Source organism: Marinilabilia rubra, assembly GCF_003121985.1.
Lineage (GTDB): Bacteria > Bacteroidota > Bacteroidia > Bacteroidales > Marinilabiliaceae > Marinilabilia > Marinilabilia rubra.
Map to the genome: position 1 here is coordinate 1 of NZ_QEWP01000012.1, position 115,343 is coordinate 115,343.

The 115,343-nt window shown below is 41.3% G+C and carries 90 protein-coding genes and 2 tRNA genes (1 of these 92 running past the window's edge); 51 read left to right on the forward strand and 41 right to left on the reverse strand.

What is annotated here, in order from left to right:
• Positions 1-341 precede the first annotated feature (341 nt).
• A complete protein-coding gene (locus DDZ16_RS14065; protein WP_109265127.1) occupies positions 342-2,003 on the reverse strand; it encodes a cation:proton antiporter in 1,662 nt (553 codons plus the stop codon).
• Between the two features lie 300 nt (positions 2,004-2,303).
• Here DDZ16_RS14065 and DDZ16_RS14070 point away from each other — a divergent pair, with 300 nt between their 5' ends.
• Entirely contained in the window at positions 2,304-3,026 is a 723-nt protein-coding gene (locus DDZ16_RS14070) for a DUF434 domain-containing protein (RefSeq protein ID WP_109265128.1), read from the forward strand.
• A gap of 234 nt (positions 3,027-3,260) precedes the next feature.
• Here DDZ16_RS14070 and DDZ16_RS14075 read toward each other — a convergent pair whose 3' ends face one another.
• The 3 genes from DDZ16_RS14075 to bcp all read right to left on the reverse strand — a co-directional run bounded on the left by DDZ16_RS14075 (position 3,261) and on the right by bcp (position 7,904).
• Positions 3,261-6,194 (reverse strand): FAD-binding and (Fe-S)-binding domain-containing protein, encoded by a 2,934-nt coding sequence (locus tag DDZ16_RS14075; protein ID WP_109265129.1) that lies wholly within the window; start codon positions 6,192-6,194, stop codon positions 3,261-3,263.
• 77 nt (positions 6,195-6,271) lie between these two features.
• The gene (recA, locus tag DDZ16_RS14080; protein WP_109265130.1) at positions 6,272-7,312 is read right to left on the reverse strand and encodes a recombinase RecA; all 1,041 of its coding nucleotides are present in this window, start codon (positions 7,310-7,312) and stop codon (positions 6,272-6,274) included.
• A gap of 127 nt (positions 7,313-7,439) precedes the next feature.
• On the reverse strand, positions 7,440-7,904 hold the full coding sequence (gene bcp, locus DDZ16_RS14085) for a thioredoxin-dependent thiol peroxidase (RefSeq protein WP_109265131.1): 465 nt from the start codon (positions 7,902-7,904) through the stop codon (positions 7,440-7,442).
• 267 nt (positions 7,905-8,171) lie between these two features.
• Here bcp and DDZ16_RS14090 point away from each other — a divergent pair, with 267 nt between their 5' ends.
• The 5 genes from DDZ16_RS14090 (at position 8,172) to DDZ16_RS14110 (ending at position 15,062) form a co-directional block, all read left to right on the forward strand.
• Positions 8,172-10,703 (forward strand): tetratricopeptide repeat protein, encoded by a 2,532-nt coding sequence (locus DDZ16_RS14090; RefSeq protein ID WP_109265132.1) that lies wholly within the window; start codon positions 8,172-8,174, stop codon positions 10,701-10,703.
• A gap of 458 nt (positions 10,704-11,161) precedes the next feature.
• Complete coding sequence (locus tag DDZ16_RS14095) at positions 11,162-11,437, forward strand: ATP-dependent Clp protease adaptor ClpS (protein WP_109265133.1); 276 nt, start codon at positions 11,162-11,164, stop codon at positions 11,435-11,437.
• Between the two features lie 10 nt (positions 11,438-11,447).
• The gene (locus tag DDZ16_RS14100; protein ID WP_109265134.1) at positions 11,448-11,906 is read left to right on the forward strand and encodes an NfeD family protein; all 459 of its coding nucleotides are present in this window, start codon (positions 11,448-11,450) and stop codon (positions 11,904-11,906) included.
• A 5-nt stretch (positions 11,907-11,911) separates the two neighbouring features.
• Positions 11,912-12,931: a flotillin-like protein FloA gene (gene floA, locus DDZ16_RS14105; protein WP_109265135.1), complete on the forward strand. Its 1,020-nt coding sequence runs from the start codon at positions 11,912-11,914 to the stop codon at positions 12,929-12,931.
• A 79-nt stretch (positions 12,932-13,010) separates the two neighbouring features.
• Entirely contained in the window at positions 13,011-15,062 is a 2,052-nt protein-coding gene (locus DDZ16_RS14110) for a sialate O-acetylesterase (RefSeq protein WP_109265136.1), read from the forward strand.
• A gap of 88 nt (positions 15,063-15,150) precedes the next feature.
• Here the strand turns inward: DDZ16_RS14110 and DDZ16_RS14115 are convergent, their stop codons facing one another.
• Complete coding sequence (locus tag DDZ16_RS14115; protein ID WP_109265137.1) at positions 15,151-17,091, reverse strand: DUF4914 family protein; 1,941 nt, start codon at positions 17,089-17,091, stop codon at positions 15,151-15,153.
• A 575-nt stretch (positions 17,092-17,666) separates the two neighbouring features.
• On the opposite strand from DDZ16_RS14115, the gene DDZ16_RS14120 reads away from it, so the two are divergent.
• Together DDZ16_RS14120 and DDZ16_RS14125 are read left to right on the forward strand one after the other, a co-directional pair.
• A tRNA-Ser gene (locus DDZ16_RS14120) sits at positions 17,667-17,755 on the forward strand.
• Between the two features lie 41 nt (positions 17,756-17,796).
• A tRNA-Pro gene (locus tag DDZ16_RS14125) sits at positions 17,797-17,871 on the forward strand.
• A gap of 334 nt (positions 17,872-18,205) precedes the next feature.
• Here DDZ16_RS14125 and DDZ16_RS14130 read toward each other — a convergent pair.
• The 10 genes from DDZ16_RS14130 to DDZ16_RS14175 all read right to left on the reverse strand — a co-directional run bounded on the left by DDZ16_RS14130 (position 18,206) and on the right by DDZ16_RS14175 (position 35,526).
• Positions 18,206-20,536 carry a PAS domain-containing hybrid sensor histidine kinase/response regulator gene (locus tag DDZ16_RS14130; RefSeq protein ID WP_109265138.1) on the reverse strand — a complete coding sequence of 777 codons (2,331 nt, stop codon included), beginning with the start codon at positions 20,534-20,536 and terminating at the stop codon, positions 18,206-18,208.
• Between the two features lie 1,192 nt (positions 20,537-21,728).
• Positions 21,729-22,199, reverse strand: coding sequence for a superoxide dismutase [Ni] (locus DDZ16_RS14135; protein WP_109265139.1), 471 nt, complete (start codon positions 22,197-22,199; stop codon positions 21,729-21,731).
• A 318-nt stretch (positions 22,200-22,517) separates the two neighbouring features.
• Positions 22,518-24,578: a glycoside hydrolase family 97 protein gene (locus tag DDZ16_RS14140; RefSeq protein ID WP_232526704.1), complete on the reverse strand. Its 2,061-nt coding sequence runs from the start codon at positions 24,576-24,578 to the stop codon at positions 22,518-22,520.
• A 121-nt stretch (positions 24,579-24,699) separates the two neighbouring features.
• The gene (locus DDZ16_RS14145; protein WP_109265140.1) at positions 24,700-26,106 is read right to left on the reverse strand and encodes an alpha-amylase family glycosyl hydrolase; all 1,407 of its coding nucleotides are present in this window, start codon (positions 26,104-26,106) and stop codon (positions 24,700-24,702) included.
• Between the two features lie 332 nt (positions 26,107-26,438).
• Positions 26,439-27,518: a SusE domain-containing protein gene (locus tag DDZ16_RS14150; protein WP_109265141.1), complete on the reverse strand. Its 1,080-nt coding sequence runs from the start codon at positions 27,516-27,518 to the stop codon at positions 26,439-26,441.
• Between the two features lie 17 nt (positions 27,519-27,535).
• Positions 27,536-29,044, reverse strand: coding sequence for a RagB/SusD family nutrient uptake outer membrane protein (locus DDZ16_RS14155; protein WP_109265142.1), 1,509 nt, complete (start codon positions 29,042-29,044; stop codon positions 27,536-27,538).
• 15 nt (positions 29,045-29,059) lie between these two features.
• Positions 29,060-32,074, reverse strand: a complete 3,015-nt coding sequence (locus DDZ16_RS14160; RefSeq protein ID WP_109265143.1) for a SusC/RagA family TonB-linked outer membrane protein — start codon at positions 32,072-32,074, stop codon at positions 29,060-29,062.
• Between the two features lie 660 nt (positions 32,075-32,734).
• Entirely contained in the window at positions 32,735-34,339 is a 1,605-nt protein-coding gene (locus DDZ16_RS14165; protein ID WP_109265144.1) for a DUF6377 domain-containing protein, read from the reverse strand.
• Between the two features lie 105 nt (positions 34,340-34,444).
• On the reverse strand, positions 34,445-35,044 hold the full coding sequence (locus tag DDZ16_RS14170; RefSeq protein ID WP_109265145.1) for a thioredoxin family protein: 600 nt from the start codon (positions 35,042-35,044) through the stop codon (positions 34,445-34,447).
• A gap of 2 nt (positions 35,045-35,046) precedes the next feature.
• Positions 35,047-35,526 carry a TlpA disulfide reductase family protein gene (locus tag DDZ16_RS14175; protein ID WP_109265146.1) on the reverse strand — a complete coding sequence of 160 codons (480 nt, stop codon included), beginning with the start codon at positions 35,524-35,526 and terminating at the stop codon, positions 35,047-35,049.
• A 622-nt stretch (positions 35,527-36,148) separates the two neighbouring features.
• On the opposite strand from DDZ16_RS14175, the gene DDZ16_RS14180 reads away from it, so the two are divergent.
• The 17 genes from DDZ16_RS14180 (at position 36,149) to arsB (ending at position 50,421) form a co-directional block, all read left to right on the forward strand.
• Positions 36,149-36,796, forward strand: coding sequence for a cobalamin B12-binding domain-containing protein (locus DDZ16_RS14180; RefSeq protein WP_109265147.1), 648 nt, complete (start codon positions 36,149-36,151; stop codon positions 36,794-36,796).
• Entirely contained in the window at positions 36,789-37,229 is a 441-nt protein-coding gene (locus DDZ16_RS14185) for a hypothetical protein (RefSeq protein ID WP_109265148.1), read from the forward strand. The genes DDZ16_RS14180 and DDZ16_RS14185 overlap by 8 nt, the downstream gene beginning before the upstream one ends.
• Positions 37,230-37,378: 149 nt before the next feature.
• On the forward strand, positions 37,379-38,542 hold the full coding sequence (locus DDZ16_RS14190; RefSeq protein WP_109265149.1) for a sensor histidine kinase: 1,164 nt from the start codon (positions 37,379-37,381) through the stop codon (positions 38,540-38,542).
• Positions 38,543-38,584: 42 nt separating this feature from the next.
• Positions 38,585-40,060, forward strand: coding sequence for a Na+/H+ antiporter NhaC (nhaC, locus tag DDZ16_RS14195; RefSeq protein WP_109265150.1), 1,476 nt, complete (start codon positions 38,585-38,587; stop codon positions 40,058-40,060).
• Between the two features lie 126 nt (positions 40,061-40,186).
• On the forward strand, positions 40,187-40,987 hold the full coding sequence (locus tag DDZ16_RS14200) for an SDR family NAD(P)-dependent oxidoreductase (RefSeq protein ID WP_109265151.1): 801 nt from the start codon (positions 40,187-40,189) through the stop codon (positions 40,985-40,987).
• A 200-nt stretch (positions 40,988-41,187) separates the two neighbouring features.
• The gene (locus DDZ16_RS14205) at positions 41,188-42,189 is read left to right on the forward strand and encodes an aldo/keto reductase (protein WP_109265251.1); all 1,002 of its coding nucleotides are present in this window, start codon (positions 41,188-41,190) and stop codon (positions 42,187-42,189) included.
• A 478-nt stretch (positions 42,190-42,667) separates the two neighbouring features.
• Positions 42,668-42,979, forward strand: a complete 312-nt coding sequence (locus DDZ16_RS14210; protein ID WP_109265152.1) for an ArsR/SmtB family transcription factor — start codon at positions 42,668-42,670, stop codon at positions 42,977-42,979.
• Positions 42,980-43,036: 57 nt separating this feature from the next.
• Positions 43,037-43,273, forward strand: a complete 237-nt coding sequence (locus DDZ16_RS14215; RefSeq protein WP_109265153.1) for a thioredoxin family protein — start codon at positions 43,037-43,039, stop codon at positions 43,271-43,273.
• A 59-nt stretch (positions 43,274-43,332) separates the two neighbouring features.
• Positions 43,333-43,776: a nitrophenyl compound nitroreductase subunit ArsF family protein gene (locus tag DDZ16_RS14220; protein ID WP_109265154.1), complete on the forward strand. Its 444-nt coding sequence runs from the start codon at positions 43,333-43,335 to the stop codon at positions 43,774-43,776.
• Between the two features lie 12 nt (positions 43,777-43,788).
• Complete coding sequence (locus DDZ16_RS14225) at positions 43,789-44,487, forward strand: aromatic aminobenezylarsenical efflux permease ArsG family transporter (RefSeq protein ID WP_109265155.1); 699 nt, start codon at positions 43,789-43,791, stop codon at positions 44,485-44,487.
• 132 nt (positions 44,488-44,619) lie between these two features.
• Entirely contained in the window at positions 44,620-45,936 is a 1,317-nt protein-coding gene (locus DDZ16_RS14230) for a permease (protein WP_109265156.1), read from the forward strand.
• Between the two features lie 198 nt (positions 45,937-46,134).
• Positions 46,135-46,605 carry a hypothetical protein gene (locus DDZ16_RS14235; RefSeq protein ID WP_109265157.1) on the forward strand — a complete coding sequence of 157 codons (471 nt, stop codon included), beginning with the start codon at positions 46,135-46,137 and terminating at the stop codon, positions 46,603-46,605.
• The gene (locus tag DDZ16_RS14240; protein WP_109265158.1) at positions 46,605-47,402 is read left to right on the forward strand and encodes a cation transporter; all 798 of its coding nucleotides are present in this window, start codon (positions 46,605-46,607) and stop codon (positions 47,400-47,402) included. Before DDZ16_RS14235 ends, DDZ16_RS14240 begins: the two co-directional genes overlap by 1 nt.
• Positions 47,403-47,685: 283 nt before the next feature.
• A complete protein-coding gene (locus DDZ16_RS14245) occupies positions 47,686-48,015 on the forward strand; it encodes an ArsR/SmtB family transcription factor (protein WP_109265159.1) in 330 nt (109 codons plus the stop codon).
• A gap of 74 nt (positions 48,016-48,089) precedes the next feature.
• The gene (locus tag DDZ16_RS14250) at positions 48,090-48,515 is read left to right on the forward strand and encodes an arsenate reductase ArsC (RefSeq protein WP_109265160.1); all 426 of its coding nucleotides are present in this window, start codon (positions 48,090-48,092) and stop codon (positions 48,513-48,515) included.
• Positions 48,512-49,300, forward strand: a complete 789-nt coding sequence (locus DDZ16_RS14255; protein WP_109265161.1) for an arsenite methyltransferase — start codon at positions 48,512-48,514, stop codon at positions 49,298-49,300. The genes DDZ16_RS14250 and DDZ16_RS14255 overlap by 4 nt, the downstream gene beginning before the upstream one ends.
• 89 nt (positions 49,301-49,389) lie before the next feature.
• Positions 49,390-50,421 (forward strand): ACR3 family arsenite efflux transporter, encoded by a 1,032-nt coding sequence (gene arsB, locus DDZ16_RS14260; RefSeq protein ID WP_109265162.1) that lies wholly within the window; start codon positions 49,390-49,392, stop codon positions 50,419-50,421.
• Between the two features lie 274 nt (positions 50,422-50,695).
• Here the strand turns inward: arsB and rbr are convergent, their stop codons facing one another.
• Complete coding sequence (gene rbr, locus DDZ16_RS14265) at positions 50,696-51,274, reverse strand: rubrerythrin (RefSeq protein ID WP_109265163.1); 579 nt, start codon at positions 51,272-51,274, stop codon at positions 50,696-50,698.
• Between the two features lie 219 nt (positions 51,275-51,493).
• On the opposite strand from rbr, the gene DDZ16_RS20865 reads away from it, so the two are divergent.
• The 7 genes from DDZ16_RS20865 (at position 51,494) to DDZ16_RS14295 (ending at position 59,127) form a co-directional block, all read left to right on the forward strand.
• Positions 51,494-51,637, forward strand: coding sequence for a hypothetical protein (locus DDZ16_RS20865; protein WP_198416726.1), 144 nt, complete (start codon positions 51,494-51,496; stop codon positions 51,635-51,637).
• 176 nt (positions 51,638-51,813) lie between these two features.
• Positions 51,814-52,740, forward strand: coding sequence for an SMP-30/gluconolactonase/LRE family protein (locus DDZ16_RS14270; protein ID WP_109265164.1), 927 nt, complete (start codon positions 51,814-51,816; stop codon positions 52,738-52,740).
• Between the two features lie 167 nt (positions 52,741-52,907).
• Entirely contained in the window at positions 52,908-53,657 is a 750-nt protein-coding gene (locus DDZ16_RS14275) for a hypothetical protein (RefSeq protein WP_146192242.1), read from the forward strand.
• A gap of 5 nt (positions 53,658-53,662) precedes the next feature.
• On the forward strand, positions 53,663-54,223 hold the full coding sequence (locus tag DDZ16_RS14280) for an RNA polymerase sigma factor (RefSeq protein WP_109265166.1): 561 nt from the start codon (positions 53,663-53,665) through the stop codon (positions 54,221-54,223).
• Positions 54,210-55,442, forward strand: a complete 1,233-nt coding sequence (locus DDZ16_RS14285; protein ID WP_109265167.1) for an outer membrane beta-barrel protein — start codon at positions 54,210-54,212, stop codon at positions 55,440-55,442. The genes DDZ16_RS14280 and DDZ16_RS14285 overlap by 14 nt, the downstream gene beginning before the upstream one ends.
• A 135-nt stretch (positions 55,443-55,577) precedes the next feature.
• Complete coding sequence (locus tag DDZ16_RS14290; protein WP_109265168.1) at positions 55,578-56,480, forward strand: DUF4382 domain-containing protein; 903 nt, start codon at positions 55,578-55,580, stop codon at positions 56,478-56,480.
• Positions 56,481-56,658: 178 nt separating this feature from the next.
• Entirely contained in the window at positions 56,659-59,127 is a 2,469-nt protein-coding gene (locus DDZ16_RS14295) for a TonB-dependent receptor domain-containing protein (RefSeq protein ID WP_109265169.1), read from the forward strand.
• 234 nt (positions 59,128-59,361) lie between these two features.
• Here the strand turns inward: DDZ16_RS14295 and trxB are convergent, their stop codons facing one another.
• Together trxB and DDZ16_RS14305 are read right to left on the reverse strand one after the other, a co-directional pair.
• A complete protein-coding gene (gene trxB / locus DDZ16_RS14300) occupies positions 59,362-60,291 on the reverse strand; it encodes a thioredoxin-disulfide reductase (protein ID WP_109265170.1) in 930 nt (309 codons plus the stop codon).
• Between the two features lie 14 nt (positions 60,292-60,305).
• Positions 60,306-60,653, reverse strand: coding sequence for a YbbN family protein (locus tag DDZ16_RS14305; RefSeq protein ID WP_109265171.1), 348 nt, complete (start codon positions 60,651-60,653; stop codon positions 60,306-60,308).
• Positions 60,654-61,043: 390 nt separating this feature from the next.
• On the opposite strand from DDZ16_RS14305, the gene DDZ16_RS14315 reads away from it, so the two are divergent.
• The 3 genes from DDZ16_RS14315 (at position 61,044) to DDZ16_RS14325 (ending at position 64,537) form a co-directional block, all read left to right on the forward strand.
• A complete protein-coding gene (locus DDZ16_RS14315; protein WP_109265173.1) occupies positions 61,044-62,000 on the forward strand; it encodes an aldo/keto reductase in 957 nt (318 codons plus the stop codon).
• A gap of 221 nt (positions 62,001-62,221) precedes the next feature.
• Positions 62,222-63,565 (forward strand): GntP family permease, encoded by a 1,344-nt coding sequence (locus DDZ16_RS14320; protein WP_109265174.1) that lies wholly within the window; start codon positions 62,222-62,224, stop codon positions 63,563-63,565.
• A gap of 285 nt (positions 63,566-63,850) precedes the next feature.
• Entirely contained in the window at positions 63,851-64,537 is a 687-nt protein-coding gene (locus DDZ16_RS14325) for a Crp/Fnr family transcriptional regulator (RefSeq protein WP_109265175.1), read from the forward strand.
• 82 nt (positions 64,538-64,619) lie between these two features.
• Here the strand turns inward: DDZ16_RS14325 and DDZ16_RS14330 are convergent, their stop codons facing one another.
• The 8 genes from DDZ16_RS14330 to DDZ16_RS14365 form a co-directional block, all read right to left on the reverse strand.
• Entirely contained in the window at positions 64,620-66,311 is a 1,692-nt protein-coding gene (locus DDZ16_RS14330; protein WP_109265176.1) for an FAD-dependent oxidoreductase, read from the reverse strand.
• Between the two features lie 40 nt (positions 66,312-66,351).
• Entirely contained in the window at positions 66,352-67,260 is a 909-nt protein-coding gene (locus DDZ16_RS14335; RefSeq protein ID WP_109265177.1) for an ATP-binding protein, read from the reverse strand.
• A complete protein-coding gene (locus tag DDZ16_RS14340) occupies positions 67,232-68,131 on the reverse strand; it encodes an ATP-binding protein (RefSeq protein ID WP_109265178.1) in 900 nt (299 codons plus the stop codon). Before DDZ16_RS14340 ends, DDZ16_RS14335 begins: the two co-directional genes overlap by 29 nt.
• Before the next feature lie 60 nt (positions 68,132-68,191).
• On the reverse strand, positions 68,192-68,371 hold the full coding sequence (locus DDZ16_RS14345) for a DUF5320 family protein (protein ID WP_109265179.1): 180 nt from the start codon (positions 68,369-68,371) through the stop codon (positions 68,192-68,194).
• 4 nt (positions 68,372-68,375) lie between these two features.
• Positions 68,376-68,693, reverse strand: a complete 318-nt coding sequence (locus tag DDZ16_RS14350; protein ID WP_109265180.1) for a NifB/NifX family molybdenum-iron cluster-binding protein — start codon at positions 68,691-68,693, stop codon at positions 68,376-68,378.
• A gap of 62 nt (positions 68,694-68,755) precedes the next feature.
• A complete protein-coding gene (locus DDZ16_RS14355; protein WP_198416727.1) occupies positions 68,756-69,166 on the reverse strand; it encodes a DUF134 domain-containing protein in 411 nt (136 codons plus the stop codon).
• 231 nt (positions 69,167-69,397) lie between these two features.
• Positions 69,398-70,270 carry a patatin-like phospholipase family protein gene (locus DDZ16_RS14360; RefSeq protein ID WP_109265181.1) on the reverse strand — a complete coding sequence of 291 codons (873 nt, stop codon included), beginning with the start codon at positions 70,268-70,270 and terminating at the stop codon, positions 69,398-69,400.
• A 262-nt stretch (positions 70,271-70,532) separates the two neighbouring features.
• Positions 70,533-71,387, reverse strand: coding sequence for a hypothetical protein (locus tag DDZ16_RS14365; RefSeq protein ID WP_109265182.1), 855 nt, complete (start codon positions 71,385-71,387; stop codon positions 70,533-70,535).
• Positions 71,388-71,588: 201 nt separating this feature from the next.
• Between DDZ16_RS14365 and DDZ16_RS14370 the strand changes: the two genes are divergently transcribed.
• Together DDZ16_RS14370 and DDZ16_RS14375 are read left to right on the forward strand one after the other, a co-directional pair.
• Entirely contained in the window at positions 71,589-72,815 is a 1,227-nt protein-coding gene (locus DDZ16_RS14370) for a metallophosphoesterase family protein (protein ID WP_109265183.1), read from the forward strand.
• Between the two features lie 121 nt (positions 72,816-72,936).
• The gene (locus tag DDZ16_RS14375; protein WP_109265184.1) at positions 72,937-76,017 is read left to right on the forward strand and encodes an AAA family ATPase; all 3,081 of its coding nucleotides are present in this window, start codon (positions 72,937-72,939) and stop codon (positions 76,015-76,017) included.
• Here DDZ16_RS14375 and DDZ16_RS14380 read toward each other — a convergent pair whose 3' ends face one another.
• Positions 76,018-80,037 carry a hybrid sensor histidine kinase/response regulator transcription factor gene (locus DDZ16_RS14380; protein ID WP_109265185.1) on the reverse strand — a complete coding sequence of 1,340 codons (4,020 nt, stop codon included), beginning with the start codon at positions 80,035-80,037 and terminating at the stop codon, positions 76,018-76,020. It lies immediately after the preceding gene.
• Between the two features lie 120 nt (positions 80,038-80,157).
• Here DDZ16_RS14380 and DDZ16_RS14385 point away from each other — a divergent pair, with 120 nt between their 5' ends.
• The 5 genes from DDZ16_RS14385 (at position 80,158) to DDZ16_RS14405 (ending at position 85,561) form a co-directional block, all read left to right on the forward strand.
• Complete coding sequence (locus DDZ16_RS14385; protein WP_109265186.1) at positions 80,158-81,546, forward strand: 3-keto-disaccharide hydrolase; 1,389 nt, start codon at positions 80,158-80,160, stop codon at positions 81,544-81,546.
• A 242-nt stretch (positions 81,547-81,788) separates the two neighbouring features.
• Positions 81,789-83,138, forward strand: a complete 1,350-nt coding sequence (locus DDZ16_RS14390) for a Gfo/Idh/MocA family protein (protein WP_109265187.1) — start codon at positions 81,789-81,791, stop codon at positions 83,136-83,138.
• 28 nt (positions 83,139-83,166) lie between these two features.
• The gene (locus DDZ16_RS14395) at positions 83,167-83,976 is read left to right on the forward strand and encodes an FAD:protein FMN transferase (RefSeq protein WP_232526707.1); all 810 of its coding nucleotides are present in this window, start codon (positions 83,167-83,169) and stop codon (positions 83,974-83,976) included.
• A 59-nt stretch (positions 83,977-84,035) separates the two neighbouring features.
• On the forward strand, positions 84,036-85,322 hold the full coding sequence (locus tag DDZ16_RS14400) for a Gfo/Idh/MocA family protein (RefSeq protein ID WP_109265189.1): 1,287 nt from the start codon (positions 84,036-84,038) through the stop codon (positions 85,320-85,322).
• A gap of 2 nt (positions 85,323-85,324) precedes the next feature.
• The gene (locus tag DDZ16_RS14405; RefSeq protein WP_109265190.1) at positions 85,325-85,561 is read left to right on the forward strand and encodes a hypothetical protein; all 237 of its coding nucleotides are present in this window, start codon (positions 85,325-85,327) and stop codon (positions 85,559-85,561) included.
• A 393-nt stretch (positions 85,562-85,954) separates the two neighbouring features.
• Here DDZ16_RS14405 and DDZ16_RS14410 read toward each other — a convergent pair whose 3' ends face one another.
• Both DDZ16_RS14410 and DDZ16_RS14415 read right to left on the reverse strand, forming a co-directional pair.
• Positions 85,955-88,429, reverse strand: coding sequence for a helix-turn-helix domain-containing protein (locus DDZ16_RS14410; RefSeq protein ID WP_109265191.1), 2,475 nt, complete (start codon positions 88,427-88,429; stop codon positions 85,955-85,957).
• Positions 88,430-88,868: 439 nt separating this feature from the next.
• On the reverse strand, positions 88,869-89,057 hold the full coding sequence (locus DDZ16_RS14415) for a hypothetical protein (protein WP_109265192.1): 189 nt from the start codon (positions 89,055-89,057) through the stop codon (positions 88,869-88,871).
• Between the two features lie 819 nt (positions 89,058-89,876).
• Between DDZ16_RS14415 and DDZ16_RS14420 the strand changes: the two genes are divergently transcribed.
• The 3 genes from DDZ16_RS14420 to DDZ16_RS14430 all read left to right on the forward strand — a co-directional run bounded on the left by DDZ16_RS14420 (position 89,877) and on the right by DDZ16_RS14430 (position 95,202).
• Entirely contained in the window at positions 89,877-94,157 is a 4,281-nt protein-coding gene (locus DDZ16_RS14420) for an ATP-binding protein (RefSeq protein ID WP_109265193.1), read from the forward strand.
• Positions 94,158-94,292: 135 nt separating this feature from the next.
• Complete coding sequence (locus tag DDZ16_RS14425) at positions 94,293-94,883, forward strand: RNA polymerase sigma factor (protein WP_109265194.1); 591 nt, start codon at positions 94,293-94,295, stop codon at positions 94,881-94,883.
• 79 nt (positions 94,884-94,962) lie between these two features.
• Positions 94,963-95,202, forward strand: coding sequence for an acyl carrier protein (locus tag DDZ16_RS14430; protein WP_109265195.1), 240 nt, complete (start codon positions 94,963-94,965; stop codon positions 95,200-95,202).
• 71 nt (positions 95,203-95,273) lie between these two features.
• Here the strand turns inward: DDZ16_RS14430 and DDZ16_RS14435 are convergent, their stop codons facing one another.
• From DDZ16_RS14435 to DDZ16_RS14445, 3 genes are all read right to left on the reverse strand, one after another.
• Positions 95,274-96,758 (reverse strand): carboxypeptidase-like regulatory domain-containing protein, encoded by a 1,485-nt coding sequence (locus tag DDZ16_RS14435; RefSeq protein WP_232526709.1) that lies wholly within the window; start codon positions 96,756-96,758, stop codon positions 95,274-95,276.
• An 85-nt stretch (positions 96,759-96,843) separates the two neighbouring features.
• Positions 96,844-97,851 (reverse strand): FecR family protein, encoded by a 1,008-nt coding sequence (locus DDZ16_RS14440; RefSeq protein WP_109265197.1) that lies wholly within the window; start codon positions 97,849-97,851, stop codon positions 96,844-96,846.
• A 26-nt stretch (positions 97,852-97,877) separates the two neighbouring features.
• Positions 97,878-98,432: an RNA polymerase sigma-70 factor gene (locus DDZ16_RS14445; RefSeq protein ID WP_109265198.1), complete on the reverse strand. Its 555-nt coding sequence runs from the start codon at positions 98,430-98,432 to the stop codon at positions 97,878-97,880.
• A 176-nt stretch (positions 98,433-98,608) separates the two neighbouring features.
• Between DDZ16_RS14445 and DDZ16_RS14450 the strand changes: the two genes are divergently transcribed.
• From DDZ16_RS14450 to uvrA, 4 genes are all read left to right on the forward strand, one after another.
• Entirely contained in the window at positions 98,609-99,514 is a 906-nt protein-coding gene (locus DDZ16_RS14450) for a 1,4-dihydroxy-2-naphthoate polyprenyltransferase (RefSeq protein WP_109265199.1), read from the forward strand.
• An 11-nt stretch (positions 99,515-99,525) separates the two neighbouring features.
• Positions 99,526-100,551, forward strand: coding sequence for an o-succinylbenzoate synthase (locus tag DDZ16_RS14455; protein WP_109265200.1), 1,026 nt, complete (start codon positions 99,526-99,528; stop codon positions 100,549-100,551).
• A gap of 34 nt (positions 100,552-100,585) precedes the next feature.
• On the forward strand, positions 100,586-101,647 hold the full coding sequence (locus tag DDZ16_RS14460) for an AMP-binding protein (RefSeq protein ID WP_109265201.1): 1,062 nt from the start codon (positions 100,586-100,588) through the stop codon (positions 101,645-101,647).
• 96 nt (positions 101,648-101,743) lie between these two features.
• Entirely contained in the window at positions 101,744-104,554 is a 2,811-nt protein-coding gene (gene uvrA / locus DDZ16_RS14465; RefSeq protein WP_109265202.1) for an excinuclease ABC subunit UvrA, read from the forward strand.
• A gap of 71 nt (positions 104,555-104,625) precedes the next feature.
• Here the strand turns inward: uvrA and DDZ16_RS14470 are convergent, their stop codons facing one another.
• The 8 genes from DDZ16_RS14470 to gcvT all read right to left on the reverse strand — a co-directional run bounded on the left by DDZ16_RS14470 (position 104,626) and on the right by gcvT (position 113,586).
• Entirely contained in the window at positions 104,626-105,045 is a 420-nt protein-coding gene (locus DDZ16_RS14470) for a hypothetical protein (protein ID WP_232526711.1), read from the reverse strand.
• A 75-nt stretch (positions 105,046-105,120) separates the two neighbouring features.
• Entirely contained in the window at positions 105,121-106,059 is a 939-nt protein-coding gene (locus DDZ16_RS14475; protein ID WP_232526713.1) for a hypothetical protein, read from the reverse strand.
• A 281-nt stretch (positions 106,060-106,340) separates the two neighbouring features.
• Entirely contained in the window at positions 106,341-107,327 is a 987-nt protein-coding gene (locus DDZ16_RS14480) for a dihydroorotate dehydrogenase-like protein (protein WP_109265204.1), read from the reverse strand.
• A 342-nt stretch (positions 107,328-107,669) separates the two neighbouring features.
• Positions 107,670-108,344 carry a YggS family pyridoxal phosphate-dependent enzyme gene (locus tag DDZ16_RS14485; protein WP_109265205.1) on the reverse strand — a complete coding sequence of 225 codons (675 nt, stop codon included), beginning with the start codon at positions 108,342-108,344 and terminating at the stop codon, positions 107,670-107,672.
• 215 nt (positions 108,345-108,559) lie between these two features.
• Positions 108,560-109,810 (reverse strand): DUF1015 domain-containing protein, encoded by a 1,251-nt coding sequence (locus DDZ16_RS14490; protein WP_109265206.1) that lies wholly within the window; start codon positions 109,808-109,810, stop codon positions 108,560-108,562.
• Positions 109,811-109,834: 24 nt separating this feature from the next.
• Positions 109,835-110,758, reverse strand: coding sequence for an NAD(P)-dependent oxidoreductase (locus DDZ16_RS14495; RefSeq protein WP_109265207.1), 924 nt, complete (start codon positions 110,756-110,758; stop codon positions 109,835-109,837).
• Positions 110,759-110,974: 216 nt separating this feature from the next.
• Entirely contained in the window at positions 110,975-112,045 is a 1,071-nt protein-coding gene (gene serC, locus DDZ16_RS14500) for a 3-phosphoserine/phosphohydroxythreonine transaminase (protein WP_109265208.1), read from the reverse strand.
• 449 nt (positions 112,046-112,494) lie between these two features.
• A complete protein-coding gene (gene gcvT / locus DDZ16_RS14505) occupies positions 112,495-113,586 on the reverse strand; it encodes a glycine cleavage system aminomethyltransferase GcvT (RefSeq protein WP_109265209.1) in 1,092 nt (363 codons plus the stop codon).
• Positions 113,587-113,815: 229 nt separating this feature from the next.
• On the opposite strand from gcvT, the gene DDZ16_RS14510 reads away from it, so the two are divergent.
• Together DDZ16_RS14510 and DDZ16_RS14515 are read left to right on the forward strand one after the other, a co-directional pair.
• Positions 113,816-114,292: a glycoside hydrolase family 25 domain-containing protein gene (locus tag DDZ16_RS14510; RefSeq protein ID WP_109265210.1), complete on the forward strand. Its 477-nt coding sequence runs from the start codon at positions 113,816-113,818 to the stop codon at positions 114,290-114,292.
• Positions 114,292-114,609, forward strand: coding sequence for an STAS domain-containing protein (locus DDZ16_RS14515; RefSeq protein ID WP_109265211.1), 318 nt, complete (start codon positions 114,292-114,294; stop codon positions 114,607-114,609). Before DDZ16_RS14510 ends, DDZ16_RS14515 begins: the two co-directional genes overlap by 1 nt.
• Positions 114,610-114,756: 147 nt before the next feature.
• Here the strand turns inward: DDZ16_RS14515 and clpB are convergent, their stop codons facing one another.
• Positions 114,757-115,343, reverse strand: partial view of an ATP-dependent chaperone ClpB gene (gene clpB / locus DDZ16_RS14520; protein ID WP_109265212.1) — the 3' end only. It continues 1,999 nt past the right edge of the window; the window shows 587 of its 2,586 coding nt (coding positions 2,000-2,586); its start codon lies beyond the right edge, outside the window — the gene reads right to left on this strand; the stop codon is at positions 114,757-114,759.

A 115,343-nucleotide genomic window follows, 5' to 3' on the forward strand; every position in this document is an offset into this window, starting at 1 on the left:
TTGTTAAATAAATCACAGCAAATATATGAAGAAAATTCGACTATCATCCCGAAAGGGGTGAGTTGCGTCTGCTTACCAATCTTCAAATCAAGCACTTAGGCTTTGTAAGCCTGACGGCTATGCCCTCCGGGGACCAGATATTTTAGTGGCCTCTCCCCCGGGTTTTCACCCGGGGTTATCCAGATTGGCCCCTTTTCAGGGACCAGGAGCCGAAGACAGCAAATCTTGTCATATCCGCATTATTCACCAAGATTATTTGGGGTAGGCGTTCAGGATGACAAAATGCTCTTATTTCCAAACTATTTGGACATCTCCATGTATAAAAGACTTATATTTTGAGACTAAGAATCCTTGCGTTTTACACATGACTCATAAAAATGTAAAGCAGCCATTTGATGCGGCTGTAATATTTTATCGTCCTCAAATCCATAACTCTTTAATTGCTGGTAATCCTTTCCGGTGTCTGCGGTAACAAATATTTTTCCTTTAAAGGGATGTCTCTCTGTCATTTTCATCAACTGCTGAGTCAATTCATTATTCGACACGGTACAAACAATTACCTCGTTCCCTTTAACGGGAATCTGATCCAACAAATCGGGATCTTCCATATCCCCGTAAATAATATCTTTTCCTTTGGCCTTCCATTCATTAATGACAACAGGATCATAATCCACACTTAAGTACTTGATTTCCGAATGTTCGTCAAGCATGTGTGCAAGTCTTCTGCCAAATCGGCCCAGGCCAATCACCACCATATCGTAAGATTCTCTTTCGCCATGGGCATTTTCTAATTCTGTATAATCGTTTTTCCGCTGAAACATCTCCAATGCCGGAGACAACACATCATATATTTTATGAGAATACAAGATAAGATACGTGGATAGGCCGATGGTTATCAGGCCAACAAGCGTGATAAGACCAACAATTTCACCGGTTATATGACCCAAAGCCAGGCCCAGTCCGGCAAAAATAAGTGAAAACTCGCTAATCTGGGCCACCGTTAATCCGGCTAAAAAGGAGGTTCGCTTGCGGTATCCCAAAATTCCCATTATAACCAAAACAATAAGCGGATTACCCACAAGTACAAACGCTGAAAAAATAAGCGCCGGATATACCTGATTTCCAATAACCGCTAAATCAAGGTTACTCCCCAAATGCACAAAGAAAAACAACAATAAAAAATCGCGTAAAGTCACTAACCGGATATTGATCATATCTTTATAGACTGATGAAGCCAGGCTGATACCTGCGAGAAAAGCTCCCACTTCGCTGCTAAATCCAATAACTTCACTCAGAGAGGCAAGCAGAACCGCCCATGCAATAGCAAAAAGTGTAAGCAATTCCTGCGATTTGGCCATAAAAAAGCTTAGGCGGGGAATAAGCCATTTTATGGCAACAAAAACAAAACCAAGCAAAGCAACTCCGGCAATGACCGTTCTAAATATGTCTACCGAAAGGGAGGTTTCGCCGCCTTTCTGCATGGCTGATAACGCAATCATCACCAGAATTACAACAATATCCTGCACAATTAAAAAACCAATGGCAATTTGCCCGTGCAACGAATCAATCTCCTTTTTATCCGATAATAGTTTTACAATAATAATGGTACTGGAGAATGTCAGGGCCACGGCAATGTAAACGCTATGTAGTGATGAAAAGCCGAGACCTAAACCAATTAAAAAACCAAACATAGATGTGAACAGCACCTGCCCCAGACCTGTCAGCAAAGCTATACGCCCAATGGATTTAATTATACGCAAATCAAGCTTTAACCCTACAATAAAAAGTAATACCGCAATGCCAATTTCGGCCAGCAAATATATTTTATCATGAGATTTTACAATATTCAGTACCGAAGGCCCCAGGATAAGGCCGAGCGCAATAAACATCACAATAAGAGGCTGCCTTAAAAACTGCCCCAGACCACCAAAAAGAGCTGCTAATGCCAAAATAATGGTGAATTCATAGAATGGATTTTCAACAATTACAGACAACCAGTTCATATTATTAGTATTACAAAAGATGCTTAAATATTTTTTTTGAATGAAATATTCGATGTTCTTATTTCTAAGTCAGTTTCCCCTTAACTGTATTGACTTCAGCTATCAAACTTCCTTCTTTCAAATATACCCATTCCCTTTTTAAAAAGCCATTGTGTTTTTAGGAGTAAATATTGAGAAACTATTTAAGTTTTATCCACTAAAGAGACAAGACTTCTTAAAAAGTAAAAGAACATTCCTGAATCCTGCATTTCAAATTGTCGCAAATTATCCATAAATTATTATTCTGAAAATACGCTTTTTATGTCACCAGACCAACGCAAACATCGCGGACCGGATCCCAACGATGCCGGACTTTTTGCCCCGGATCAGATACAACTGCTCAGACGGGCAGCTTATGACTACTGCTTGTTGCTTGACAAAACATATACCCCAAAAGCAACGTTGAAACTGGTGGGTGACCATTTCAAATTAAAAGAAAGACAGCGAAAAGCGCTGGATCGTTGCTGTCAGCCGCAATCCCTGATCAATGAGATGCAACAACGTGAAATCCGGGAACCTGCTTTACTAAAAGGACAGCCCCTCTTTATTGATGGCTTTAACCTGCTGATCATTCTGGAAGGCGCATTGGGAGGGGCCCCGGTATTTAAAGGTCGGGACGGGTTGATTCGCGACATATCAGGCCTTCACGGTTCTTACCGAAAAATAAGTGAAACCCCGGAAGCCATTGCTCTGGTGGCATCATTTGTCAAAGAATTCTCTGCCGGTCCTGTCTTATGGGTATTTGATAAACCGGTGAGCAACTCCGGCCGGCTTGCCCAACTGGTAATGCAAATAGGAAAAGAAAACCAGGTAAACTGGAATACCGAGTTATGCGACCAGGCTGATTCCAGAATTGCCAACTCAGAACACATTGTGGCCTCATCCGACTCTCAAATCCTGGCCCGGTGCACCCGGTGGTTTAATTTATGCGGATATATTATGGAGAATTATATCAAAAAGAAATGGTTTATTGAGTTGTTTTAATTGGGGTTGAACCAATATAAGAGATAGTTAGATAGGAGATGATTAGATTTAAGATTTTGAGATGTAAGTGACCAACAGGCAGATGAATGAATGAGTGAGTGAATGAGTGAGTGAATGAATGAGTGAATGAATGAGTGAGTGAGTGACTGACTGAATGAATGAGTGATTGAATGAATGATTGAGTGAATGAATGGATGAATGAGTGAGTGAATGATAGAATAACATTTCACCATTCTACCTTTTCGCTTCCCACAAAATCTCAATCGGATGAATGGCCTTCTCGCCCGTTCCGTCCTTGATCTGATGACGGCAACTGGTCCCCGGGGCTGCTACCATGGTGTTTGCTTCTTTTTGGCGGATAGCCGGAAAAAGGACAAGCTCTCCCACTTTCATAGAAATATCGTAATGTTCCTTTTCGTAGCCAAAAGCCCCTGCCATCCCACAGCAGCCTGAAGGAATCACTTCAACCTCATAATTGGCCGGCAAACTTAACATTTCAATCGTAGGTGCCATCGAAGCCAGTGATTTTTGGTGGCAGTGTCCGTGTAACATAATTTTCTGAGGACTATCGGTAAAACTTTCCGAAGTAATCCGTCCTGACTTTATTTCACTGAGAATAAATTCATCAAACAGCAATGCATTTTTGCCAAGATTACGGGCAGCTTCCCTGAGGTCATCATCCACGAGGTCAATGTATTCATCCCTAAAAGTCAGGATAGCGGATGGTTCTATACCAATTAGAGGAGTATCTTCTGAAATAAGTTCTTTAAGTAAACTTACATTTTTGATGGCTATCTCTTTGGCTTTGTTCAACAAGCCTTTGGAGATATAAGCACGGCCACTTTCGATGTGTTTGGGCATCGCTACTTCATAGCCTAAAGACTCCAACAGCCACACGGCTTTTTGACCTATACCTAAATCATTGTAATTGGTGAATTCATCATTGAATAAACAGACTTTTCCATTCCTCTTTTCTTCAGTAGCAACTTGATTCTTCTGCTCTTTTTGAAACCATTTAGAGAAGGTCGTCTTTTGCAGTTTCGGAATGGAGCGTTTTGGGGCAAATCCCACAGTTTTTTTAAAAATCTCTGAAAGCATTTTTTGCCCTGCCATGAAATTAAAAACCCCGGGCAGCACCGAAGCCAGACGATTCAGTGAAGCAAATCCGGCAATCATCTTCGTGCGCAAAGGCACACCATGCACCTCATAATAGTGTTGCAGGAACTCTGCTTTCAGTTTGGCCACATCAACACTGGAAGGACATTCTGACTTACAAGCTTTACACGACAAACAAAGATCCATCACATCGTAAATTTCGTAATGGTTAAAGCGGTTTTTCACATAGGGCTTGCGCAGATACTCACGTAAAACATTGGCCCGGGCACGGGTGGTGTGTTTTTCATCCCGCGTTGCCATATAACTGGGACACATGGTACCGCCCGATAGATGCGTTTTTCGACAATCGCCCGATCCATTGCAAAACTCAGCAGCCCGCAGGTAGCCCTGTTCCCGGGAGAAGTCAAACACGGTTTCAATATCAGGTGTTAAGGAAGCCGGTGAATAGCGCAAATCCGAATCCATGGGAGGCGCCTCAACAATCTTTCCGGGATTAAAAATATGTTTGGGATCCCACGTATTTTTTATCACTTTGAACAGCTCATAATTCTTTTCTCCTACCATTTGGTGGATAAACTCCCCCCGGAGCCTTCCATCGCCATGTTCTCCACTCAAAGATCCCCGGTATTTCTTTACCAAACAGGCTGTTTCCTCTGCAACCCTTCGGAATAACCGATGCCCCTCTTCAGTTTTCAGATCAATGACGGGTCGCAGATGTAGTTCTCCCGATCCCGCATGGCCATAAAAGACGCACTCCAGCCCCAGCTTATCAAGTATTTCTCTGAAATCCATCACATAAGAGGGCAAATCATCCGGAGCCACCGAGGTATCTTCAATCACCGCTACCGGCTTGGCATCACCGGGTGTGGTGTAAAGCAAGCCAAGTGCAGCTTTGCGCAGACTCCAGACCTTTTTGATATCATCGCCTGAAATGAGAGGAAAGTGGTACCCCAACCCGGCCTGCTTCAAATCCTCGGTAAGCTTTTTTATACCAGCCTGCACTTCTTCCATCGAATGGCGGGTAAACTCAACTACCAGGAGGGCTTTGGGATCACTTTCAATAAAAAAACGGTTCTGTGACTGCTCAGGGTTATTTTTCGTGCAGTTGAGAATAAAGTCATCCATCAGCTCGCTGGCCGATGGATGGTGTTTCAATGCAATAACATTGGCATTCAGGGCCTCTTCCATCGAATAAAAATGTACACACAACAAACCTTTACTTTGAGGTGGCAGAGGATGACACTTCAATTTGATTTCTGTAATAAACATCAAAGTCCCCTCTGAACCGGCTATCACTTTTGAGAAATTAAAGTGCTCTCCGTTATCATTAAAGGGTACACTTGCGGTTAATGCGTCCAGAGCATAGCCCGTATTCCGGCGTTTAATGGAGGCTTTCGGAAACTCCCCTTCAATATTCCCGCGGGTACCAACATCCTTTAAAGCATCATATATTTGATGGTAGAGACTCGATTCAAGATCTTGTTGCCCCGATTCACATTTAGTCAGAAATTCATCTTTGGTAAGTGCCCCAAATGTTACCTCGCTCCCATCACTTAAAAATCCCCTCACCTCCAATATATTATCGCGGGTACTTCCATATATCAGAGAATTAGATCCTGAAGAATTATTTCCCACCATACCTCCAATCATGGCCCGGTTGGAGGTAGAAGTTTCGGGACCAAAAATGAGCCCGTGGTCTTTTAAAAACAAGTTTAGTTCATCCCTGATAACGCCGGGTTGTACGCTTACCCAACCTTTTTCCTTATTGACTTCCAATATTTCTGTAAAAGTCCGTGACACATCCACTACAATGCCATTCCCTACAACCTGACCAGCCAATGAAGTTCCGGCAGTTCTGGGGATTAAAGAAATATTATACTGACCGGCAAAAAGCACCAATTTCTTTACATCAGCTTCATCAGCAGGAAAAACAACGGCTTGTGGCATTTCCCGGTAAACAGACGCATCCGTGGCATAGAGGGTTCGAAAAAGCTCATCAGTAAAGATTTTTCCTTTTATTCGGGAAGACAACTTTTTGAAGACGGGATTCATAAGAATTTGGTATTTATGAAAAAAGGCAAACCCATTGCAGGCCTGCCTTTAAACTTATTATGATAAAATCTGAATTTCTATTGTTTCTCCTGCGCCAGGGCGTCCACAATTTTCTTCTCCAGTTCCTCGGCCAGTTCAGGGTTATCGCGGATAACATCTTTTACGGCTTCACGGCCCTGTCCCAGTTTGGTTTCACCATAGCTGAACCAGGAACCACTCTTCTTAACAATTCCGTTTTCAACCCCCAGGTCAATGATTTCACCAATCTTGGAAATACCTTCACCGTACATGATGTCAAATTCGGCTTTCCTGAACGGAGGCGCAACCTTGTTTTTCACCACTTTTACCCGTGTATGGGTTCCCACTACCTCATCACCACTTTTAAGCTGGGTAACCCGACGGATATCCAATCGAACCGAAGAGTAAAACTTCAGGGCATTACCACCTGTAGTGGTTTCAGGATTGCCAAACATTACGCCTATTTTTTCACGTAACTGGTTGATGAAGATACAACAGGTATTGGTTTTACTGATATTGGAGGTCAGTTTACGCAGAGCCTGTGACATCAATCGAGCCTGAAGACCAACCTTATTTTCGCCCATCTCGCCTTCAATCTCCGCTTTAGGAGTAAGGGCAGCTACTGAGTCAACTACTACCAAATCAATAGCAGAAGAACGAATCAACTGGTCGGCAATTTCGAGTGCCTGTTCACCATTATCGGGCTGTGAAATCAAGAGGTCTTCCACATCCACCCCCAGCTTTTCAGCATAAAAACGGTCAAAAGCATGTTCAGCGTCAATAATAGCAGCAATACCTCCCTGTTTTTGAACTTCTGCAATGGCATGAATGGCCAAAGTTGTTTTACCTGACGATTCGGGACCGTATATTTCTACAACACGACCACGCGGATAACCTCCAACTCCCAGGGCGCGGTCAAGGGCGATCGAACCTGATGAAAACGAAGGAATGTTCTCTGTTGCCGATTCGCCCATTCTCATAATGGCACCTTTACCATAGGTTTTGTCGATTTTATCCATGGTAAGCTGAAGGGCTTTCAGCTTTTCGGCATTTACTTTTTTAGCTTCTTTCTCTTTCTTTTCCTGTTGTTGTTCGGCCATGTTTTAATTCTATGTTATGCGGTTTAAATTATCGGCAAACATCCGGAAGGGAATTCTCAAAACTCTCTGATTCAATATCTACATTTCAAAAACCTTCCATTTGCACCGATAAAGATAACCATAAATATTAAAGATTCAACTCGGAAAAGATCTGTTCGGAATGTTCCTTTGTTTTCACTTTTTCGAAAATTTTCTCTATCACGCCGTTCTCGTCAATTACAAAGGTGGTGCGCACAACTCCCATGTAAGTTTTTCCATACATTTTTTTCTCGGCCCATACGCCATAGTTCTCCAGAATCTCTTTTTCAGTATCTGCAATCAAATCAAATTTCAATCCGTGCTTATCAATAAACTTACGATGAGAGGCCTCGCTGTCAGGGCTCACCCCTATTATCTTAAACCCTTTTTCGACAAACTGCTCCAGATTATCATTCAAATTACAGGCCTCGGCTGTACAGCCTGAAGTATTATCTTTTGGATAAAAATATAAAACCACTTTTTGTCCTTTAAAGTCATCCAGTGAAATCTCTTTTCCATCTTGATTTTTGCCGGAAAAAGAGGGTGCTTTTTGTCCTTCTTCTAATTTTGCCATAACGATAATGTTTTAAATTAGTTTTTATGAAAACAGTAATACGGTGCTTTGGTTTAATCTGGCAACAATTTTGCTCTCCATTGAAAAATCCTTTTAGGGAATTCACCCCAAATGATTAAATTTGATGCCCGGAAAGATGATTCAATTGGGAGAAGGAGACTAAATGTAAATTACTATTAATCATTCCGGAAAACATTCATATGTAAAATGAAATCTTTTCTTCCCATTCCGGCCGAAAAGATTGATTAAAACAAAAGAAGGGCAAGCATGAGACTAGTTTTTACGACACTTTTTATTATTATTTCATCCCTGATATCAGCCAATGCTCAGGAAAATACCGTTTCTCCTGATCAGGCGCTGGAGCTGTTTCGCAATGGCAAATATGGCGAAGCTTTACCTATGTACAAGCAGCTTATTGAGCGCTACGATCGTGAAGCAAAATACAACTATTACCTTGGTGTTTGTCTGATAGAACAGCGACAGGATAACAGTCAGGCCATTAAACGTTTAAAATATGCATTATCACGCCGCATTAACCGCGATGTTCATTATTACCTGGGACGTGCATATCAGAATGCTTATCAGTTTGAATTGGCCACCAAAGAATTTGAGGCTTTTCTCAAATATGCCACCAATACTGACCCCCGCCGCACCAAAGCCAAAAGGGCCATTGAAGATTGTGTTTCAGGAGAGCAACTTATCAACAAGCATTTCAGTATTAAGGTGGTCAAAAAGGACACCGTAAACGAGCACAACTTTATTGATGCCTACGAACTACCCGAAGATGCCGGTACGCTTGCCCGTAACAAGTCTTTTTTTAAGACCGGTGTGCCACCCGAAAACATCATGTACCGTACTGAAAAAGGAGACGATGTGTATTTTGTACTTAATGAAACCGACACCACAACGCACGACATCTATATGATGGAGCAGTTGCTTGACCGCTGGAGTGGCAGCAAAAACCTCAGAGAACCGGTTAACTCGGACTATGATGATCGTAATCCTTTTCTAATGGTGGATGGTACCACTTTCTTTTTTGCATCAGACCGCCCGGGTGGTATGGGTGGACTGGACATTTACCGGTCCATATATGATCCGGAGAGCAATACTTATTCAGAGCCTGAAAATCTCGGATCTCCTTTCAACTCACCGGCAGACGACTATTTGTTTGCTGCAGATATATTCGACGAAAGGGCTTGGTTTACAACCAACAGAGGTGTAGAACCCGGAAAAGCCGTTGTTGTAAAGCTGGTGTGGGACAACAAAGTCTTTAAAAACCTCACCGAGGATATTGAGCAAATAAAAACAATTGCCTCTTTACCTCTTGCTGATGGCAATTTCTGGGACGAAAGAGCCTCAGAACAGGAGAACGGGCAAGGCCGGAAAAACAAGACAGATCAAGAGGAATTCCGTTTTTATATTAACGACACCATCGTTTATACACGTTACGAGCATTTCCTCAGCGATGCAGCAAGAAGTGAGTTTAAGAGAGGTCGAAGCATCGACATGAAAAAAGACAGCCTGGAACAGATGATGCGCAACAAGCGCCAAAGGTATGCTCAGAGTTATAACCAGGAAGAATTAAATCAGCTAATGGATGAAATCCTTCAGCTCGAAAAGAAAGTTTATGGCCATGGCGATCAGATCAAGCGGCATTATATCCGGGCCAGACAAATGGAGACCGAAAAGATTTCGCAACTTAAAAACAGCGGAAACTACAACAACTCGCATTTAACCAAACCCGGGTCTTTTAATAATGAGGGAAACAAACCTTCATTTAAGCCTGCCAGTTACTCTTTCTACTCTGATGAAGAATTCCTCAGCAGAAAAGAACGGTTGAACCCAATGTATGAGAAGTATTTCAACCCGGCTCAGATAAAGACCTTGCAACGCACGGACAGCATGTACACCTGGGCCAACATCCTCAAGCTGGAAGGCTCAAAAATGCTGGCAGAATCAATGAAAAGCAATGAGCAGGAAGACGAACTTTCTCTTCTCGATAAGATGAGAAATCTGGATTCATTAAAGGGCAAGAAAGATGTAGAACCAACTAATCCGCTCCCTCGCAAGGCACGCGAACTGCAGAAGCAAGCATTGGATCTGTATCATCAGGCATTGGATAAAAAATTCAATATTTACAAGCCAACTATTGAACAAATGGCAGGACCACAAAAGGAAGGCCATCTCAGTCAGCTTTTAAGAAAAGCACAGAGTTATTTTGAGAAAGCCAACAATGGTCTGGAAAAAATGAATACCTGGAATCCCGAACGATATGAGCAATTGGGAGGACTAAAAAGGCAAGGCATTGAAATACTGGAAGATGGCCTTATAAGCTACTCCCCTGACAAAACCATATTCAACGCAAGCAATAAGGTTAAAACAAAAGGTGAAAGGCAAATTCAGGACAACTATCAGGAAATCCAGAACAATCGGGAGGCCCAAGCCAAACAAGAGAAACCAGCAATAACAAAGCCCAAATCCCCTACCAATGTTGTTGAATCTGCATTTGGCAATAACTCTGCCACTGAAAAATCCGCTCTGCCTGTATTTAAAATCCAGATTGGAGTATTCAGAAACACCCCGGATGCCAATGCTCTTTCAAAAATCCCCGAAATTTCGTCGGAAGCCATTCAGGGAAAAGAGATAACAAAATACTACTCGGGCAATTGGAGTAATTACGAGGAAGCCAACAGTCATGTCAACCAGGTTAGAAACAATGGATTTCCCGGAGCTTTTGTGGTCGCCTTTTTTAATGGAAAACAAATTCCTGTAAACAAGGCAAAAGAATTGGCCAATTAATCCGGGAGTCCTAAAAAACGAATTTTTCATTAACTATTATTACATCCAAACATTTCATTAAGTGCAAAGTTATTTCACCCCATACTGTAATTTCTTTGCACTTGCTTTTTAGTAACAGCTAATCAAAAGAACATAATTTACTTCCCCACCCTAATCCCTTAGCATTTCAATACTCTCTGGATCGGCTGATCTGGAAATTTTGTCGTTTTGAATATTTTAGCAATCCCCAATTGTAGAAAAACCGGTAACTTTTTGTCCCTGGCCCTGCAGATTCAAAGGGGCTTTTTTTATAAAAGAATTAAAGATTTTTAAAAGTTTCTATTGGTTTCAAATCTATTAAATATTAATTTTATAGATTTCAATTTGAAAATTACACATGTGGGACATTTATACCTGATCACCAATCAACACTTGTCCTGATGGAAATATTTTTATATTTTACAACAAATTTTTGAACTATGGTACCTCATGATAAAAGGAAAGAAAATCCGGGTTCGAGCCAGGAGGGATTGGGAGATCATTTGTTGATACTTCACAATGATGACTTTAACACTTTCGACGATGTAATTGATGCACTTATGGTGCACTGCCAACACAATGATGTGCAGGCAGAACAGTGCGCAACACTCACTCATTACATTGGGTATTGCGAAATAAAACGTGGCTCCTATAATGAACTGACCGATCTTCAGCGAATTCTTGAAGAACAGTCCTTAAATGTTAGCATTGACTAAAACACATTAAATGACCATCATAATTTTGTTAATCGTTACCGGACTATTACTACTTATTCTTGAGTTTTTCGTAGTACCGGGTATTACTATTGCGGGCATTGGCGGACTGGGAATGATTACAGGAGGAATTTTCATGGCTTACGGAATTGACTCCTCCACCGGACATATTACACTCGCTTCAACACTTATCGCAACACTTATCATTTTATTTTATGCATTTCGCAGTAAAACATGGAAGAAACTAATGCTCAATTCCACTGTTACAAGCCATGTTGACACAGTTGAAGAAAACACTATTAATCCTGGAGATCACGGAAAAACCATCACACGTTTAAATCCCATTGGCAAAGCCCGGGTTAATAATCAAGATGTGGAAGCCCATTGTCCCGGGCAATTCATTGATCCAAAAACAGAAATTGAAGTCACTGAAGTATATAAAACTTACATCATTGTTAAACCAGTAAAATAAATACTATGGAAGTTTTCGGAACACTAGGACTCATAGCAGTCATCATTGTTCTATTTTTTGTTATCCTGTATTATGTGCCAGTCATTCTTTGGTTCTCGGCCTTGGTTACAGGTGTCCGGATTTCGTTAATTCAGCTTGTACTGATGCGCATCCGTAAAGTACCGCCCTCTATCATTGTTCGTGCCATGATTGAGGCCCATAAAGCGGGACTTGAAAACATAAAACGCGATGAATTAGAAGCCCACTATCTTGCGGGTGGTAATGTTGACAATGTGGTACATGCTCTTGTGTCAGCCTCAAAAGCCAACATTGATCTGACCTTTCAGATGGGAACAGCCATCGACCTGGCCGGCCGTGACGTATTTGAGGCCGTCCAGATGTCTGTAAACCCAAAGGTTATTGACACGCCTCCTGTGGCTGCGGTTGCCAAAGACGGTATTCAGCTTGTCACCAAGGCCCGTGTTACCGTTCGCGCCAGCATTAAACAATTGGTAGGAGGTGCCGGCGAAGAAACAGTGCTTGCCCGTGTTGGTGAAGGTATTGTTTCCTCTATCGGATCTTCAAGTTCGCACAAAGCGGTATTGGAAAACCCAGACTCCATCTCAAAAGTAGTACTTAGCAAAGGGCTGGATGCCGGTACAGCTTTCGAAATTCTTTCCATAGACATTGCAGATATCGACATTGGTAAAAACATTGGTGCTGAACTTCAGACCGATCAGGCCGAAGCCGACAAAAACATTGCCCAGGCTAAAGCTGAGGAGCGACGTGCAATGGCTGTTGCCGAAGAGCAGGAAATGAAAGCCAAAGCTCAGGAAGCGCGGGCCCATGTAATCGAAGCTGAAGCAGAGGTTCCCAAAGCCATAGCCGAAGCATTCAGGTCAGGTAACCTTGGCGTAATGGATTACATGAAGTACAAAAACATAGATGCTGATACACAAATGCGTGATTCTATTTCAAAACCGCCTCAGTCGGGTCGCTCTAAAGGAAACAATGGCGGAAAAGACAAAGGAAAAGATGACAAATAATCATCGTTTTAAAAATTAACCATCCGGGCCGGTCTTCAATTTGTTGGCCGGCCCGTTTTATTTATAATACCATACGCCCATGAAACTTACACTAAGCTATAAACTCTTTGCATTATTCTTTATGGCTGCATTCCTTTTTAATGGCTGTAAGCAGAAATCAAAAATTGAGGTTCCGTCCATATTCTCGGACAACCTTGTCCTGCAACAAAATACCGATGTAACCATGTGGGGCAAAGCTACTCCTGGAACAACTGTCAATGCTAAAGGAGACTGGGGTGAAACTGCCAGCACAGAAGCCGGAAAAGACAGTCTTTGGCAGTTAAATCTCCCCACTTCCAAAGCAGGTGGTCCTTATAAACTTATTCTCAGCACTGCCGACTCCACAATTCAAATAAATAATGTAATGCTTGGTGAAGTCTGGCTGGCCTCGGGACAATCTAACATGGAGATGCCTCTTACGGGCTGGCCTCCAAATGATACCATTCTCAATTCGGCAGCTACAATTGCAGAATCCGAGAATCCGGATATTCGAATGTTTACCGTTAGCAGAAATATGGCTGCAGAGCCAATGTCAGACGTTTCAGGCTTCTGGGCTATTGCATCTCCCCAAACTTCAGGCAGATTTAGCGCCACAGCATATCATTTCGCCAAAAAAATAAATAAAGAATTGGATATCCCTGTTGGAATCATCCACAGCAGCTGGGGTGGAACACCTATTGAATCCTGGATAAGTAACAAAACACTTGCTTCAAGTAAGGACTTTGAGGATATAACTAAAAACCTTAAGAATCTTGCTCCGGAAATAAAGGCTTATGACCAGTGGTTGGGAAAACTTCAGCATGTAAGCATTTTATCTTCTGAAGAAAAGCCAAATCCATTTGAAAACCTTGACCTTTTTGATGATTACTGCAGCGCCCCTGAAACCTCAACTCAAGATTGGCCTGTTATGTTTCTCCCAACCACTTTTGAACAGAGTGATATTGGGGAATTTGACGGCGCTGCATGGTTCAGAAAGGAAATAATGATTCCAGAATCGTGGGAGGATAAAGATTTAATCCTTTCACTTGGCCCCATTGACGATATGGATGTTGCTTATTTTAATGGCAAAAAGATTGGAGGAACTGAAGTTGCCGGATTCTGGCAAAAGGTGAGATATTATACCGTTCCAGCCAGCGAAGTAAAAGCCGGACCGGCCTCTCTTGCAGTTAAAGTTATAGATACTCAGGGGGGGGGTGGAATTTATGGCGATTCGGAGCAACTTAAAATTTATCCAGAAGGCAATAAAAATCAGTCCATTGACCTCAAAGGCAAATGGCATTACAAGGTGGTGGCACAAATCACAGGGGATCAACTATATCTCTTCAATCCTGAAACCAATGTTTATGATACACGTCCGGAGCTATCCATGGCATTGAACAGTCATACACCAACTGTATTATACAATGCCATGATCGCCCCTCTTACATCTTTTACCATTAAAGGATCTATTTGGTATCAGGGTGAAACCAATGTTGGAAGAGCATCGCAGTATATAGAGCTTATGGACTTATTAATTTCGGATTGGCGTAAGCAATTTAACAACCCTGAAATGCCATTCTACTTCGTCCAATTGGCCCCATGGAATTATGACAATATTGAAGGCCGTTCATCTGCCTGGTTGCGAGAAGCTCAACGCAGGTCTATGGAAATAACCAACGCCGGAATGGCAGTAACCCTTGATATTGGTAATGTTGACAACATCCACCCCGCAAACAAAGAGGATGTTGGTAAGAGGCTTGCTCTTTGGGCCCTTGCTAAAAATTATGAAAAAAAAGACTTGGTTTATAGCGGGCCATTTCCTCAAAAGACAGAACAAAGCAATGGAAAAATAGTCATTTCATTCAGCCATGCAGAGAATGGGCTGAAACTAAAGTCTGGTGTTAAGAATCAGTTTGAAATCGCTGGAAAAGATGGAAATTTTGTTCCGGCAAAAGTCAAAATTAATGGTAACACGATTGAGGTTTACTCTCCTAAGGTATCACAACCTGCCAATGTTAGGTATGGATTCAAAAACGGAGCCGAAGCCTCATTATTCAATAAATCTGGACTACCAGCACCATCGTTCTCTACTGAAGAAGAAATAAATCAGTAGGAATATTAAAACACTCCATAAATCAAAAGCCGCCTGGAAGAGTAAATCCCGGCGGCTTTTTAATTTAAAAAAAAATGACAATAAGTTTTTAAAACATATTATCATAATCCTCCATAGTCATGAAAGAATACTGATAACTCATAGGAATTATCTTACTGTAGTCCTCAACAGAAGCCCCATTCAAACAAGCTTCAATAATGCGCCTACCGGTGGGTGATAAATCCGGAGTCAGGAATTTAGGCAACTCCTTTTTAAAGAAATCAAACAAGATCTCAGCACCTGCATCATACCCTTCCGTTCCTACCTCATTCTGTTTATAAACTTTCAGGAATCTGGAAGGAATCTTAGACCCTTCGATGGTCAGATAATTCAGCTCATATCCCAACAATGAACATCTTGCATCCTGATATTGATCTCTTCTCAGCTTGGCATTACCGCGACGAGTGTGATACTCACGCATCAACATTTGCGGCTTGAAACCAACCTTCCATACACCAATATGCTGGTTAGGTACCAATGCATATCCTACCCTTGGGTTTTTAATAATCTGATCTAAAAGCATATTGGCATGTGGCACCATTTTTCCGGTAGCAAAAGGCCAGTAAGATCCTACACCTTCAGACTGCATTCCACCGGAGTCAACGATACTTGGATTGCCATGACCGCGAGGGGATACCAAACGCCATAACCAGGCCAGAGCAGGCGGAAGCACATGGAACAATCCTATGATACCATAATTAGGATTCTCTCTGGTACATGGTGGGGTGCGCACTCCAAAACTGCGGACGTCAACCGTTACAGGCTTATGAACCACTCCCGGAACAATATCTCTGGGCACTACCACACGTGGATTTGGACAACGCTTCCCGGGCTCATCCTCAATGTGGTCCCAAATAAGAGCTGTACTGTCGGGATTAGCATCAATATTTAAAAATAATAATGGCGTGGGCGGATTGATGGTCAATTTTTCAAGAGTGGGATCATCACCATACTCATTTACACTATCAGTCCTGATAAACCAGGCATTTTCCGCATCCAAAACTCTAAGTTTACCATCGTCTTTTTGCAATTCATTTGGACAAAGCGCCATGTCGTCGGTCACGGGGCCAAAAGAACAGAAGATGGGCAAATTAATGGCACGCTTTTCCTTTGTTTGGATGTTTTCGCCAATAGTGATTTCGCCACTGGGCTCGCGAACAATGTGTTGAAGCATCTCGCTTTTACCTCCCCCACTGGCTCCTTCATGCATAAAAGTAGTCACACTATCGTAAGGACTGATTACTGCAGCTGTAGAACAATGTGCAGTGATCCAGTTTTCCTTTTCACCTTTATTCAATAATGCACCATATAGTCCCTTTTTGGCACTTGGTCCCGGATAGAGATTATAAGAATATACTTCGTGAACTTTCTCTGTACGATTGTGAATAACCGCCTGCTTCCCTTCAAAGTGAGTATGACGGAAAGTAGGTGCAACATAAATCACAGATTCAACATCAAAACTGCTATCCAACTCTTCAACAGTAGTAATCCTTTGCAACATGGCCAGCCCCATGGCAAAAAACCCTGCATTGGCCGGAGCAATGGCAATACCGCCAACTCCGACATTATGCTCTTTATTTCCGGCATAATAAAAGAATATAGCCAATTCCTGATCTTTTAGCCAATCAAAAGTTTCATTTTTCAACGAATCAAATTCATATCCATAGCGGTCTTTGAAACGAGGTTTATCAGAAGGTAAGTCATCAGCAACCGACATAGTTCCGGGATCGCGTCGACGCATGTAAGGCTCCAAATAATTGGCAGAAATCCCGTTTTTAACCCGGTTAACAATAGCTTCTGTATATTCCCCCTTTCCGGGAACGTCATATTTTACTTCAAATACCCTTCCATCTTTTCCACCCACTGCTGCATCTGCAAGCTGTTCATGGGTATCAAATACGGTAAACCCCTTACAGCTCCTGAGCAGGTTCTCGACATCAGCAGGAAGTTTTACCCCTTTACTTTCAATGGTCTTAAAAAAATCACTCATAACAATTGGTTTTATTTATTACCTGACCTAGTATCTTTTCAGATGTAAAATGAAAAAACATTTTTTACCCCCCCTTCTTCTTATCCCCCTTCTTCACTTTCTGGCAAATATAGCAACAGCATAATTAAAGAAAAAATTCTTTATTGTTTTTTTTAGATTATTTAAGATTATTTCTTTTTGATATTCGTCGCATCTAATTTACATCAATTCGTAACCTAAAAAAGCCTCCAACCGCATATTTAATATTAAAATAATAAGTTACTCTAAAAATAGAAGTGAGTTTTTGCAGGAAAGGTGGAATTTAAATTGGTGAGACAATGATCTCTTCAGATACCTCTTTAGGCAAACTCTCAAACACCATAAACATTCTTTTGTAGAGATTCCTTCAACAGACAGAAAAAAGTAAAAAAAATATTCAGCATTTAACCAAATAATAATCAAAGCAATCTTGATTTGGCACTAATTTTTTTTGACAATTAAACTCAAAAAAGTTTGTCAATTCAGATCGAATTAATACATTTGCAACCGCATTTGAGACAGACACAGTAACAGATGCAACGTTCTGAAGACATTTTGGAGAGATGGGTGAGTGGCTTAAACCACCGGTTTGCTAAACCGGCGTACGGGTAATTCTGTACCGGGGGTTCGAATCCCCCTCTCTCCGCAATAATCTTCAATAAGGGAAAAATTTTTCCCTGCATATTTCGGGGTATAGCACAGTCCGGTTAGTGTACCTGCTTTGGGAGCAGGGGGTCGCAGGTTCGAATCCTGCTACCCCGACAAGACAAAAATTTTATTTGTCACAGAATTAACAAAAGCCGCATGAACATCACTGTTTATGCGGCTTTTGTTTGTTTTACCCCTTTCTTTGTTGTTACTTAAAAAAACATCTAAAAACGATTTTTGTGATACACTTACGATACACAAATTTTGTTCTGACAATATAGGAGCGTCGGCAACAATGCCGGCAGACTATTCTTTTTTTTTAATTTCTGTTAGAAAAAACCAATCTCCTGGAAAATGTGAATTTTTCGTTTTGTGTTGTATTGATGAGTTTATTAATAAGAAGAGAAGAATTTTTCTAGCAGTAAAACAAATAGTCATTTCTTTGAAATTATTCGTCTCCTCTTTTTGAAATATTCTCAAAAATCAATCTAATTAATTCATCATGCTGGATTGGTTTTGAAATATATGCATCACAACCAGCTTCAAAACTCTTTTTTTTGTCTTCTGGGGTTGCAAAAGCGGTTTGAGCTATTATGGGAAAGGAGGGATTATATTTCTTTATTTGTTTTGTAGCTTCCCAACCATCTATTTCCGGCATTTCAATGTCCATTAACACCAAATTGATACTATCGTCAGAAAGGACTTTTTCAATAGTTTCCTTTCCCGTTTTAGTGCGGTAAAGTTTCAAATTGTAACCTGATAATAATTCAAACAAGTACTCATAACTTACTGAATCATCTTCGGCTACAAGAATAACTTCACCTGAAAACTTTATCTCGTCAAAATTGTGCTTTTCGTTTTGAATTTCAGACTGTTTGCCTTTATCAAAAGGTATCGTAAAGAAGAAATTAGTTCCTACATTTTCGTTAGACTCCAAAGATATCTCTCCACCTAATAATTCAGTGCATGCTTTTGCAATGGCCAATCCCAGCCCAGTCCCTCCATATTTTTTTTCCGTAGAATCACTTGCTTGTATAAACCGCTCAAATATTTGTTGCTGCTTAACTTTAGGGATGCCGATACCACTATCCATAACAAAAAATTGTATTTTACTTCTATTTTCATCAATTCTATACCCAAACTTAATGAATCCCTCTTGAGTAAATTTCATCGCATTCCCAATCAAATTAATCAAAATCTGGCGTAATCGTGTTTCATCGGTATTGACAATAAGGTTCTTTTCCGGGGTTTCTGCATATAATTTAAGTTTTTTTCTATTTGGCAATTTTGACTCAGAGTTAAAAAGATTGTAAAGCTCATCCAAGAGCTGATTAACATCTGTTGGTTGTATGTTTAAGCTGATTTGACCTGCGTCAATCTTTGATATGTCAATAATATCATTAATAAGGTTTAACAGGTGATTACCACTACCGGAAATAATTCCGGCATATTTGTTAATATCACCATTATTCTGTGTTCTATTTTCTATAATAGTAGAAAAACCAATAATTCCATTTAATGGAGTCCGGATTTCATGACTCATGTTGGCAAGAAAAGCAGATTTTAATCGGTCACTTTCTTCTGCCTTTTCTTTAGCATCTTTTAATTCTTTGTTAATTTTTTCTAACTGTTCTCCTGCCTTCTTACGTTCTGTTATGTCTCTGATGGCACTGACAAAACCCATTGGAATACCATTTGCATCACTCATTAAGCTGGTATTCACCTCAATAGATATTATATTTCCATGCTTGCCAACTACTTGAAACTCATGATTTTTTATATATCCTTTCTTTAATATATTATCGGCAAGAGAAATAGCGATTTCTTTTTCTTCCGGTATTGTAAAATCATAGATATTCTTTCCCAGAAATTCATCTGATGTCTCAGCACCATAGATTTTCAAAGTCGCTTCATTTACATCTATTATTTTTCCGTTTAAGTCAGAAATTACTACGCTATCATAAGCATATTGGACTGCCTGAGATAGTCTGATTAATTGTTCTTCCTTTTGTTTGCGTTCTGTAATGTCTCGATAATGCCATAATATTTCGGTTTTCCCGTCACCAATATTTACAGGAACAAAATCTCGTTTAAAGAACCGTCCGTCTTTTAAAGTTAGTTCTTCATTTAAAACGGTTTTATTACTTATTAAAATATCGTTGATACGTGAAATAAAATGCTCTTCATCTTTAAAAAGAATCTTGCTTGATTCAGCTGCCTGACGACAATCTATACCAATTAGAGCTTCCGGAGGTGCACCAATTGCAAACAATTCACAGAAGCTTTGATTAACCATATTAATCTTTCTTTCCGGGGTTTCAAGAATAATGCCCCCGGGAAGGTTAGCTATCAGTGCGGATAGACGATATGTCTGTTTTTGGAGGCGCGCTTGAGTATTTTTCAGAGTAATTTCGGAATTTTTATGCTCAGTTATATCAGTGAATATGGTTGTAAAATAGTATTTGTCATTGGAGTAAGCCTGAACTTTATAAAATTTATTTTTTACCTCTGAATAATATTCAAACTCTTTAATCTTATCGTTTAAAGCAACCTGACTAAAATACTCTAACCAGTTAAAGTTATTTTCATATATTCCCAAATCATTAATAATGGATTTACCGATAATTTTTTCTTTTTCAAGTCCTGTTAACTTCTCAAAAACTGCATTGATATCAAGAATTAAGCAATCTACCGGATTATTATTATCCATAATTACTTTGTGTTGCGCAAAACCCACAGGAGCTTTAAAAAATAATGAACTCTCTGTTTTTTCATCCATTTCTTTACAATTTAAACAAGATCATAATATGTAGTAATTACGTTAAACATTTACCAAAGTTGCATTAGACAATACCATATAAACCGTGAGCATTACTGATATGGAGGTAAACTGAGTATTTTACAATCAGTTTTTGAGTAAACTGTTCCAAAAAACATCTGCATTTTAACCAAGTACTTATTAAAATACAGATCGTTAAACTTATACAAGTAAGGTTTTAGACAAATTTAAAAACATTGACATCCCCCATTAAAAAGAATATTTTTAAGTCAATAGATCGTTAGATTTTTAAATACCTGCCTGACGGCAGTCAGGTAAGATCTAAGTTAAACCATATAATACTATAAATCTAAGCTTTAACACAAACACACACAAACACTCATGCAGCTGATTTTCGGATATTTACAAAAACCACGCGATACACTAAAGGAGTAAATCCTTGGAATAACATCATTGTTTACTCTTCGGACAAAAGCAAAATAATTCAAACAATTATATCAAAAAATTTGCAAGATTCATTTTGGTGTTATACTTTCGTGCTTGGGTTAGGGTTAAGGTTTGAAAGGGTTGTCCGCTTCGTGGGCAGCCCTTTCTTTATTTCAACAAGTACTTTCTGAAAGATCAATACCAGGTACTTGTTTCACTTTCTTATAAAAACCAAAACACCACCAATACTCAAATTAAAAAATAACTTCCAGATACTTTTGCCTTCGTCCCTGACGTTATTACACTTCACATTTCAGGGTTGAAATCAACAATGAACGACATTAACTATTTAAAAGGAGTGGTTGCCTGTCCGCTTTTCCGGGCCGGCAGATGGAGGGAAGCCAAACTGGGCAACTTTCAAGGCTTTGCGCAACGGCAGGAAATTTTGAAATTTGCGGGGGTTATAGGTTTAAGCTGACTTCCCGAGAAAAGTTTTTGTGGGTCTCCGGTACACCAAAAACCTTACATAACTTAAATCGGGATTTTTATTCTTTTTGGGGCAATGCAAAAAAGAACAAGGGAAAATTAATTTGATTTAGGGGTTGCTGACTTTTTCAACGGCCCCTATAAATAAAATCAAAGCACCAAAACAAATGGTGAGAACAAATTCAAAACCCAAAAAAAGAGGCGGTCTCAAATTATTCATTTGAGGCAGCCTCTTCTTTAATCTCAACATACAGCTTACCTGCTGCATCAGCATAAACTTTTAATGCTTGTGGAAGTAAGCATCTGCAAATTTATGCAACGTATCTCTCAATTTTTCAATATACTCCAAATCTGTCGTTTGTTTGGCTTTCATTGCGTAAACCTGTAGTTTGTGAAGAAGGGTTAGTCTTTTGACATATTTCTCATACTCTTCAGAATCGGAAGGATCTACCGGCTTGATTCGCTGATGTAAAAAATATTGACTCACAATATCCTGAATCTTTACCGCATGTTCCTCTTTATTGGTCACCCACCTAACCAATTGATTGTAATTTTTATCACCCTCTTCAGACAACTCAATGATTTGATTCATTGATTTTTCAAGGGTGGTAATGTGCTCATCGATCTGTTGGATTCTCAACGAGTCTCCGTAGATTCCACAAGGTATTTCACAATGTGCATCAGCATCTTGCCAGGACATAAAAAACATGGCAATTAACAAGGTCGGAATAGATAATACTTTTGCTCTCATATTAAAGTTTTTTTTAATTAATAGATCAAGTCATTAACTATCACTAGAACACATTGTGGGAAAAATAGTTTAGGCTTTAAAAAATTGTGTATAAAACAATGCTAAGATTACTTTCTACAGGGAAAATCATCCGGTTACATCATTTAAAAAAGTTGGTTAAGTAAATTTCAATCACCTTACTCACTCCTTCTTAATATAATAACCTCATGAGACGTTTAAAGTCATACCAAAACCAAACAGCCCCTCTCATATTCAAATGAAAGGAGCTGCATCATAGTTTTCTTTTACATCAGAGTAAAAAGTATTATTTAAAAAGGCTCAATCTTGCAGCTTTTCAAAACTAACCGCCTGTCCGCCTCCCGGAGCAAGGTGAAGAGTAAGCGACATATCAGAGGTCACTTTCTTTTCTTCAATTTTCAGATCCAGTGGATTGCTTTTGAAGTGAGCTTCTGCCCCATCACTGTATAAAACAGCTTTGTAACTTGACTTTGAATCCAGAAAGTCCAGATTAATGGTCAGGTCTCTTCCCTCCTCATCCGTAATACTCCCAAGGTACCAGTTTTCAGAATTGCGATCTTTCCTGGCTATGGTTATGTACTCTCCAATTTCACCATTGAGCACTTTGGTGACTTCCCAATCAACGGGAACCTCACGAATAAACTGGAAGGCCGGCTGGTCAACGTAGTTTTCCGGTAAATCAGCAGCCATTTGAAGCGGACTGTAGATCACAACATAAAGTGCCAACTGCTTGGCAAAAGTGGTGTTTACCTGATTATTTGGCATATCGGTCAGTGCAATATCAAAAATACCCGGTGTAAAATCCATGGGGCCGCCCAAAAGCCGTGTAAATGGCAAAATGGTTTCATGTTCAGGAGGATTTCCGCCGTTAGGTCCCCAGGCATTAAATTCCATTCCCCGGGATCCCTCACGCGTCATGGCATTAGGATAAGTCCGCCGGATTCCTGTAGCTTTGACAGGCTCATGAATGTCCAGCATAATATGATGTTTAGCGGCCGTCTCAATGGATTTTCGATAATGTCTTACCCCAAACTGGCCATGGTGCCATTCTTTGCTGTTCATCCCGCGTGGATTGACATAGCCTGTTTTAATATAGTTAACACCGTACTTCTCGTAAAATGCATAAGCCGAATCCATCTGAGCTTCATAATTGGCAACGGCTCCTCCGGTTTCGTGATGACCAACCAACTCCACACCTTTCGACTCAGCATAATCAGTTACCTCCCTAATATCAAAATCAGGATAAGGAGTTGTAAAGTCAAATCCGGTTCCATCTTTCCACCATTCTGTATTCCAGCCAAGATTCCAGCCTTCCACCAACACACCGTCAATATTATTCTCTGAAGCAAAGTCGATGTATTTCTTAACATTCCCGGTAGTGGCACCATGGTTAGGTCCTTCGCCCCAGGTACTTTTATTCAGATGCATTTCCCACCAGATGCCAACATATTTGGCCGGTTTTATCCATGATACATCTTCCAGTTGATTGGGCTCGTTAAGATTCAAAATCAAATAAGAGGTAATGAGATCTCCCGGTTTATCAGCCACCTGTATAGTACGCCAGGGGGTTGAAAACGGGGCTTCAGCATAAACTTTAACACCATCAGCCCATGGTACAAGATCACATTTCAGAGAATGGCCTCTATCCTGAAATAAGGTCATGGAAGCATAATCGGTCAGAGCTGCTTCATGAATTGAAAGATAAAGGCTATCGCTAGCTTGCATGGTTAGCGGAGTATGCATGGTATCCGTAACCTCACTTAACCTGTTTTTATTGAAAAGATACTCATACCTGTCAGGCCGGTAAGCAGGCTGCCACCATGCTTCATAATCACCGATAAGATTAAACTCGGTAAGTTCATCCATAATCCGGAAGTCCTTCAAATTTTCCTGCTCCGGGAAGATATATCGAAATCCGACCCCATCATCAAAAACCCGAAAGACAACATCTAATCTTCTCTTTACCCCATCTTTTTCAGACAGATGAACCAACAACTCATTGTAGTTATTCAATATTTCCTGCTTCTCCCCCCAAGGCTGCTCCCAGGTTTCGGAAAAGCTACGGGTTTCCACATTCTCAACTTCGAAACCGCTGTTTAAGGCGGGCGCTTCATCTAATACAAAACCAAGTTTTGACTTCTCAACAATTTGAATTCCCTGCCTTGAAACAGAATAATAGGCAGTATCATTATCCACTCTGAATGTCAACTGAATATTCCCATCTGGAGAGTTGACTTTCTGAACCTCCCCGGAGCTATTATTACATCCAACAAATATAGCCGCAAGGGAGAAAAGCACCAACCTCAAACCGGAAAATGCATTCATTCTGTAGCTGGAACGGGGTTTATCTTTTATCTTCATTAGTCTTTATATTAAATTATTCTTTTTCATTCACCCTAACCTTTTTGCCTGAAAGCATTATTGTGTGTGTGTGTGGGTGTGTGTGTGGGTGTGAAAGAAGAAAGGTCTGCTCTATTACTATTTATTTCTTGTAAATAACATACTCGTATGGGGCCAGTTCAAGACTGGTTTCCAACGTCACCTCCGCTCCGGTAAAACCTTCATTCCAGTTTGTATTTTGAAGATCATCAGGAACGGCATATTGAACTGAACTGTTTCTCAGATTTACCAGCACCAACACCGTCTCGTCACCAGAAGTCCTTTCAAAAGCCATCACGTCATTGGATTTATAATTGATCAGAGAACCACGTCGGAGGGCAGTGTTATTCTGCCGGAAATTGAGAACTTTTTCATACTCTTCTTTATAGTCAGGATTTATGGTCCAGTCAATTTTATTGACATTGCCTTCGAAGAATGAAATCTGGTCGGGAAATCCGACTTCCTGTCCACTGTAAATCAAAGGAACGCCTCCCATATAAGCGCTAACAACAAAAGCGGCCATACTTCCATCCTTATTATTAAATTGTTCGTCAGGTGTGGTTTCCCATGCATTCTGGTCGTGGTTGGTAATCCATCTGAGCACATGCTTTTCAGAAGATAAACCATAGTATTCTTCATCATGAGCTTCAATTATTGCAGAAGCCGGCTGCCCCTCATTGAAAGACTCTTTAAGTCCGGTATAGAATCTCCAGCCAAACATCATGTCAAATCCCGAGGTCAGAAGTTCTTTTCTTTCCGACTCGGCAAACATGATAATGTCCCGGTCAGGAATACTTCTGAGCGTATCGATGGCTTGTTTCCAAAAATCATCGGGTACCCCATGTGCATAATCGCAACGAAAACCATCTACATTGGCTTCCAACACCCAATACTTCATAGATTGAATCATCTCTTCTCTCAACGACTGGTTGTCATAGTTCAGCTCAGCCACATCTTCCCAGCCAGTTCCCGGAGGAATAATAATATTGCCATTGTCATCCTGAGCATACCACGAAGGATGTTCAGTTATCCACTCGTGATCCCATGCAGTATGGTTGGCAACCCAATCAAGAATGACAGCCATATCCCTTTGGTGAGCCTCATCCACTAAACTTCTCAGATCGTCAAGCGTTCCATAATCATCATGAATAGCCTTGTAATCCTTAACGGCATAAGGAGATCCCACAGCTTTGACATCACCGGTGGGGTAAATAGGCATCAGCCAAACAACGTTGATGCCCAGAGCTTCGATAGAGTCCAGTTTGGCTTTTACACCGCCCAGGTTTCCTTCCTGACTGTAGGCCCGCAAATTGACCTCATACATGGCCACATCAGGCGTTTCAGGCACATTTCCAAAAGGGGCACCGTACTGGGAAGGTTGTTCCGTTTGTTCAGTCTCTTCTTCTTTGGGATGATTGGTTTCCCATTTCTCGCCACTGTCTTTCTCGCACGAGGTAAGAAAAAGAGGGAGCAGCAGTAAGTGTATTATATAAGCAAACATGTTTCGCATCGGTATTTAATTGTAATGTAATTTAATAGCAACCTCAAAAAGTCAAATATAAATCATACTCAGGGTGAATAACAATGATAAATCAAAGATTTCATAAAGGGTCAATTTGTAAAAACTGATTAACCCTTTTGCAAGTCTCCTTCATACGGGTTAAGGTGGACGTCTTAACCATTTTAAATCTCGCAAAGACGCCGAGACACGGAAAAACATCAAACTCATCTCTTTGCATCCTTGCGTCTTAACGAGATTCTATTGTTCCTTTTGTTTTGAGACAGTCACGTAATAAAAATCAGTGACTTTAAAGATATTTCTAATCAATTAAGAGGATTATCCTAATTAGCCTCTAAACGGTACCGGTAATTGCCAGGAACTGTCAGATCAAGGGTTAGGGTGTAATTGCCATCCGCCTCAATGGTAAAATTGGTTTGGTCAACATATTCCAACCACGGGTGATTGGCATACCTAAGGTTACCTTCTTCGTCCAGTCCCATATCTATTGTCCAGGCATCATTGGCACGAAATTTCAAAAAGCCTGTGGAACTTAAATCCGCAGTAACGGTCCACAACTCTGTCGTTTCATCAAATGTCAGATTGGTGTCTGAATCCCAGCCATCAGGAGTCGCTTCTCCTATAATACCCCATGAATCAATCTTAATTAAAAGATACTCCATGGTGTTGACATCAATTGAAAACAAATAGTAACCATCAGAAGGCGCTACAAAGTTATCACCGGCATAATTGGCAATAATCACGACTCCTTCTCCGCCGTTGCCATAAGAAGTAGAACCCCAATCTTCATCAGCATAAACCTTAAACTCATTGCTCCCTCCTTCAGGGATATAAATATACCCTTCATATATACCATTATCCAGTTTAGAAGATATGGAGTCGGGTTCTTCTATATTCCAGCCTTGATAATCACCTGCAATGTACAATGAGGGATAGTCTATATAAGGCTCCACTAAATTGTAAGGTGTTAACTTCAAATCTTCAACAGATGAATAAACCCTTTGATTAAGATATGCCTCTACCCTCACGTTAACAGTTGTTTCCTCATCAGGTTCCAGCCCCATCTCAAGAGCAATGTTATTCAACTCTTCAGTGGTAAAAGAAGCAGATAAAACATCACCTCCCACCTCCTGTTTAAAACCTTGTCCCCATTGCTGATTTACAGCAAACTGAACAGAATATGCAACGGGGGCATCAATCGAATAAGTAACTTCGGGCCATGATACAGAAAGAACCTGCTCGGAGGCTTCATCATCTGTAAGGACTAATTCCCCGGCAGACAAAGTAATATCGTCCGAAAATTCAACTTTTTCCTGAACAGTCAGGGTTGGATCATCATCGCAACCCGGCAAAATTGCCAGAGCAGCCATAATGAAAACACTAATTGCTTTTATATTCTTCATTGTTATTTCGTTTTAAATTACCAACCGGGATTTTGTTCCAATCTGGGGTTTGCATTCAATGCCGCCGTGGGAATAGGGAAAAGAAGATACTTTTCATCAACAGCCGGCACCAGACCGTGTCCTTCAGTAAAGGTTCCAAAGCGGATCATATCCTGACGGCGGTGAGCCTCCCAGTTTAACTCCCGTCCCCGCTCTTCATAAATATCTGTAAGCGTTGGATCACCTGCCAAAGGATTCAGTCCAGCTCTTTCACGAACCTCATCCACAAACGATTTGGCTTCTGCTGATTGTCCCAGGCGTACAAGACACTCAGCTTTCATCAGCAAAATATCTGCATACCTGTAAATGGGAAAATCGTTAGAAGCTCCGCCACTACTCATGGGCTCTACCGGCCAGAATTTCTGGTTTCTGACGCCAGCCTCAGGCTCTGATCCGGGATTAATAAGGTTATCTATTTCAAGAGTATATTCAATAAATCCGTCGGGTTGTGGGCCGTAAGGATCTGTACCGTAACGGAACTGACGTTTCCTAACATCATTGTCTTCATATTTGGCAACAAAATCGGGAGGAACTACAGTTCCATTCCAGGCACCATAGCCAACAAGTAAGGTTCCGTCATTTCCCATCAAACTGCGAATGGTGAAAATATTGCGTCCTACGACATCTGCAGTGGTATAGATGGCCCAAATGGTTTCGTCATCGGGACACACATCTCCAAACAACTCGTAATACCTTGAGCCCAGTGGATGGCTGGGATCGGCTTCACCGGAATGGAGTGAGAAACCTCCTTCATTAATAATTTCATTAACCACAGTAAGGCATTCGTCATACATTGGGGTACCAACATACACTTCAGCATTCAGATATATTTTGGCAAGAATGGACAATCCGGCCCAACGGTTCAACCGACCGTAATAGTTGCCTCCTTTTTGGGTACTTAAATCATCGATATTGTTTTCAAGCTCCGACACCACAAAATCAAACACATCCGATCTTGAAGTCTGGGGAATAGAATCCACCGGCTGTTCATTTCTGGTAAAAAACGGAACGTCCCCAAAGTCATCTATCAACAGATAATAAAAGAAAGCCCTTAGAATTCGTGCTTCTGCAATTTTACCGGCTTCTGCTCCTGCTTCTTCCAATTGTTCAATAGCAGTATTGGCTCTGAAAACCGATTGATAAAGCCAGTTCCAGGTATTATTCAACAAATAATTGGTTGGTTGCCAGTCACGCATATAAAGGCGGGCAAATTCAGTCTGCCAATCCCCTGTGTTTCTGTGTGGAATAACCTGCTCGTCGGTGGACATGGTATTAAGATCATACCAGCCATTATCGGCACCGGCATAACCCACTCCATCCCAGTTTCCGGGAATTTGGGCATAAACGCTGGCCAAAGCTGCATCAGACCCCTCGGGAGAGGCATAAAAATCCTTAGCTGCATATTTATCATACACTTCTTCTTCAACATCGATACATGCCGTGAAGGATATGAAAATCAATAATATTATATATTCTATCTTTTTCATGATATCCGTTATTTTTTAAAATGACACATTCAACCCAACCGCAAAGCTTCTTGTTCTGGGATAAATACCGCTATCTACTCCGGAAACATTACCTCCTGAAACATTTACTTCAGGATCGACACCGGAATAATCGGTAAAGAGTGCAAGATTTCTGCCGGTTACTGATAATCTGACATTGCTGATATGCCTCCATTTTTCTGTATCGAAGGTGTATCCAATCGTAAGATTTTCAAACCTCAGGAAATCACCATCTTCCAACCATAAATCGGAGGCATATTTTGAGGTAAAGAGGCCTTTATCCACTGCACTCTCCAGAAGATTTCTTTTTCCCAGTTTTTCGAACAAACTGAAGTCTCTTCTTATTCTGTTGAAAATCTTGTTTCCTCCGGCACCACGCCATACCATTGAAAAGTCGAAGTTTTTATATTTCAGAACAGGGGTGAAAGCAAAGGTGTATTTAGGCAATGATGAACCATTAATATAACGGTCTTCACTTCTGTTGCCCTGATCAATTTCGCCATCATTGTTGCGGTCAACCACCAGTTCCTCATTGGTCTCCGGGTCTTTGCCATCATTTTCGAGGATGTAATAAGTTCCGATGGGTTTACCTTCTATCAGGTAAGCATTGGTTCCCCATGGCACATAGTCTGTATTGAGTTCAACACCACTGATGCTGCCACTTAGCTTTTCCACCTCGTTGCGAAGCAGAGAAACATTTCCACCAAGAGTCAAAGTCACATCAGAGGTATTTATCACCCTAGCATCCAGACTCAACTCGACACCCTCATTTTTCAGACTACCCACATTGGCTTTAATAGAGCCATAAGGATAAGGGGGTTGAGGAACGGTATAATCAAACAACAGGTTCTCGGTGGTAGCACTGAAGACATCAAGGGTTCCGTTCAGGTTTCCGCCAAATAGTCCAAAGTCAACACCCAGGTTGGTTTGATAACGAGTTTCCCAGCGAAGATCGCTGTTAGAATTTTGCGTTACTGCAAAGTTGGTAATCAGTCCCCCGTTAAAGAAAAGGGTGCCAGATTCACTCACTAACTGCATAGAGTTCTGCGGATACAAACCCTGTTGATTACCTGTTACTCCATATCCAGCCCGCAGTTTCAGGTTACTGATGAAGTCCTGATTTTGAAGGAAAGATTCTTCTGTAACTCGCCAGGCGAGGGATGCAGACGGGAAAGTTCCCCATTTGTGATCTTCTCCAAATACTGATGAGCCATCCTGACGCACACTTGCAGTAAACAGGTATTTATCGGCAAACGAATAATTGATACGCCCAAGGAAAGAGATCAGCTTTCTGTCATTTTTATAAGATGAGATATCGCCAGGTTTAAAACTGTCTACAGATCCCAATTGCAGGGCATTGTAGGTGGTGAGATCGTTGATAAAGCCTTTGGCCTGGGCAAAATGGCCCTGGTAGGTTTGCTTTTGCCACTCGTAAACACCCAATACTTTAAAGCTGTGCTTATCGATGTCCTTCTCATAGGTAAGACTAATATCCATCAACTTTTCGTCGGTGTTATTGGAGTTCACATTGGCTACACCCTTTTCATCCATTGGGAAAGCTAATGTAGAGCTGGCAGGAGCATAATACCCGGCACTTCTCGACACTTTTCTCCAACTACCAAACCAACCAATATTGAAGCCTCCAAAAAGCTCAAGGTCAGTTCTGAAACTTGCAAATTGATTCTTAATCTCTTCCTCATTAATAACTTCCTGAGCTACAGCGTATGGATTCATATATTGAAATACATTGGCATCATAGAAATAACTGCCGTCAGACGCAAAAACAGGATCTGTGGGTCTGGCCAGATAGGCATTGGTAATCAGATTAGATGTAAAATCTGCTCTTCCAACACTTTGCGGACTGCCATCTTTTTGAGTGATGCTGTTACTCAGATTGACAGAAATTTTCAACCTGTCATCCAAAGCTTTTTGAGTAGCCTGAATGCGACCAATGTACTGGTCATTTTTAGAATTAATCACTACCCCTTCCTGCAAAATAGCAGCCATAGAAGCCCGGTAGCTAAAATCTTCTGTACCGCCTCCTATAGAAAGAGTATGGTTTTGTGTCGTCCCTGTTTGAGTTAATATATCGTACCAGTCGGTATCAGATCCATGCCAGGCACTGTAGGGCACACCCCATTGCTCAGCCTGCTCTTCCCATTGATTGGCATCAAACATCTCAAGCTGATTGGCTATAACATCGACCGACATTGAACCGGAGTATTCAACAACAGATTGACCTTCCTTTGCCTTTTTGGTAGTCACAATAATAACTCCAGGCGCACCTCTTGATCCGTAGATTGCTGTGGCTGAAGCATCCTTAAGAATATCCACAGACTCAATTTCTGAGGGAGGAACCTGATTTAAAAGATCCATGTTACCCTGAATACCATCTACCACTATCAAAGGATCGTTTCCACCAATAAGAGAGGTAATCCCTCGAATCCTGACGGTAGGATTGGCGCCTGGTTCGCTTCCGGTTTGAGTAATATTTACGCCTGCAGCGCGACCGGCAATCTGTTCAAGGGGATTGGTTACAGCTCCCTGGTTAAAATCCTCACTGGTAATATTGCTGGTAGCGCCGGTTAGGTCCATTTTTTTGGAAACACCATACCCAACAACCACTACTTCATCCAGACTGGTAACCTCCGGATCAAGCGACAATTCTATAGAGGTATCACTTCCAAGTACCACCTCTTTCTTTTCAAAACCAATAAAAGAGAAAACCAAAACATTTCCGGGAGCAGCTTCAAGACTAAAAGTTCCGTCAACCGAGGTTATCGTACCGGTTTGAGTGCCTTTAATCATCACTGTTACTCCGGGCAATGGTTCTCCCATCTCATCATTTACAGCACCCGAATAAGTAGCAGATTCCTGAAGCACATACTCTGCCTCTTTTTCATGTTCTTCTTTGGCATACAGACCATTGACTGTAAACCCTAAAACCAGCAGGAAAAGGAAAACACGTTGAATCGTGTTGAATCGTCTTCCTGTACCAATCTTTTTCTTCATAGGTAGAATTTTAATTAATTAAAGAACTGATTTCGCTTTAACATCCTTGACTGAATGACTCGTTTTGAAGGAGCATTTCACAGTTATCAAATGTTAATGCAAAAGTGCCATTGGAAAGACTGGTACAGAAAATGTATAAAGAAAATATAATAATTTTGAAAGGAACACAAACGCTCTACAACCTACCCATCAACCTCTTACAATATTCCTCATCAAAAAAAACAGAGCTAAAAAATATAATGGATTTTTGAACCCTCATTAAGGGGAAGAAGCACTTTTTAACATTAATATTAAAAGGGGAAGACATCCTGATGGTTATTGAAGATCATTTTTTTACTTTAGAAAAATGAGAAAGTAAAGTTACTTCGTTGAATTTAACAATCGCGAATCAAGGATTTGAAATGGCAGGTTTTTAAGAAATGCTATTGTCATGCTTTATAAAACATACGACACTTTCAGCGTCGATTGCTCAGATTGCTCAGGATTTAATAGTGCAATAAACATGGGAGCCCTTCAGGCTCAGCCCTCCCTGCAAGAGCCTATTCCCAAAAGACTCATTTTAAGGTCATTCAAATGGGTAGCTTGTCGAAGAATCTTTTCATGATAAAAAGATGTTTCGACGGCATTCAATTAATATTTCTATGAACCAATAAGAAAACCCTAAATAGACTGAATTTTAAGAATCTCTTTCTCAAAATCCTCATTGGGGACAATGGATTTATTCTTAATTCTGGTTTTGTAAGTATTGATGGTATTTACAGAGTAGTTGAGAATATGGGCAATTTTGGTTGTATCAGAAATTCCCAGACGAATCAAAGCGTAGATCCTTAAGTCGGGGGTCAAATTTTTACTATTAGCCGGCAGTTCACGATCTTCTTCATTGAAGAGTGCATTGTATTTTTCAATGAAATCGGGGAAAATATTCAGAAAGCCGGTATCAAAATCATGAAACATAGCCTCCCTTTCCCGCTTAATATCAGCTCTTGTAATAACTGACTTTAGCTGACTCACTTTATTTAAAGCCAGTTTATTGTCAATCTTCTGTCGATATTCATCGAGCTTTTCAATCAAATCGGAATTGGTTTTGAAGAAAAAGGCAATGTACTCTTCCTTAATCAAATTCACCTCCCGAAGCTGGGTATTGGTTCTATATAGTGCGTGATTAGATTCATCCAGCTCATCTTTTACTTTCTTGACCTTCTTATATTGCCTGAAGAGCAACACCAACACCACAATAACTAAAAACGAAAGAATAGTAATGGCTGTGGCATACGTTTTCAGACGGGACTTTTGTTTCTCAATCAAGTCCAGTTTAGCGGCTTCCACCAGGGGCTGAATTTGTGAAATTTGCAGCTCCCGCTGGATCGCACCATAATTTTTGGCATCCTCAATAGCAATGCTCAGATAATGACTGGCTTTCTGTATCTCTCCTTGTTCAAAGAGATGATTGGCCACAATACGTAAAGCCACATATTCTTTATTGGCAAGTTTAATATCTCTGATGGCAGCTTTTAACAACCACTCCAATTCCTTTTGTGGCTCACCCAAATTCCTGTAAACAAAAGCAAAAGTGGAAGCATCAACAGCATATTGACGGCCCTCCAATTCAAAGTGGTCAAATAAATATTCAAAATCAGTTTTGGCCTCATCAAAATTTTGCAACCATATATTTTGGAGACCTCTCAAAGAATAATATTCACGCGAATATTTCTCTGAATTCGCCAATGCTGAATCGAGGCAGGCAGAAACCATCTTGCCGTATTCCTTTGTATAATAAGGCCTTTGATAGTAATTGGCCATATCTATGTAAAGCCGTGCTTTCAGATAAAAATATTTCACCCTCAGGCTATCGGATAAAGAGCCAACAGCAACCTTTTTCAGTGAATCTTTTACAACCGTAAAAAGCCCCGAAGCCAACAGGGTCTCACTCATTTTAAGACGGGCCAGACTAATAAAGTGGTCTTCATCAAGCCGATTGGCCAACATCACAAGCTGTCTTGAGTAGAATACGGCTGAGTCATAATTAAAGGTAAAATAGGCGGCATGGAGCTCGTCTATAAGATTGAATTGTTGCTTTAATTCAACCTCATTTGAACTCATCAGCCGGTTCTTCAACCTTTCTATCTCGTTACTTTTTTCAATTTCAAATTGTTGTTTTTCCTCTAATACCACATCCAGCCTCCGGAATAAACTATCCAATTTATCCTGGGCAATAACAGAAGAAGTAATTACAAACAAAAAAAGTAACGGGATGAAGTATTTCATAAGACTGATGGAACAAAATAACCGTGATTTTTCAGAGGGTAAAAATATTAAAAAAAGGCTGTCATTTCTAACAGCCTTTATAATTTAAAAACCGTTTTTACCGGCTTAATCTTTCCATTTAATACTGCAACCAATGGCTTTGGTCTCCTTTACATCAACTGACTCACCGGCTTTGAGACTGGCAATAGCATCTTCAACATATTTCTTTTTCACAGCTTTGGCATCACGGTAATTGTCATCAATGGCACCAATATATTTAACCATCAAAGCACCGTTTTCTCTTTCAAGTAAAAACACATGCGGGGTTTTAGTGGCGCCATATGTTTTGGCAACATCCTGAGTCTCATCTATCAGATAGGGAAAGGTAAATCCCTTCTCTTCTGCCCTTACTTTCATTTTCTCAAATGAATCAGCCGGATAAGCTACCGGATCATTGGGATTTATGGCTATAACAGGATAGCCATGACTCTTAAATTTTTTATCCAGTTCAATAATTCGATCTTCATAGGCTTTGGCATAGGGACAGTGGTTGGTGGTAAAAATCACAATAAATCCATTGGCATCGGGATAATCCGACAACGAAACCATAGAATCGTCGATGTTCTTCAATTCAAAATCCATAGCCTTATCACCCGGTGAATAATCCTGAGCTGAAACGACATTTACAAATGCCAGCGCCAGCAAAAAAACAACTGCTCTTTTCATAACTACTCCATTTTGTGTTCGATAATGTTAATTAAGTCATTATAGGAAAGGGGTTTTTCATAAAAGTCTCTGTCAACGCTATTGTAAATCAAAGTGGCAGGAATAGCTCCCGACCATTGAGGGTGTACTTTTTCAATCCAACTGTTACTATCCGGGTCGTCTAACAATATCACCATATCGGCCATATCATGCTTTTTAACAAAAGGTTTCAACCTGGCATCAATCTGACCGGGAAAATCAAGACTCACAAAAATAAATCTGACTTTTTCAGATTTCATTGCTGTTGCAGCCTCAAGAAATCCGGGCATTTCTTCTACACAAGGCTTACACCAGGTGGCCCAAAAATTAATCACATAGGTGGTGTCATTGCTTTTATATAAAGCAGGCTCCAGGCCTTCAAAATCGGACACTTTAATCTCTTGGCTTTGGCCATTAAAAAACAAAACCAGTAAAAAAAACATCACCCCTATTAATCGCTTCATCATTCTAACTTTTTAAAACAAAACCACTATACTTCATCCCCAAATACTCAATTTTAATCCAAATGTTTCTGCAAAGCATCTCCTCATGTTTTAAAATACCTCAGAAACTATATCAATAGATCGTTAGACTTTTAGATATAAGATTTAAGATAAATCATATAGCACTGATAATCTGAACTTTAAGACAAAACCTCATTCACTCGCAAGAGCTTAAACTTTAGACTTTTATAAAAGTTTAACGGAGTATTGTATATGGTTTACAAGTGAATTAACAACCGGTAATTAAGAGAAGTTCAAAACCTCATAATACAATTCCGTAAAAAAACTATTGTGAATACCCGAATTTGCAAAGACTAAAATATTGACGGATCATAAGAAACTGCAGGAAAAAATCCAAACCATAATCTGTCTTTCACGTATAAAACTCTATCGAAAAAAATCAGCAGGAAAAAGGCAGTATCTCTAACTCAGAAGCCTTAACAAAAACATGGTCTCTTCCTGCTATTTGATTATTTATCAATATTTCAATGAAACGCCGGGCTTCCCCGATCTTACAGTGTAAGCAGAAACACGATTATCTGAAATCGGGAAAAGTTTTTATTTATTCAAAAGAGGTCCAAAAATGAACCAGGAAACAGAAAAACAAGCACTTTTGAGAGCACTTCTAAAGGGGAGCCGGGAAAATGCTTCGCAAGTAATAAAGCAATTCATAGATCAGGACCATACAATTATTGATTTGTATGAATATCTGATTAAAGAAACTATGTATGAAATAGGATACTTGTGGGAAACGGGAAAAATAAGTGTTGCCACAGAGCACCTGGCTTCAGCGATTGTCGAAAATCTGATGAATGAAATTTATCATTTGATAGCTACTCCTGAAAAAAAAGAGGATTTAGCAGTAATTTGCTCCATTGAAAATGAACAGCATCAAATAGGGTCAAAGATGGTTTCAGATGTTTACGAAATGAATAACTGGAATACCCGTTATCTGGGCGCGAATACCCCAAAAAACGATCTCATTCATTTTGTAAAAAGCATAAATCCCAAAATGCTGGCATTATCCATGAGTCTTTTTTTTCATTTACCTGAATTGGAAAGCACCTTACAAACAATAAAGAAAGAACTCCCCGGACTATTAATTATTATTGGCGGACAAGGCTTAAAGCACGGGAGCCAGGATTTTTTAAAGAACTACCAAAATGTTTTTTACAAACCTGATCTTTTTAGCCTGGATTCATTCCTGAAAACACAAAACCAACATGACTAAAGACGTACTGACCGAATCGGCCAACCATCTCTCCCAAGCCTGTTGTGAAACCATTGAGGAGTATAAGAATAAAAGCAGTCTCCTTGTTTCAAAAATGAATGCTTCAATGCTCAAAAAATCCAATCTTATTAACATTGTAGGTTCGGATAATATTGAAATGATGAAAGACAATCATGCCAACCATGTACAGTTTATTTCATCTATTCTTAAGTATAAAAACACCGCGGTTTTGATTGAAACCATCATTTGGGTTTTCAGAACATACCGTAGTCATGGGTTCTCAATTGAGTATTGGTCTGTTCAGCTAAACGAATGGATTAACATATTAAAAGAAGAACTTAGCCAGAATATTTTTGACGAAATAATACCTTACTATAAATGGATGTTGTTAAATATTCCTTCTTTCGTGCTTCTTTCAGAACAAAACACTTAATTTGCTATTGGGAGAAAGCAGGGTATCGATATATATCCCGATGATTTTCCCAAACAAACCATGTTAAGACTATCACCTCTAAACAATAACGGCTTGTGATATTTTGTAACAGGGGTTTCAACAGATTTGCAAAAAAGTCACAATAAGTTATGCAAAACAATTTTTCTTCTTTTCTTTTCCCTGAATGGGAAAATGAAATAAGTACAGCAATAGTAGATAACAGATCACTTTGCATTGCCCTGTTGTCAGCAGAGGGCTCTTTGATCTTTGCGAACCCGCAAATGCTGACCCTTTTTTCAGGAGAACTAAAAGATAGTTTTATAAACCCGGCTTTCGAAAAAATCATCAGCCTGTCATCGAGCAAGTCTTTGGTTTATGACGGCTTTTTAACCCTTGGGGATTACTCATCGGTTAATACGTCAATAATGACACACATCTACAGGAAGAACAATAAATTATTAATCATAGGTGGAGTAGATGTGGAACAACTGGTGACGCAGAATCACAATTTACATCAGATGAACCATGATATCAACAACCTACAACGTGATTTAATCAAAGAAAAACACAATCTGGAAAGTACACTTAAAAAGCTGGATGAGGCCAACAATGAACTAAAGGAACTGGTAGCAACACGTGACAAACTGTTTTCCATTATTGCCCACGATCTCAAAAGTCCTTTTAACGGACTCTTAGGATTAACAGAGCTGCTTTCTGAAAATGCAAAGGTTTTTCCTCCAGAAAAGCTAAGTTCTTTTGCAAAGGAAGTTAATACCTCATCCAAACAGGCCTATAAACTACTGGAAAACCTTCTGGAGTGGTCCCGGTTACAAACCGGAAAATTGAAGCCAAATAAGGAGAGGATAAAACCATCGGAAGCAATATCTGAAGTAAAACACTCATGTAAAAACAGCGCACTTGCAAAAAACATAACCCTCCAATCGCAAATAGAGTTCGACGAAATAATACACGCCGACAGGGAAATGCTTGAAACAATACTGCGAAATCTGACAACCAATGCCTTAAAATTTACATCTCCCGGGGGCAGGGTAACATTGAAAACAACCAGCCAAAAGAACCAGATCATTTTCATTGTGTCTGACACAGGTTTTGGAATTGAGCCACAATACATTGAGGGAATCTTCGGGGTAGATTGCAAATTATCCCGCAGAGGAACAGCCAACGAAACGGGAACAGGACTTGGGTTAATACTGTGTAAAGAATTTGTTGACAAGCATTCGGGCCAAATTTGGGCAAAGAGCACACCGGGTAAAGGAAGTGATTTCTTTTTCAGTCTACCCCTCCATACCTGAAGATCAAATAAAAGCAGCAATCCGGAATAAACGAGAAAAAGAATGAACACCAAATCATTTAAAGATAATTCTTCTCCTAAACATTCATCCAGAGACCCCAGGTTTTTAGAAGCCCTTACCCCCATTCTTTTCCTAATCGTGATGCTCACAGCCAATGTCTTCCTGTTTGAAGATACTCTTGGCGGAGCCAATCAGATTGCCCTTTTAATGGCAGCTACTCTGGGGGCGATTATAATTTTCAGGAATGGGAAAAGATGGCCACATATCAGCGACCAAATAGTTAAAACCATTGGATCGGCTATGCCATCCATGTTAATTTTATTGCTCATTGGATCCCTTGCAGGCACATGGATGATCAGTGGTGTAGTGCCTTCAATGATTTATTATGGCATGGACCTCATCAATCCCAAGGTATTCCTTATCACAGCAGTAATTGTTTGTGCTTTGGTTTCGGTAGCTACAGGAAGTTCGTGGTCTACCATTGCCACCATAGGTATTGCCCTTCTGGGAATAGGAAAAGCCATTGGGATTGGGGACCCTGTGGTTGCAGGTGCCATTATCTCGGGAGCATACTTTGGAGATAAGATTTCTCCCCTGAGCGATACCACCAATCTGGCACCTGCCATGGCAGGCACCGATTTATTTACCCACATTCGGTACATGTTTTACACTACCGTTCCCAGCATGATTATCACACTAATCATTTTTGCCATAATTGGCATTAACTACGATTTTAATACTTCGCTCTCAAGTGCAGAGACGGTTAAAGCTGCAATAGACAGCCACTTCAACACCACACCCTGGCTGTTCCTGGTACCTGTAATTCTGCTAACCATTATCATAATGAAAGTTCCTCCTCTTCCCGCTCTTATGGCCGGTACCCTCCTGGGAGGCGTTTTTGCAGTAATTTTTCAGCCCCACATCATTCAGAATATAGCAGGAGAGGCTACCTCCTATGCCAAAGCATCCTATATTAGCGTTATGCAGGCAATGTTTGGCGATGTAAGCTTAACCACCTCCAACCCGACTGTTGATCAACTACTGAGCACATCAGGAATGCGGGGAATGCTCAACACCATCTGGCTCATTCTGTCTGCCATGGTATTTGGGGGAGTTATGGAAGCCGGAGGATTACTGACCAGAATTACACGTCCCATCCTTAAAGTGGCAAAATCAACCGGAGGGTTGGTTACTTCTACCGTAGGTACGTGTATCTTTTTCAACACAACAGCATCCGATCAGTACATTTCAATTGTGGTGCCGGGCAGGATGTTCAGGAATGCCTACCGGGAGAAGGGCCTCAAACCTGAGGTATTGAGCAGAACACTTGAAGACTCCGGAACCATGACATCCGTTCTTATTCCGTGGAACACTTGCGGAGCCACTCAATCCAGAATTTTGGGCGTTCCAACAATGGATTATTTGCCATACACCTTCTTCAACCTGTTGAGTCCCTTAATGAGTATACTCTTTGCCTATTTCCGAATTAAAATCCGTAGAATCAAAGAAGATAAGTAGCTTTTGAACTTCCGTAAGCATTTTTATACCTTCGTGATTCGTGGCTTCGCCAGGGGCCAGAAAAGTGCAGAGAACAGAATTTAAAAATCTTTGCCTGAAGGAAATAAACCCTAAAAAGAATGTTTCATGGAAAATAAGAAAGTATATCTCATTACAGGTGGCAGCTCGGGCATTGGATTGGCCATTGCAGAGGCCCTGACAGCCAACAACAGCCAGGTGATATCCATAAGCCGCAGTGAAGAAAAAATAAACCGGGCTCTGAATGAAAAGCCTCAACTTAAGGGGAAGGTTGACTTTATTCCGGGTGATGTTTCCAACGAAGAAAGCATCACGCAACTAAGGAATTACATTGAAAAGAAATACGAGGTAATTCACGGCCTGATCAACAGCGCCGGAGTTATTTCAGTGGGCAACCTTCAGACCTTGAATTCCGATGACTGGCAAAAAATGCTGGACGTCAATCTTACCGGCCCCTTCCTGATGACCAAAACACTTTTACCACTTCTCAAGAAAGCCAATGGAGCCTCTGTGATCAACATTTCATCCATCGCAGGTTTGCGTCCCGGCACCAGCATTGGCTATTCGGTTTCAAAAGCCGGACTGGATATGTTAACCCGCTTTCTGGTTGCTGATCTTGGCCCCTATAACATAAGGGTCAACTCCATTAACCCCGGGCTTGTAAAAACGCATCTTCATTTCGACAATGATCTTATTTCAAACCAGCAAGATTACGACAAGATGGTGGAAGGAGCTCGTGTCCGTCACCCGCTCAAGAAGGTGGGTGAACCTCAAGACATTGCCAACATGGTGAAATTTCTGGTTTCTGATGAAGCCTCATGGATCTCGGGAGCCATTGTACCGGTTGCGGGTGGTGTTACGGAAGAAAATAGCTTTTTGATGCCCAAGGAAGATGCAATTCTTAAGTAAGATAAATCAACCAAAGGCCGTTCCCCTAAAAATCGACTCAACTGCAATCAGATAAGAAAATACAGTAAAATATTTTTCTTATCTTAGAATACGTTTTTTAGTCAAAAGGCGCAATGATTGGTTCGGAGTATAAAGATTTTTTACCTTGTTCAAATCATTTACACCTGATCATTGAAGCCGGTAACCAAAAATTTATCATCATGTATGAAAGACGTGAATTCTTAAAACACCTGGCACTGCTTACAGGCAGTTTGATGGTTCCTTTCCCAAATCTTGCAGGCTCCAAAAATGATAAATGGGGCGAAATACTTCCCTTACGAAAGTTGGGCAAAACCGGAGAAAACGTCACAATGCTTGGTCTGGGCGGCTTTCATGTGGGATGGACTACTGAAAAAGATGCTCAGGAAGTAATAGAAACTGCCATCGAAGGCGGAATAAGATTCTTTGACACCGCAGAATCATATGATAGCGGAGGAAGTGAGAAGCGTTACGGTAGATACCTTGTGCCAAATTTCAGAGATGATGTTTTTATTATGACCAAATCTACGGCCAGAGACGGAGCTACGGCACTGCAACACCTAGAAGGATCTTTGAAAAGATTAAAGTGCGATTATGTGGATTTATGGCAGGTTCACTCACTCCAAACACCTGAAGATGTGGATAATCGAATAAAAAACGAAGTTTTAGAAGTCTTTGAAAAAGCCAAGGCAGAAGGAAAAGTAAAACATATTGGTTTTACGGGCCATGCTAATCCATTTGCTCACCAACGGATGCTGGATCAAACCTCTGAAAAGGATTTTTTTGAAACTGTACAAATGCCCATAAACGTAATTGACTCCCATTTCCATAGCTTCATAAAAAATGTTTTACCTACTGTCCTTGATAGACAATTAGGTGTATTGGCTATGAAAACGCTTGCCGATGGCCGTTTCTTTAAAGTGAAAAAAAGAATTGACAAAGTACAATGGGAAACAGATGACCCTCTAATTCCTGATCATTTATCCATTGAAGAAGCTCTGAAGTTTGTATGGTCGCTTCCCGTAAGTGTTTTAATAACCGGTGCTGAAAACAAGAAATTTCTTCAGGAGAAAATAAGTCTCGCCAGAAATTTCTCCAGGATGTCGGAAAATGACAGGACAGAACTGGTCAACCGGGTCTTTAAAATGGCCGGAAACCAAATAGAATATTACAAAAAAGCATGAAGATTGTCCCCCTGGGCGCCCACCTAAGAAGTGGGCTTCTTTTTTTCTGGGCAATATTTAAACTTCCTGAGAGGTCAAACTCCCAAATATATGCCCTCTAAATTTATTAAATGTGTTTGCTTTTCAATAGATCGTCAGATTTTTTGATAAAAAACGCAAGACAACTATTAATGTATTAATTTTCTGCACCTTAGCCAGCAATCACTTTTAAATACAAATAACTAAATTGCGGTGCATTGCAAAAGTTAAACGGAGTATTGCTTTTAAAACAACGCTTCTATTGATTGCCTTAATTGATAAGGGAAAAATCATTACCCTAAAACTAACTTTTAATCCCCAATGAGAACAACAGCATCTTTTCATTCTTCACTATTCATTAAAATAACTATTTTTGCGCGACAGGGGTAATATAAGCCATTTTAACCCATGTCATTCTGCCTCAATATTCAAACTGTTCACCATTAGCTAACATTAAACAATGATCAAACAAAATATAAAACCAGTCGCACCCTCCACTGAAGAGCAAAAGCTGGCCCGATATGCAAAAGCCCTTGGACACCCCATCAGGGTTTATATTTTAAATTTGCTGGCCAATCAGGCATGTTGTTACAGCGGAGATCTTTCGCAGGAGTTGCCCATTGCTAAGTCAACCCTGTCGCAGCATCTTAAAGAACTGAAGGAAAGTGGTCTTATTCAGGGGCAAACAGAACCTCCCCGCATCAAATATTGCGTTAATAAGAACAACTGGGAGGAAGCTAAAAAAATGTTCAAAGATTTTTGGGCACTGTAGTTTTTTTATACCTTTGTTCGCAATTCTACGAACAACGAACTGTAAAAGTTAATCATTATGGATATTAAAGTATTAGGCACCGGATGCCCCAAGTGCAAAACTCTTGAGAAAATAACCCGTGATGCAGTTGAAGAACTGGAATTAGATGCTACTGTTTCCAAAGTTGATGACATTATGGACATCATGCAGTACAATGTAGCCAAAACACCTGCACTTGTGGTAGATGGAAAAGTCTTAATCAAAGGCAGCCTACCCTCTTATGAGGCCTTGAAGAAAATGCTTGCCGGAGAATAAGCGTTTTTAGGGAAAGTCGCCAAGTCTACATTCATTCAAAAAATCTAAACCGTTAAAAAATGAAAAAGCAATTTTCGATCATTACATCTGTATTGTTATTAACACTAATTGCAATTACCAGCTCCAGCTGCAAGTCAACGCCTCAAAAGCAAGGCAATAGCAAGGAAGAGTCATCCGAAATGATCACCAAAGCTTCTAATCTGTCTGAAGTGGAAGTTTATTATTTTCATGCTACCCGCCGTTGTGCTACTTGCGAGGCCGTTGAGGAAGTTACCAAAGAGGCATTGGCAGAGGAATTTGGAAAAGACATCTCATTCAATTCCATCAACAGGGAGGAACAAACAGATCACCCACTGATCAAAAAGCATAACATTAGTGGTCAGACCTTATTGATCGTAAAAGGCAATCAGACTGAGAACCTGACCAACTTCGCCTTTATGAATGCCAGAACCAATCCTGAGAAACTAAAAACCAAAATCAAGGAAACCATAGAATCTTTGTAACCCATTCATCACATGGAATTCTTACAAAATCTTCTTGAAAATACAGAGCTTCCATTTCTAACGGCATTTTTATTGGGACTGATGACTGCCATCAGTCCCTGCCCATTGGCTACCAACATTACAGCCATCGGGTTCATCAGTAAAGACATTGAGAGCCAGAAGCGTGTTTTTATTAATGGATTGATCTATACACTTGGGCGAAGCATTTCCTATACCACCATTGGATTGTTATTCTTCTTTGGAGCCAGCCAGTTCGAATTCGCCGGCTTCATTCAGGAATGGGGAGAAAAAGCCATCGGACCATTACTAATATTAGTGGGCCTTATGATGTTGGGAGTAATCAACATTAATATTCCCGGATTGGGTAGTATCACCAATAAGTTAACCTCAAACTCGGGAAACGGGTTCCGGGGTGCATTACTTTTAGGAATTGCTTTTGCTCTGGCCTTCTGCCCTTACAGTGGCGTACTCTATTTTGGTATGCTTATTCCTATGACGGTTTCGAGCGTAAGCGGACTCTATCTGCCTCTTGTTTTTGCTCTTGGAACCGGTATCCCGGTAATTATATTTGCCTGGCTCATTGCATTCTCGGTAGGGTCTATTGGTAACACATACAACAAATTAAAGACTTTTGAGATTTGGTTTCGACGGGTAGTTGCAGTTTTATTTATCGGGATAGGCATATATTACACGGTATTATTTTTCATGTAAAAATGATAGAATCTCAAAGACAAGGAACTGTTTTGTACAGTCCGGTGTAATCTTTTACCCGGAATGAAATAAATCTTTCTATTCTTTCAATTACTTTGCGTTTTTGCGCCTCTGCGTTTAAATTTTAAAATAATGGAATTAAAAAAAGAGCTCAAAATATTAGGCTGGATCATAGCCATTTTTCTTTTTGCCTTCTTTATGCCACTAGACAGCGCCCGCTTCCAGGAGGCCATCATGGCAACTTTTGATTTGACAAAGTGGTATGCTCAGGAGCACGTAATTTTGTGTTTGTTACCTGCCTTCTTTATTGCCGGAGTAATAGCAGTTTTTGTCAGTCAGGGAGCCGTCATGAAATATTTTGGGGCCAACGCAAAAAAGTGGTTATCATATACAGTAGCTTCCGTTTCAGGCACTATCCTGGCGGTTTGCAGTTGCACCATTTTGCCTCTCTTTTCGAGCATTCACAAGCGGGGTGCAGGCCTGGGGCCGGCCATTGCCTTTCTTTACAGCGGACCGGCCATTAATATTTTAGCAATAATACTTACAGCGCGTATTCTTGGTATTGAAATGGGAATTGCACGCATTATTGGAGCAGTTGTGTTTGCCGTCGTCATAGGCTCAATTATGTCACTCATTTACAACAAAGAGGAAAAAGCCAAGCGCGAGGAGCAAATGAACTTCCCTAATGTACCTGAGGAGCGGCCTATGTGGCAAACAGCATTTCATTTCTTCACACTAGTTTTGATTCTTGTCTTTGCCAACTGGGGAAAACCAGCCGGGGATGTCACGAGTGGAACCTGGTATTGGCTGTGGGCCCACAAATGGCATTTCACATCATTTTTCTCCCTTTTGCTTGTATTTTCACTTCTCTACATTCTCAAACTCAAGTGGCAATACGTTTTGCTTGGGGTGATTGCAACAGCCGCTTCAGCATTTCTGACATCTTCTCCCCTTGTCCCCATGGTCGTTGGCATTGCTGCTTTAAGCATCATCACCCTTACCGACAAGAAAAATGAGGAAAACCGGGAGTGGACAATTTCTACCTGGGATTTTGCTAAACAAATTATGCCACTTCTGGCAATAGGCGTTGTGATTGCAGGGTTTCTTTTGGGATCTACTCATGGTGATACGGCCATGGCCGGAATAATCCCCAATAATTGGATTGCCTCTCTTGTAGGAGGAAATTCTCTATTCTCTAACTTTTTTGCATCCATTGTTGGAGCCTTTATGTATTTTGCCACCCTTACAGAAGTGCCCATCCTGCAGGGACTGATGGCTGCCGGCATGGGCAAAGGTCCGGCACTCGCTTTACTATTAGCTGGTCCATCACTTTCACTTCCCAACATGTTGGTAATTCGCGGAGTAATGGGAACACAAAAGACATTGGTATATGTCGGACTGGTAGTTATTATGGCAACTGTTTCAGGGTTAATCTTTGGTGCCCTGTAATAGGTTCTCAACGAACTACTCATTTACCACCTCGATTTTAGAGTAAAAAGACATTACGAACATTTGATTGCATATAGTGTTTTCTTCGAAAATAACTGATTTAGCTATTGGCAAAATGAAACTAGCATGATGGATAATTTACATCCTGATTGATGGCAATTAATACCAGGCTCGTTTCTATCCGTAAATTAAATTACAATGAAGAAATATCTGACAGTGATCGTTTTCCTGCTAATGGCAGGCTCAGCTTTATCGCAAGACAATAATGTTAAACCGTACAAATTAATCATGGGTGCCAGAGTCAACCCTTTAGTTATTTATGATTTTGACGGAAACCGAAATGAAGCGGTTCGCCTGCATGGCGAAATTGGATTAATGTGGAACAAAAAATGGTATTTTTCGTTTGGGTACACACCTTATATGAACAGCCTTTACACTTTCAACGAGTATTGGTTTTTAGGAATGGATAAAAAAATCCCTGTTTCGATCGTTGCTTCGGCTGAATATATGGCAGACAACGACAAATTCATTTTGCAGGGTGGCCCCAACATGAAGCTTCAGGGTGGAAATGTTTTTGCATTTTTGTTTACCCCTGCAGATAAGGTTGATTGGGGCCTTAAACTAGGAGCTTTTATTCCCCTGAACGTCATTTTAAAGGAAAGAAAATAATGCAAAAGTCGACATACAAGATTTCGAAGATGGATTGCCCATCGGAAGAGAACCTTATCCGCATGAAACTCGATGGCATAAATGATATCAGGCATTTGGAGTTCGACATCGAAAATCGAAGCCTGACTGTTTTCCATTTAGACGGCAATGACGAGATCACAAAGGAACTTGAAAGCCTGAAACTGGGAGCCAATCTGGTAAAAACAGAATCCACAGATGATTCCGACTTTTATGCAAAAAGCGTAAAGGGGCAGTCCAAATTATTATGGACCGTGCTTCTAATCAATTTCAGTTTCTTCGTTATAGAAATTACCACAGGTTTTATCTCGGGGTCAATGGGATTAGTAGCCGATTCGCTTGACATGCTTGCCGATGCTGCTGTTTATGGCTTGAGCCTTTGGGCCGTTGGGACAGCCGTTTCCCGAAAAAAGAAGGTTGCCCGACTCAGCGGTTATTTCCAAATAGCCCTGGCAGGATTTGGCTTGATTGAAGTTATCCGGAGATTTATTGGGGTTGAGGCCATCCCGGATTTTCAAACCATGATTATTGTGTCATCACTGGCACTTGTTGCCAACTCGGTTTGTCTCTATTTACTTCAGAAATCGAAAAGCAACGAAGCCCACATGAAAGCCAGCATGATATTCACCTCCAATGATGTTATTATCAATGGCGGAGTTATTATTGCCGGAGTTTTGGTTTTGATCACTCAATCGAAATACCCGGATTTGATTATTGGCGCCATTGTATTCATGATAGTGGTTAGAGGGGCAATCAGAATTTTGAAACTGGGGAAATAGAGAAATAATGTAATAAATATTAATGCTTTCAACTACCATTTCATGCATCAATTAGTCAAAGACCTCCGTTTTAGGCATTTACTGACCGGAGTGGCAATTATCACCATGCTTTTCTTAGCAGGCTGTGCTTCCTCCCGCCAGGCAGGGAGACATCAAGCATTGCCATGCCCATGCTCCAGACAAAAGTGATATCAACAATTGGTCTGGGATAAAACCCAATATCAATGACGTATAATTACGTCACATCAAATATTTGACGTATATTTGCGTCAAATTAGCAAAAATGGTACTTGCAAAAACAACCTTATTCGATTCTGATCTACAGGAAGCCGCCCAACTTTACAAAGCTTTGGGGCATCCTGCACGCCTGCAGATCTTGCGTTACCTGGCCGATACAAAGAGTTGTATTACGGGCGATATTTCTGAAGAATTGCCATTGAGCAGAACAACAGTCAATCAACATCTGACTGAATTAAAGAAAGCCGGACTAATCCAGGGGCATGTAAACGGCAAGCGCACCAATTACTGTCTGAATCCTGAAAAAGTAAAAGTATTAAAGAAAATCTATAAATCATTTATAGAGGAAATTGAGGCAAATAATCTGGAGTGCTGATAAGTTATGCGATTCCCACATTTGCAAGAGGTTTAAAATTCCATTATAAAAAATAACGACTAAAACATAAAAACATGAAGATTCTAATTTTATGCACGGGAAACAGCTGCCGAAGCCAAATGGCGCATGGATTCATGCAATCCTTCAACCCGGAATTGACCGTTAAATCAGCCGGAACAGAAGCATCGGGCAAGCTCAATGCCAATGCTGTAAAAGCGATGAAGGAAATCGGGATTGACATCAGTCAGCATACCTCTGATTCTGTAAATAAATATATTAATGATGAGTGGGATTACGTTATCACCGTATGTGGAGGAGCTAACGAAAACTGTCCGGTGTTTACGGGTAAAGTAAAGCATCGCCTGCACATGGGCTTTGACGACCCTTCGCATGCCACAGGCAGTGATGAGTTCATATGGAGTGAATTCATTCGTGTGCGCGACGAGATTAAAGAGACATTCCAAAAATTTTATAAAGAAGAAATTGAACCTCAGTTATGAACCCACAAGATTTAAAACTCATTGTTCAGGATAAATACGGGCAAATTGCAGAGGGGCAAAAATCGTGTTGCGGTGGCGACAGTTGCTGCTCTTCAGTTGACTATACAGTTTTCAGTGAGGATTACTCATCACAACAAGGATATAACAAGGATGCGGACTTCGGTCTGGGGTGTGGGCTGCCCACAGAGTTTGCTCAAATTAAAGAGGGCCATCATGTATTGGACCTGGGAAGCGGAGCCGGGAATGATTGCTTTGTCGCCAGAACTCAAACCGGCGATGCAGGAAAAGTGACCGGCCTGGATTTCACCGAGGCGATGATTCAAAAGGCCAAAGAAAATCTGAAGAAAACAGGTTTTAAGAACATTGAATTTGTTCAGGGCGATATTGAAGAGATGCCATTTTTCGATGCATCATTCGATGTGGTAATCAGCAATTGTGTGTTGAACCTGGTACCTGATAAGCAAAAAGCTTTTGCAGAGATATTCAGAGTGCTAAAACCCGGTGGTCATTTTTCTATTTCTGATGTGGTGATCGTTGGGAATCTTCCTGAAAGTCTGAAAGAAGATGCTGAAATGTATGCCGGTTGTGTTTCCGGAGCCATCCACAAAGATGAATACATTTCCATTGTCAAAAGACAGGGATTCTCTGGCATTACTGTTCAGAAGGAAAAAGAAATCGTTTTGTCAGATGAAGTTCTGCTGAATCACATCAGTGCTGATGAGCTGGAAGCCTTTAAGCAGTCAGGAAGCGGAATTTTTAGCATTACATTGTATGCTAAAAAGTAGTTGCTACGCAATTGCTTCTTTACCAGGATCCAGAAAGGTTAAATAAACTCTTTGTCTTTGAGAATCTTGGCGTTAAAACAAGAAAAACTATGAGCAACGAAAAAAGAAAAATAGGATTTTTTGAAAAGTACCTCACCATCTGGGTAGCACTGGGAATTTTAGGCGGAATTGGAATTGGCCACTTTGCCGGGGATTCCATTGAAGTTATCAGCAGCCTGGAAATTGCCAAAGTTAACATTCCAGTGGCCATCCTTATATGGCTCATGATCTATCCCATGATGTTGCAGGTAGATTTTTCCAGCATCAAAAAAATAGGGAAAAGGCCCAAAGGAGTGGTTTTAACACTTATCGTAAACTGGCTTATTAAACCATTTACCATGGCCTTTTTTGCCTGGTTGTTTTTCTCAAATTTGTACCAGGCATGGATTGACCCGGCAATGGCTGGCGAGTATATTGCGGGTGCCATTATTCTGGGGGCAGCGCCATGTACAGCCATGGTATTTGTCTGGTCTTATCTCACAAATGGTGATCCCAATTACACATTGGTACAAGTGTCCATCAACGACCTGATAATTTTGGTGGCTTTTGTGCCCATTGTAGGCTTGTTGCTGGGTATTACGAATATCAGTATCCCCTATGACACCCTTGTCGCCAGTATTTTAATTTTCGTAGTGGTACCATTGGTGGCAGGCGTTATCACTCAAAGGCTGCTTATCAAAAGTCATGGAAAGGAGTGGTTTAAAAACATTTTTATGCCGAAACTTAAACCCGTAAGTATTGCGGCATTGCTTATAACCCTTGTTTTGTTGTTTGCTTTTCAGGGACAAAACATCGTAAATAATCCTCTCATTATCTTATTGGCTGCAGTTCCGCTGGTCATTCAGACCTATTTCATATTTTTCATCACGTGGTTTGCAGGCAAAAAACTTAAACTCCCCCACCCCGTTTGCTCTCCGGCAGCAATGATTGGGGCCAGTAATTTTTTCGAACTGGCTGTGGCAGTGGCTATTTCACTCTTTGGATTGCAATCACCAGCTGCTCTGGTAACTGTTGTTGGAGTTTTGGTGGAAGTGCCGGTTATGCTTTCATTGGTAGCTTTAGCCAATAAGTGGAAGTATTAGATTGCTATTAAAGTTAATTATGTGGTAATATAAAACACAGCAGAAAACTTTATTTATAAAAATTGAGGGCTTCACTCAAAGTGAAACCCTCAATTCATAATTCATATCTTAGTTGAATACTCCGTTAAACTTTTACAATAGATTCGTAATCAATTGATTATAAGAGCACTCTCTTTTTTATTAATGTGCAGAATTTCAGCATGATACGAATCATCTTACATCTAATATCTATCCCGAAGCATCGGGACTAACGATCTATTGTTACTTGAATTTCCTAATAGTTCTCAGGCTCAATTTCGAAATGCTCCTGAGAATGGTTACATGCAGGACAGGCTTTTGGTGCCTTATTGGCCTCATGCACAAATCCACACACACGACATCTCCAGCGAACTTTTTCTTCCCGCTCAAATACTTTCCCTTCATCCACATTCTCTTTAAGCTTACGGTAACGGGCTTCATGCTCTTTCTCCACCTTGGCAATATTTTTAAAAACATTGGCCACTTTCTGAAACCCTTCAGCTGCAGCCACCTCAGCAAAATGAGGATACAGCTCTTCCCACTCTTCGTTTTCACCTGAGGCAGCTTCCGCGAGGTTCTCCGAAGTGGTTCCCACTTTTCCGGCAGGGTATGTAGCTGTAATTTCTACAGGACCACCTTCCAGGAATTTGAAAAAACGCTTGGCATGCTGCAACTCCTGCTCAGCAGTTTCCAAAAAGATGGCTTCAATCTGACGGTATCCCTCTTCACGGGCCTGTTTGGCAAACATAGTATAACGACTTCTGGCCTGTGATTCACCTGCAAAAGCTTTCAACAGGTTCTTTTCTGTCTCAGTTCCTTTTAATGACTTTTCCATTTTTATCTATTTAATTTTGATTTTTACTGTTTCATTGTTCGAAAATAATATTCCACCAATTGAGAATGAAACCAAATTAGAGAAATACTAAGAAACTGTTTAAATTTTGCTTTTAGAAGATGTTTTTGAAGACTTGAGTTCTTAGACAAGTCAAAATTGACACGAATAGCAACGCTTTTTAGTGTCGGTCTATAATGTCTGCTTTGAAATAGAGTAGTCATGTGTCTGGTCAGAAAGTTCCAGTTGCAATCCCGAGGCTTCGGGAGCGAAGCCCCTAAAAGCGGAGTCCATATGCTTCTGGATGAGCATTTTGGTGGCAAGCACAACGCAGCAAATGGGACTTTATGGACAGGCACTATTTAAGGAAATTTTGACGAAGTATAAGAGCTCAAGACCAGAAGACATCCAAAAGGATAAAACTTAAACAGTTTCTAAAATCTCGTAAGTATATAAATAAGAATGCGCTCAACCCAATAATTGCGATTTAACTTGGTAAAATGTATTTTTACACAATACACACACTTTTAAAACATAAAAAAATGAGAACATTCATTACAATGGCTGCAGTTTTGCTTCTAACTTCCTGCAGCGGAATTTTAAAACCAGTAGAAGATACCCCTTCAGCCCAACTTGGCGAAGGTGCTGTCTGGCATCCTGAAAAGGAAGCTCTATTGTGGGTTGATATCATCGAAGGCAGGGTATTTATGTACAAACCCGGTGAAGGCATGATCCAAAATGTTGAGTTGGGAAGTATGGTAGGAACAGTTGTACCGGCTTCGGGAAAATACATTGCTGTAGCAGCTCAGGAGACAGGCATTTTCGGACTCACCAGCGATGGCATACCGGAATTGATAGCGGAATTTCCTTCAAGTGCAGGACAAAACGTGAGATTTAATGATGGGAAATGCGATCCAATGGGACGTCTTTGGGTCGGAACCATGCACAAAGAACAAATTGAAGGTGCAGCTGATCTGTTTATGCTCCGGGATGACACCATGATTATTAAACAACCGAATGTTACTATTTCCAATGGCATCGTTTGGGATACCAATAAAAACCTGATGTATTACATCGATACCCCCACCCAGAGTGTTTACGCTTATGACTATGACAATGAAACGGGTGAAATATCAAACCGCAGGGAAGTGATAGAGGTTCCAAAAGAAAAAGGCAGTCCGGATGGCATGACCATAGACTCTGAAGGTATGTTGTGGATTGCCCACTGGGGAGGTAACGGGGTTTACCGCTGGAACCCGGAAACAGGGGAATTACTTGACCGCATCGATGTTCCTGCCCCCAATGTTACTTCATGTGCTTTTGGCGGACCTGATCTTTCAACGCTTTACATCACCACCGCCCGTGTAGGTCTGACAAAAGAACAGCTGGCTGAATACCCGTTAAGTGGCTCCCTATTTTCGATCAAAACTGATTTTAAAGGACTTGAAGCCTATTCTTTTGTCGAATAGAAACAGAAGAGACCATACTCATTTTCCTCGTCATTCCTTTGTCATTATTAGGACCAAGGGAATGGCGATTCTCATTATAAAAAAGTTTGCAACCATATTTAACATTCATCTTTCCAACCTTTTGTAGATTTGTGCGTCTACAAAGAAAACAACAATAGAAAATGTTTATGCGGGGTTTTATAATTGCTATTGGATTCATTTTCCTTTTCACCGGATGTAAAAAGGACGAGCTCACCCTACCCGCTAATGTAGATTTTGTTTTTGAATTAAATCCTTTTGAAACCAGCGGCGAAAAAAGCGACTTAAAATCAACGTTTGCAGAAGGAGAAAACCCACAAAAAGACAAAGGCAATCAATTCAAAGACCTCATCATAGACAACGCCACAGCGTTTATTACGTCTATTGAGATTGAAGGCATCCGTGAGCAGGGAGGAGATGTATTTTTAATATCGGAATTCGATCCGCCCGTGGAAATCAATCTTCAGAATGAACAGGTTATAAGCAGCGATATTTCTTTTGATATTCCTCAGGGAGTATATGAAAAGTTGGATATCCAATTCAACATGGGCGATGCCACCCATCCGGCTCTTGATTTTCAGGGAAGTCTGAACCAGGGAAATTCATCTGCCATCCAGTTCCGTTTTTCATATGTTCCAATGGAAATCATTCAGGTACGGGCAACGCGGGTTAATCCCTCCGAAAAGATTGTATTGGACAAACACAAAAACTCACAGGCAAAAGTTACTTTAAATGCAGAATACCTTTTCCAAAATTTCACGCTGGACCACTTAAATGATGTTACCGCCATCAATACGAACAATGGAAAAGAAGTAAGAGTCAATAACAAAAACAACAAATCGGTATTTGGATTAATGACTGGCAGACTTGAACAGTCCATCTCAGTCATTTTTGAATAATTTTCATGGAAAAAGAACCCTTTCCGGAAGAGGAGATTATACAAGGTTGTAAAAAGGAAAAGCGATATTATCAGGAATTATTGTATCGCCGGTTTGCCCCTACCATGTACGGGGTGTGTATGAGTTATGCCAAAAACCGTGAGCAGGCCGGTGACATTCTGCACGATGCCTTTTTGAAAATATTCAGAAATATTAAATCGTACAACCACAGCGGATCGTTTGAAGGATGGATTCGTCGTATTGTAACAAATACAGCCATTGACCAAATGCGGAAGAAAAACAAAGATCTTTCGTTGATTACTGAAGACATACCAGACTCTGCAGATAATGAAGATATAAAAAAGCCCGGTATAAATATGAATGAACTGCTGGAGCAGGTAGCCCGGTTGCCCGAAGGTGCCAGAGTGGTTTTTAATCTTTATACACTTGAGGGTATGAATCATTATGAGATTGCCGAAAAACTAAATATTTCTGTAGGTACATCGAAGTCCCAGTTTAGCAGGGCAAAAAAAATGCTTCAAACCTGGTTAAATGAGATAATACATAAACGAGATGGATTTTCTTGAATGGTATAAAAATAAGATCACTTCGGGTGAAGAAGAGCCTCCATCAAGACTCTGGGAAGATATCCAGAATGACCTGGATATTGACAGAGTGTACAATCGGCTGGAGACCTCTTTACGCAAAGACCGCCGTAAGGTCTGGCTAATAAGAGGCGCAACTGCTGCAAGTATTGCACTTTTACTTGGGTTGGGGGCAATCTTGTTTTTCCTTCCCATGCCTGAAAAGCCATCAGTTGCCGACAATCAAACCACACAAACGCCCCCTGATTCTGCAACCAACAACCAACAAGACAGTAAAGCTGACTCTGTAAATGCACCATCCACAACACTAATCGGAGCTTCTGTTAAACAAGCCACCCTGGTTGCACTATCGGATGCAAGGATAAAAACAAAACCCATTAATATCATTACTACAAATACATTGACTTTTAAAGATACTTTAGCTAAAAAGTCTTTAAAAAAAGCCAATTTTGAAATGGATTTTGAAAAAAAATCAGGGCTTGAATTCTCCCTGCCTGAACAAGAGTATATTTACACCCAAACTGACATAAATCCGTTGCCTGAAAAGTCATCAGGTTTTGAATCCCTTGCCAATTTTAACAAACCAAAATCTGCATTCTCCGATTTCACAATCGGTATTTCAGGAGAATTGGCCAACACCTGGGTGTTAAATAACAAAACCATCGAAGGCCTGAATCCTGAAGATTTCACAGCAACACGTCCCACTTTTGTCGGGAATTATGGGCTTAATTTTGCCGCTAACCTAAGCAAAAGGTGGGAGTTGGTTTCAAAAATCAATTTTACACGTAAAAACAGTCAAAGCTACAACGAATACATTCAGGGAAAATATGTAGGCAACACCATCAATCTTAAATACTTCGATTTTGCTCTTATGGGGCGTATTAAGCCTTTTCGGAAAAATCTCAATCACAATCTCTCGGCCGGCCTCTATACTGCTTTTTTACAAGATGCCACCCAAAACATCGATGGAGAACAATCCAATATTACATCCGATTTCTCCAATACCGATTTCGGACTTATTGGCGGATATGAATACAGGGCTCCTTTGACCGGAGTTTTAACTTTGAGTACCGGAGTTTTTTACAGGATGGGTTTGAAAAACATCTTTGCCGGAAATCAACTGGTTTCCAGAGAACTTAACCATTCCATCAATACATCCTTAAACTTTACTGTGTCCGTTGATTACAAATTTTCTCTTTAATTTTTCCAACCCTTTTTAATACCTCTCGTCTTTAAAACAAAGAGTTCTTATCAAAAGCTATTACAGCTCGGCAAAAAGCGGAATTGAGGTATTATTAAGAATTCAATTTTTGAACAATAAAAATCAAGGGTTATTATGCGCAAGTTATTATTTCTGACACCATTATTAATTTTACCTCTCATTTTTGGGGCATGTAGTGAAAATGACAACAATGCCACAGAAAAAGGGCAAATAAAGCTTTCCATCACAGATGCTCCGTTGGATGCTGACAACATTTCAGAGGTAAACATTTCTGTAACAGGTGTTCAATATCAGAATGAAGATGGTGAATGGGCCACATTTGAAGGATTTGAAGGGCCACAAACCCACGACCTTCTGGATCTTACACGTGGAGAATCAGAGTTACTGGGATCATTTGAAATTGAAGCCGGAACATACACACAACTCCGCTTCATGCTGGATGCTGTTGAAAGAGGCGAAAGTTCTGTTTCAAATCCCGGTTGTTACCTGGTATTTGAGGACGAAAGTGAACAGCCATTGTTTGTTCCCAGTGGAAGTCAAACCGGTTACAAAGCAAATGGTGAGTTTACTGTGCCAATGAATGGTGTTGTTTCTGTTACAGCAGATTTCGATGCAAGAAAATCAGTAGTGAAAGCAGGCAATTCAGGGAAATACATCCTGAAGCCAACCATCCGGCTGATTGTTGAAGACCAGGCTGGTTCTATTGCAGGAATGGTTTCAAATGTTCCTGAAGGAAGTGAAGCCATGGTTTACATTTACGAGAATAATACATACAGCGAGGAAGAAGAAGCAGAACCAGTAGAGGAAGAAGCTGTTCGGTTCGCCAATGCCATCTCCAGCGACATGGTTGATGAAACAGGCATGTACAAACTGGCATTTCTGGCACCCGGAACTTACGACCTTGTTGTTGTTGAAAATATTGACGGCGAATTCAGCCAGGTACTAGGAATCGTTGAAGACGTTGAAGTTGAAAGCATTAATGAAACGACTTCTGATATCAACATTGAAGAACTTTAAGTTTTCTTTTGAACTTTTGGGTTAGGGTTAAGTTGTGAAAAGCCTGTCTGCAAACGTGCAGACAGGCTTTTCTTTTTTTAATTACATTAGATTAACAGGCATTAACATAGAAATCGCTTAAACCTATTTCGGATAAAAGGATCTAAAACGGCAGTGCATTAACAACAAACAACCGTTTATGAAAACCAGAATACTTTCCATGCTCGTCCTCCTTTTTGTGGTTACACAAGTTAGCTTCAGCCAGCCGGCCCCGCCGGAAAGCAAAGGTGAAATTACAGGGAAGATCATTGACCAATCTGAGAACACTCCTATGGAATTTGCTACCATTGCCATCTACTCCCCCGATTCCACTCTGGTTGAAGGTGGCATAACAGATGCCAACGGTGAATTCAGTTTTTCCTTAAAACCGGGAAGTTACTTCATGGAAGTGCAGTTTGTTGCTTACGAGAAAGAAACCATCAACAATATTTCAGTTAAGGACCGAAGATCCGGAGTTGATTTGGGAACAATCTATCTGAGACCCTCAACCACCAATCTTAACGAAGTAACCGTGCGGGGTGAAAAAAGTGAAATGGTTATCGGGGTTGACCGTAAAATATTTAATGTGGGCAAAGACCTCAGTAACACAGGAAACTCAGCTGCAGAGATTCTGGATAACATCCCTACGGTTGCAGTGGATGCAGAAGGCAATATCTCTTTGAGAGGTAGTGGCGGCGTAAGGTTGCTTATCGACGGAAAACCCTCCGGTCTGGTCAATTCAGGAAGTGCCGACGCATTAAGAGCTCTTCAGGGTAATATGGTAGAACGCGTGGAAGTAATCACCAATCCCAGTGCCCGTTATGAAGCTGAGGGAATGGTAGGTATCATAAACATTGTGCTTAAAAAAGATGAGCGCTACGGCGTGCATGGCTCTTTCGAGACTTCTGTCGCCCACCCTCAACGATACCAGCTGGGTGCCAATGTGAGTTTTCGTCAAGAAAAAATAAACTATTTCTTTAATTATGGTGTCCGTTATGGCGAACGTGAGGGCGATGGATATTCCAACCAATATTTTCCTCAAGCCACAGCGCCTTTCCATACAAGGCTTGACAGAGATCGCGACAGAACCGGATGGTCCAACAACCTGAGAGCTGGTGCAGATTTTTTCATAAATCCAACCACTACGCTTACCGCTGCAGGTATGTTTGATTACGATAATGAGGAAAATTTTACGGATGTCCGTTATCGTGATTATACTGACAACAGTGGTCAGAAAGGTGATTTGTACCAGGAAACCCGGCGATACGATAAAGAAAAAGAAACTGAATATGATGTAGAGTTTTCTTTAAATCTGGAAAAAATATTTGATCCGGATAACGAAGAACATAAGCTCAACGCATTTACTCAGTACATTCTGGACGATGAAACCGAAGACTCTGAAATAGAAGAAGAAGTTATATTGGGAACCAATGATCCAGATGACATAGAAAACCAACAGGTTTTGAATGAAGAAAAAGAAGAAAACTTTATGGTTCAGGCAGATTATGTATATCCGTTTTCCGAATATGGCCGCTTTGAGACAGGTATTCGTGGTGAATTCCGCACCATCACCAACCCTTACGAAGTGCAAAACCAGGTTAACGGCGATTGGATAACAGATGAAGATTTCACCAACGATTTTGAATACGATGAGAGTGTAACGGCCATGTATGTTCAGGGCGCCAACAGGTGGGGCAACATCAGTACCCAACTGGGGTTGCGGGCCGAGTACTCAGACATTGGTACCTACCTTAAACAAGGTGATGAAAGCAACGATCGCTCCTATTTTGATTTCTTCCCAACGGTACATACAACCTATCATTTCAGTAATTACAGTTCGTGGCAGATAAGTTACAGCCGCCGTATTGACCGTCCCCATTTCTGGCACCTCAATCCCTTTTATGGGTTAAGTGATTCAAGAAACTTACGACGGGGGAATCCCAATCTGGAACCTGAATACACAGATGCTTACGAAAGCGGTTATGTGTACACCCCGGGCAGATCTTCATTTTATGCAGGTATCTACTACCGCTACACAACAGGCGTGGAAGAAAGGATCAATTTTGTTACCGATGGCGGTATCACCATTTCAGAGCCACGAAACCTTGCCGAGCGGCATGCATACGGTGCTGAAACCAACGTTTCTTTCGAGCCTTTCAAATGGTGGAACCTGTCAGGAAATGTGAACTTCTACCGCATGCAGACTGATGGTTCTTTTGATGACAATGGCAATGTTCAGGATTTGAGCAGCGACACCTATTCATGGGATACCCGCATCAATTCGAGAATGCGATGGGACAATGATCTGAACTTTCAAACCACCTTCTTTTACCGCGGTGAGCAGGAAACGACCCAGGGCATAAGAAAGCCATTTTACATGATGAATATGTCACTGAGCAAAGATATTTTAAAAGGAGACGGAACTTTAACCCTTAATGTTCGTGATGTTTTAAACAGCCGGAAATTCAGATATGAAATCACGCAGCCCGATTTGAAATCAACCAACCAATTCCGCTGGAGCACAAGGTCTATCCGTCTTTCATTCATCTATCGTCTTAACCAGAAAAAACAGCCTGGAAGCGGACGACAAGGTGTAGACGGAGGCAATGGGGATGAGATGGGATATTAAAGCAGGAATTGAATTCGGTTTTAAGGGTTAATGATGTTTAAAAACATAACCCTTGAAAAATAAAAAAAGGCTGTCTCAAAAGTATAAAACACCAAAAGCTTGTCATGTTGAGCCTGATCGAAACATCATATCTGTTAATCAAACGAACATATTCTTCGACAAGCTCAGAATGACTTCGAATTTATACCTTTGAAACAGCCTCTTCATCATCTCTGGGTTTTTGAAAAGAGACAACTACTCCATTGTCTGCCTGATATATTCCCCGGCGCTTAATGCTGCAATGGTGCCTTCAGCTGTTGCCGTAGTAATTTGTCTGTATCGTTTATTAATGCTGTCGCCTGCTGCAAAAACACCGGGAATATTGGTTTTCATATCTCTGTCCACCACAATTTCGTTGCGCTCATTCAGTTCTACCATTCCGCTCAAAGTCTCAGTATTGGGCAGATATCCGATAAAAATAAAAGTCCCCTCAACATCAAGCTTTTTCTTTTCTCCTGAAGGCAAATGCTCCACAGTTAAATTCTGAAGTTGTCCATTGCCTGCAAACTCACGAGGTTCAGACTGCATCAGAAATTCAATCTTCGGATTTTTCTGAGCCTCTTCAACGGCATGCTTAAAAGCCTGAAAGTGGTCAAACTGGTGCACCACAGTAACTTTTGAGGCAAAGTTGGTCAAAGTAACAGCCTCCTCAAGTGCAGAATTTCCGCCCCCAATAACTGCAATTTCTTTGTCTCTGAAAAAGTCGCCATCGCAGGTGGCACAGTATGAGATTCCTGTTCCTTTAAACTGGTCCTCTCCGGGAATATTCAAAGATCGTGGTCGGCCCCCGGGCGTAAGAATCACCGATTTGGCTTTAAAAGAACGCCCGTCCTCCAGCTCCACTTCTTTAACATCATCCTTGAGGTTATATTTAGTGATCTTAACATTAGACTTTATCTTACAGCCAAATGATTTGGCCTGCTTCTTCATGGTATTGGCAAGTACGTAACCATTGGTGGTTTCCACTCCGGGATAATTGGCCACCTCATTGGTCAGCACCATCTGCCCTCCTACAGCACCTTCATTTAAAATAAGTGTTGATAACCTTGCACGGGAAGTATAAATACCGGCAGTTAAGCCTGCCGCTCCGGCTCCAATTATCATTACATCAAATGTATCATTCATATTGATGATTTAATTTAGTTCAGTTTGTTATCCAGAACACTTGTAATCTGATCCATAGACTGGATACTGCTCGTTGCATGAGCCACATTCCCGTTTTTGTAATACATGGTAAATGGCAATCCCATAAAACCTTGGGCTTCGGGTGCATTGCGGATAACATGTGCTTCGGGGTTGTCAAATGCCATGGAATAGAATTTTACATCTTCACGATCCTCCTCCAACTCTTCCATTGCATCGTACACAGGAATACACATGGGGCCCATACGTCCACAGCACACCATTACATTTTCATTTTCTGAAATAACCTTTTGCAACTCATCTGCACTTTCAATTTCCTTAATTCCGGTCTGTAACATTTTCATATCATTCTGTTTTTATAGTTTACAATTTGTCTGCTTCTGTATGTGAAGCATCCTCTTATTTCATATTGCAAACTTATATCAGCCCTGTTTTTACACCAATAAAATGGCACTGGACGATTCCGGGTTATGACCTGAATTATTTCAGTAATTATTATGTCATCATACAGGTTTTTGCTAATTTTCATTTCCTTAAAAAGAGTTTACCGGGGCCGTCTCAAAAGTTAGAATTTGATGTCATTCTGAGCTTGTCGAAGAATCTTTTTGTTTGAAAAACAGGTGTTTCGACTTCGCTCAACATGACAAACCTTTTGTTTTTTATACTTTTGAGACAGCTTCATAGAAATAAAATCATCCCCCTAGCCAGTAAACGAATATCTAATTCACGCAAAAATGGAATACACCAAATTAGGGAAAAACGGCCCCAAAATTTCAACCATCGGCTTCGGTGCCTGGGGCATCAGCGGTCGTGACTGGGGCCAAACAGATGACCACAAATCGAAAGAAGCCCTTCACCAGGCATTAAACAGCGGCGTTACATTTATCGACACTGCTGACACCTACGGATCAGGACACTCCGAGGAGTTAATTCGTGAAGTCATAAAAGAAAGGGGCAATAAAGACCAAATAGTGATTGCCACCAAGGCCGGAAACAATTTTTACCCGTATTTGGGAGAAACCCACATAACGACTCCGGGAAATCCAGATTATTCTAAAAAACACTTAATATATGCGGCAGAACAAAGTATCCGGCGACTGGGTGTTGAGGCTTTGGATATCCTGCAATTGCATAGTCCGGACGCTTCCCTGCTTGAGATGGACGAACCATGGGAAGCATTGGAAATATTAAAACAACAAGGAAAAATAAAACATGCCGGTTGGAGTGTTCAGTCGTTTCAGGAAACAGCCCAAGCCCCTTTTTTGGAAAAACACCATGATATCATTGATGTTATTCAGGTTCGCTATAATCTGCTTGAGCGGGAAGCAGAGAAAGAACTATTTCCACTGGCACTGAAATACGGCACCGGCGTGATTGTCCGTATTCCTATCTTATTTGGCTTTCTGGCCGGAAAGTTTGACCGTATATCCAAGTTTGGAGATGACGACCATCGACGGTTTAATCTTTCGCCCGAAAAGCTGAAGACCTACCTGCAACAGCTTGAACATTTCCGGTCTTTCTTTGAAGCTCATAAAGACTACTCAATGGCTCAATTAAGTCTGAAATTCTGTATTTCGCATCCGGCTTGCCATGTAGCCATTCCGGGAGGAAAAACTGCTCAGCAGGTAAAAGAAAATGTTGTAGCCTCAGATATAGAACTGGATTATGAGGATTTTCCGGAGATGAAGTAAAATCTAACTTATACTATCAATTTTCATTACATAGAACGCAGATAACACAGATAGGACGGATTAAAGCGGATGATTTCTGCGAATATCAGTTTCATCTGTGTCATCTGCGTGCCATTTATAATGAATCATCCCTACAGGACTTACAAAAAGCTGAACCAGCTATCCAATTAAATCCCACTAAAAAATGGTATATTTAATTACCTCATCAAAATCCAGGTCCTATGGTTAACTACACACTCCTGATTGCCGTAATTGCAGGGATTGCCATTCTGCTAACACTCATTTTATATTTCCGGATTCAGGCCTTTATCTCTTTATTGATTGCCAGCATTGCAGTGGGGATAATAGCCGGCATGCCCCCACTCAGTATCATCGATACCATGCAAAAAGGAATGGGTGATACATTGGGTTTCGTGGCTGTCATTGTGGGACTTGGGTCTATGTTTGGAGCTATACTCGAAAACTCCGGAGGAGCAGAAGCGCTGGCAAACCATCTATTAAGAAAGTTTGGTCAAAGACGGGCCTCCTGGGCTTTAATGTTCACCGGCTTTTTTGTGGCCATTCCCGTATTTTTCGATGTGGGTTTTATCATTCTGGTTCCACTTGTTTATTCTTTGCAACGCAAAACAGGAAAATCACTTTTGCTTTACGGATTGCCTCTTTTGGCAGGGCTGGCTATTACACATGCTTTCATACCCCCGACTCCCGGTCCTGTGGCCGTGGCTGATATTCTGGGAGCCGATCTGGGTTGGGTGATTCTCTTTGGATTCTTTGCCAGTATTCCGGCAGCCATATTGGGTGGACCGGCATTCGCCCGCTTCATATCAAAAAAAATCCATATTGATGCTCCTCATTTTACAGCTGAAGAAGAGGAAAAAACCTCTTTCCCGGCCCCCGGAATCGTAATAAGCATCATTGGCATTCCCATTTTACTCATTGTTGCCAACACCTTATTGAACAGTCCGCTTTTTTCATCTGCACAGATTCCACCTATAATCATAAAATGGATTGGTTTGGTGGGGCATCCATTCGCTGCTCTGGTCATTGCCAATTTAATTGCCTGGTACATTTTGGGCATAAAGAGAAAAACCGACAAAGAGAAATTACTTAAAATCATGACCCAATCAATGGGCCCCGCCGGCATAATCATCCTTCTCACAGGAGCAGGCGGTGTTTTCAAACAAATGCTGGTAGACACAGGGACCGGGGAGATGCTGGCCGCTTATTTTGCAGATTCCGGAATAGGGCTTCTGCTGTTTGCATTTGTGGCTGCAGCACTTGTTCGCATTTTGCAGGGGTCAGCCACGGTAGCCATGATTACTGCCGCCGGCCTAACAGCTCCGCTTTTATCCGCTGCTACCGGCGAAGCCGACAAAGCACTGCTGGTGATTGCCATTGCCTCGGGCGCCACCATCATGTCTCACGTCAACGACAGCGGATTCTGGCTGGTGGGCAAATACCTCAGACTGTCGGAAAAACAAACTTTCCAGAGCTGGACAATGCTAACTACGGTGCTGGCGATTGCAGGGTTTGTAACAGTTTGGGTAATTTCTTTGTTTGTTTAAAGTGACTATAAGAAAAGCAAAAAGGATGATTGTGAAACTTACAATCTATAATTAACAGAACGCAGATGACACAGATAACATCCGCTTTAATTCGTCAACTTTGCCTCCCCCGCATTCTATTTTCGTGACCTGGTTAAGGATTAAATTAGAAAAAATACCAATTCGATTTATTAACAGCATCCCCGAGTCATGGAGGGACTATTTTAAAAATAAAAATGAGTTTAGGAAAAGTTTTTTAGGTTTACATTTGGATTTGAAAGCACGTTGCACCCCAAAAAGAGAATTATGGACAGCAAACAATCAACCAACAGCATATTTGAATCAGCAGCCTGTTTTCAGGGGCTATATCCTGAAGAACTGGAAAAACTTGCTGACAAAAAAACCAGAGTGCAATACCTGAAAGGGGAAAATATTTTTAAACAAGGTGCCTTCTCACCTCATGTTACATACGTGCTGAGTGGGTTGGTGAGGGTTTACCTGCAAACGGGACACAACCGGCAGCTGAACATTAGGCTGGCTGCTCCGGGCGATTTCCTCTCCTTCTCATCGGTTTTTGGAGAAACCACTTACCACTATTCGGCGCTGGCCGTTAAAGATGCCTGGGTGTGTATGATTGAAAAAGATGCATTGAGGGAACTTTTGCAAAACAATGCCGACTTTGCTCTGCGAATTGTCTCCCGAAATTGCCGCAACGAACAACAGCTACTGGATGTCATAGGCAATCTTTCCTACAAGCAAATGCGTGGAAAACTGGCCTCAGCGCTACTTTATCTTTCTTCTGAGCCATTCCGGCAGGAAAATGTGTTTAAATACCTCACTCGTCAGGACATTGCTGATTTTGCATCCATCTCCACCGAAAGCACCATCAAGTTTCTGAAGGAATTTGAAAAAGATGAGATTGTAGAACTGAAGAAAAGAGATATTGAAATAAAGGATATGAAAAAGCTGGAGGTGATTAGCCGGAATAGTTAGAAATACACAGACAACTCAAATCATTCCTTTTCAGGAGATCTGAGTCATCTGTATTCCAATCAAAACATGTCAAATTTGAGAGTTACTTCTCACGATCGAAAGGCCAGGCCATAATACCGCCTTCCAATATTTTCACATTGGTATAACCATGCGCCTCCAGTAATACTGCTGCTTCATAACCACGCAACGATATCTTGCAGAAGGTAATAATCTCTTTATTTTTGTCTTCGGGTAATTCATGCAGGCGTTCACGAAGTTTTCCAATGGGGATCAATGTCTCGCCAATGCCCAGGCGCATTTGCTCGTATTCATCAGCACCACGGGCATCGAGAATAAACATGTCATCTCCCCGGTCTGCTTTTTCCTTTAAATCAACAGAAGAAATGCCTTTGAAGATTCCTCTTAATTTGTTCTCCATGATATGTGCCGTAGCGATACTGTGGTCAATCGCCAGTGAAAATGGTGGCGCATAAGGCAGGTCAGCATTAACCATATCATCCACAGTCAGATTGCCTTTAATGGCGGTAGCCCAGATGGCCAGTTGTTTGCTCACATCACCAGGACCAAGGCATTGGGCACCAAGGATTCTTCTGGTTTTGTGCTCCACCACCAACTTTGTTATCAGCAGTTTGCCATCCATAAATCCTGGTTTATCAGGACTGGCATTCAACACACGCTCGTAATTAAAACCAGCCTCTTTGGCTTTTTCCTCTGAGAGGCCGGTAATGCCTACTGCATAATCGAAAAACTTACAAATACCGGTCTGGATGGTGCCGGGGAATTTAGCAATATCACCTGCTATGACATTTTCACCGATCACACGTCCCTGCAAATTAGCAAGGTCGCCATAAGGAGCCAGAACATTTTTCCCTGAAATGATGTTTTTCACTTCGCAGCAATCGCCTGCAGCATAGATATCAGGATCATTGGTCTGCATATATTCATTGGTAACAATACCTCCCAATTCACCAATTTTCAGACCCGCATCCTGAGCCAGCTTCACATTGGGACGCACACCAATAGCCACAACCGCCAGTTGACAGGGAATCTCGGTACCATTCTGAAGTTTAACGGCTGTTAACTTTCCGTTCTCACCAACAAACTCAGCCACCCCGTTTTTAGTAATAACATTGGCTTTGGTTTTCAAATAATTTTCCACCAGCTTAGCCATCTTCCAGTCGAGGAAAGTAAGCAGTTGAGGCAATAGCTCCACCAGGGTCAGCTCAATGCCTGCAAGGTGCAATGCTTCGAGCGTTTCAATTCCAATCAGGCCACCACCTATTACCACCGCTTTTTTGATGTGTCCATCATCACGGACTTTTCGCAGATAGTCGGCATCCTGCATGGATTGTAAAGTAGAGATACCCTGCAAGTCAACACCCGGAATTGGTGGCATATTTGGAGAAGCTCCGGTGGCAATAATCAGCTTATCGTATTCCTGACTGCCGGTTTCCCCTGTTTCCAGGTTGGTAAATTCCACCTTTTTATTCTCACGATCAATCCTTGTAACTTCAGTATTGACCCGTGCCACGATGCCTTTGGCATTCCAGTAAAATTTAGGATCCCGCACAACCCCGGTAGGCGTGCACAATAGTTTATTACGATCATCGAAGAAGCCTCCCACATAATAGGGAAAACCGCAGGATGCCATCGATAAATCGGGACCTTTCTGAAACATGGTGATTTCAGCGAACTCGTCCATTCTGCGAGCTTTGGCTGCAGCTTTCGGCCCGGTTGCCGAACCGCCTATAACAATGATTTTTTTATTGGTCATAACTTTTCAATTTAGATTTTAGACTTGAATCAATGCTTGGTTATCCCGAAGATTCGCTACCGATCGAGTGTGAATAACTCAGTTCAGTATTAAGCTTTTTCCAGACTGATTGCATGCGCCGGGAAATCTCACTTGTTTCGGAATACTCCACAATCGTCTTGCGGTCAATCATTGATTCTACCATACGTGTATCAAACGGAATTTTCTCGAGCAGTGGAATATCCTGTTCCTGAAGATATTTTTCAATAACAACAGTCATCTCCTCATTGATATCACATTTATTGATCACTGCAAAAAGGGGAATCTCAAAAGCCCGCACCAACTCCACCAGCCGCTCAGCATCGTGCAGTCCTGAACGGGTAGGCTCAATGACAACCAGTACAGCATTGGTTCCGGTTACCGAAGAAATAGCCGAACAACCAATGCCGGGAGGGCCGTCATTAAGGATAAAATCAGCATTATTATTTTTTGCTATTTCCTGCGCTTTCTGACGTACCTGAGTTACCAATTTGCCGGAGTTCTCTTCCCCCGGCCCCATTTTGGCATGTACAAATGGTCCAAAGCGACTCTCAGAAACAAACCAATGATTGTTGGTACTTTGCTCCGAGGTGATGGCCCTTGCAGGACAAACCCGCTCACACAACCGGCATCCTTCGCATTGAAAAGGATTGATATACATACCTCCACCCTCTCTGTAATGTATGGCATCAAAGTGACAGTCCTTTTTGCAAATGCCGCAATTGGTGCATTGATCTTCATCAATAGAAGCCACCCATGCCCCGTAAAATGTATGGGTTTCTTTTACTTCAGGATTGAATACCAGGTGCAGGTCGGCCGCATCCACATCGTTATCGCAAAACACGGTGTTTGACATCAAAGAGGCCAGAGCTGCAGTGATGCTGGTTTTCCCGGCACCGCCCTTACCACTTAAAATAGTTACTTCCTTCATATTGCAGATATCGGCTTTCCACTTTCTTTATCAAATTTCGGTATATCCCTTTTGTCTGTACATCAATATCGTTCAGCAAATTACCCGAAGCATAACGACTGGCATAATCCTTATCGAAAGGAATTTCAGCCAAAATCTCAATATTCTGCTCCTTCAGGAATTCATAGATATCGTTATTGCCAAGACCGGCTTTATTTATGACTACTCCTAAAGGTTTGTCCAAGTCAACCAGCAGTTCCACCATCAATATCAAATCATGCAAACCAAAGGGTGTAGGTTCGGCAACCAAAACAACATAGTCAACATCTGAAACCGTTTCAACCACCGGACAGCTGGTTCCAGGGGGGGAATCGTAGATAACAATATCAGCATTATTCTTCACCGATTTCTTAAGTTCCTTTATCATCATGGTCTGCATGGGAGAACCTATCTTTAGGACTCCTTCTGCAAGCCCGTGACCTAAACCTGTTTCAAAACAGTTAATCTGACCAATAGGGTGTCTCTTTTCTATTACTGCCCCATCCTGACACGCAACCGAGCAGGCACCACATGAATGGCACAATGAAGCATTGACTTCGGCATATTTTACAGGCGGTATCACCACAATGGCATTAAACTCGCAATACTCAACACATTCCCGGCAAAAAATACATTTCTCCGTGTCAATCTCCGGCACCATTTGATTCACGACCTCGCTGATCTGCAAACGGCTATCCGGAAAGAAAATCCGGTCGTTGGGTTCTTCCACATCACAATCCACCAGCAATACTTCGGGAGTCATGTAACTGGCAATGAAATGCTGTAAATTAACAGATACGGTAGTCTTCCCTGTACCGCCTTTTCCGCTGGCTACGGCAATTTTTAATGGCATAAACTGTCCCTCTTTTCCTCTTGGGAAGGAATTTTCAACAATACGTAAAACAAAAGATTGCTATGGCATATTGCTCCGTAAACGTTTTCCTTTGCCATCTCCGCAGCCCTCTTTTCTGCGTTTTCCCATACCTTCACCCATTTTACCCTTAGGATGATCTCCTTTCTTAGTACATCCCCCAAGATTACGTCCGGATGCCGGTCCCTGACCTTCCGGTCCTGTATGATCCATTTTTGGCATAACTTTACTTTTTAATGCGTTCTACAATCTCCTTAACACTCAGATCCTCCTCTTCGATTATGACCATTTGGATATTGAATTTATTAAGCAATTCCTTGGCTTTCGGCCCAAAATCACCAGAAATGATTTTCCCGACGCCAAGCTCCACAACTTTCTCGGCTGCTTTTGTCCCGGCACCTCCGGTTGCATTTATATTTTCATTTGGGTAAAAGGCTGTTTCACCCGTTGATTCATCTAACACACAAAACCAGGCGGCGCGGCCAAAGCGCTTGTCAAAGGCAGCATTTAGTTTGTCTTCAGTAGATGTAATTAATGTCTTCATTGGTATTTCTTTTTCGGATTGATTCTGAAGTTTCTATTAAGAGGGCACAAGTCACTTAAAACTTACTTATCATCTGTGAGCGATTCTATACAAAAGGACTTACAAACCGGACAACTTCTCTCCTTCATAGTGGAGGGCATGGTGAACCTGGCATCACAATGATTGCAGACAAACCAACTTTTATCGAGCCAGGCATGTCCGTAAACCGATTTTATTTCTTTAACCTCTACCAGCGCCTTTGCCATTTTACGCCTGGCTCTTTCATAAATCCTGGCAAATGTGGCTCTAGACACCCCCATCAATTCGGAGGCTTCCTGATGGCTCATTAAATCATAATCGGCCAGTTTCAAGGCTTCATACTCTTCGTATAGTAATTCAACAGCTTCTCCCTTTGTACCTGAAGCACCATAGGGCTTATATCCTTTAAAACCGGGGGGTTTAACAACTTTTCTCAATGATTTTGGTCTTGCCATAATGAACTATTGTTCATGCAAAGGTAATGAGAATATTCTCATAAAAAAATTAAATAAGAAGATTTTGAAGATTAGATAGTCGGTGTTCAGGCAGAAAGCAGAAATAAAAAGCTGATCAGTTCAGATAAAAAGGACAATGGAAACCATTTAAGTTCCCCGGATAATGATAGAATTACCCTTTACAAAAAGCTATTAAGGAGAACGAACATTCGCAATGGATAATGAAAAACTTTATTCCCCGCCCAAAGATTTAATAGCCCGGGATACAGCATCCGAACCCAGTTTTATCAACTCATCTGCCCGGTGAAAGTCGAAGGTATTGGCCGAGTCGGCAGGTATATCAATTAGGATATCAGGCTGGTATCGTTCAATATTAATTCTGGCCAGTTTGTGGATCATGGCAGCCGAGCTGGTTGTCAACAAAGAGATATACCCCATACTTTGCTTATCTCCGGTAGCGACCAACTTTGAAAAGGTATTCATTAAGCCATTTTGTCCGTTCTTATTTGCTCCGTTTTTGGATTCACTTACAGCTTCAGGTTTTGGTTGTTTGGCCCCGTACAAATTGACAACTACCAAAAGATCACCTTCGTTTTTTCGGACATGATCGATGGGAACCGGATTTAAAATGCCTCCATCCACCAAAAAAGTATTTTTATACCTCACAGGGGGCAACATGGCCGGGATGGCTACAGAAGCCCTTACAGCGCTGTAGTAACTCCCCTTATCAAACACAATCTCTTTTTCGTTGAGGATATCTGAGGCCACGGCTGAGAATGGAATTGACATATCTTCTATATTCATATCCGGAATAAATTCCTTCATTTTATCAAATACCCGCTCTCCTTTCAGCAGCCCATTGGTATTAAAAGAAAAATCCATCAGCCCCCACACATCCCGGCGATCAAGGGTCTTAATCCATTCGGTATATGAATCCAGCTTACCCATGGCCAATAGTCCTCCAATCACAGCTCCAATAGAAGAACCGGCTACAGATGTAATATTATACCCCTGTTTTTGCAACTCCTGAATAGCCCCTATATGCGAAATTCCTTTGGCTCCTCCGCTGGAAAGTACTAAGGCAACATTTTTCTTTGTCTCCATATCCAAATGAAATGATTTTTTTAACAAGAGGTTTGAAATTAGTAATTCTCGGGAAGGATAAAAAACGAAAGGAACATAAAGTTTTTGATACTGCAAAAGGAGAAACCCCGACCTTGTAGTCAGGATCAACTAAAAAATACTTATACCCCTTAACACCAGTATAGTGTGATGTTTTTAAAGGAATGAGGTGCAAGGTTATTTTATTTAAAATAAAAAAAGGCCGGAATAATCCAGCCTTCTTCCCTTCCTTAACCTTCATGACTCAATCTCCTGCATAATAAAGGCCTTCAATGATCTCATTCCCATAAAAAGCATTTTCACCCAATTTCAACCAACCTGTCATACCAAAGTCGGTTTTAACCAGATACAAATCAGTTTCGGGTTTATTGATCAAAACCTCTACTGAATAATCTTCCGGCAAACTCGCGATTACCTTATTTATTTTTTCACTTTGATAAAGTTTTGCAGGCTTCAGGGTTTTGGATTTCAACCCAACATAGTAAAACGGTTGCTTAATCTCATTTAAGCTGCCATTAACCAACTTCAACTTACGGCGGGTATCAAACATGTTATTGGTATGTCCATCCACATAAACATTACCATTACCGGGAATAAACAAACGTTTCCCGCTTAAGTAAAAAGCTACTTTATCGGTATTTCCTTCTTCATAAAACATAAATGAAGGATCGGCTGAGGGCCCCCATGAAAACATTACATAATAATAGCTGCCTCCGGGCTTAATACGGGTCTTTACCAATTTAACATTTCCCATTCCGGGACCTTCTTCCTGTGGATAAAACGGGTCACTTTGGGGAAGCTCGGTTACTTTAGTATTAAAAACCTCTGTTGATGATGGATTGTATTTTAAAAGAATGCCATCATCCACCTCTGTTTTTTCCAGATAGTCAAAGGGTTCCTGGCTTTCAGAAGCCTGGTTACTTGAAGAAGTTTCAGGCTTTTCGGCTGCATATGCCTGCATGGCCGGTTGTTTAGGTTCACTTGTTTCAGCAACTTCACTTTCAATATTTCCGGTTTTGTTTTGATCCGGTTTTCCGGCAGAATTGCAGGATGACAGGATTACCATACCTGCAATTAAATAAAAAAGAGTTCTTCTCATGAATCAGATATTAAATTTTTAAAATGGACATCATTTACCTGCATTAGTTGCAACAACGGCTCAAAAATGAAAACCATTTTGGAAGCTGAGTGATTCATAAACTATCAAAAACAGGAATAAAGGTCAGGTTAAATACGGAATAGCTAAAGTTAAAATTTTAGAAAAGCTATATTTGTGATTCGATCGCAAAACAAAATAACAATGAAGATTCTCCACACTTCCGACTGGCATCTGGGAAAGCGTCTGGAAAGTTTTTCCCGGCTGGAAGAACAAAAAGACGTACTCAACGAAATATGCGAAATCGCCGACAAGGAAGCGGTCAATGCCGTTATCATTGCCGGCGATTTGTTTGACACCTTCAATCCATCAACCGAAGCAGTGGATCTGTTTTACAAAGGCTTAAAACGACTGGCTGCTGACGGACAAAGAGCTGTCATTGCCATTGCAGGAAATCACGATTCACCCGACCGCATTGAAGCACCGGATCCCCTGGCCAGAGAGTGTGGCATTATCTTCACCGGTTATCCAAATTCTGAAGTTCAACCTTTCTCTCTCGATAGTGGTCTTAAGGTTTTGCAGTCAGATCAGGGATTTTTAGAAATCAGACTACCGGGAGATCATCCTCCGCTCAGAATTGTCACAACTCCTTACGCCAATGAGTTACGCCTGAAAACTTTTCTGGCCCCGGACGACAAAGAGGCTTCGTTACGTCAAGTGCTCAACGATTCCTGGCAAACTACCGCTGACAAATATTGCGACGACAAAGGCATCAACTTACTTGTCACCCACCTTTTTATGATACAGGAAGGCACGAAAATGCCTGAAGAGCCGGAGGATGAAAAGCCCATCCTATACATAGGTGGCGCTCAACCTGTTTTCTCGTCCGACATCCCTTCAAATATCCAATATACCGCACTTGGGCACCTTCACAGATATCAGGAGGTTAAGGGCGCCAACGGTCCGGCAATTTATACAGGTAGCCCACTAGCATACAGCTTTGCCGAAGCCAACCAGCAAAAACATATTTCATTGATTGATGCTGAACCCGGAAAACCGGTAAATACAACCAGAATTGAGCTGAAAAGTGGTCGCAGGCTTCTGCGAAAGCGTTTTGAAGATATCGACCAGGCGGTTCAGTGGCTTTCAGAAAATCAGGATGTGTATGTGGAATTGACACTGGTCTCGGATACTTACCTGAAAACCGAAGACCGGAAAAGAATCTACAGTGCACATGACGGCATTGTTACCATCATACCGGAAGTTATCAATAAGCAATCTGCCGAGACGCAAGAGGGCCCGGCCATTGAACTGGGAAAAGGCATGCCCGAATTGTTTGAAGATTTCTTCAGTCACGCCAAAGGTCAGCAACCCAATGAGCGGATAAAGGAGTTGTTTAAAGAGATAATTGGGGAAGATTTTAGAGACTAGAGATTAGAGGTTAGAAGATAGATATTAATTACTTGTACTAAGATAAAACTCTATGCTCCATGCCCTATGCACTCTGCCCATTTCACCATTTTACCATTAAACCGTTTCACCATAAAATCGCATGATACCAAAGAAACTCACCCTACAAGGCATTTATTCATATCAGCAAAAGCAGACCATTGACTTTGAAACCCTCACTCATGCCGGCCTGTTTGGGATTTTCGGCAGTGTAGGTTGCGGAAAGTCTACTATTCTCGAGGCTATTTCGTTTGCTTTGTTCGGCCAGTCGGAAAGGCTCAACGCCCGCGACAATCGCAATTACAACATGATGAACCTGAAATCAAATGAGCTGTACATAGATTTTGAGTTTGCCTCAGGAGAAAAAGACTACCGGTTTATTGTACATGGCAAAAGAAACAGCAAGAAGTTTGAGGATGTCAAAAAGCTGGATCGAACTGCTTATCAGCTTAAGAATGACACCTGGGAACCTATTTCTGAAGAAATGGCCGAAGAAATCACCGGGCTCAACTACAACAATTTTCATCGCACCATCATTATACCTCAGGGTAAGTTTCAGGAATTTCTGCAACTAACGGCCAAAGACCGCACCAATATGCTGAGGGAGCTTTTCAACCTCAACAAATTTGAGCTTTACGGACGGGTGGCTGACATCGAGCGCAACAACGATCAGCGCTTGCAGAACCTGAAAGGACAACTCGAGAACATTGGCACCATTGATCCGGAAGAGATAAAAAAGCTGGAAACCCAACTAAAAGTCACTTCCGAAGAATTGAAAAAGGCCAATGATGAATTGAAGAAGATACAGAAGCAGATCAAGGAGCAGGAAGGCATACGCGATCTTCACAAAAAATTATCTGAAAGCAAGCTCCTTCAGGAAAAACTACTGAAGGAGAAAGAGGTCATTGACCGGTTAGAAAAGGAGCTAAAAGAATATGAGACACTTACCAGAGTTTTTCGATCTCCGCTGGAACAAGTCAACAGATTAACAAAAGACCGGGAAAAGATTGAAGGAGAACAAAAACAAGCCAAAGAACAACTGCAAAAACTGCAGGGTCAATACACTAAACTAACTGAAGCCTTTAACCAAACAAGGAAACTCTGGGAACAGCGGGAAAAGTGGCTGCGCGAAGCTGATGAATTAGAAAAAATGGCCGATATCCGCAAACTAAAAACGGACATTGAGAAAGAACTGGAACGTCAGAAAAAGGGCAACCAGATGGTTCAGCAAAATCTGGATGTTTTGGAAGGACTGAAGAAAAGGCAAAAATCAATTAAGGAAGATCTGGCCAAAAAGAAAGAAGCTCTGCCCGATCTTAAGATTCTGTCAGATGTGCGTGACTGGTTTTCGCAATTCAAACAATTGGAAAAAGAGCAAAAAGAGACCAGGCGTTTGCAAAAAGAAACAGATGAGGCGGAAAAACTCATACAACAACAACTTCTTGAGATTGCTGAGAAGTACAGCGTTGCTCAGGCTCAGACTACCGTTGATTTTATCAATAGCTTGCAGGTAACCGTTGCAAAAAACAAAAAGCATCTGGAAGAAGAAAAAACTAAGTTGGAAGCTGAATGGCATCATTTGCAGGTGCAGCAGCAACTGCAAAAATATGCTTACGAACTGGAAGATGGCAAGCCCTGTCCCCTATGCGGTTCAGAGCATCATCCCCATATTTTGAAAGCCGATGACCTTTCAGCAAAACTCCAGGTAATCGAAGAAAGCAGGCAAAAAAGCCAAAAACAGATAACGCAACTCACTGAAGCTGAAACTTCACTTTTGCGGTTGACAGATCGTTATGACAGCCTGAACAAAGAACGAAAAAAACAGATAGAGCATCAGGAACAACTAACTGAACAGATAAAACAGCACAAAGAAAAGTTTCAGTGGGAAAAATTCTCTCCAGAAAAAGAAGATAAGGTAACCGAAGCTTTTAAACAACATGAAATAATCAGCAAGGAGATAAAAAAACTGGAGACTGACCAGGAAAAAATAAATTCAGACACCGAAAAAGCTGAGAAAAACAAAGAAGATTACCGAAAATTACTCGATGAAATTGAACGTTCCATTGTTGAAAAAAAGAGTCGCATTGAAACACTATCCGGTCAGTTCAGAGAGGTTAACCCGGAGCAGCTTAAAAAAATCTCTTCAGACGAGCTCACTCAAAAAGCAGCCGGACTGAAAAAGCAGCATGCCGAAATTGGTGAGCGCTATCAGAAGGAAGAAAAAGAGGTGGCCAACATCGGGAAAGAGCTGGATACACTGAAGGGACGAATTGAAACACGCCAGCAACATCTGGAGCAAACTCAAAAAGAATTGACAGTCCTCAATGAACAGATTGAAACGCTGCTGAAGGAGCATGGGAATCTGCAACGGAAAAAAGTTTCTGAAGTTGTATTTAAACCTTTTGAGATTGATGCTACACGCAAAAAGATCGACCAATACAAACAGGATCTGAACTCAAATACCAATACCATTAAACAATACGAGGAAGAGCTTGACGGGCGAACTTTTGACGAAAAAAAATACCTGGAACTCACACAGGACAACCAAAAGCTCAACAAAACCATAGAAGACCTCAACCGTGCCTGGGGAGAAGCCAACACCTCCCTTACCCGTTTGAAGAAAGATCAGCAAAAGGCCAAAGAACTAAAGAAAGAACACGACAAAGTACAGGAACGGGCCGAGGATCTGAAAATGATGAAAAACCTCTTTAAGGGCGGGGCTTTTGTCAATTACATCTCTACGGTCTATTTGCAGGAACTGGTAAGAGCTGCCAACGATCGGTTTTACAGACTTACACGACAGCACCTTTCGCTCGAACTGGCTCCCGACAACTCATTCCAGGTTCGTGATTACATGAATGAGGGGCATCTGAGAAGTGTCAAAACCCTGTCGGGCGGACAAACGTTCCAGGCGTCCCTTTCACTGGCGCTTGCATTGGCCGACAGCATCCAAAAACATACTTCAACCAGTGGGAATTTCTTCTTCCTTGACGAAGGATTTGGAACCCTGGATCGGGAATCACTTAATATTGTTTTTGATACATTGAAATCGTTGCGACATGAAAACCGGATTGTGGGGGTTATATCGCATGTTGAGGATATGCAGCAGGAGATTTCAACTTACCTGCACATCAAAAATCAGGAAGGCAAAGGTAGCATTGTAAATGCCAGCTGGGAACAATAATCATTTGGCCCAGGCCCCGGGAGTTTCGCCAAACTCTTCCTTGAAGCATTTCCGGAAATGGGCAACACTCTGAAACCCCACCAATTCGGCTACCTGAGAAGCAGGAATTTCCTCCTGCTTCAAGTAGCCGGAAGCTTTATGCAATCTTATCTTTCTCAAATAATCGGCCGCAGCTATGCCTGTTAATGCTTTAAATTTCCTGTAAAAAGTAGAACGGCTCATATTCATTTCAAAGCTGAGGGTTTCTACTCCAAAGTCAGTCTCAGAGTAACGCTTTTCAATTATTTCGTTGACTGACTGCAGAAAGTTCTGATCTCTTTTAGACAATCCCTTACCTGAGTTGATTATTTCGGGTTTGTCTTCAAAATGCTTTTTTAATTTCTCCCTGTTTTCCAGCAATGCCTTCAATCGGGCCAAAAATATCCGGCCGTCAAAGGGTTTTTCGATGTAATCATCCACGCCCAACTCAAATCCTTCAATATGGGTTTCAGCATCGGTACGTGCAGTCAACAGAATAAAAGGAATGTGAGAAGTACGGATATCGGCTTTCACTCTGCGACAAAACTCAATGCCATCCATCACAGGCATCATAACATCTGAAATAATCAGATCAGGTGAAAACGCCTCCATCACCCCGAAAGCCTCACGACCATTTTCAGCTATCCTGACAGTAAACCAACGCTCCAGTAAATCTTTGAGAAATTCCGAAAGCTCATCGTTGTCCTCCACCACTAAAATATTCTTTCCACCAAACCTTGAAAATCCATTTCTCTCTGAAACATAATCAATGTCAGTTTCCTGAATCATAGATTCATCTTCCTTATTCTTGAAATCCCGATCGGCAAAATGCGACCTGCCTTTCAGAAATGTCAAGATAAATTCAGAACCTTTCCCCTCCTCACTTTCAACATCAATGGTGCCTTTCTGAACCTCAGTGAGTCCTTTTACAATTGTCAGACCAATCCCGTGTCCCGCTGCATTCTCCTGTCCCTTTTCCGACCTGTAAAAACGCTTAAAGGCATTATTTACCTCATCCTCTGACATTCCCACACCTTGGTCCTGAACCACCACAGAAAATTGCTTACCTCTTTCAGCGACACTAACCAAAACCGATTTCCCATCCGGTGTATACTTTAAGGCATTGGCCAAAAGATTATAAAGAATCTTCTCGGTTTTGTCAATATCCAGCCAAACCTCAAGCTTCTCCAGTGAACTGAAGAAACGAAGGTTAACACCTCTTTTTAAAGCCAAAGCCTGAAAGGAGTCGACAAGCCCGGCCGTAAAAGCTACAATATCAACCCGGGAAACCGACAAAGCCAATTCTCCCTGGTCCAGTTTCCTGAGATCAATCAACTGGTTAATCATATTCAACAAACGAAGGGCATTATTGCGAATGGTTTTCACCGTTTTGTTTTTGGCATTCCCAAGGCCATCCAAATGAGCCAGAATCAAAGTCAGAGGCGTACGGAAATCATGCGAAATATTCGTAAAAAAACGAAGTTTTGACTGATCTGCTTCATGAAGCTTCTCGGAAATTTCAACAATTTCTTTGTTGCGTTCTCTCAATTCGCGGGTTTGCTCATCCACCTGTTTTTTGAGAAATACATTACGCTTTCTGATTTGCCGCAATCGCATATGATAACCGGCAAAAACAGATGCTAAAAGAGCCAGAATCATTACACTCTTAAACCAACCAGTTTGCCAAAAGGGAGGAATAACTTCGATGTTGAGTCTTTTTACAGGCCCATAATCGGCATGACTAAACGCAGCCTGAACTTCAAAAGTATAATCTCCCGGAGGTACAGCTGCATATCTGGCCTGCCGGTTGTTTCCATCAGAAATAGTCCATTCAGCCTGAAGTCCGGCCAACCGATACCTAAACACATTTTGATTTGGCACATCAAAAGGATAGGCATTAAAACTAATAGCAAAGGAATTCTGACCATGCTTTAGCTCGATACTCTTAGTTTCACCTATAGGTCGCCTCAGTAAAACTCTGTGATTCACGGTATCCCCCGGCAGTATCCGTCTGTTAAACAAACTAAAATTCTCTAAAGTAGCCCCGGCCTTAACCTGAAGCGGATCTATTTCATCAGGGTGAAACCCTACAACGCCCGTATAACCACCATAATAAATTTGTCCATCGGCATCAACAAAATGGGCATCATCCATAAAGAAATCATTGGACAAATAAGTTTTAAAGGATCCCGAAATAGGATTAAACCGGCTAATTCCGCGGTTGGTACTCATCCATAAAATGCCGGAGGAATCAAAACTAAGGCTGTAGATAATGTTATTGCTTAATCCATCCTGCTCAAAATACTTCTTTTCTACTTTGTCTTTATCCAGGCTGTAAAGATTAAGCCCGGAATTGGTGCCAATCCAAAGACTGTCCCCATCAAAAGCCATACAATACACTTTGTTATCCGACAGCTGGTGTGTACTTTTTTGAATGATATCAAAACCCTTGTCCCATTGATCAACCCTGAATAGTCCGTTCTCATCCTTGGCGATCCAATAGTCTCCGTTTTCATCCATTACAATATCCCTTAAACTACCCGGTAAATACCCTCTATTTTCGCTAATAGGGACAACCTTATCCAGTATCATAGAGTCAAGATCGACCCAACCTATATCTTGAGTTGAGGTCAGCATTAAAGTTCCGGACTCCCATTCCTTGATCACATAACACTGATGAGGCCATCGCCAGGATAAACTTGCATCCACGGCTTCAATGCGCTGTTTCTCTTCATTAAATATGCACAACTCCCCCGATTCCCCAATCCAAACATTACCTTTAGAATCCTCAAATATGGAGCGAACATTATTTATTGGACGGGTGCGGCCTGATTTGGTATAATAATGTCTAAAATATTTCTGATGCCCATCAGGAAATATGATGCCCACTCCATTGCGATCAAAGCCCAGCCAAAGATCTCCGTTTGTCCGGCGGCAAATAGCCCTGACGGGATCTGCATCGGGCCTGCTTAATGATGGAGCATTCCAATTATAATGCAGAAATTGGTTTTTCTCATGATTAAAATGGTTGATGCCGTTTTTTTGGGTACCAATCCAAAGATTCCCCAGCTCATCAAACTTCAGATGAGTTACATTGTAACCTTTAAATGTGTAATCGTTTTTCGAATCGTAGGAAAATCTTTCTGAGCTCCACCCATCTTTATTTTTTTGAATTCGCACTAACAAGTTAAATCCGCCAATCCAAAAATCTTTGTTGAAAACAGCAAAACTATTCAGAGTGGATGGTTCAAAATCTGAAAGTCCGACATCCCTGAAACAAAATACAGGCGTCTTTGAATTCAGATCATCCTCCAAATAATATACCCCGTCCTCGGAAAGCACCAACCACCTGCCCTTTTCCTTTTGAATAAAATAACAGGGGAATGAAGATATCCTTTCAGGTTCTTTCTTCAAAGCGGGGCTATCTCCTCCAATCGACCACTCCTGAAGTCCAAATTCACCATATATCAAAAGGATATCCCCTTTCTGATTAATCCCCCGAACATATCCGGGAGCTGTGAAAGTTTGGCACTCCTCAGTATTCAAATTTAAAACACCTGTTCTGTTGCCCTGACTAAACCAGAGCATAGAATCATTATATTGCCAAAGATTGCTGGTTGGTGCAATCCCTGCATCTTCGAATATTTCCTGACCAAAACGCCGAAACTTTTGTTGCGAGGCCTGATATTGATTGAGTACCCCATCACGTGTCGTAATCCAGATATCTCCGTCAATTCCCTTGCCCATTGAGATAAGATGATTTCCTGAAATCCCTCCATCCTTATCTGCTCTGGGTTTAAAAATCTCAAAGTTGTACCCGTTGTATTTATTCAACCCATCAAGAGTACCAGCCCAAACATTTCCATTATCATCGATAACCAAACCGTTGATATTGTTTTGCGACAAACCCGTTGATATATCAAAATGATCGAATCGGGGCGTTTGAGCTCCTATTCGAACAACAGAAATCAACAATAATATAAAAACAAAATAGAACCTCATTATTTATTTGATAATCTGACACATGAATCAAAACCATTCAGTTTTGACACAAAAACATCTAGCCTCCAGGGTTAACAATCCTTAAATTGCCTTCACAAATTAATACTAAAAAGAGGAACTATGAAAAAATGTCTTTCCCTTTTATTTACAATTCTTATGATGTCGATGACCGGGCTGAATGCTCAGAACGACTGGGAAGAACTATTTAACGGTAAAAATCTCCGTGGCTGGGAGACTTTAAACGGAGATGCCTCCTATGATGTTGAGGAAGGGGTCATAATTGGTACATCCGTCACCAAATCGCCCAACACATTTCTGGCAACCAAAAAGGAATTCACCAACTTCATTCTGGAATATGAAATGAAAATGGATGAAGGACTAAACTCAGGTGTCCAAATTCGCAGTCACAGTACCAAAGACTACAACAATGGGCGCGTCCATGGGCTGCAGGTGGAGTGCGAAGACTCCAAACGAGCGTGGGCAGGTGGTCTTTACGACGAAGCTCGCAAAGGCTGGCGCTATCCGCTTGAATACAACACTGAGGCCAGGGATGCCTTCAAAAAAGGTGAGTGGAACTCTTTCAAAGTGGTGGCTTTCGATCACCATATTATGACCTGGGTTAATGGCGTTCCTACCTCAAACCTGGTTGAAGAAGACATTGAAACGGGCTTTATTGCTCTCCAGGTTCACGGCATCGGAAACAACAAAAAGCTGGCAGGTAAAGAAATAAGATGGAAGAACATTCGTCTGAAAGAAATCACCGAAAGTGACTTCGATGAATACAGAAATATGGAAGCTCCGGAGGTGAGTTACCTGAAAAATCAGCTTACAGAACGTGAAAAAGCCAATGGCTGGAAACTGCTGTGGGACGGAAAAACCACTGAAGGGTGGCGGGGTGCCAAACTTGATCATTTTCCCGAAAAAGGCTGGAGCACCAATAATGGGATTCTAAAGGTTCATGCCTCAGGAGGTGGAGAATCAGAAAATGGTGGAGACATTGTTACCAAAAAGCAATACGCAGACTTTATGCTCATTGTGGACTTCAGCATCACCAAAGGCGCCAACAGCGGCATCAAATATTTTGTAGATACTGAGTTAAACAAAGGAGCAGGATCTTCCATCGGATGCGAGTTTCAGATTCTGGACGACAGGCATCACCCCGATGCAAAAAAAGGCGTTAACGGCAACCGCACCATGGCGTCACTTTATGATTTGATAAGAGCCAATGGTTTTGAATACAATCCACACTTACCCCGTGAAAAATATGTCAACGGTTACGACAATTGGAACCGTGCTAAAATCATCGTAAAGGGCAAGAAAGTCCAGCATTTTCTCAACGGCATCAAAGTAGTTGAATACGAGCGTGACACCCAAATGTGGAGGGCCCTGGTAGCTTACAGCAAATACAGTAAATGGCCCAACTTTGGAGAATATAAAAAAGGAAATATACTGCTGCAAGATCATGGCAATGAAGTAGAGTTCAAGAACATCAAGATTAAGGAACTTTAGGAGGATTTAATAAGGGGCTGTCTCAAAAGTCTAAAACACCAAAAGAGTGTCATGTTGAGCGCAGGCGAGACATCTTTTTGTCAGACAAAAAGATTCTTCGACAAGCTCAGAATGACATTCAACTTAGAAGACAGCCTCCACGGAACAATCAACAGATACTGAGATAGACCGTCATAAGGATCAACAGAATCACGAAAAAACATTGAGAAAAACAATCATCAGTGTCAACAAAAGAGCAGATCATGAAAAAAGATAAAAACTCAAGAAGAGAATTCCTAAAGAAATCCGCTTTGGGCGCCGCAGGGCTGACCATTGCCGGTATGGGAATGAGCCCCAAAAGTTATGCAGGCATAATGGGCGCTAATGACCGGTTAAATGTGGCCATTATTGGCCTGGGCCGACGGTTGGGCGCTTACATCCCACCTATTGCTGATGCCAAAAGCAATGTTCGTCTGCTTTACCTCTGCGATGTAATGCAAAGTCAGATGGATAATGCCGCCAAAAGATTTGGAGAAGTATTGGATTACAGTCCGACACTGGAAGAAGATTTCTTCAAAGTTATCGACGATAAAGATGTGGATGCCGTTTTCCTGGCCACACCCGATCACTGGCACGCACCAGGAACCTGGCTGGCTAATGCTGCAGGCAAACATGTTTATGTAGAAAAACCCTGTAGCCACAATCCCTATGAAGGAGAATTACTGGTAAAATCGAGAGACCGATATGGGAAGGTTATACAAATGGGAAATCAGCAGCGTTCTTCTTTAGAGACCAACGAAATCATCAATGAGATCCATAATGGAGCCATTGGGGAAGTATATATGGCCAAAGCCTTTTACAGTAACGCTCGTGGCAGGGTGATCAATCCAACCAAAGCAGCTCCCCCGCAAGGATTGAACTGGGAATTGTGGCAAGGCCCTGCACCCAGAAAAGCCTATGAACACAATACATGGGATTACAACTGGCACTGGTATGGCTGGGACTATGGCACCGCCGAAACAGGGAATAATGCTGTTCATGAGTTAGACGTGGCCCGCTGGGCTTTGAAAGTGGACTTTCCTGAAGCCGTGATGGTCAATTCGGGTAAATACCATTGGCCGGATGACGGCTGGACAATGTACGATACAATGGATGCCACATTTCGGTTTCCCGGGAATAAAATCATTAAATGGGACGGCAAAAGCCGAAACTCCCATAAAACCTATGGTTCAGGACGTGGAACCATCATTTATGGTACTGAAGGAAGTGTTTGGGTAGACCGAGGTGGCTATAAGCTCTTTGACCGCAACGGGAGTCTCATTAAGGAAAAACATTCGGGCAGTAGCGAGGGCGGTACACAATTAGGTGGCGGCGGTAGCATGTCCACAAGACACGCCCGTAACTTTTTCGAAGCCATCAGAGGAAAAGAGAAGCAACACTCCCCAATCGACGAAGGTGCTACCAGTACTTTGCTGGGACATTTGGCCAACATTTCATCTCGCACAGGAGAGTCGCTTATTTGTGATCCTAAAAACGGACACATTACAAATAGTTATAAGGCCATGGAATTATGGGAAAGAACATATGAAAAAGGCTGGGAACCAAAATTCTGACAAGATACATCACAAAAATGCTTTCCTGATGAATACCCTTCTGGACATAGTCCTTTGGGGTATTGATCGGGAATTGGCTGAAATGGTCTCGGACAGGATTTTTGGGCAAATAAAGCAACTTCAAAAGGTGCTGGATCGCTTTAATCCCGACGCCGAAACCTTTCAAATCAATCAAACAGCTCATTCCAACGAATTGGTAGTAAGTCCGGTCCTTCTTAAAGAGATAAAAAGAGGTATTGAAGACTTTCATCGCTCGCAAGGTTATTTCAATGTGTTTGCCGGAGGGGCCTATGCTTCATTAAAAGAAACGGACCGCCCCCCAGCCGGAAGAGTTACAGAGTTTATGCCCGAGGAAATGATCGCAATTAACGAATCCCAAAACAAAATCCGGTTTCTTCACAATGGTGTATCACTTGATTTTGGAGGGATCGGGAAAGGACTGGCACTGGATGAGGCCTCAAAAACATTGGATGAGATGAAGATAAAAAATGCCTTTATCAGTTTTGGCGGCAGTTCCATATTAACACGGGGGCATCATCCACACGGAGATTATTGGCCCTTTTCCTTTCAGGACAATAAAATTGAAGAAGCAGTTTGGGCACTCAACAACGATGCTGTTTCTGTAAGCGGTTCAGGCGTGGGATCTGGAAACCATCCCCACATATTGGATCCCAGATCCGGACGACCATCTGAAAACATTACTGCAGGTGTACAAAGTGATAGTGCCGCTGAAGCAGAAATTCTATCAACAGCTCTGGTCGCCGCACCACCTGCAAAGCATCAGGAGATAGTCAGTCATTTCAACATAAAAAAATGGGCTGTTTTTGACATTCATTAGACACAAAACATTTAACTATCCTGAGAATATACATCAGGACTGAAAATCAAAAATATTTCATGAAAGATAAAATTCAATCAAGAAGAGCATTTCTCAAAAAAATGGCGCTCACCGGTTCTGTGGCAACTTTGGCGGCTTCGCCCTGGCTCAATGCATTTGCCCAACCTTCCACGGCCGGCCAAAGACCGTCAGACAGAGTTAGACTGGCCATCATCGGGACAGGTAGCCGCGGCAAACAACTCCTGCGGTTTTTATTAGAATTAAAAGAATCCAATAATCTGGAAATTGCTGCGCTTTGCGATGTTTATCCCCCCCACCTTCAGGAGGTGAATAAAATGTGTAAAGAAAATGCTCTCACTCCGACTCTTTATAATAATTACGAAGCACTTCTCGCAAAAGAAAAGTTAGACGGTGTAATCATTGCCACTCCATTGCATCAGCATGCCCATATCGCCATTGATTGCATGCAGGCCGGCATCCACGTATTTTGTGAAAAATCAATGGCACGTACAATGGATACCACAAAAGCCATGTATGATGCCCATCAATCTACAGGCAGAATTCTTCAGATAGGTCATCAGCGCTTGTTCAACCCTGTTTATCTTGAAGGAATGCAACGCATTCATAAAGGGAAGCTTGGCCAATTGGGGCAATTACGCGCCTACTGGCATCGTAATAACGACTGGCGGCGTCCGGTACCCGACAACACCGTTGAGATGGAACGCTTCATCAACTGGCGGCTTTATAAAGAATATTCGGCCGGACTTCTGACTGAGTTAATGTCGCACCAGATTCAGGTGTCGAACTGGGCCCTCCAAAAAACACCCGTTTCGGTAACCGGAACAGGAAGTATCGTTTTCTGGAAAGACGGCCGGGAGGTAAACGACAATGTGGCCCTGATCTATTCTTACAATGATGGCACTCAGTTTATTTACGACTCCATGACCAGCAATAAAAAGTATGGTTTGGAAGAACAAATCATGGGACATAAAGGCACCATTGAATTTGAAACAAACCGCTACTATACAGAAACACCTCCTCCGGCTCCTGGCATTCTGCAATTGCTCAACGATATGGAATCAGGATTTTTTGGCAAAGTAATGGTTGGTGGCGCCAGTTGGGTACCCGAAACAGCCGTAAAATACAATGGTGAGCCCATTATTGAGAACACTGATTTTTACGATTCAGCCCTTCAGCTGGAGGCTTTTGCCAAATACATTAGAGAAGGCAAAGCACCGGAAGCCCTAACAAGAGAAGGCTACAATGCCAGCATCTGGACTTTGCTGGGTGAAGTTGCTATTGAAACAGGAGAGAAACTTACACTTCCCGAAAAATATAGGATCTAGTTATGAAGAATATTATCATCACCCCCCGCCAACTCAGAAGAGAATTTTTTATCTGGCTGCTTTGTTTTATTGGAGCAATAGGGCTCAATATCTACTCAATTATAAATTACAATACCAGTTGGAGCGAACTATATACTCACATTGGGTACGTTTTTGCATTCAGTATTGTGATTTATGTTATTCTATGGGTTCTCCGTGGATTGTTTTTATTGGTGAAGTATTTTTCACGAAAGAGGTAAATGGGAATCAATAGCATATAGTAGAGGACGTTGCATCAAAAACATTTAACCAAAAGCATGTCTTGTTTAGCGTAGTCAAAACATCTTTTTATCAAACGAAAAGATACTTCGGCTACGCTACCAATGACAGATTTCTGTAAAAATCAAAATTTCAGCAAATTGAAAGTTGGCCCCCCTGCCTGCAGGCAGGCATTCGGGGACCCGATATTCTAAGTAAGGCCTGGCCCCGGGTTTTTCACCCAGCCTGTCCCGGATTTTAATCGGGAGGGTTATCCAAATTTGCCCCATTCCAGGGACAAGGCATTTACCTTGTCATTTTCGCATTATTACCCAAGATTATTTGGGGTAGGCACTCAGGATTACATCAAATATGGACTTTTGAGATATCCTCCTTTATGAAACCCCTTCTTTTTTCTGAAACGCCATATGGTGCTGAATAAGCCTTATCTCCTCCCAACTAACTTCATCGCCAAATTGCTCCTTAACAGAAGTCATACTTTCCGGTGCATTCTCCCGAATCCAGGCAGCAACTTTTTTCACTTTTTCGGCAGAGACTATCTGAAAAACATTTACTTCACCCAGGCCAACAAAATGTCCAAGATGCCGGAAAATGGTAGTATCCTTCAAACTACGTTCTTCCGCTATTTCGTCCACGCTCTTTCCTTTCTTAAAAAGATCGAAAGTCACTTTTTTGGTATCCACTTTCTCCTTTTTCTTTTTAGGAGCAGGCATTTCAAAGGGATCAATGTTACCTGAAGATGTTTCAATACCCTTATCTTTACAATAGTCGAAAACAATTTCCAATACTTCTTTTCCAAACTGCTCCAACTTAGCCTTTCCAAAACCATGAATCTTCTTCATATCCTTTAACGACCCCGGCAATGTATTGGCAATATGTTTCATTGATTTTATCTGCAAAATCATATATACATCACGATCCAACTCCTCTGCCTGATCGTCACGCCATTGTTTTAATCGGGCATAAAGTTCCGGATGCTCAACCTTGACATTGTTTGTGACAGTGGATTTGGCTTTCGGTTGCTTAACCTTCTCAAGTGCCCCTTTTGCCTTGGCTTTAAGATAGGTTTCCACAGAAAAGCCACTCTTACAGGCTTCAAAAGCAAAAGCTCTAACCATAAGTTCTGTTCCCAGTCTATCAAAAGCCTGTTTCAGCGATTTACGTACGGCTTTATTGTCAGTCTCTATCTTTAATTCTCCAAATGGAACGACCAGCCCCGCTGCCATTTTTTCGTGAAACCAATGACAGGCCTTTTTAATGCGATCCTGCAGATGATCATTATTGTCCGTATCTGGGTTTTCCTGCATCAACCTATTCACCTGAGAAAAAAACTTTTCGGCCACCGGTCTCATTTCTGATGTCACCAATGTTTTCATATTCCCCAACAAAACCGGTAATTCATCCTGAACAGCTCCTTTGTTTTCATAAACAACACGTAAGCTATAGCTCAGCTGAGATTCCAATGAGATCATTGAAAACATCTCCCGGAGAATGGTCAAACGGTAATCCTTTTTGGCTACATCCAAGGTAGCTGCGTCAGCGGGCTCCTCCTCCACTTTTTTGGTAAACCCGGTTACTTCTGCATCGGTTTTCAAAGCCCTCACATCTAATGGCTTTGTTAACACAAGTCCTTCCAGTGATTTGCATCGGCTTAGTGCCACATACACCTGTCCATGGGCAAATGCTGCGTTGGCATCAATAATGGCCTTTTCGAAAGTGAGCCCCTGACTTTTATGAATGGTAATGGCCCAGGCAGTCTTAAGAGGATACTGAGTAAAAGTTCCTTCAATTTCTTCCTGAATCTCCTTGGTCTCTTCATCTATTTTGTACCGGGCATTGTCCCAACGGTCTGTTTTCACTTCAATGGCTTCGTAATCTCCCGGACATTTAACAAATATGGAATCGTTGGTAAAACCCGTTATTTTGCCTATTTTCCCATTGTAATAAAGTTTTTCAGGTGAGGGATCATTTTTCACAAACATCACCTGAGCTCCCGTTTTCAAAACCAGGTCACCCTCGGTTGGAAAATTACTTTCAGGAAAATTGCCCTCCACCTTTGCTTTAAACTTATGTGAATCTCCTGGTAATTTTTGCAAGCGTGCATCGTTTATTTTTCGTGCCTGAAAATTATGGGTAGTAAGTGTGATGTATCCTTCGGCATCTCCCTGAATAATTTCAGGCCTGTGAGATTGATTGAGAAGATTTATTCCCTGTTCATCAAGCTTATTATCACGGATTTTATTCAATACGGTAATAAAGCTGTCGTCCTGTTGCCTGAAAATCTGTTTCAGCTCAATGCTGACATAGTTGGTTTTCTGCAATGCACGGCTTCCAAAAAAGAATGCCGAGTCGAAATGCGGGCGAAGCAATGCCCAATCTTCATCTTTTACGACAGGCGCCAATTGCTGCAAATCGCCAATCATCAACAGTTGCACCCCCCCAAAAGGCAGACTGCTCCGGCGGTAACGGCGCAAAACCTCATCAATCCCGTCCAGCAGGTCAGACCGAACCATACTGATTTCATCAATCACCAAAAGATCCAGAGTTCGTATAATATCAATCTTTTGACGACTGAAACGGTGGGCACTGCGATTGTCCTGACTCCCGGCACCCGGAAGTATGGGGCCAAAAGGCAACTGAAAGAAAGAGTGAATGGTAACCCCGCCGGCATTTATGGCAGCTACTCCGGTTGGCGCAACTACCACCATACGTTTGGGAAGTGTAGCCTTTAAATTATGAAGAAAGGTAGTCTTTCCGGTACCCGCCTTTCCGGTAAGAAATACATTGCGGTTGGTAGACTCAATAAATTCACGGGCCAGATTGAGTTCAGGGTTGGTCTGAAATTCCATTATTCTGTTTTTTGAAAATTTATAATGTCCAAAATTAGGATTTCAAGACGAGGTTATCAATTTTTTATAGCCAAAGAATTTAAGGAGACAACTAAAGTTCAGGACAATTTGACACTAGCTACTTAGTGCCTGATTATAAAGTAAATAAAACTTGTTTTTACCGGGTTCATAAAGGAAAAATGGAAATCAACCATTAATCAATTGACCGCTATTTCGTCAAAAGAACCTGTCATTGATCCCCAATAAAGCAGTCAAAAGAGGAAAAATAAAATTTTCCTGATCATAGTGATCAACATTTCAGAGCTAAAAATGTAAATTGAAGATTATCATTTTTTGTTTCAACTTTCCTAAGCTTCCCAAAGGAAATCTGAAAACCTGACTGCCAATGGAGAGGGGGTTCAATATGCATATCTCACATAAAAACCGGCGTAAAAACACATTACCGGTTGCCTCTCCCTCTTACATCACAAACAGCTTTAAATCTGATTTTCAATGACTCAACAAACTCCTCTCGTGGAGAAACAAGCATCTCTTTTAACCGGTCTTCAGGAAGATTGAGCAAAAGTTCCTGCAGGTAGAGACTTCGGTTTATAATTACATCCAAATTCATAGTAGAAATGTTTTTCATTAGCATTCTTTTTGGGGTTTATTTAATTAAAACGAAGCTTAGAAAAAAAAATTATTCAATCCATAACCAAAAATTAATTTTGAACGTTATGTAATAGTGACTGGCCGTTAAGCCATCAGTAACTATTTGAGTTTATTCCCCATGCAATCCAGATCAGGATTCTTCCGGAATAACATTAAATACTCAAGAACAGAGTTTTCTCATAGTCTCAGTAGAATAAAAAGTAACCTCAGGCAGAGGGCAGAAGAAAACAACCCTATTGGCCCTAATTCGTGACAACTGATAAGTCCGGGCAGCCTGATAAGCAAAAATCCGGCTCTTGTATCAATTGCTTGTGAATGATTTTTTTCATGATTTGAGTAACAATAGATCGTTAGTCCCGAAGCTTCTGGATAAATATAAGATCTAAGACCAAACATATAGTACTGATATTATAATCTTTAACACACATGTGCTTTTAATTTAAAGCAATTGGTTTTTACTCTTTTAAAATCCAAACCCCTTGAGATAAGAAAGTATTGAGTAAGATATAAAGAATAAAATATGAGTTTTGGGGATTAATCTCCCCGTGATGTTTTCAATTTCCAAAGGTTAGCAGGAACAATGTAAAAAAATATATTACTGAATCTTCCTGTTGTAAATTGATAATAGTTGATTAAATTTTCCCATTTTTGCAGTTATTGCACCTCTTATATAGGAAAATGTATTGCCCTTTTATTACTCGCACAAGGATGTAATATGGGTGATTAATTCCCGTTTAAGGATCATTGTTGATCCCGGAAGGAGGAAATGTAAGGTGTTTGCAATGCCATCGTTTTTATGCTAAAAGAATATTTAAATCCAATCAAGACCAATAGCTCCATTAGCCAAAAAGTGCTTGCGGGGTACATCATCATCCTTTTTTTGTTGGTGTTTGTTGCCGGTGCCAGCCTTCTTGGTATCTCACGTCTAAAAGACTGGGTCAGAAGCACCGAAAAAGTCGACCAGTTACTTCAGCAGATTTATATTTCACGTATTCAGGCTGAAAACCTCACCTTGAAAACAGACACTACCTCATCATATATAGTCGACAGTCTTACCCAACGCATTGAAGTGCTTTTGGATGAAGCCCGCCATAGCCGTCTAAACAAGAACAGTCGCGAAGAACTTGGATCCATCGATAACTGGCTTGAAAAATACAAACATTACTGGCTGTTGGTTATCAACCTGAAAGACCATCGTTCCGAATCTGAGAAAAAAATGGACTCTCTGTTTCAGGACGTTTTTGCTGCTGCCCGACAACCCTTCCCCCGAAGGCTGACCTGGAATTCAAAGAAAAAAGTTAATAAACTTGAAGAATCTGAGTTATACAATGATTTAATGTTTCAGCTTCTTTACCTTAAGGAAATTGAAAAACAATTATGGAATTATCCGGAAGACTTTGTCACCCGCAATATGGTTGATACTGTCTTCAAACGTATTTTGAGTCTTATTCCTCCTGACGGGGTAGTGCCACCTCAGTCCTCATCCAGTAAGCCGTTGCGAAGCATGCGACGCGGTTTGGCAGGTTACCAGAGGGAAATGCTTACTCTGGTAGATGAACTCGAAGAAATTGGGGAGGCTCAAAGTATGATGGATCAAAGTTCCAGGAGCATCCAGCAAGCCGGAGAGAACGCTAATTACCACCAAAACCATGCAATGGAGGAATGGGTCATTATAGGTTTTGTAGTCCTCTCTGTTTTCATGGCCCTGGCCATTGTTGTAGGAGTATGGCTGGCCCTGATATTTGTTCGAAAAATCCGGCACGATGAAAACACCAGGGAGTTAGCCAACCGGCAACTCCAAACCAACCGACAGTTGCTGAATGACATCATTAACAACAGTGCGGCACTCATTTATGTTAAAGACATTGATGGCAAATATGCCCTTATCAACCAACCTATGGAGGAAACTCTGGGAATGGAGGCACACCGGATCATTGGAAGAACTGACATGGATATCTATCCGGAAGATGCGGCCAAAGAATTCAAAAAAAATGATGATGAGGTTTTGTCAATTGGAAGGTCTATTCAAAAAGAGGAGTATGTACCTGCCGGTAATCAAAAGCGAATATTTCTTTCCAACAAATTTCCAATTAAAGACCGCACCGGAAAAATAATTTCAATTTGCGGTGTGTCCACAGATATTACACCGCTCCGGCAGGCGCTAAGTGATCTGGAACGAAGTCGCGAAAACTACCGGAATATTGTCACCAACGTTCCGGGTATCGTTTATCATTGTCAGAACGATCCCAAACGAACAATGCTCTTTATTAGTGGCGGAGTTGAAAAAATCATTGGTCTTGGCATCAATGCTTTTATACTAGAAGGACAGTCCATTGTTCCATTTATTGAAAAAGAAGATTTACCAAAGGTTAGAACAACTCTTGATGAAGCCTTACATTCCCAACGCCCGTTTGAAATTGAATACCGTATCCGCGATCTGGTTGGAGCCAGAAAATGGGTGTATGAAAAAGGACTTCCCGTATTGGACCATGCAACCGGTAAAACCACATTCCAGGGCGTCATCATCGATATCACAGCTCAAAAAGAGGCTGTTAATGAAATAATGGTGCGCGATAAATTATTGGAAGGTGTTTCTGAAGCCTTAAAAGAATTGATTGCAAGCGCGCATTTCAGAAGTGCCCTTCAACGAGCCCTAAGGGTTCTTGGCCGGGGAGCCGGTGTTGATCGTGCTTTTGCCTTCAGAAATTACCGTAATGAGCCGGGAAAGTTGCTCTTTAAACATTTCGTGGAATGGGAACGCTCTACTCTGGAGCCTATCCGTCGTCGGGATTTGGCAGACCTGGCTTACGAAAACATAAGCCCCTCATGGTATTTCACTCTCAGTGACCAGAAAGAATTAATCATTTCATCCGATTCAGCATCCCACCGGGAAAAATCATTCCTTCGAAAACTTAATTCAACATCAATGCTGATCGTTCCGGTTTTTGTTCATGAAACCTTCTGGGGCTTTATAGGCTTTGCGCAGGAAATGCAATCCGGCAATTGGGCGGAGTCTCAGAAAACACTATTCAAGGCTTTTGCCGTAACCATGGGATTAATGATTGCCCGTTACGAAAGCGGTATCGAATTACAGAAAGCCAAAGAAGCAGCAGAAGCCGCCACTCGCGCCAAGAGTGACTTCCTGGCAAGAATGAGTCATGAAATCCGGACCCCGCTAAATGCCATTATCGGTTGGACTCACCTGGGACTTGAAAAATCAGGCTTCCGCGGACAAAGTGATTACCTGAAACGCATTCAGTCCTCTTCCCGCTCCTTGCTGGGTATCATCAATGACATACTCGACTTCTCGAAAATTGAAGCCGGCCGCCTGGACTTGGAATACATTGATTTTGACCTTGAACAGGTGCTTCAAAATCTGGCCGACATGGTACTTTTCAGGGCCAACGAAAAAGGCCTTGAAATAATTTTCGACATTGCACCGGAAGTCCCCCTTAGTCTGGTTGGCGACCCTCTTCGCCTGGAACAGGTTTTGGTAAACCTCGTCAACAATGCCGTAAAGTTCACAGACAAAGGATCGGTCAACGTAAAAATCAGGGTAAAATCCACCGAAAGTGAAAAAACAGAATTACTATTTGCTGTTGAGGACACCGGCATTGGCCTGAAAGAAGAACAGCGAAATAATCTGTTCAAAGCCTTTTCTCAGGCGGATGTTTCTACCTCCCGTAAATATGGCGGTTCAGGACTTGGCCTGGCCATTTGCAAAAAGATTACCCAAATGATGGATGGTGAAATATGGGTGGAAAGTGAATATGGAAAAGGCAGCATCTTTTTCTTCACCGCGGTGATTGATAAGCAACTGATTCAGAAAAAAGATCAGATGCGTCATGCCTTTGAAGTGGCCGGCGATAATGTCATGATTGCCTGTAAAAATGTAAAAACAGCATCCGGACTTAAAAGCATGCTGGGAGATTTCGGTTTTAGGATAAGACGAACCTGTTCATATACCGATCTTAAAGGAAAATTGGAAAAGATCAGCTCTGGTGATCCGTTTTGGCTTTTATTCCTGGACTGGGATCTGGTAAAAGCCAGTGACACGCCTGCCGATGATATGATTTATTACAATGACCGTTTTGAAAACCTGGTAATTTTGTCGACCCCTTTTCATGAAGATGAACTACGCGAACATTGGGACAAAGACAAATTACCTTACGTACTGATGCATAAACCGGTCAATTATTCCATCCTTTTTGATACTCTCATGGACGCCATGGGTGGAATAGATTATTCACAGCAGGATGCCGGCCCAAAAAAGAAAAATTACCGCGAATTCTTATTGAATGAAAAGCCGTTAAAACTGCTAATGGTGGAAGACAATGAGACCAACCGGGAATTGACTGTTGAACTTCTGGCAATGGCCGACATTACCACAGATGCAGCCGTCAACGGACAAGAAGCTCTTGATTTGGCAAACAACCAAAATGGGAAATGCCCCTATGATATTATTCTGATGGATATTCATATGCCTGGAATGAATGGCTATACGGCAACACGGCGGCTCAAGCGAATTGAGGGATGGAAAGATGTACCTGTAGTTGCCATGACAGCCGAAGCTCTTGGTGATGTTGAAGCACAATGTTTACAGGCTGGCATGACCGGTTTGGTGGCCAAACCTATTGACCCGGACGATTTGTTCAGAGTAATATATCGCCTGGTATTCGGGGAACCTGAAAGTGCCGATCAGGCATTGCAACATACAGAAAAAGGACGCGAATACAAATTTCCGAAAATTGAGGGGCTGGATGTTCAGGCGGGTATTCGTCGCATGGGTGGACGATCCGACCTGTACAGCAGACTCCTAAAAGGTTTTTGTCACGATTACAGCGACTTCAAGGAACGCCTGGGACAACTCATCAGGGATAATGAAACGGAAGACCTGGCACGAACCCTGCATTCTCTGAAAGGCATTGTTGGTACGATGGAAGCATCCGGATTGTATCAGCTGGCTCAAAAAACAGAAAAAGCCTTTAAGGAAGACAACCCGGCGTTTAATTCACTCAAAGATAAACTGTCGAAAGAGGTTTGCCGCCAAATCAAACAAATCAACAAAAAAATTTAACACTTGGAAAATTGTGTATTTTTTTGTTATTTAGCCACCTCAAGTTTCAACAACACTTTGCAACAAATTATTCTGTAACCAGAAAAACACAAGCCTATAGAACATTTTTACAAGCTAAACTAAAACTTTCTAACTATGACAGAATTGAACTGCCTGTCTGATGAGGAGCTTGTAAAAAAGTTTATATCAGGTGAGACGCGGTGCATTGATTTATTAATCGATCGGCACCAGCAACGTATCTATTCATTTATTTTATTAATGGTTCGCCAGAGAGACCTTGCTGAAGATATTTTTCAGGATGTCTTTATGAAAGTAATCCATTCGCTTAAAGCAGGAAAATACAGCGAAAACGGTCGGTTTACGTCATGGGTTATGCGCATCGCCCATAACCTGGTGATCGATCACTTCAGGAAACAGAAGAACCAGCAGATGGTCTCAAACGACCAGTATTCTTACGATATTTTCAACCACTCCCGCTTTTCTGACCAAACCATTGAAGACGATTTGGTATATGAGCAGTTATTGAGCGAAGTAGCTTCTTTGGTTGAGGAATTACCCGATTCTCAAAAAGAGGTCATCAAGCTAAGGCATTACTTTGGGTTATCATTCAAGGAAATTGCTGACGAAACCAATGTCAGCATCAATACTGCGCTTGGCCGGATGCGTTATGCCCTGATCAATATGCGCAAAAAAATGGAAGAAAGAAACATGTCCCTGACTATTTGAAAAAAAATTCGATCCATTCAATACGTGTGCTACCTCTTTCGATTGTCATACTATTAAACCATCAAAAGAGAGTTGCCCTATGAACGCTAGATCAATTAGAAGGAACCTTTACAAGGTATTTAGACAAACGGGTATTCCACGGAATGCAATTGATGAAAAAGCCTCATTGACAGAGGATCTGTTTATGGATGATATTGACATGGCCTGTTTCCTTTTTTATTTGGAAACCCGGTTCAAAGTGGAAGTAAAGAGTGACGAATTGCCAAATTTAAAGTCGGTGGGCTCTACCATAAATTATTTACAACAACATTGTGCCTAACAGCATAAAATTTGGTTTTAAAACAACAAACTTGTCGGGCCGGTTTCTATAGTATTCCGGCTTTTTATGCGTTATTCAGCATTGCCTGAAGCTTTGCCATTGAATATTTCCCGGATGGATTCATCTGGACTTATGATATTGTACCTTGACCAGAATTCAGGATCGTAACTCTCAATTTCTTCCGAAAGAATGTAGTTGGCTTTAAAAGATTCTGACCAGCGAAATTCTTTACGATTACCTTCCCGTAAGTCTGTAATCAACATCTCTGAAACGGTATTAAATTCAGTCCTGACATTCTTTTTTCGATCCGCAATTTTCATACTTACCTCTCCCCTGACACTATTCAGCACCCATTTATCACCCCAGGGGCGATAATCTATTCTGTATTTGGCAAAAATGGGTTTTGTACGGAACCGTCGACTGTCACGTCTGATCAGGTATTCCCGGCTTTTACGTATAGTACGGCGCGTCATTTCAAAATTGGCGCCAACTATGGCTAATGTTTCTTCATCTATCCTGATTTCGCCCTCATACAGCAACTCTCCATCATCATTGCGGGGTTCAAACCCAATTACAAACACGTTTCGCCCATGGTCGTAATCCATCCCTTCAAAACTGTATTGATATTTGGAATTGCCCTCCTGATTGGGTAAAAATCCACCCTGCCTGACAATATCCACCCGGCTGAAGAGAAAGGGCCCCCCCTGAAGCTTGAAGTCAATAATCTCCATATCGCCTGTAAACTCCCCTTTCCTGCCCTTCACAAACCTGACACGCTCCAGTGCAAACTCACTTGTGTAGGGCGGCTTATATATCTCAATGACAGCCTCCGAAACATCTACATATTGCTCATCCTGCTGAATCGATTCACGGAAAAAGGCAGTAAGAATTAAGGGATCAGAAGCATAATTGGCACGCTTCCTCCTGACCACTTCCTGCATTAAATTCATAGGTTCCACATGTCTGACAAGTACCTCGGGCAACCGCACTGAAGTCTCCCTTAATTCTACCTGAACCATGGTATCCCTGGATGGAATTTCAATTTGCTCTCTAAGATATCCAAGATTGGAAACAACAAGTTTCTCACCAGCATAACTGTGTGGTACATACAAACTAAATTGTCCGCTTCGGTTGGTAGCTGTTCCTATGGTTTTCCCAATAACGCCAACGTTCACCATCCCCATAGGGGTTTCATCAAGAGAGTCTATGACCACTCCCTGAACATGTATGGCCCCTGGAGCTATTTTCGCGGGTTCTTCAGAGATAATCACCTGGCTTTCCAGCTGATGAATATTCAACTCTTCATCCCCAAGCATTTGCTTAAGCCATCCACCTAATACAACTGAGTCTTCTTCAGCATAAATCATGCTGTCACCGGGGACAATGGAAGCATCGTAAGAAAATGAAAATTGGTATTTGCTACTGAGAGAATCCAGAAACTGGGAGATGGGGATACTGTCCCAAGAAAAGGAAACAGTTTTATCCAACAAATTGGACTGCGCAGTTAAAGCGGGTAAACAACATAAGAACATCCCCAGAAAAACAATGGCTCTCATTGAAAGCCCATTTCTCGAAATGATTATTGTATGTACCTTATTGTGCCCCATAAAAAATATTGGTTAAAAGCCCGGCACGGGGGACTTACTTATTGTCGGGAGCTCTGTTGAGAAGTATGGTTTCACCCTCCCGTTGTGCCTCAAGGTTAAAGGTAGTACAAACAACTTCAAGTACAAAATCCAGTGAATTCTCACTAAAACGGGCGGTTAATTGTTCATTGGCAAGCTCATTGTTGCCCAGTTGAATATTAACATCGTAAACACGCTCTAAGGTTTCAACCACATTACTCAATGATTCATCATCAAACCGGATTTTCTGAGTTAGCCATGCCAACAAGTTTGGGTCAGTACTTTGCTTCACTATTAATTGTTCATCGTTTTTGTCGAACAACGCCGTTTGCCCTTTTGCCAATCTCACCAGATCACTGCCACCAAGCGGTGAAACCTCAACAATACCCTCAATAACTGAAACCTCTGTGACATCAATATTGGGATAAGCCCTGACGTTAAAGCGGGTTCCGGTTACCCTGATCGACACCTCACCGGTATTAATCACAAAGGGCCATTCTTTGTTGCCTTCTACTTCAAAATAACCTTCTCCGTTTAATTCTACTGTACGCTGCTCTTTGCTGAATGGCTGCTTACAACTGAATGTGGACCCTGAATTGAGTGTAATGGAACTGCCATCGCTCAACACCATCTCCTCGCGGGTCGAATTAGAAACAATAAGGGAGGATGACGAATCTTCATTCTGAAGCAACACAAACCAGGCAACACCCAGTAAGATAATTACTGAAGCTGCAATCGTCGAAATTATTCCAATACGATGATTGGACGACTTGTATTGATGACCAGCATGGTCTTCAAGTGTAAAGCGTTTAACCCGGTTCCAGGCTGCAGAGGTATCAATTTCTGAAGCCATTATTGCCTCTCCCCCATTATCCCATGAGTTGCAAATTTGCTCCCACTCCCTGCGATTGGCATCCTTCGCGTTTAACCATTGATCCAAAAGGCCGCGATCAATTTCATCAGCTTCTCCGCTCAAAACCCTTGCTGCGAGATCCCAATCAATATTTACTCTTTCTTTTGACATTGCTTTATTGTTGTTTCCTGAAATTCCTACTTAACTATTTTTCGCTCTTTGAGACATTGAGGATTAAATGTTTCCCTTAAGGTCTTGAGCGCTTTTCCCATCTGAACTTCAACTGTTTTATGAGAAATTCCCAGTCTGGAAGCTATCTCCCTATACTTCAACCCATCAAACCGTCCCATTTTGAATATTCTCTGTCGCTGAGGTGGCATCTCGTTAATAGCTTCGTTAACTTTCTTCATCAACTCCTCATCAAAATCATCCTCTTCCGTCGAAACTGCAATATTAAACTGATCTTCAACCGACAAATGATGATGACCTCTTTTCAACTCATTGATACAACCATTTCGAACAGCTGCCATAAGGTAACCCTTCAGGGAGTTTATTTTTAACTCTTTTCTCTTTTCCCAGAACTTGATGAATACCATCTGAACGATATTCTCGGCCTCCTGGCGGTCCCCCAGGAACTTGTATCCAAACATGGTCAAGCGGGCATACCATAGCCTGAACAGTTGCTCAAACACCTGTTCATCACCCCTGGCTATAAGCCTGATAATTTCTTTGTCGGATTTTGGTAATTCCATTAATGCCCGCTAATAATTTCGTCTGTTCAATATTATGACACAAAGATCTCAAAAAACCCTTATTCGAAGGCCCTTTTTTTCCATACAATTTACAACATCCTTTAAAAAAGCAGTAATTTTGAGGTTGGCTATAAACTTTTCCTATTGGGTAAGCCTTTTAAAAAAAACTAAAAGCTATGTCAAACATAAAAGCCTGGATTATTTCATTACGTTTACGAACTCTGCCCCTGGCCCTTTCAACCATCTTTCTCGGATCCTTTTTGGCAGTAGGAGAAGATGCATTCAGGATGGATGTGCTCACTCTGGCTGCTCTAACCACCTTGTTTCTTCAAATCCTCTCTAACCTCGCCAATGATTACGGTGATGCTCTGTCAGGAGCTGACAATGAAGAAAGACAAGGCCCTAAGAGAATGATTCAGAGTGGTGTAATTTCTCTTAAAAGAATGAAAAGAGCCATTGTTATTACGTCTTTTCTGGCTCTGGCTTCAGGCTTAACTCTTATATATGTTTCAATAAAAGGCGACCAGCTCTATGCATTTTTCTTTTTTTTAATGGGTATGGCTGCCATTACTGCCGCCATCCGTTATACCGTGGGTAAAAACCCCTATGGTTACCGTGGATTTGGCGATTTATATGTATTCATCTTTTTTGGTTTACTGGGAGTGGGAGGAACATTCTTCCTTCATACAGGTTACTGGCAATGGCCGGTTCTTCTCCCTGCCGCTGCCATTGGTTTTTTTAGTACAGGAGTTTTAAACCTTAATAACATCAGGGATATTGAAAGTGATAAGAAGAGCGGTAAAAACACCCTCCCGGTCATGCTGGGAAGAAAAAAAGCTGCTTTCTATCATTTTAGCCTGCTTACCCTCGGATGGGTTGCCATGCTTATCTGGCTCTTAGGTTTTGAGACTCGTCCGGGAGCCTGGCTTACACTGATATCCCTTCCTGTGTTTGCCAAAAGTGTTCTGGCTGTTTTACGGTTTAGCAAACCTTCCACACAACTTGATCCGGAATTGCGAAACTTATCATTGGGCACACTGCTGTTTGTAATTTTATACGGAACAGGAACCTATTTTCTTTAATCCTTCAAATTATGCTGAAAGCTGATTTTATTCCACATACTTTAAAGTTTAAAATCCCCGGAGGAACGTCGAGAGGGGTTTTGACTGAAAAACCAAGTTGGTTTATTTCTGTTTGGGATGATTCTAATCCTAAAATTAAAGGAACCGGAGAAATTTCTTTATTACCCAAACTGAGCCCTGATGCCCGGCCTGATATTGAAGAAAAAATCAAAGAAGTTTGTACACAGATCAACAATTACAATGACAATTTCCATGAGAAACTAATTGAGTGGCCAGCCATTCGATTCGGTCTGGAAACAGCTTTATTGGACTTACAAAATAATGGCAACCAGACTCTTTTTAACTCAGACTTTGGCCATGGACTTGTGGGCATACCAATCAATGGTCTCATTTGGATGGACACAAAAGAAAGCATGGAGCAACAAATTCAGGAGAAGCTTAATGCAGGTTTTAAATGCCTTAAAATGAAGATTGGTGCCCTCGACTTTGAAGAAGAATACAGTTTACTAAAAAACCTGAGAAAAAAATTCCCCGCCGATAAGCTTGAACTGAGAGTTGATGCCAATGGTGCTTTTAGCCTTCAACAAGCCCCTAAAATTATGGATCGCCTTGCCAGACTGGGAATTCACTCCATCGAGCAGCCCATACAAGCAGGCCAATGGCAGGAAATGGCCCGGTTGTGCGAAACAACACCTCTTCCTATTGCTCTTGATGAGGAGTTAATAGGTATTAACACCCCATCTGATAAAAGGAAATTGCTCAGCACCATTAAACCGGCTTACATCATATTAAAACCTAGTTTGGTAGGTGGAATGAAGGCTTCGGAAGAATGGATCAAAATGGCTGAAGAACTGAATTCGGGTTGGTGGATTACCTCTGCTCTGGAAAGCAACATTGGACTTAACGCCATCGCTCAATGGACTTCAACCCTCAACAATCCTATGCCACAGGGATTGGGAACGGGGCTGGTTTTTACCAATAACATCGAAAACGGACTATTCATCAACAACGGAATGCTATGGCATCTTGGCCATTAAACATCCAAACTGATTTGACTCTTTTTATAAAATTATGCCATTCAAACATAAGCAATACAACTCTATAACCATTTCAGGAACTTATTACGATTCTGATGCATTGCAAAAACTCTGTAAAGAAAAGTTGAACAACAACAGTGTTGCTGAATGGGAGATTGCTTTTTACAGTTTCATAGAGGAATGGTTGAATGAGTCTCCCGAAGTTGAAGTTAAAACATCAGGCTCTACGGGAATCCCCAAAAAGATTAAGGTTTCCAAATCGGCAATGCTGCAATCAGCCCTCAATACCATTGGCTTCTTTGCTTTAAAGCCGGGCCAGAAAGCCCTTCTATGCTTACCTTGCGAATACATTGCCGGAAAAATGATGGTGGTCCGGGCATTTGCCGGGCAACTTAATTTAATACCGGTTCCGGTTTCCGGTTCACCTCTCTCTAACCTGAACACCCCGGTAGATTTTGCAGCGCTAACGCCTCTTCAAATGAGTAATGAACTAAGCAAAGATCAAAGTCGTCTCAATCTCCTGAGAACCGTCATTTTGGGTGGAAGTCCGGTGTCTCCGGATCTTAAAGCCAAATTACAGCATGAGCCTGTTAATGTTTGGGAAACCTATGGTATGACGGAGACTTTGTCACACATTGCTTTAAGACCTGTAAATGGATCCAATGCTGAAGTTTTTTTTACCCCATTTGATGGAATTGGCATCACAAAAGATCAACGTAGCTGCCTGGTGATTAATGCACCTTTCATCTCTGAAGACCCCTTCGTAACCAACGATCTTGTTGAGATAAACGATAAAGGAAAATTCAGGATAAAAGGCAGATACGACAATATCATTAATACAGGAGGGATCAAAGTATCGCCTGAAGATGTGGAATCGTGCATTTCCCATTTGATTGATCAGCCATTTTATATTTCATCAGTTCCCGATCCTGTTCTGGGACAAAAATTGGTATTGGTAATGGAAAAAACACCTGATGATAAGAGAACCTTTCTCGAAAAAATAAAATCTGTCCTCCCACCCCATCATGCTCCACGGAAAATCGTTGAAAGGAAGCTTCACCTAACAGAAACAGGAAAAATAAAAAGAGTGGATTAGTCAGCTCCCCTAAAACAAACCATCTCTATTTTATCGGCCTTAGTTAGCAAATTCACTTCATCTTTGGTATCTTTGCAGGTCAATTTGGAGCGAAAAATGGGAAAAACAAAAGCAACTACATCAAAATATATAAGCATAAAAGGGGCACGTGTCCACAACCTGAAAAACATCGATTTGGACATTCCCCGCAACCGATTTATCGTAATCACGGGCGTATCAGGATCAGGCAAAAGTTCCCTGGCTTTTGACACTTTGTATGCAGAAGGTCAAAGAAGGTATGTGGAGAGCTTGAGTGCCTATGCCCGCCAGTTTTTGGGTCGTATTGACAAGCCGGAAGTAGATTATATTAAGGGCATTCCGCCTGCTATTGCCATCGAACAAAAAGTCAATACCCGGAATCCCAGATCTACAGTTGGAACCTCCACTGAAGTTTACGACTATTTTAAACTGCTTTACGCCCGTATTGGTCGCACCTTCTCTCCCGTTTCAGGGAAAGAAGTCAAAAAACATCAGGTTGACGACGTAATTGATTTCATCAATCAAAATGAAAACGGCACAAAAATGGCCATTTTGGCTGGTGTCATCACCCCCAACGACCGTAGTTGTGCCGAACATTTGTCAATTCTTTCTCAGCAAGGTTTTAGCAGAATTGAATCTGAAGGCAAATTCATAAGAATTGAAGAGTTACTTCAGGATGAAAAACGTCTTAACGAATGCAAGGACATCAATCTGGTAATAGACCGTGTAAGCGTAAAAAAGGATGATGAAGACAACCAATCCAGATTGGCTGATTCATTACAAACTGCATTTTACGAAGGTGAGGGAGAATGCCTTGTGAAAATTTTCCAGGGAGAAGAACCTGAAACACACAAGTTTTCGAACCGTTTTGAAGCTGACGGTATAACCTTCGAAGAGCCATCAGAACACATGTTTTCCTTCAACAATCCACTGGGTGCCTGCCCTACATGCGAAGGATTCGGAAGTGTGATCGGAATTGATGAAGACCTGGTGGTGCCTAACAAGAACCTCTCCATTTATGATGAGGCTATTGCCTGCTGGCGAGGAGAGAAAATGGGAGAATGGAAAAATGCTTTGATCAATAATGCACATAAATTTGATTTTCCTGTACACAAACCTTATTATGAACTCTCACAAGAACAAAGACGATTGTTATGGACAGGAAACCGCTATTTCCACGGGCTAAATAAATTTTTCAAACATCTCGAATCCAAGCAGTATAAAATCCAGTATCGTGTTATGCTTTCGCGGTACCGGGGAAAAACCATTTGCCCTGAATGTGACGGAACGCGACTTAAAAAGGAAGCGATGTATGTCCAGGTCAATAAGAAAAGCATTCACGACCTTGTTTTAATGCCGGTTTCAGAGCTTTCTGAATTTTTTGATAAAATTGAGCTCAACAAACACGACCAAAAGGTAGCCAAACGATTGATGATTGAAATTACCTCCCGCCTTCATTTTTTGAATAATGTTGGCCTTGGGTATCTGACTCTCAACAGGCTATCCTCAACACTCTCCGGAGGAGAAAGTCAACGCATCAACCTGGCCACGTCACTGGGCAGTAGCCTTGTTGGATCTTTATACATACTGGATGAGCCAAGCATTGGCCTGCATCCACGCGACACCCACCTGCTCATTGATGTATTAAAACACCTTAAGAGTCTGGGCAACACAGTGGTAGTCGTTGAACATGACGAAGAAATCATTCGTGCCGGAGATGAAATCATTGACATTGGTCCACTGGCTGGTCAGCATGGTGGAGAAGTCGTATTTCAGGGAAATTTCAGGGAACTGGAAGGAACCCCTGAAAGTCTGACCACTCAGTACCTCAATGGAACCAAAAAAATTGAAATTTCCTCCTCTCGCCGCTCCTGGAACAATGCCATCGAAATACTCGGAGCCCGGGAAAACAACTTGAAGAACCTTAATATAAAAATCCCCCTGAATGTTTTGCATGTCATCACAGGTGTAAGTGGTTCGGGAAAGTCTTCTCTGGTCAAAAAAGTGCTTTATCCCGCCTTGAAGAAAATCAAAGGGGGGCATGCCGATAAAACAGGTGATTTCGATCTATTGAAAGGTGAAACAGATGCCATAAACGACGTTGAATTTATTGACCAGAACCCAATTGGAAAATCGTCACGCTCAAATCCTGCAACTTACCTGAAAGCGTATGATGAAATCAGGAAACTAATGTCGGACCAAAAACCGGCCAGAATAAACAGCCTGAAACCCGCACACTTTTCTTTCAACGTGGACGGTGGTCGATGTGATGAGTGCCAGGGTGAAGGCACCATTAAGATTGAAATGCAGTTTATGGCAGATATCGTTCTCACCTGCGAAAGCTGCAACGGAAAACGTTTTAAGCCGGAAATACTGGATATTACGTACCGTGGAAAGAACATCCATGACATTCTTGAAATGACCGTCAATCAAAGTATTGAGTTCTTTGGAGGAGCAGAAGGCAATACTGAGAAAAAGATTATCAACCGATTAAAACCACTTGCTGACGTTGGGCTCGGATATGTTCGATTGGGGCAAGCTTCAAGCACCTTAAGTGGTGGAGAAAGTCAGCGGATAAAACTCGCATCGTTCCTGGCATTGGAAAAGTCATCTCCTACTCTGTTCATTTTTGACGAGCCTACAACAGGGCTTCATTTTCATGATATTCAAAAACTGCTAAAGGCATTTGAAGCGCTCATCGAAAAAGGGCATACAGTGCTTGTGGTGGAGCACAACATGGAAATTATTAAATCTGCTGATTGGATAACCGATCTTGGACCTGAAGGAGGAAATGGTGGCGGAGAACTGGTTTTTGCCGGGAAACCTGAGGATCTTGTTAAATCAACCAAAGGCCATACAGGAAAATTTCTAAAACCCTATTTGCAATAGCTGAATGAAGTTTTCAGAAATACTCTCATCTCATTAGGAGGAGCAGGCCTTTTGGTGCAGAGAATCCCCGGTTAATCCAAACTAAGTCCAAAAAGAACAGCAACGCACCCTCCAACTGAGCTTCCGGGATTATTATCTTCACGGACAGTCACCTCTACTGATATGGTTCGTGTGTCCTGAACATCAAAGTCCCAGGTGTCGGCATACTCGTACAGTGCATTATCAAATAAAACCTGACTTCCTGAATCAATCACTCTAAACCTTAGTCCGGGAAGTTCAGGCACTCCTTTTACCACAATACGGTACTTCTGCCCTTCAAACACGGTTTTACGTAATAATACGGACTCCCCCTCTGCAAGGATCGTTGCGTTATAGTTTCCGTCGTGAATAAAAGGAGAAAGCTCTGGTTTCACCACTGCACGGGCAAAGCTTGCACATTGAGATTGCACATTGGAAGAGTAAAAAAGCCCCAAAAGCAATACGAAAATCACAGGTAAAAACCTGTGTATACAATTCTGATAAGTGCTCTTTGGGGAATAACTAGCCATGTATCTGAATGCTAAAGGTTATAGGATAAAGTCAGACCGTAACTCCTCAACCTTTTCACACAAAGAAATATAATCTGAAGGTGAAATCTCAATCTCACTATTGGCCTTAATTACTGTCACTTTGTTATTTGTATCAGTCCGGGCTTCAACATCAGAAGTGTTGACAATGGTAACCTTTTCAAAAACTGATTCAAGCCCTTTCAGCTCATTAATAAGTTTAGCTACTTCGGCATTATCGCGGTAAGTCTCCATCATATTTAACAAGGTAACCAGCGAAAGTTTTTGATATAAAATCCGTTCAACCAACTTTTTGTTATTCTGAAGATCGCCTTTTGTAAGAGAGGTAGCCAAATACAAACCCTCTATCCAGCCTCCCGTAAGAACCATGACCGAAACAGCTGCACGGTTATTTTCGGAAAGATATGCATTGGAGTTCATGTAAGCTTCAGAAATGATATCCATTACCACTTCTCTGTTATTCATGTTTTGCTCCAGCTTCTTAATGGTTTCTTCATCCACAGCCCCGAGAATACCAAGCTTGTCAGCAAGTTTTCGGGCATTCCCCATGTACTCAATGGTGATCTGAGATTGGTCAAACAGACTGGCATAACTTAAGTCTGCACTATAAATCCCCAGGTTTAACGCCATTTTTGAATTGGTATTGTACCGTGAGATATTACCAATTGGATTGAGAATATCCGGATCAAAGGTAGCTCCTGCCTTTTTAATCAACATAGCTGTTTCCAGAGGCGATGGCAGAGAGTAAAATATCAGTTTCGATTTATTAAAATCATCCACCAATTGGTCATTCATTGGAACAGATTCTATAATCTCCTCTTCTGATTCTCCGGAATCTTTTTTCTGACTTCCCATATTACATGAGATCACAAATCCCAATAAAAGCAATACCGGTAGGATCCGGAATTTGGTGAACAAATGTTTAAGACGATACTCCATAGGTATAAAAAAATTGAATTGTCAAAGGGTTGGTTTATTTTGGAAGACCTAATTTATGACAAAAAACAATGATTATCAAACAATCCGATCAAATTTTAAAGCAATACTACTTTGATTGGTTTGTCTAAAATCACATTCTTCTGAAACCACAATCTCCTAAAACCTGAAAATTTAAAAATCCTGAAATGTCAGAAAATAAATGTTATTGTATCAATCCCCATGTTCAAAAAGGGGCAGAAACCTGCCCCTAAAAAATCTTCACTTTTCAAATGTACCAATACTTATTCGAAATTTGAAAAATATTTCATAAACTGAGCTCTTTCATAGAGATTTGGGTTCTTAATACTTCTGTATCCCATTTTCCCTTTGAAATCGTCAATAGTGGAGAAGTTTTGTTCTTTCATCCAACTTTCCAAAAACTCTACCATCCGGGTTATTACTGAAGGTCCGTTTTTATATACTGTTGAACAAACCTGGGTCGCACTGGCACCCGCAAGCATTTGTTTGACAACAGCAGAACCATCATGAATTCCGGTTGAAGCGGCAATGTCAATCTTTTTAGTTTTTGCACTGGTAATGGCAACCCAACGCAGAGATTGACGAATTTCGGCAGGTGAACTGAAAACTTCCGCTGCAGTCAATTGCATTGAATGAATGTCAATATCGGGTTCATAAAAACGGTTGAACAAAACAACACCTTTGGCTCCCGAAACTGAAAGCCGGTCCACAACATGAATTAAGTTGGAGAAATAAGGCCCCAATTTTATTGAAACAGGGATGGCAACAACCTCACTCACATTCTGTGCTATATCGTAATAAATCTGCTCATAATCCGCAGCTTCGCTGTTTTTATCGGTATTAACCCTAAATACATTGAGTTCAATAGCATCGGCACCTGCATCCTGAATGTCCTGAGCAAAATTAACCCACTCATCTGAAGAGAAACAGTTAATGCTGGCAATTACAGGAATTTCAACTGCCGCTTTGGCCTCTTTTATCATCTGCAAATAGGCAGCTACTGAATTTTCACGCGTATATTCACGTACGTAATCTACAGCTTCCGGATAATCAAACCCCTGTCCGCCAGTAATCTCTTTATTGATTTCATGGTTTATCTGCTCTTCAAAAAGAGACTTTAAAACAACCGCTCCTGCTCCGGCATTTTCAAGCTGTTTTATTTTTTCAACACTATTGGTAAGCCCTGAACTGCTTACCACAATCGGGTTTTTTAGTTTAATTCCCAGGTAGGTTGTTTCCAAATTAGCCATATCCTTGATTATTTTTAGCTTATTAAATGAGTCAGGATCGCTGTGTCATTAATGCAATTGCAAAAAAGCCTGACATCCTCTTCAAAAACAAAATTGCTTAACAAATATAATCAAAAGCAGAAAAGTCCCAACTCATTGCTTTTAATTAGTGTGTGTCCATAAAATCCCATTTACCGCGTTACGCTTGCCCGAAAATTACTCATCCCGAAGGATCGGGACTGCCTGTTTACGGGCTTCGAAAGCCCCCGAAGAAAAATCGGGGCAGGCTTTGTAAATGAAACTTTCTGAACACGCACATACATTTTGACACTGTTTGTTTAGTTTATAGACCGACACTTCTAATTACTGATAATTCCGGGCTCCAAAGATGGAACTACCAATCCTGACCATGTTGCTGCCTTCGGCTAAGGCAATTTTATAGTCACCTGACATACCCATACTTAGGATTGAAAAGTCAGAATCAGCAGTAAAATATTGTTGTTTGGTTTCGTCGAAGAGTTTTTTCAAAGTACCGAATTCTGATGCCACCTTCGATTCATCATCCGTGAAAGTAGCCATGCCCATCAACCCTTGTATCTTAACATGGTCAAAAGACTTAAAATCATCACTTTTAAGCATCTCTGTCAATTCTCCGGCATCCAACCCAAACTTACTCTCCTCGGATGCTATATGAATTTGCAGTAAACATGGAATAACCCGGTCATTTTTGGCGCCTTCCTTATTTATTGCCCGCAAAAGACGCATACTGTCAACACCATGTATCAACGACACAAATGGAGCAATATACTTGACTTTGTTTCGCTGAAGATGCCCAATCATATGCCAATCAATATCTTTGGGCAATTCTTCGTATTTATCTGCCAATTCCCGGGCCTTATTTTCACCAAAAATACTCTGGCCGCTTTCATATGCTTCCATAATCATTTCGGCAGGTTTGGTTTTGGAGACAGCAACAAGAGTTACCCCTTCCGGCAACCCATCTTTTACAATCTTCAAATTTTCACTGACTGATGACATGATAATTCGTTTTTTTCTGATATAACTTAAAAATGACACCTACAGATTCAGGTTTCTCTCTGATTTTTAACGGAGAATTCATTTAAGCCAATCTCAGATTTTAATTAAAAGCCCGGCCTGAGACTGATGGCCTAATGCCAACAAAACCAAGCCGGGCTAAATATTATAAGAAATTCTTTAAGCCGCAAATTCGGCTTTTCAATTTCTCCAATCGGTTAAATTTCATGAATAACCAATCCGGATCTGAGTTTAGGCTCAAACCAGGTGGTCTTTGGCGGCATAATATTGCCTGTATCAGCAATATCGATCAATTGCTGCATAGAAACAGGATATAAAGCAAATGCAACTTTCATTTCACCTGAATCCACCCGGCTTTGCAATTCTCCAAGACCACGAATTCCACCCACAAAATCAATGCGCTTTGAAGTCCTCAGATCTTTTATGCCCAACAACTTATCCAAAACATGATTGGACAAGATGGTGACATCCAAAACACCAATTGGATCCTGATCATTATAGGTTCCTTCCCTGGCCGTCAGTTTGTACCACTTTCCATCAAGATACATGCTGAATTCATGAAGTTGGGATGGCTTGTAGATTTCGCTTCCAATTTCACTGATATCAAAAGATTCAGATAGCTTCTCAACAAACTCAGCCGGAGAATAATTATTCAAATCCTTAACTACACGATTGTAATCAATTATCTCCAATTGATCATCCGGGAAATGTACAGCCATAAAGAAGTTGTACTCTTCATTGCCTGTATGGTTGGGATTGGCAGCTTTTCTCTCCAGGCCAACTCTTGCTGCAGCAGCCGTGCGGTGATGTCCATCTGCAACATAAGTACATGGCACCTTGGTGGAAAAAAGGTTTTCCAGCTTTGTGTTGGTTTCAGCATCCCATACTACCCAGAAATGATGACCAAACCCATCATCCCCGGCAGTGAAATCATATTCCGGTTCCTGAGTGGTGACAATGTTATTAACAATCTCATCAATCTCAGGAACGGCTTTATAACTAAAAAATACAGGTTCAAGATTGGCATTATTGGTACGAATATGCACCATCCGGTCCTCTTCTTTCTCCGGGCGTGTCAATTCATGCTTTTTAATTACGCCTTGTTCATAATCAGTACAGGAAGCACATCCCACAATTCCATATTGAGTACGACCATTCATGGTCTGGGCGTAAATATAAAATCGTGGTTCCTCGTCCTGAGCAAGCCAGCCTTTTTCTTTAAACTTATTTAAGTTCTCAGCCGACTTTTCATAGACCTCATCGGAATGAACATCCACGTCCTCCTCACAATCAATTTCAGCACGTGTAATGTGCAACAATGAGTAGTCTTTATCCCCGGCCATTTTTGCAGCCTCCTGACTGTTCATTACATCATAAGGCAGACAGGACAATCCGGCGGCGATGTCCTTTGGAGGACGTAGCCCGTTAAATGGTTTTACGATAGCCATAAGCGAGAGGTTTTGCTGTTTTTGCTATTTATTGACTCTGAAGGTTTCGTCTCCGTCTTTGAAAAACCTAACGATTTGATTGGCAGCCGCAACTCCTGCATTAATATTAGCTTCTGAAGTCTGAGCCCCCATTTTCTTGGGTGTAAAGAAGAAACGTCCGGGGAATTTCTCTTCAAAAACTGCCTTGTTGTCGGGAGAAATATCGGAAATATAAGCAAAATCTTTTCTCTCTTCCATCAAGGCCACGATACCATCTTCATCAATCACCTCTTTACGTGCGGTATTTACTAAAACACCGCCTTCAGGCATCTTGCTCAGTAATTCTTTATTAATAGACTTTTTGGTTTTGTCGTTGGCCGGAATGTGGAGAGAAACATACTGACAGGTGCTGTACAACTCTTCAACTGAAGAAAGTGGAGTAATACCATCAGCTTTAATTTTTGCGTCATCAACAAACGGATCGAAAGCATAAACATGCATTCCAAATCCTTTGGCCACTTTAGCGACATACAAACCAACATTTCCATAAGCATGGATTCCGATTTTCTTGCCACGCAATTCTGTACCTGCCGTACCGTTGAAATGGTTTCTTGCCTGGAATACCATCATTCCAAAGGCCAGCTCTGCAACAGCATTTGAGTTCTGTCCCGGAGTGTTCATTGCAACAATATTCTTTGCTGAACAAGCTTCCATATCAAGGTTATCATAGCCAGCTCCTGCACGTACAACAATACCCAGTTCTTTGGCTGCGTCAACCACATCAGCAGTTACTTTATCTGATCTGACAATAAGTGCACTGGCATCAGCGACTGCTGACTTCAGTTCATCTGCTGAGGAATATTTTTCAAGAAGAGCCAGTTCAAAACCAGCTTCATCTACAATTTTTTTGATTTGCGCAATTGCCGCAGGCGCAAAAGGTTTTTCGGTGGCAACTAGTACTTTCTTCATAATTTCCAGTTTTTTTCTGATTAATCCGGGAAGTTTTGAAAGAAGCTCAGAGGTTCGGGAATAAATGCCTTAATAAAAATAAAAGCGGAAAATGGCTCTTCTTAATTAAGACAACCATATCAGGAAAACTACTGAGCAAACTAACAGATAAATTTAGGTATAAATCAGATTAACAACAAAGGGCCTCAAAAAAGGCCCTTCATTGAAGATAATATTTTAGTGTTTTTTCTCAAATTCCTGCATAGTTTCAACCAATGCTTTTACGCTTTCAAGCGGCAAAGCATTGTAAGTTGAAGCACGGAAACCACCAACACTGCGATGGCCTTTGATTCCTATCATGCCTCTCTCGCTGGCAAACTCGAAAAATTCTTTCTCCAATTCTGCGTACTCTTCATTCATCACGAAACAAACGTTCATTAATGAGCGGTCTTCCTTGCTGGCAACAGTACCCTTGAAGAGCTTGTTACGATCAATTTCGTCATACAGCAGTCCGGCTTTCTCAATGTTTTTCTTATGCATGCCTTCAACACCACCTTGCTCTTTCAACCATATCAATGTTTGCAATGCTGCATAAACCGGCAACACGGGAGGTGTATTGAACATTGAGCCTTTATCAATATGAGTTCTGTAATCGAGCATGGTTGGGATATCGCGATCGACTTTACCAAGAAGATCTTTCTTAACAATTACAAAGGTAACGCCTGCAGGAGCAAGATTTTTTTGCGCACCACCATATATCAAAGCATACTTCGATACATCAATGGGACGAGAAAAGATATCTGAAGACATATCAGCAACCAAAGGTACTCCAACTTCAAGATCTTCCTTAATTTCAGTACCGTAAATGGTATTATTGGTAGTGATGTGGAAATAATCAGCATCAGCAGGTACTTTATAGTCTTTTGGAATGTAATTATAGTTGGCATCTTTAGAGGAAGCAACTTCCACAACTTCGCCAAAATGCTTACCCTCCTTCTGAGCCTTTGCTGCCCATGAACCGGTATTCAAATAAGCAGCCTTCTTTTTCATCAGGTTAAAAGGAACCATGCAAAACTGAGTACTGGCACCTCCCCCTAAAAAAAGAACTTCATATCCTTCAGGAATATTAAGCAACTCTTTGAAAAGAGCCTGGGCTTCGTCCATTACCGCTACAAACTCCTTACTGCGGTGTGAAACTTCCATTACAGAAAGGCCGGTTCCGGCAAAATTGGTTACAGCTTCTGCCGTATTTTTAATGGTAAATTCAGGCAATATTGACGGCCCAGCATAAAAGTTGTGTTTCTTCATCACCAGTTAATTTTATTATTAAAAATATTATTTTGTTACACGTAGAATGAAAGAGATAAAAACACACACAAGTCTCTCATCAAAAGCATTTTAGAGAAAAAGTGATTTTTATCACGCATCAAAGTTAATGATTTATGATTTTTTATTCATCTGTTTGAAATTTTTTTTCATCTCCTCAGGAATATTCAGGCACAAATAATGTTTTTTTCCTTTAATAACCACGGGAGAAAGCTTGAAAACTCAAAATAACACTTCCCTGCCTGAGGATAGGTTAAGCGCAAGTTCGATAATGAATTCAAGGTTATTGCCAATCATGTATTTTTTTCTTTACCAACACAATTTCCTTTTGGATAAAATTCCAACCAAACAAACACATGCATATTTATGCAAAAATCATTTCAGAGATTTTTCTAATTAACAACCATCCGGCTTTCTTCCTAACCTTCAACCTATTTTAATTTCACAAACGGAGGCTTAACAATTTTGGCTTTAACATCCTTATTCCGGATGCGGATAAACACCTCTGTATCAGTTTTCCAAAAACCGGACTTCACGTATCCCATACCAATTCCCTTCTTTAGCATCGGAGACATTGTTCCGGAAGTGACTTCACCGATCGCATTGCCATCGGCATCAACAATTTCATATCCCTTCCTGGGTATTCCACGCTCTTCCAGGACAAATCCCTTCAATCGTTTGTCTACGCCCTCTGCCTTCTGTTTTTCAAAAAGCGGTCGGGATGTAAAATCGTTTCCATCTACCAGCTTAGTGATCCACCCCAGGTTAGCCTCAACCGGAGATGAAGAATCCGTAAGATCGTTTCCATACAATGCCAAACCGGCTTCGAGGCGCAGCGTATCCCGGGCACCCAATCCTGCAGGCATTAAGCCATATTCTTTTCCCGCCTCCATAATAGCTTGCCACACATCAGCAGCATCCTCATTGTACAAATACAACTCAAATCCACCGGAGCCGGTATAACCGGTATTAGATATAATGACATCTGACTTGCCAGCCATTTCACCTGTTGCAAAAGCATAAAACGGGATGGATACCAGATCCAGCGGAGTCAATTTTTGAAGAATTTCACCTGCTTTGGGCCCTTGTACGGCAATAAGGGACATTTTATCACTTGCATTTTCCAATTCCGCAGCAAAACTGTTCTTTGCATTTATCCAATTCCAGTCTTTATCCATATTGGAAGCATTTACCACAAGCATGTATTTCTCATCCTCGTAATGATAAACAATCAAATCGTCCACTATGCCGCCTTCATCGTTAGGCATACAGGAATATTGAGCTTTACCAACAGGAATAACAGAAAGGTCATTGCTGGTAACTGACTGGATCAGGTCAAAAGCATTAGGCCCTTTAACCCAAAATTCACCCATATGAGAAACATCAAAAATACCTGCAGCCTCTCTGACAGCCATGTGTTCAACATTAATACCACCATACTCCACAGGCATTTCAAAACCGGCAAAAGGTACAATTTTCGCACCTAGTTGCTTATGAATATCGTACAGAACAGTTTTTTGCATTTCAATATTATTTAAGCATTTTTACTCCTGAAGAACAGGAAAACAAAGACATAAAAAAAGAGCGGGCCACTAACTTTATTTGTGGCTAGACAAATTTAAACCAAAAAATGTGGTATAAAGAATGACAATTATTTGTAAATTTACGTTATCAAGAAAAAGGTCACGTTTTTCTATCGTCTCATTTTTATTAAATTTGTGGCATTCACAGCCATTGTAAAAACTTTGTTTTATGCCAAATCAACATCATTGCATTAACCTTAGTTACCTGGAAAGCATTGCCGAAGGGGATAAAGGTATCATTGACGAGCTGATTACTATTTTTTTGGAACAAATCCCTGAATTCACCGAAGGTCTTGACCAAAGTTTTGCTAAAAAACGTTGGCTTGACGTGGCTGCAATTGCACATAAAGCAAAGTCCTCCGTTGTTTCGATGGGCATGGAGGAATTGGGCAATCGTGATCTTAAAAATCTGGAATTGTCAGCAAAAGAACTGCATGTAAAAGAGATTCAGAAAAAAAACAACCCTACACCCGAAGAAGAAAAAGAAGCACAGCAACTGGAACGCAATTTAAAGGGATATGACCAAGAGAGACAAGACTGGATAAAAGGAAATGCCTCTCCTGAAACCATAGCCTCCATCATTAAAAGATTCAAAGATAAACTGCAACAAGCCGAAGAAGAACTTAAAACTGAAACTGATAAGTAATGGATACAATGTTAACCGTAGACTCTCAAAATGCAAAGTTAGTTGGAAGGATTACTGAGACTGATAGACTAAATGCTACCATTGCTGCCACGGTAAAAGAGCAGCTAAACAGTAATCTCAACAAGCCTGAGGTTCATTTCATCCTTAACCTGGAGAATATTAAATTTATTGACAGTACAGGTATCGGGGTGCTTATCTCTGCCCTCAAAACAGCCCGCCAAAATGAAGGAAGCTTTGTTTTGTCCAATGTCAATAAAGAGGTAATGGATCTCCTTTCGCTAATGAAGCTCGACAAAGTATTTGACTTTGATCAGTAATTTTGCCGCTTGGTTACATCTGGTTATTTGCATGTCCTGAGCCAGAATTATCAATATAATTGTTTGTTGTATCCATTATCAACGAACATTAAAGCCCCATGCGAAACATTTTCACATGGGGCTTTAACTTAATGTAATCCCTCATTTTTAATTCTTAAAAACAAGAGAATTACCATCAAAATCAACAAAAATTGGTTTTTCCTTATCAACCTCATCTGCAAGCAGCTTCTTAGATAAATCGTTTAGCACATACCTTTGAAGTGCACGTTTTATGGGCCTGGCTCCAAACAAGGGATCAAAACCAACATTTGCCAGGTAATCCAGAGCTTTTTGACTAATACTGATTTCCACCTCTTGGCCTTTAAGCAACTTCGCAATCTGATTAAACTGAAGCTTCACAATCTCTTTCAGCTCTGTTTCCGAAAGAGGGGTAAACATTATTATATCATCAATACGATTCAGAAATTCAGGTCTGATGGTCTGCTTCATCAAACTCATGACTTCATCACGGGTCTTATTGGCAATCTCATCATTGAATCCTGATGCACCGGAATCTTCATAATTCTTCTGGATCAATTGCGATCCCACGTTTGAAGTCATAATGATGATTGTGTTCTTAAAATCAGCGTGACGACCTTTGTTGTCTGTCAATCGCCCATCATCCAGCACCTGAAGCAAAATATTAAAAACATCCGGGTGGGCTTTCTCTATTTCATCCAGCAAAACCACTGAAT

Coding starts and splice junctions, on each gene's coding strand:
- DDZ16_RS14410 (WP_109265191.1), bottom strand. CDS start 88,429: ATGGAATTTCAGACCAACCCTGAACTCAATCTGGCCCGTGAATTTATT.
- DDZ16_RS14415 (WP_109265192.1), bottom strand. CDS start 89,057: ATGAAAAACATTTCTACTATGAATTTGGATGTAATTATAAACCGAAGT.
- DDZ16_RS14475 (WP_232526713.1), bottom strand. CDS start 106,059: ATGGAGTATCGTCTTAAACATTTGTTCACCAAATTCCGGATCCTACCG.
- DDZ16_RS14445 (WP_109265198.1), bottom strand. CDS start 98,432: ATGGAATTACCAAAATCCGACAAAGAAATTATCAGGCTTATAGCCAGG.
- DDZ16_RS14230 (WP_109265156.1), top strand. CDS start 44,620: ATGGAATTAAAAAAAGAGCTCAAAATATTAGGCTGGATCATAGCCATT.
- DDZ16_RS14150 (WP_109265141.1), bottom strand. CDS start 27,518: ATGAAGAATATAAAAGCAATTAGTGTTTTCATTATGGCTGCTCTGGCA.
- DDZ16_RS14245 (WP_109265159.1), top strand. CDS start 47,686: ATGGTACTTGCAAAAACAACCTTATTCGATTCTGATCTACAGGAAGCC.
- DDZ16_RS14160 (WP_109265143.1), bottom strand. CDS start 32,074: ATGAAGAAAAAGATTGGTACAGGAAGACGATTCAACACGATTCAACGT.
- DDZ16_RS14510 (WP_109265210.1), top strand. CDS start 113,816: ATGCCAAATCAACATCATTGCATTAACCTTAGTTACCTGGAAAGCATT.
- DDZ16_RS14145 (WP_109265140.1), bottom strand. CDS start 26,106: ATGCGAAACATGTTTGCTTATATAATACACTTACTGCTGCTCCCTCTT.
- DDZ16_RS14250 (WP_109265160.1), top strand. CDS start 48,090: ATGAAGATTCTAATTTTATGCACGGGAAACAGCTGCCGAAGCCAAATG.
- DDZ16_RS14135 (WP_109265139.1), bottom strand. CDS start 22,199: ATGAGAGCAAAAGTATTATCTATTCCGACCTTGTTAATTGCCATGTTT.
- DDZ16_RS14065 (WP_109265127.1), bottom strand. CDS start 2,003: ATGAACTGGTTGTCTGTAATTGTTGAAAATCCATTCTATGAATTCACC.
- DDZ16_RS14405 (WP_109265190.1), top strand. CDS start 85,325: ATGAAGAATATTATCATCACCCCCCGCCAACTCAGAAGAGAATTTTTT.
- DDZ16_RS14350 (WP_109265180.1), bottom strand. CDS start 68,693: ATGAAGACATTAATTACATCTACTGAAGACAAACTAAATGCTGCCTTT.
- DDZ16_RS14100 (WP_109265134.1), top strand. CDS start 11,448: ATGACCATCATAATTTTGTTAATCGTTACCGGACTATTACTACTTATT.
- DDZ16_RS14190 (WP_109265149.1), top strand. CDS start 37,379: ATGCAAAACAATTTTTCTTCTTTTCTTTTCCCTGAATGGGAAAATGAA.
- DDZ16_RS14485 (WP_109265205.1), bottom strand. CDS start 108,344: ATGTCATCAGTCAGTGAAAATTTGAAGATTGTAAAAGATGGGTTGCCG.
- DDZ16_RS14450 (WP_109265199.1), top strand. CDS start 98,609: ATGTCAAACATAAAAGCCTGGATTATTTCATTACGTTTACGAACTCTG.
- DDZ16_RS14205 (WP_109265251.1), top strand. CDS start 41,188: ATGTATGAAAGACGTGAATTCTTAAAACACCTGGCACTGCTTACAGGC.
- nhaC (WP_109265150.1), top strand. CDS start 38,585: ATGAACACCAAATCATTTAAAGATAATTCTTCTCCTAAACATTCATCC.
- DDZ16_RS14290 (WP_109265168.1), top strand. CDS start 55,578: ATGCGCAAGTTATTATTTCTGACACCATTATTAATTTTACCTCTCATT.
- DDZ16_RS14480 (WP_109265204.1), bottom strand. CDS start 107,327: ATGGCTAATTTGGAAACAACCTACCTGGGAATTAAACTAAAAAACCCG.
- DDZ16_RS14225 (WP_109265155.1), top strand. CDS start 43,789: ATGGAATTCTTACAAAATCTTCTTGAAAATACAGAGCTTCCATTTCTA.
- DDZ16_RS14130 (WP_109265138.1), bottom strand. CDS start 20,536: ATGGATGAAAAAACAGAGAGTTCATTATTTTTTAAAGCTCCTGTGGGT.
- DDZ16_RS14490 (WP_109265206.1), bottom strand. CDS start 109,810: ATGGCTATCGTAAAACCATTTAACGGGCTACGTCCTCCAAAGGACATC.
- DDZ16_RS14340 (WP_109265178.1), bottom strand. CDS start 68,131: ATGCCATTAAAAATTGCCGTAGCCAGCGGAAAAGGCGGTACAGGGAAG.
- DDZ16_RS14380 (WP_109265185.1), bottom strand. CDS start 80,037: ATGAGGTTCTATTTTGTTTTTATATTATTGTTGATTTCTGTTGTTCGA.
- DDZ16_RS14110 (WP_109265136.1), top strand. CDS start 13,011: ATGAAACTTACACTAAGCTATAAACTCTTTGCATTATTCTTTATGGCT.
- rbr (WP_109265163.1), bottom strand. CDS start 51,274: ATGGAAAAGTCATTAAAAGGAACTGAGACAGAAAAGAACCTGTTGAAA.
- gcvT (WP_109265209.1), bottom strand. CDS start 113,586: ATGCAAAAAACTGTTCTGTACGATATTCATAAGCAACTAGGTGCGAAA.
- DDZ16_RS14220 (WP_109265154.1), top strand. CDS start 43,333: ATGAAAAAGCAATTTTCGATCATTACATCTGTATTGTTATTAACACTA.
- DDZ16_RS14155 (WP_109265142.1), bottom strand. CDS start 29,044: ATGAAAAAGATAGAATATATAATATTATTGATTTTCATATCCTTCACG.
- DDZ16_RS14140 (WP_232526704.1), bottom strand. CDS start 24,578: ATGAAGATAAAAGATAAACCCCGTTCCAGCTACAGAATGAATGCATTT.
- DDZ16_RS14330 (WP_109265176.1), bottom strand. CDS start 66,311: ATGACCAATAAAAAAATCATTGTTATAGGCGGTTCGGCAACCGGGCCG.
- bcp (WP_109265131.1), bottom strand. CDS start 7,904: ATGGCAAAATTAGAAGAAGGACAAAAAGCACCCTCTTTTTCCGGCAAA.
- serC (WP_109265208.1), bottom strand. CDS start 112,045: ATGAAGAAACACAACTTTTATGCTGGGCCGTCAATATTGCCTGAATTT.
- DDZ16_RS14455 (WP_109265200.1), top strand. CDS start 99,526: ATGCTGAAAGCTGATTTTATTCCACATACTTTAAAGTTTAAAATCCCC.
- uvrA (WP_109265202.1), top strand. CDS start 101,744: ATGGGAAAAACAAAAGCAACTACATCAAAATATATAAGCATAAAAGGG.
- DDZ16_RS14420 (WP_109265193.1), top strand. CDS start 89,877: ATGCTAAAAGAATATTTAAATCCAATCAAGACCAATAGCTCCATTAGC.
- DDZ16_RS14305 (WP_109265171.1), bottom strand. CDS start 60,653: ATGAAAATGTTACAGACCGGAATTAAGGAAATTGAAAGTGCAGATGAG.
- DDZ16_RS14400 (WP_109265189.1), top strand. CDS start 84,036: ATGAAAGATAAAATTCAATCAAGAAGAGCATTTCTCAAAAAAATGGCG.
- DDZ16_RS14295 (WP_109265169.1), top strand. CDS start 56,659: ATGAAAACCAGAATACTTTCCATGCTCGTCCTCCTTTTTGTGGTTACA.
- DDZ16_RS14255 (WP_109265161.1), top strand. CDS start 48,512: ATGAACCCACAAGATTTAAAACTCATTGTTCAGGATAAATACGGGCAA.
- DDZ16_RS14345 (WP_109265179.1), bottom strand. CDS start 68,371: ATGCCAAAAATGGATCATACAGGACCGGAAGGTCAGGGACCGGCATCC.
- DDZ16_RS14460 (WP_109265201.1), top strand. CDS start 100,586: ATGCCATTCAAACATAAGCAATACAACTCTATAACCATTTCAGGAACT.
- DDZ16_RS14285 (WP_109265167.1), top strand. CDS start 54,210: ATGGATTTTCTTGAATGGTATAAAAATAAGATCACTTCGGGTGAAGAA.
- DDZ16_RS14390 (WP_109265187.1), top strand. CDS start 81,789: ATGAAAAAAGATAAAAACTCAAGAAGAGAATTCCTAAAGAAATCCGCT.
- DDZ16_RS14435 (WP_232526709.1), bottom strand. CDS start 96,758: ATGAGAGCCATTGTTTTTCTGGGGATGTTCTTATGTTGTTTACCCGCT.
- DDZ16_RS14075 (WP_109265129.1), bottom strand. CDS start 6,194: ATGAATCCCGTCTTCAAAAAGTTGTCTTCCCGAATAAAAGGAAAAATC.
- DDZ16_RS14095 (WP_109265133.1), top strand. CDS start 11,162: ATGGTACCTCATGATAAAAGGAAAGAAAATCCGGGTTCGAGCCAGGAG.
- DDZ16_RS14185 (WP_109265148.1), top strand. CDS start 36,789: ATGACTAAAGACGTACTGACCGAATCGGCCAACCATCTCTCCCAAGCC.
- DDZ16_RS20865 (WP_198416726.1), top strand. CDS start 51,494: ATGTGTCTGGTCAGAAAGTTCCAGTTGCAATCCCGAGGCTTCGGGAGC.
- DDZ16_RS14170 (WP_109265145.1), bottom strand. CDS start 35,044: ATGAAAAGAGCAGTTGTTTTTTTGCTGGCGCTGGCATTTGTAAATGTC.
- DDZ16_RS14495 (WP_109265207.1), bottom strand. CDS start 110,758: ATGAAGAAAGTACTAGTTGCCACCGAAAAACCTTTTGCGCCTGCGGCA.
- DDZ16_RS14515 (WP_109265211.1), top strand. CDS start 114,292: ATGGATACAATGTTAACCGTAGACTCTCAAAATGCAAAGTTAGTTGGA.
- DDZ16_RS14370 (WP_109265183.1), top strand. CDS start 71,589: ATGAAGATTCTCCACACTTCCGACTGGCATCTGGGAAAGCGTCTGGAA.
- DDZ16_RS14235 (WP_109265157.1), top strand. CDS start 46,135: ATGAAGAAATATCTGACAGTGATCGTTTTCCTGCTAATGGCAGGCTCA.
- DDZ16_RS14240 (WP_109265158.1), top strand. CDS start 46,605: ATGCAAAAGTCGACATACAAGATTTCGAAGATGGATTGCCCATCGGAA.
- DDZ16_RS14395 (WP_232526707.1), top strand. CDS start 83,167: ATGAATACCCTTCTGGACATAGTCCTTTGGGGTATTGATCGGGAATTG.
- DDZ16_RS14165 (WP_109265144.1), bottom strand. CDS start 34,339: ATGAAATACTTCATCCCGTTACTTTTTTTGTTTGTAATTACTTCTTCT.
- DDZ16_RS14115 (WP_109265137.1), bottom strand. CDS start 17,091: ATGAGTGATTTTTTTAAGACCATTGAAAGTAAAGGGGTAAAACTTCCT.
- DDZ16_RS14215 (WP_109265153.1), top strand. CDS start 43,037: ATGGATATTAAAGTATTAGGCACCGGATGCCCCAAGTGCAAAACTCTT.
- DDZ16_RS14280 (WP_109265166.1), top strand. CDS start 53,663: ATGGAAAAAGAACCCTTTCCGGAAGAGGAGATTATACAAGGTTGTAAA.
- DDZ16_RS14200 (WP_109265151.1), top strand. CDS start 40,187: ATGGAAAATAAGAAAGTATATCTCATTACAGGTGGCAGCTCGGGCATT.
- DDZ16_RS14315 (WP_109265173.1), top strand. CDS start 61,044: ATGGAATACACCAAATTAGGGAAAAACGGCCCCAAAATTTCAACCATC.
- trxB (WP_109265170.1), bottom strand. CDS start 60,291: ATGAATGATACATTTGATGTAATGATAATTGGAGCCGGAGCGGCAGGC.
- DDZ16_RS14355 (WP_198416727.1), bottom strand. CDS start 69,166: ATGGCAAGACCAAAATCATTGAGAAAAGTTGTTAAACCCCCCGGTTTT.
- DDZ16_RS14425 (WP_109265194.1), top strand. CDS start 94,293: ATGACAGAATTGAACTGCCTGTCTGATGAGGAGCTTGTAAAAAAGTTT.
- DDZ16_RS14180 (WP_109265147.1), top strand. CDS start 36,149: ATGAACCAGGAAACAGAAAAACAAGCACTTTTGAGAGCACTTCTAAAG.
- DDZ16_RS14210 (WP_109265152.1), top strand. CDS start 42,668: ATGATCAAACAAAATATAAAACCAGTCGCACCCTCCACTGAAGAGCAA.
- DDZ16_RS14275 (WP_146192242.1), top strand. CDS start 52,908: ATGCGGGGTTTTATAATTGCTATTGGATTCATTTTCCTTTTCACCGGA.
- DDZ16_RS14175 (WP_109265146.1), bottom strand. CDS start 35,526: ATGAAGCGATTAATAGGGGTGATGTTTTTTTTACTGGTTTTGTTTTTT.
- arsB (WP_109265162.1), top strand. CDS start 49,390: ATGAGCAACGAAAAAAGAAAAATAGGATTTTTTGAAAAGTACCTCACC.
- DDZ16_RS14360 (WP_109265181.1), bottom strand. CDS start 70,270: ATGGAGACAAAGAAAAATGTTGCCTTAGTACTTTCCAGCGGAGGAGCC.
- DDZ16_RS14375 (WP_109265184.1), top strand. CDS start 72,937: ATGATACCAAAGAAACTCACCCTACAAGGCATTTATTCATATCAGCAA.
- DDZ16_RS14070 (WP_109265128.1), top strand. CDS start 2,304: ATGTCACCAGACCAACGCAAACATCGCGGACCGGATCCCAACGATGCC.
- DDZ16_RS14385 (WP_109265186.1), top strand. CDS start 80,158: ATGAAAAAATGTCTTTCCCTTTTATTTACAATTCTTATGATGTCGATG.
- DDZ16_RS14325 (WP_109265175.1), top strand. CDS start 63,851: ATGGACAGCAAACAATCAACCAACAGCATATTTGAATCAGCAGCCTGT.
- recA (WP_109265130.1), bottom strand. CDS start 7,312: ATGGCCGAACAACAACAGGAAAAGAAAGAGAAAGAAGCTAAAAAAGTA.
- DDZ16_RS14440 (WP_109265197.1), bottom strand. CDS start 97,851: ATGTCAAAAGAAAGAGTAAATATTGATTGGGATCTCGCAGCAAGGGTT.
- DDZ16_RS14270 (WP_109265164.1), top strand. CDS start 51,814: ATGAGAACATTCATTACAATGGCTGCAGTTTTGCTTCTAACTTCCTGC.
- DDZ16_RS14365 (WP_109265182.1), bottom strand. CDS start 71,387: ATGAGAAGAACTCTTTTTTATTTAATTGCAGGTATGGTAATCCTGTCA.
- DDZ16_RS14320 (WP_109265174.1), top strand. CDS start 62,222: ATGGTTAACTACACACTCCTGATTGCCGTAATTGCAGGGATTGCCATT.
- DDZ16_RS14430 (WP_109265195.1), top strand. CDS start 94,963: ATGAACGCTAGATCAATTAGAAGGAACCTTTACAAGGTATTTAGACAA.
- DDZ16_RS14090 (WP_109265132.1), top strand. CDS start 8,172: ATGAGACTAGTTTTTACGACACTTTTTATTATTATTTCATCCCTGATA.
- floA (WP_109265135.1), top strand. CDS start 11,912: ATGGAAGTTTTCGGAACACTAGGACTCATAGCAGTCATCATTGTTCTA.
- DDZ16_RS14335 (WP_109265177.1), bottom strand. CDS start 67,260: ATGAAGGAAGTAACTATTTTAAGTGGTAAGGGCGGTGCCGGGAAAACC.